At 59.8% G+C, this 115,343-nt stretch carries 91 protein-coding genes and 3 pseudogenes (2 of these 94 running past the window's edge); 48 read left to right on the plus strand and 46 right to left on the minus strand.

Annotated elements, in window-relative coordinates; genetic code table 11:
* The 10 genes from C440_RS02020 to C440_RS02065 all read right to left on the minus strand — a co-directional run.
* Positions 1-851, minus strand: the 5' portion of a protein-coding gene (locus tag C440_RS02020) for a GNAT family N-acetyltransferase (protein ID WP_049915163.1). It extends 187 nt beyond the left edge of the window; the window shows 851 of its 1,038 coding nt (coding positions 1-851); the start codon lies at positions 849-851; its stop codon lies off the left edge, out of view.
* Between the two features lie 70 nt (positions 852-921).
* Complete coding sequence (locus C440_RS02025) at positions 922-2,010, minus strand: lipid II:glycine glycyltransferase FemX (RefSeq protein WP_008317789.1); 1,089 nt, start codon at positions 2,008-2,010, stop codon at positions 922-924.
* A gap of 240 nt (positions 2,011-2,250) precedes the next feature.
* A complete protein-coding gene (locus C440_RS02030; protein ID WP_008317791.1) occupies positions 2,251-3,552 on the minus strand; it encodes a prenyltransferase/squalene oxidase repeat-containing protein in 1,302 nt (433 codons plus the stop codon).
* Positions 3,553-4,131: 579 nt separating this feature from the next.
* Entirely contained in the window at positions 4,132-5,049 is a 918-nt protein-coding gene (locus C440_RS02035; RefSeq protein WP_008317792.1) for a polysaccharide deacetylase family protein, read from the minus strand.
* Positions 5,050-5,081: 32 nt separating this feature from the next.
* Positions 5,082-6,173 carry a non-hydrolyzing UDP-N-acetylglucosamine 2-epimerase gene (gene wecB / locus C440_RS02040; RefSeq protein WP_008317794.1) on the minus strand — a complete coding sequence of 364 codons (1,092 nt, stop codon included), beginning with the start codon at positions 6,171-6,173 and terminating at the stop codon, positions 5,082-5,084.
* Complete coding sequence (locus tag C440_RS02045) at positions 6,170-7,609, minus strand: nucleotide sugar dehydrogenase (RefSeq protein WP_008317795.1); 1,440 nt, start codon at positions 7,607-7,609, stop codon at positions 6,170-6,172. The genes wecB and C440_RS02045 overlap by 4 nt, the downstream gene beginning before the upstream one ends.
* On the minus strand, positions 7,606-8,598 hold the full coding sequence (locus tag C440_RS02050) for a Gfo/Idh/MocA family protein (RefSeq protein WP_008317796.1): 993 nt from the start codon (positions 8,596-8,598) through the stop codon (positions 7,606-7,608). The genes C440_RS02045 and C440_RS02050 overlap by 4 nt, the downstream gene beginning before the upstream one ends.
* Positions 8,595-9,698, minus strand: coding sequence for a DegT/DnrJ/EryC1/StrS family aminotransferase (locus tag C440_RS02055; protein WP_008317798.1), 1,104 nt, complete (start codon positions 9,696-9,698; stop codon positions 8,595-8,597). Before C440_RS02055 ends, C440_RS02050 begins: the two co-directional genes overlap by 4 nt.
* On the minus strand, positions 9,695-10,270 hold the full coding sequence (locus tag C440_RS02060) for an acyltransferase (protein ID WP_008317799.1): 576 nt from the start codon (positions 10,268-10,270) through the stop codon (positions 9,695-9,697). Before C440_RS02060 ends, C440_RS02055 begins: the two co-directional genes overlap by 4 nt.
* 180 nt (positions 10,271-10,450) lie before the next feature.
* Positions 10,451-11,038 carry a metal-dependent hydrolase gene (locus C440_RS02065; RefSeq protein WP_008317800.1) on the minus strand — a complete coding sequence of 196 codons (588 nt, stop codon included), beginning with the start codon at positions 11,036-11,038 and terminating at the stop codon, positions 10,451-10,453.
* Between the two features lie 290 nt (positions 11,039-11,328).
* On the opposite strand from C440_RS02065, the gene C440_RS02070 reads away from it, so the two are divergent.
* The 5 genes from C440_RS02070 (at position 11,329) to C440_RS02090 (ending at position 16,199) form a co-directional block, all read left to right on the plus strand.
* Positions 11,329-12,408, plus strand: coding sequence for a DUF354 domain-containing protein (locus tag C440_RS02070; protein WP_008317802.1), 1,080 nt, complete (start codon positions 11,329-11,331; stop codon positions 12,406-12,408).
* A gap of 217 nt (positions 12,409-12,625) precedes the next feature.
* Positions 12,626-13,684 carry a glycosyltransferase family 4 protein gene (locus C440_RS02075; RefSeq protein ID WP_049915219.1) on the plus strand — a complete coding sequence of 353 codons (1,059 nt, stop codon included), beginning with the start codon at positions 12,626-12,628 and terminating at the stop codon, positions 13,682-13,684.
* A gap of 323 nt (positions 13,685-14,007) precedes the next feature.
* Complete coding sequence (locus C440_RS02080) at positions 14,008-15,207, plus strand: LolA family protein (RefSeq protein WP_008317805.1); 1,200 nt, start codon at positions 14,008-14,010, stop codon at positions 15,205-15,207.
* A gap of 307 nt (positions 15,208-15,514) precedes the next feature.
* A complete protein-coding gene (locus tag C440_RS02085) occupies positions 15,515-15,886 on the plus strand; it encodes an ArsR/SmtB family transcription factor (protein WP_008317807.1) in 372 nt (123 codons plus the stop codon).
* Between the two features lies 1 nt (position 15,887).
* Entirely contained in the window at positions 15,888-16,199 is a 312-nt protein-coding gene (locus C440_RS02090; protein WP_008317808.1) for a DUF7521 family protein, read from the plus strand.
* A gap of 234 nt (positions 16,200-16,433) precedes the next feature.
* Here the strand turns inward: C440_RS02090 and C440_RS02095 are convergent, their stop codons facing one another.
* Positions 16,434-18,326, minus strand: a complete 1,893-nt coding sequence (locus C440_RS02095) for an asparagine synthase-related protein (RefSeq protein ID WP_008317810.1) — start codon at positions 18,324-18,326, stop codon at positions 16,434-16,436.
* A 411-nt stretch (positions 18,327-18,737) separates the two neighbouring features.
* Here C440_RS02095 and C440_RS02105 point away from each other — a divergent pair, with 411 nt between their 5' ends.
* The 3 genes from C440_RS02105 (at position 18,738) to C440_RS02115 (ending at position 25,503) form a co-directional block, all read left to right on the plus strand.
* Positions 18,738-20,528, plus strand: coding sequence for a hypothetical protein (locus C440_RS02105; protein WP_008317813.1), 1,791 nt, complete (start codon positions 18,738-18,740; stop codon positions 20,526-20,528).
* A gap of 219 nt (positions 20,529-20,747) precedes the next feature.
* The gene (locus C440_RS02110) at positions 20,748-22,262 is read left to right on the plus strand and encodes a lipopolysaccharide biosynthesis protein (RefSeq protein WP_008317815.1); all 1,515 of its coding nucleotides are present in this window, start codon (positions 20,748-20,750) and stop codon (positions 22,260-22,262) included.
* A gap of 448 nt (positions 22,263-22,710) precedes the next feature.
* The gene (locus C440_RS02115) at positions 22,711-25,503 is read left to right on the plus strand and encodes a hypothetical protein (protein WP_008317817.1); all 2,793 of its coding nucleotides are present in this window, start codon (positions 22,711-22,713) and stop codon (positions 25,501-25,503) included.
* A gap of 1,957 nt (positions 25,504-27,460) precedes the next feature.
* On the opposite strand, the gene C440_RS02125 is transcribed toward C440_RS02115, so the two are convergent.
* Positions 27,461-28,402, minus strand: a complete 942-nt coding sequence (locus C440_RS02125; RefSeq protein ID WP_008317818.1) for an NAD-dependent epimerase/dehydratase family protein — start codon at positions 28,400-28,402, stop codon at positions 27,461-27,463.
* A gap of 800 nt (positions 28,403-29,202) precedes the next feature.
* On the opposite strand from C440_RS02125, the gene C440_RS17910 reads away from it, so the two are divergent.
* On the plus strand, positions 29,203-31,428 hold the full coding sequence (locus C440_RS17910) for a DUF2206 domain-containing protein (protein ID WP_008317819.1): 2,226 nt from the start codon (positions 29,203-29,205) through the stop codon (positions 31,426-31,428).
* Between the two features lie 94 nt (positions 31,429-31,522).
* A complete protein-coding gene (locus C440_RS02140) occupies positions 31,523-32,518 on the plus strand; it encodes a glycosyltransferase family 2 protein (RefSeq protein ID WP_206537071.1) in 996 nt (331 codons plus the stop codon).
* 100 nt (positions 32,519-32,618) lie between these two features.
* Here C440_RS02140 and C440_RS02145 read toward each other — a convergent pair whose 3' ends face one another.
* Positions 32,619-34,055 (minus strand): flippase, encoded by a 1,437-nt coding sequence (locus tag C440_RS02145; protein WP_008317821.1) that lies wholly within the window; start codon positions 34,053-34,055, stop codon positions 32,619-32,621.
* A 66-nt stretch (positions 34,056-34,121) separates the two neighbouring features.
* Entirely contained in the window at positions 34,122-35,336 is a 1,215-nt protein-coding gene (locus C440_RS02150) for a carboxylate--amine ligase (protein WP_008317822.1), read from the minus strand.
* A gap of 267 nt (positions 35,337-35,603) precedes the next feature.
* Between C440_RS02150 and C440_RS02155 the strand changes: the two genes are divergently transcribed.
* The 6 genes from C440_RS02155 (at position 35,604) to C440_RS02180 (ending at position 42,378) form a co-directional block, all read left to right on the plus strand.
* Positions 35,604-36,428, plus strand: coding sequence for an FkbM family methyltransferase (locus C440_RS02155; protein ID WP_008317823.1), 825 nt, complete (start codon positions 35,604-35,606; stop codon positions 36,426-36,428).
* Positions 36,429-36,669: 241 nt separating this feature from the next.
* Entirely contained in the window at positions 36,670-38,037 is a 1,368-nt protein-coding gene (locus tag C440_RS02160; protein ID WP_008317824.1) for a glycosyltransferase family 2 protein, read from the plus strand.
* Between the two features lie 70 nt (positions 38,038-38,107).
* On the plus strand, positions 38,108-39,142 hold the full coding sequence (locus tag C440_RS02165; protein ID WP_008317825.1) for a polysaccharide deacetylase family protein: 1,035 nt from the start codon (positions 38,108-38,110) through the stop codon (positions 39,140-39,142).
* A complete protein-coding gene (locus C440_RS02170; protein ID WP_008317827.1) occupies positions 39,139-40,230 on the plus strand; it encodes a lipid II:glycine glycyltransferase FemX in 1,092 nt (363 codons plus the stop codon). The genes C440_RS02165 and C440_RS02170 overlap by 4 nt, the downstream gene beginning before the upstream one ends.
* 2 nt (positions 40,231-40,232) lie before the next feature.
* On the plus strand, positions 40,233-41,420 hold the full coding sequence (locus C440_RS02175) for a glycosyltransferase family 4 protein (protein WP_008317829.1): 1,188 nt from the start codon (positions 40,233-40,235) through the stop codon (positions 41,418-41,420).
* Between the two features lie 61 nt (positions 41,421-41,481).
* Positions 41,482-42,378 (plus strand): glycoside hydrolase family 16 protein, encoded by an 897-nt coding sequence (locus C440_RS02180; RefSeq protein WP_008317830.1) that lies wholly within the window; start codon positions 41,482-41,484, stop codon positions 42,376-42,378.
* Positions 42,379-42,452: 74 nt separating this feature from the next.
* On the opposite strand, the gene C440_RS02185 is transcribed toward C440_RS02180, so the two are convergent.
* From C440_RS02185 to C440_RS02200, 4 genes are all read right to left on the minus strand, one after another.
* Positions 42,453-44,600 carry a glycoside hydrolase family 16 protein gene (locus tag C440_RS02185; RefSeq protein WP_008317832.1) on the minus strand — a complete coding sequence of 716 codons (2,148 nt, stop codon included), beginning with the start codon at positions 44,598-44,600 and terminating at the stop codon, positions 42,453-42,455.
* A gap of 473 nt (positions 44,601-45,073) precedes the next feature.
* The gene (locus tag C440_RS02190) at positions 45,074-45,586 is read right to left on the minus strand and encodes a metal-dependent hydrolase (protein ID WP_008317834.1); all 513 of its coding nucleotides are present in this window, start codon (positions 45,584-45,586) and stop codon (positions 45,074-45,076) included.
* A gap of 60 nt (positions 45,587-45,646) precedes the next feature.
* A complete protein-coding gene (locus C440_RS02195) occupies positions 45,647-46,696 on the minus strand; it encodes a DUF1616 domain-containing protein (protein WP_008317836.1) in 1,050 nt (349 codons plus the stop codon).
* Between the two features lie 75 nt (positions 46,697-46,771).
* The gene (locus C440_RS02200) at positions 46,772-47,920 is read right to left on the minus strand and encodes a glycosyltransferase family 2 protein (RefSeq protein WP_008317838.1); all 1,149 of its coding nucleotides are present in this window, start codon (positions 47,918-47,920) and stop codon (positions 46,772-46,774) included.
* Positions 47,921-48,633: 713 nt separating this feature from the next.
* On the opposite strand from C440_RS02200, the gene C440_RS02205 reads away from it, so the two are divergent.
* Positions 48,634-50,082 carry a hypothetical protein gene (locus C440_RS02205; protein ID WP_049915221.1) on the plus strand — a complete coding sequence of 483 codons (1,449 nt, stop codon included), beginning with the start codon at positions 48,634-48,636 and terminating at the stop codon, positions 50,080-50,082.
* A 122-nt stretch (positions 50,083-50,204) separates the two neighbouring features.
* Here the strand turns inward: C440_RS02205 and C440_RS02210 are convergent, their stop codons facing one another.
* Together C440_RS02210 and C440_RS02215 are read right to left on the minus strand one after the other, a co-directional pair.
* A complete protein-coding gene (locus C440_RS02210; RefSeq protein WP_008317842.1) occupies positions 50,205-51,491 on the minus strand; it encodes a carboxylate--amine ligase in 1,287 nt (428 codons plus the stop codon).
* Positions 51,492-52,064: 573 nt separating this feature from the next.
* On the minus strand, positions 52,065-52,304 hold the full coding sequence (locus tag C440_RS02215) for a DUF7120 family protein (RefSeq protein ID WP_049915222.1): 240 nt from the start codon (positions 52,302-52,304) through the stop codon (positions 52,065-52,067).
* A gap of 328 nt (positions 52,305-52,632) precedes the next feature.
* Between C440_RS02215 and C440_RS02220 the strand changes: the two genes are divergently transcribed.
* The 8 genes and pseudogenes from C440_RS02220 to C440_RS17230 all read left to right on the plus strand — a co-directional run.
* Positions 52,633-53,250 (plus strand): hypothetical protein, encoded by a 618-nt coding sequence (locus tag C440_RS02220; protein WP_008317847.1) that lies wholly within the window; start codon positions 52,633-52,635, stop codon positions 53,248-53,250.
* A gap of 98 nt (positions 53,251-53,348) precedes the next feature.
* The gene (locus C440_RS02225; protein ID WP_008317849.1) at positions 53,349-54,077 is read left to right on the plus strand and encodes a hypothetical protein; all 729 of its coding nucleotides are present in this window, start codon (positions 53,349-53,351) and stop codon (positions 54,075-54,077) included.
* Between the two features lie 72 nt (positions 54,078-54,149).
* Complete coding sequence (locus C440_RS02230; protein ID WP_008317850.1) at positions 54,150-54,695, plus strand: ribbon-helix-helix protein, CopG family; 546 nt, start codon at positions 54,150-54,152, stop codon at positions 54,693-54,695.
* A 153-nt stretch (positions 54,696-54,848) separates the two neighbouring features.
* Positions 54,849-56,066, plus strand: coding sequence for an Nramp family divalent metal transporter (locus C440_RS02235; RefSeq protein WP_049915225.1), 1,218 nt, complete (start codon positions 54,849-54,851; stop codon positions 56,064-56,066).
* Positions 56,067-58,076 (plus strand): hydantoinase/oxoprolinase family protein, encoded by a 2,010-nt coding sequence (locus C440_RS02240; protein WP_008317853.1) that lies wholly within the window; start codon positions 56,067-56,069, stop codon positions 58,074-58,076. It abuts the gene before it with no gap.
* A complete protein-coding gene (locus C440_RS02245; RefSeq protein ID WP_008317855.1) occupies positions 58,073-59,695 on the plus strand; it encodes a hydantoinase B/oxoprolinase family protein in 1,623 nt (540 codons plus the stop codon). The genes C440_RS02240 and C440_RS02245 overlap by 4 nt, the downstream gene beginning before the upstream one ends.
* A gap of 212 nt (positions 59,696-59,907) precedes the next feature.
* Entirely contained in the window at positions 59,908-61,866 is a 1,959-nt protein-coding gene (locus C440_RS02250) for a PAS domain S-box protein (protein WP_008317857.1), read from the plus strand.
* Positions 61,867-62,149: 283 nt separating this feature from the next.
* A pseudogene (locus tag C440_RS17230) lies at positions 62,150-62,236 on the plus strand (IS6 family transposase); the annotation flags it as partial.
* Positions 62,237-62,632: 396 nt separating this feature from the next.
* Here the strand turns inward: C440_RS17230 and C440_RS02255 are convergent.
* Entirely contained in the window at positions 62,633-63,388 is a 756-nt protein-coding gene (locus tag C440_RS02255; protein ID WP_152417816.1) for a hypothetical protein, read from the minus strand.
* 1,018 nt (positions 63,389-64,406) lie between these two features.
* Here C440_RS02255 and C440_RS16950 point away from each other — a divergent pair.
* A pseudogene (locus C440_RS16950) lies at positions 64,407-65,008 on the plus strand (IS6 family transposase); the annotation flags it as partial.
* A 289-nt stretch (positions 65,009-65,297) separates the two neighbouring features.
* Here C440_RS16950 and C440_RS02260 read toward each other — a convergent pair.
* On the minus strand, positions 65,298-66,080 hold the full coding sequence (locus C440_RS02260; protein WP_008317863.1) for an IclR family transcriptional regulator: 783 nt from the start codon (positions 66,078-66,080) through the stop codon (positions 65,298-65,300).
* Positions 66,081-66,633: 553 nt separating this feature from the next.
* Here C440_RS02260 and C440_RS02265 point away from each other — a divergent pair.
* The 9 genes from C440_RS02265 to C440_RS02305 all read left to right on the plus strand — a co-directional run bounded on the left by C440_RS02265 (position 66,634) and on the right by C440_RS02305 (position 75,711).
* The gene (locus tag C440_RS02265; protein WP_008317865.1) at positions 66,634-67,731 is read left to right on the plus strand and encodes an ABC transporter ATP-binding protein; all 1,098 of its coding nucleotides are present in this window, start codon (positions 66,634-66,636) and stop codon (positions 67,729-67,731) included.
* 1 nt (position 67,732) lies between these two features.
* Positions 67,733-68,533, plus strand: coding sequence for a creatininase family protein (locus tag C440_RS02270; protein WP_008317867.1), 801 nt, complete (start codon positions 67,733-67,735; stop codon positions 68,531-68,533).
* A gap of 72 nt (positions 68,534-68,605) precedes the next feature.
* Positions 68,606-69,985, plus strand: coding sequence for an ABC transporter substrate-binding protein (locus C440_RS02275; protein ID WP_008317870.1), 1,380 nt, complete (start codon positions 68,606-68,608; stop codon positions 69,983-69,985).
* Positions 69,986-69,997: 12 nt separating this feature from the next.
* Entirely contained in the window at positions 69,998-70,936 is a 939-nt protein-coding gene (locus C440_RS02280) for a carbohydrate ABC transporter permease (RefSeq protein ID WP_008317871.1), read from the plus strand.
* Positions 70,933-71,778 (plus strand): carbohydrate ABC transporter permease, encoded by an 846-nt coding sequence (locus tag C440_RS02285; RefSeq protein ID WP_008317873.1) that lies wholly within the window; start codon positions 70,933-70,935, stop codon positions 71,776-71,778. Before C440_RS02280 ends, C440_RS02285 begins: the two co-directional genes overlap by 4 nt.
* Before the next feature lie 289 nt (positions 71,779-72,067).
* Positions 72,068-73,219, plus strand: a complete 1,152-nt coding sequence (locus C440_RS02290; protein WP_008317875.1) for an alpha-amylase family protein — start codon at positions 72,068-72,070, stop codon at positions 73,217-73,219.
* A 41-nt stretch (positions 73,220-73,260) separates the two neighbouring features.
* The gene (locus C440_RS02295; RefSeq protein ID WP_008317877.1) at positions 73,261-74,427 is read left to right on the plus strand and encodes a mandelate racemase/muconate lactonizing enzyme family protein; all 1,167 of its coding nucleotides are present in this window, start codon (positions 73,261-73,263) and stop codon (positions 74,425-74,427) included.
* Positions 74,428-74,478: 51 nt separating this feature from the next.
* Positions 74,479-75,321, plus strand: a complete 843-nt coding sequence (locus C440_RS02300) for an SDR family NAD(P)-dependent oxidoreductase (RefSeq protein WP_008317879.1) — start codon at positions 74,479-74,481, stop codon at positions 75,319-75,321.
* Between the two features lie 15 nt (positions 75,322-75,336).
* Positions 75,337-75,711 carry a Rid family detoxifying hydrolase gene (locus C440_RS02305; RefSeq protein WP_008317881.1) on the plus strand — a complete coding sequence of 125 codons (375 nt, stop codon included), beginning with the start codon at positions 75,337-75,339 and terminating at the stop codon, positions 75,709-75,711.
* Positions 75,712-75,852: 141 nt separating this feature from the next.
* On the opposite strand, the gene C440_RS02310 is transcribed toward C440_RS02305, so the two are convergent.
* On the minus strand, positions 75,853-76,500 hold the full coding sequence (locus tag C440_RS02310) for a bifunctional 4-hydroxy-2-oxoglutarate aldolase/2-dehydro-3-deoxy-phosphogluconate aldolase (protein ID WP_008317883.1): 648 nt from the start codon (positions 76,498-76,500) through the stop codon (positions 75,853-75,855).
* A gap of 166 nt (positions 76,501-76,666) precedes the next feature.
* Between C440_RS02310 and kdgK1 the strand changes: the two genes are divergently transcribed.
* A complete protein-coding gene (kdgK1, locus tag C440_RS02315) occupies positions 76,667-77,623 on the plus strand; it encodes a bifunctional 2-dehydro-3-deoxygluconokinase/2-dehydro-3-deoxygalactonokinase (protein WP_008317885.1) in 957 nt (318 codons plus the stop codon).
* A gap of 506 nt (positions 77,624-78,129) precedes the next feature.
* On the opposite strand, the gene C440_RS02320 is transcribed toward kdgK1, so the two are convergent.
* The gene (locus C440_RS02320) at positions 78,130-78,996 is read right to left on the minus strand and encodes an HFX_2341 family transcriptional regulator domain-containing protein (RefSeq protein ID WP_008317887.1); all 867 of its coding nucleotides are present in this window, start codon (positions 78,994-78,996) and stop codon (positions 78,130-78,132) included.
* Between the two features lie 674 nt (positions 78,997-79,670).
* Here C440_RS02320 and thrS point away from each other — a divergent pair.
* On the plus strand, positions 79,671-81,617 hold the full coding sequence (gene thrS, locus C440_RS02325; protein WP_049915174.1) for a threonine--tRNA ligase: 1,947 nt from the start codon (positions 79,671-79,673) through the stop codon (positions 81,615-81,617).
* Between the two features lie 140 nt (positions 81,618-81,757).
* Here thrS and C440_RS02330 read toward each other — a convergent pair whose 3' ends face one another.
* On the minus strand, positions 81,758-82,531 hold the full coding sequence (locus tag C440_RS02330) for an FAD-binding protein (protein ID WP_008317890.1): 774 nt from the start codon (positions 82,529-82,531) through the stop codon (positions 81,758-81,760).
* Positions 82,532-82,603: 72 nt separating this feature from the next.
* Positions 82,604-83,503, minus strand: a complete 900-nt coding sequence (locus C440_RS02335) for a hypothetical protein (protein WP_008317892.1) — start codon at positions 83,501-83,503, stop codon at positions 82,604-82,606.
* Between the two features lie 230 nt (positions 83,504-83,733).
* Here C440_RS02335 and C440_RS02340 point away from each other — a divergent pair, with 230 nt between their 5' ends.
* Complete coding sequence (locus C440_RS02340) at positions 83,734-84,051, plus strand: thiamine-binding protein (protein ID WP_008317895.1); 318 nt, start codon at positions 83,734-83,736, stop codon at positions 84,049-84,051.
* Between the two features lie 151 nt (positions 84,052-84,202).
* Here C440_RS02340 and C440_RS02345 read toward each other — a convergent pair whose 3' ends face one another.
* Positions 84,203-84,820, minus strand: a complete 618-nt coding sequence (locus C440_RS02345) for a helix-turn-helix domain-containing protein (protein ID WP_008317897.1) — start codon at positions 84,818-84,820, stop codon at positions 84,203-84,205.
* A 138-nt stretch (positions 84,821-84,958) separates the two neighbouring features.
* On the opposite strand from C440_RS02345, the gene C440_RS02350 reads away from it, so the two are divergent.
* A complete protein-coding gene (locus C440_RS02350) occupies positions 84,959-85,564 on the plus strand; it encodes a methyltransferase family protein (RefSeq protein ID WP_008317900.1) in 606 nt (201 codons plus the stop codon).
* A gap of 48 nt (positions 85,565-85,612) precedes the next feature.
* Here the strand turns inward: C440_RS02350 and C440_RS02355 are convergent, their stop codons facing one another.
* Positions 85,613-86,635: an ABC transporter substrate-binding protein gene (locus tag C440_RS02355; protein WP_008317903.1), complete on the minus strand. Its 1,023-nt coding sequence runs from the start codon at positions 86,633-86,635 to the stop codon at positions 85,613-85,615.
* Positions 86,636-87,016: 381 nt separating this feature from the next.
* Positions 87,017-87,436, minus strand: coding sequence for a hypothetical protein (locus C440_RS02360; RefSeq protein ID WP_008317904.1), 420 nt, complete (start codon positions 87,434-87,436; stop codon positions 87,017-87,019).
* A 156-nt stretch (positions 87,437-87,592) separates the two neighbouring features.
* Here C440_RS02360 and C440_RS02365 point away from each other — a divergent pair, with 156 nt between their 5' ends.
* Positions 87,593-88,555, plus strand: a complete 963-nt coding sequence (locus C440_RS02365) for a sialidase family protein (RefSeq protein WP_008317905.1) — start codon at positions 87,593-87,595, stop codon at positions 88,553-88,555.
* 70 nt (positions 88,556-88,625) lie between these two features.
* Here C440_RS02365 and C440_RS02370 read toward each other — a convergent pair whose 3' ends face one another.
* The 5 genes from C440_RS02370 to C440_RS02390 form a co-directional block, all read right to left on the minus strand.
* On the minus strand, positions 88,626-89,765 hold the full coding sequence (locus C440_RS02370; protein WP_008317907.1) for an ABC transporter ATP-binding protein: 1,140 nt from the start codon (positions 89,763-89,765) through the stop codon (positions 88,626-88,628).
* A gap of 138 nt (positions 89,766-89,903) precedes the next feature.
* A complete protein-coding gene (locus C440_RS02375; RefSeq protein WP_008317910.1) occupies positions 89,904-90,869 on the minus strand; it encodes a carbohydrate ABC transporter permease in 966 nt (321 codons plus the stop codon).
* Positions 90,866-91,855, minus strand: a complete 990-nt coding sequence (locus C440_RS02380; RefSeq protein ID WP_008317911.1) for a carbohydrate ABC transporter permease — start codon at positions 91,853-91,855, stop codon at positions 90,866-90,868. Before C440_RS02380 ends, C440_RS02375 begins: the two co-directional genes overlap by 4 nt.
* A 49-nt stretch (positions 91,856-91,904) precedes the next feature.
* Positions 91,905-93,284, minus strand: coding sequence for an ABC transporter substrate-binding protein (locus C440_RS02385; RefSeq protein WP_008317913.1), 1,380 nt, complete (start codon positions 93,282-93,284; stop codon positions 91,905-91,907).
* Positions 93,285-93,547: 263 nt separating this feature from the next.
* Entirely contained in the window at positions 93,548-94,240 is a 693-nt protein-coding gene (locus tag C440_RS02390) for a DUF4013 domain-containing protein (RefSeq protein WP_008317916.1), read from the minus strand.
* A 442-nt stretch (positions 94,241-94,682) separates the two neighbouring features.
* Here C440_RS02390 and C440_RS02395 point away from each other — a divergent pair, with 442 nt between their 5' ends.
* Positions 94,683-95,555: a halocyanin domain-containing protein gene (locus C440_RS02395; protein ID WP_049915181.1), complete on the plus strand. Its 873-nt coding sequence runs from the start codon at positions 94,683-94,685 to the stop codon at positions 95,553-95,555.
* Between the two features lie 101 nt (positions 95,556-95,656).
* Here C440_RS02395 and C440_RS02400 read toward each other — a convergent pair whose 3' ends face one another.
* The 6 genes and pseudogenes from C440_RS02400 to C440_RS02430 all read right to left on the minus strand — a co-directional run bounded on the left by C440_RS02400 (position 95,657) and on the right by C440_RS02430 (position 102,730).
* On the minus strand, positions 95,657-95,953 hold the full coding sequence (locus C440_RS02400) for a 2Fe-2S iron-sulfur cluster-binding protein (protein ID WP_008317920.1): 297 nt from the start codon (positions 95,951-95,953) through the stop codon (positions 95,657-95,659).
* Between the two features lie 50 nt (positions 95,954-96,003).
* On the minus strand, positions 96,004-97,398 hold the full coding sequence (locus C440_RS02405) for a geranylgeranyl reductase family protein (protein WP_008317921.1): 1,395 nt from the start codon (positions 97,396-97,398) through the stop codon (positions 96,004-96,006).
* A 422-nt stretch (positions 97,399-97,820) separates the two neighbouring features.
* A complete protein-coding gene (locus C440_RS02410; protein ID WP_008317922.1) occupies positions 97,821-98,363 on the minus strand; it encodes a hypothetical protein in 543 nt (180 codons plus the stop codon).
* A 420-nt stretch (positions 98,364-98,783) separates the two neighbouring features.
* Complete coding sequence (locus C440_RS18205; RefSeq protein WP_008317923.1) at positions 98,784-98,993, minus strand: hypothetical protein; 210 nt, start codon at positions 98,991-98,993, stop codon at positions 98,784-98,786.
* A 348-nt stretch (positions 98,994-99,341) separates the two neighbouring features.
* Positions 99,342-100,521: pseudogene (locus C440_RS02425) on the minus strand (tryptophan--tRNA ligase).
* Between the two features lie 469 nt (positions 100,522-100,990).
* Complete coding sequence (locus C440_RS02430; RefSeq protein WP_008317926.1) at positions 100,991-102,730, minus strand: transposase; 1,740 nt, start codon at positions 102,728-102,730, stop codon at positions 100,991-100,993.
* 207 nt (positions 102,731-102,937) lie between these two features.
* Between C440_RS02430 and C440_RS17235 the strand changes: the two genes are divergently transcribed.
* On the plus strand, positions 102,938-103,384 hold the full coding sequence (locus C440_RS17235) for a hypothetical protein (RefSeq protein WP_152417817.1): 447 nt from the start codon (positions 102,938-102,940) through the stop codon (positions 103,382-103,384).
* On the opposite strand, the gene C440_RS02440 is transcribed toward C440_RS17235, so the two are convergent.
* Together C440_RS02440 and C440_RS02445 are read right to left on the minus strand one after the other, a co-directional pair.
* Positions 103,381-104,028, minus strand: coding sequence for a 3'-5' exonuclease family protein (locus C440_RS02440; RefSeq protein ID WP_008317928.1), 648 nt, complete (start codon positions 104,026-104,028; stop codon positions 103,381-103,383). The two genes, C440_RS17235 and C440_RS02440, sit on opposite strands and share 4 nt — an antisense overlap.
* Before the next feature lie 66 nt (positions 104,029-104,094).
* A complete protein-coding gene (locus C440_RS02445) occupies positions 104,095-104,808 on the minus strand; it encodes a hypothetical protein (protein WP_008317929.1) in 714 nt (237 codons plus the stop codon).
* 305 nt (positions 104,809-105,113) lie between these two features.
* Here C440_RS02445 and C440_RS02450 point away from each other — a divergent pair, with 305 nt between their 5' ends.
* The 3 genes from C440_RS02450 to C440_RS02460 all read left to right on the plus strand — a co-directional run bounded on the left by C440_RS02450 (position 105,114) and on the right by C440_RS02460 (position 107,593).
* The gene (locus C440_RS02450; protein WP_008317930.1) at positions 105,114-106,118 is read left to right on the plus strand and encodes a Cdc6/Cdc18 family protein; all 1,005 of its coding nucleotides are present in this window, start codon (positions 105,114-105,116) and stop codon (positions 106,116-106,118) included.
* Positions 106,119-106,144: 26 nt separating this feature from the next.
* Positions 106,145-107,296, plus strand: coding sequence for a phospholipase D-like domain-containing protein (locus C440_RS02455; RefSeq protein WP_008317932.1), 1,152 nt, complete (start codon positions 106,145-106,147; stop codon positions 107,294-107,296).
* Between the two features lie 99 nt (positions 107,297-107,395).
* Positions 107,396-107,593, plus strand: coding sequence for a hypothetical protein (locus C440_RS02460; RefSeq protein ID WP_008317934.1), 198 nt, complete (start codon positions 107,396-107,398; stop codon positions 107,591-107,593).
* 21 nt (positions 107,594-107,614) lie between these two features.
* On the opposite strand, the gene C440_RS02465 is transcribed toward C440_RS02460, so the two are convergent.
* The 3 genes from C440_RS02465 to C440_RS02475 form a co-directional block, all read right to left on the minus strand.
* The gene (locus C440_RS02465; RefSeq protein ID WP_008317936.1) at positions 107,615-107,818 is read right to left on the minus strand and encodes a hypothetical protein; all 204 of its coding nucleotides are present in this window, start codon (positions 107,816-107,818) and stop codon (positions 107,615-107,617) included.
* A gap of 73 nt (positions 107,819-107,891) precedes the next feature.
* Positions 107,892-108,806 (minus strand): competence protein CoiA family protein, encoded by a 915-nt coding sequence (locus C440_RS02470; protein WP_008317938.1) that lies wholly within the window; start codon positions 108,804-108,806, stop codon positions 107,892-107,894.
* 329 nt (positions 108,807-109,135) lie between these two features.
* Positions 109,136-110,389, minus strand: a complete 1,254-nt coding sequence (locus C440_RS02475) for a tyrosine-type recombinase/integrase (protein ID WP_008317940.1) — start codon at positions 110,387-110,389, stop codon at positions 109,136-109,138.
* A gap of 177 nt (positions 110,390-110,566) precedes the next feature.
* On the opposite strand from C440_RS02475, the gene C440_RS02480 reads away from it, so the two are divergent.
* Both C440_RS02480 and C440_RS02485 read left to right on the plus strand, forming a co-directional pair.
* Complete coding sequence (locus C440_RS02480; RefSeq protein WP_008317942.1) at positions 110,567-112,042, plus strand: APC family permease; 1,476 nt, start codon at positions 110,567-110,569, stop codon at positions 112,040-112,042.
* Positions 112,035-112,781, plus strand: a complete 747-nt coding sequence (locus C440_RS02485) for a universal stress protein (protein ID WP_008317943.1) — start codon at positions 112,035-112,037, stop codon at positions 112,779-112,781. The genes C440_RS02480 and C440_RS02485 overlap by 8 nt, the downstream gene beginning before the upstream one ends.
* A gap of 503 nt (positions 112,782-113,284) precedes the next feature.
* On the opposite strand, the gene rdfA is transcribed toward C440_RS02485, so the two are convergent.
* Entirely contained in the window at positions 113,285-113,881 is a 597-nt protein-coding gene (rdfA, locus tag C440_RS02490) for a rod-determining factor RdfA (protein WP_008317945.1), read from the minus strand.
* 103 nt (positions 113,882-113,984) lie between these two features.
* Here rdfA and C440_RS02495 point away from each other — a divergent pair, with 103 nt between their 5' ends.
* On the plus strand, positions 113,985-115,343 hold the 5' portion of the coding sequence (locus C440_RS02495; RefSeq protein WP_008317947.1) for an archaea-specific SMC-related protein. Its footprint extends 558 nt past the window's final position; only the first 1,359 of its 1,917 coding nucleotides appear in the window; its start codon is at positions 113,985-113,987; the stop codon falls past the right edge of the window.

Here is a 115,343-nt window from a genome sequence, read left to right on the forward strand (position 1 = left end):
ACGTCGTCCTCGACGATGTCTTCGATAATCGTCCAGTGAAGCAGACTGTTGATGCTGACGCCGTCGTACTCGCCGCGCGCGCCGCCGAGCCAGAAGTATGCGGCCTCGTCCGAGAAGGGGACGATCATACCGCTGAGATACTTCCCGTCGGGGTCGCGGGCGACGTACACTCGACACCGGTCGCCGAGGTTTTCCACGAGCGATTCGACGAACTCCCACGGCATTGCGAACGGTTCGTCCTGTTCGTCGTATCTGGACACGACGTCGTCGTAGACGGCCCGTGCGCCGTCGATTCCTTCGGTGTCGATGCTCACGTCGAGTTCGGTCGCCTGTCGAATTTCGCGTCGGAGACTGCTACTGAACTGACTCTGTATCTCGTCGAGAGACCAGTCGGCGAGGTCGAGCCGGTAGGTAAACGACGGCTTGACGGCGAATCCGGTCCACTCGAACGGCCGCGGGTCGAGATACGACGGCGAACAGAGGATGCGGACGAACGTCCGCTTGTCGCGCACGCCGAGTTCGTCTAGCACCAGGTCGGCGAACTCTCGGTTGACCGATTCGTAGGTGCTCTGCTTCGGACTGTTCGGCATCAGTATCGGCCCGATATAGGGAATCGCCATCGACGGGGGCGGGGACACGACGACCCGTCCGAGTGGGTTCTTACGGACGAATGTCGGAAATAGTGCGACCGGTTCTTGGCCTTTGAACACGCCGAAGAGGTGCATTTCGCCGTCGAAATGCTCGTCTATCGCGGCGAGGACGGCAGGCGTGTGAAACGCTTCGATACCCGACGATGGGAGTGCGTCTGCCCACGCGTCGAGACTCAGTGGTTCTATTCGCATATTTGACATGTATTGGATTGTGTGTGGATGGTCGATTGCTGTCTGGCGGTGAGGGTTCGGCTTGCTTTCTGTGCTGTCGTCATCGATGGAGAAGCCCCGAAACCAACCGTGCTGGAAGGCTGTTTCCGCCCGCGTGGGCGAGTGATTCGAGCCGCGGGCCGAGCTGATTTTTGTACAGGTGTGCGACGGTTCTCACCGGAAGCGCGCCGTGTTCGATTTGGTAGAACGTGACGAGGTCTGGGTTGTACTTGCTCTTGTACTGGTTGAGCCGTCGGTTGTTGGCTCCGACGAGGTCGTATCGGGCCATCCCTCGTTGCATCCCGTCGCGCATGATTCGCCAGTCGAGGAGGTCGTTGATGTCCACGCCGAAGTCGTGTTCTGGACGGACGCCTCCGAGCCACCGGTAGATGGTGCGACCGTACTGGAGCACGACGATTCCGCTCACGAACGACCCGTTGTAGCGAAACACATACGGCCTGACCTGTCCGTCCGGAAGCGAATCGTACAGGTCGAGAACGAACTGTGGCGGCACGTCGAACTGCATGTCTTGTTCTTCGTATCGGTCTTTGACCAGCGTGAGAATGGTCCGAATGTCGTCCCGATTGCCTTCTTCGATTTTCGGGATGATTTCTGCTCCGTCGCGGACGTTCCGCCGGGCACTTCGACTGAACGACATCAGCAGGTCGTCTTCACCGCGGGTCAAATCGACGTTGTAGGTGTACTTCGGGGAGACGTCGCACCCGCCCCACTGGAACGTTCGCATATCGGTGTAGTAGTCGCCGACGCGGACGTGCGTGTAGTTCGGCCCGATTTCTGAGTTCACCCACTCGGTACACCCCTCGATGAACCGATTTCGCCGGCGTTCGAACTTGCGCCGCTTGATATTCCCGGCGTCGAACATGACCGGCCCGAGGTACGGAACGCCGATGTTCGGCGGCGGCGAGAACGCGGTTTTGATCGGTCCCTTCCGAATCTCGAAGAGGGGAAACAACCCGACCGGCTCTTCGGTTTTGAACCCGACGAGCAGGTGTAGCTTCGCATTCGAGTACTTCGCTTGCAGTTCGAGAGCGTCGTACTGGTGAAAGAGACTCGCCTGACACGATTGCTCGACGTAACGGTCCCATTCATCGCGGCGGCCCGGGTCGAATTCGGTGATTTTGATGGTCATGGCCGGCGGATGAGCGAGCGCCCCGGTAGCGAGGGTGTGGTTGATAACTCCTGCGTGCGGCCGGAGCGTCCAGTCGCTCCGAGCGTCCCTGCGCTGTCAGCCGATTCGGGATGGAGTCCGTACCACGATTGGGCTTTCCCAACCGGTGTCATCTCGGAAGGCATTCTCGGACTAACGTGATGCTCGGCCGGAGATTTGTTATGTAGCGACTATACGATGTCTCGACCCGCGTTCCGGTTTTCAGGGGGTCTCTGCGCGCGTCCGCAGGCTGTCGATTCCGTAGCCGTGGGTCGGCTCACCGACGAGTCTCGTGGCGACGTACTCGGCAATCGCGTACGCCATCCACGCTTGACACCAGCGCATGAGCGTCATGCGCTTCGTGTAGAACCGGTGTTTTCGGAAGTAAAACCGCCCCTCGTCCGGTTCGTACATGTTCGCTAGCGCCCAGTCGAGTGCGCGTTCTGCCCTGTCGTACTGCCCGGCGTAGGTGAACACGAGAATTCCCTGTGCGGTTGCGTGAATGTCCCGTGGGTAGGCGTTTTCCTCGTCGAAGTTGGGCGCGCCGTCGCCGTCGAACAACTCCTGCGCGTAGAAGTCGAGTCCCCGCGCAGTCGTCTCGTCGTATCGGCCGCTACCCACGAGTTGTTCGTAGCGCTGGAAGCACTCGACGATGAACCCGTTGTGATGGTTGTCCATCGAGAGGTGCGACGCGCTCCGTGGCTCGCGGTAGTACCACCCGCCGCAGTCGGTCTGTTTCGCCGCCACGAAGTCGTACACTTTTTCGGCGCGTTCGAGGAGTTCCTCGTCGCCGAAGTGGTCGTACAACTCGACGAAGAGTCTCGCACCGATTGCCAGCGCGTTGAGCGTGTAGCTGTCTTTGGGATGTGAGAGGTAGTAATCCATGACCGCACCGTCGTCTTTCAGCCGGTAGTTCAGGTCTTCCAGCATCACATCGACGGCAGTCTTGGCGATGTCCGGATAGTCCGGGTCAAACTCGCGTCCGGCGAGAAGTGCCTTGACACCGTAGGACGTCGAGACGACGTTCGGCGAGTGCGGAATCCCCGAGCGCGGGCCGTTGCGCCCGGAGATGTGTTGAATGACGTGTCGGTGGCTTCCGGCGAAGCCGCTGTATCCTTTCGCTTGGTTCGCCACGAGCCATTCGGTCAGTGACGCCGCGTCGTCCAGATACGCCCGAGCGTCGTCGCCGCCGTCGAACCAGTTCGCCAACTGCGCGCGGGTTCGATTCGCCATGGCGAACAGCGAGATACCCTTGAAATTCCGCCGCTGTTCGACGAGAAATAGCGGGCGAACGTTGATTGGTGAGCGCTTGATGAACTCTTGGACCGCGAGGTTAAACCAGCGGTTGTCGATGGGAATCGACAGCAACACGCGACTGCTCATCCCGTCGCCGTAATCCCACCCTTTGTAATCTCGTTCGCGGGCGTATTCGAGCACGTCGTCGAGCACGTCTACGTACGTCCGGAGATGTTCGATATCGACGCGCTCGTCGGATTCGTAGGCGTGTTTCGGTGATGTGGTCATGATGTAGAATGGCCTCTCTGAGGGGGCTGACTGCCCGAGGGAAAGCCCGCGTCGGGCTTTGTTATACGTCGAATACCACCGGACCGACCCGGGAACGACCCGACCGAATCGCCGCACCGGCGCGTGAAAGTCGTGAGCTGTGTGAGTGATACGACGACGGTGAGAGCCGTGAGGTACGTGAGCCAACTGAGCGGCGTGAATTGGGTGTCTCAGATACAAACGCTGTGTGGGGTGAACGGGGTGGGGCGGGTGTGGACACTGAAAGAACTGACCGTCATGACCAGACTGAAAAGACCGAGTAACGTGACCGGACTGACCTAATTGACCGGGCTGAACTGGCTGACAAAACTGAACTGAGTGACTGGACTGAATTCCCTGACCGGACTGACCGAACCGAGTAGCCTGAACAGCCTGTCTGAGCTGAATCGCATGGATAGACTGAGTAGGCTGACCGAACTGAAACGGGTGACAAAGTCGAGAGCGATGAACTGGATGACTCAGATGAAAACCGTGAGTAGACTGAGTAGGACGCATCTACCGTGTCGTCGGGGAGACGTCGGTGACGTGACCGACCGCGACTCACTCGGCTTCGTGTTCCGACTGTACGGTCTCACGAGTCCGCCCGGTTCGAGTCGCCTCCGAACCTCCATCATCGAGGAACTCGCGGTAGTAGTCGCCGACGGGACCGACCCACGCCCCTCGGTCGAGCGCCCACGCGACGACTTCCCGATAGAGCCGCCGGTAGCCGGGGAATTCGTCGTCGTTGAAATATCGCGGGTGCCACAACACAGTCATCACCGCGTCGTTCGCTTCGGCTTCGACGAGTAACTGTTCGCACTCGGCCCACGCCGATTCGAACGACCTGCCGGGGTCAGGAAGCGAGACTTCCATCAGCGTCAGCGGGAACACGACGAACTCGTCGTCGAACGGCCGAAACGGTCGGTAGCCGTGTTGGAAGCCGTGTGTCGAACTCGACCCCGGACTGGCATCGTACTTCAGCCCGAGTTCCCTATGATACTGCCACGTTCGGGGACCGAGTTTGAGGTGGTGCTGTCGCCCGCCGAGGATGTCGCGGCCGAGTACCGATTCGAGTTCCCGCTTTTCGGTTCGCAGGCGGTCGAAATCGTCACACGACCTGAACGACCCGTGGATGCCGACCTCCCAACCGCCGTCGTCGAGCGCGTGGATAACTTCGGTTATCGCTTCCGCCTCGATGTCGTACCGACCGAGGTGTTCGATCCAGTTTTTCGGGTCGAACCAGTCAGCAAGAGTCCCCGTTCGGAGGAGACTCGGCTCGTTGAGGAAATAGAACGACGACCTGACCCCGAGGTCGCGTTCGAGCGCCATGATGTCCTCGAACTGCCAGTAGGGGTTTTCGCGGCCGAGGAGCGTCCGAAGGTGGTAGCCCGGATTCGACTGCAACGCGTAGAACAGCCCTTGATAGGTCTTGTACGGGCGGTCCACGTCGTGGGTCAGGCAGAGTGCGAACTCACTCATCGTCGCCCCCGAACCCGTCTGTCGTGACCCACTCACGCATCAGCGACTTCGACCTCCGAGAGCACGTCGGCGATTCGCTCCGCCGCGGTTCCCTCGCCGTAGAGAGACGGTTTCGACGGGAGCGGGTCGGTCGCGTGCAGTGCGGTTCGAATCGCGTCTCGGTCCGCGCCGACGAGGACGTTCCATCCGGAATCGACGGTCTCGGTCCACTCGGTTTCGTCGCGGAGCGTGACACAGCGCGTGTCGAGGTAGAACGCCTCTTTTTGCACGCCGCCGGAATCGGTGACGACGCGTTCTGCGCCGTCGAGAAGTCTGACGAAGTCGAGATAGCCGACTGGCTCGACGAGGCGAACAGTTTCGTCCTCGGCGAGGCGCGACCAGAGACCGCTGTCGCGGAGCGCCTGCTCAGTTCGAGGGTGGACGGGGAAGACGACTGGTTTCGGCGCGTCAACGAGTCCATCGACGATTGCACTGAGTCGTGACCGGTCGTCGGTGTTCGCGGCCCGGTGAACCGTCGCTAAGACGAACTCGCCGTCGCTGAGGTCGTGGGCTTCGAGGACCGTCGAGCGCTCGCCGGCGGCCGACCGGACCCGAAGTACGGCGTCGTACTGCACATCGCCAGTCACGTAGACGCCGTCGTGAATCCCTTCGGACGCTAACGTCGTCGCGGCAGATTCCGAGGGGGCGAACAGGAGGTCCGCGCAGTGGTCGGTGAGAATCCGGTTTATCTCCTCGGGCATCGCCCGGTTGTAGCTTCGTAGCCCCGCCTCGACGTGCGCCAAACGCGGCGTGCGCTTCGAGGCGACGAGCGCCGCCGCGAGCGTCGAGTTCGTGTCGCCGTAGACGAGCACCACGTCGGGGGCTTCGTCGGCGACGACCGCGTCGAGTAGTTCCATCATCTCGGCGGTCTGAGCGGCGTGCGGTCCCGACCCGACACCGAGGTTGTAATCGGGTTCCGGGATGTCGAGTTCGTCGAAGAACACGCCGGACAGCGACTCGTCGTAGTGTTGTCCGGTGTGGACGAGCACTTCGTCGTGGTCGCGCCGAAGCGCGTCTGAGACCGGGAACGCCTTGATGAACTGCGGCCGCGCGCCGACGACAGAGAGTATCTTCAGCCCGCTCATCGGCGGGGGCCTCCGTCTGTCTCTGTCGCTTGCGGGACCTGTTCGGAGCCGACAGTGTCGGGTGTGGTTCCTCGCGGCCCGCCGCCGATTTGGTACACGCGATGGCCGATGTCGCCGAGCGTGCCGCGGCCGTCGATGACGACGAGGTCGTCGAAGGCGGCCCAGTCGATATCGTCGAACTCCTCGTGCGGTGTGACGACCACGACGGCGTCGAGTTCGCGCTCGGCTAGAGCCGAAAGCGAGACTGGCGTCGCGCCGAACGAGGCGATACTGTCGGCGTCGAGCATCGGGTCCGCGGCGACGACGGTCGCGCCGAGGTCGCACAGACGGTCGATGACGCCGGCGGCGGGTGTCGCGCGAGTCTCTGCGACACCGGGTCGATAGGTAACACCGAGCACCGCGACGGTCGAGTCGGCGATATCTCGCCCCGTCGCGGCCAGTTCGTCGCGGAGCGTGTCGGCGGTGAACGTCGGCATGCTGTCGTTGACTGCCCGCGCGGTGTGGAGAAGCGGGGTCTCGGTCTCGACTCGACTCGTGATAAAGTACGGATACCACGGGATGCAGTGGCCGCCGACGCCCGGTCCGGGCGCGTGGATGTTGCAGTACGGTTGCGTGTTCGCCGCCTCGATAGCCGCTGTCACGTCGATACCGAGGTCGTCGCGCACGCGAGCGAGTTCGTTTGCGAGCGCGATGTTGACGTCGCGGTAGACGCCTTCGAACAGTTTCACGGCTTCCGCGGTCGTCGCATCGCACACCGGGATGACCTCGTTCGAGGTTATCTCGCCGTACAGTAGCGCGGCGACGCGGGTGCTCTCAGAATCGACGCCGCCGACGACTTTCGGATGCGACGCGGTGATATCCCGTAGCGCCCGCCCCGACGAGGTTCGTTCGGGACAGAACGCGACGCCGAACTCGTCGCGCGAGACGCCGCTTTTCGATTCGAGATACGGAACGACGAGGTCAGCGCTCGTCCCCGGCGGGACTGTACATTCCACGATAACGGTGTCTCCGAGCGCGAGTCCGTCGGCGATGCTGTCGAGAACCGCCTCGAACGCCGCGAGGTCGGGTTCGCGGTCTTCGGTCAGCGGTGTCGGAACGATGACGACGTGTACCGCCGCCGACCGCGCCGCGGCAACGCTGTCGGTCGTCGCGCGAAACGCGCCGCATTCAACCTGCTCGGCGACGAGTTCCGGCAGTCCCGGCTCTTTTGCGACGTGACACCCGCCGTCGTTCACCGTCTGCACCACGTCGGCGTCGATATCGACGCCCACGACGTTCCCCGTCACGTCGGCGTAGACGGCCGCGAGCGGGAGTCCCATCTTCCCGAGACCGTAGACCGCGACCGGGACCGCACCGTCTCTGAACGCCCGTCGCTGGTCGTCCGGCGCGAGCGCGGAGCCGTAGAGACCGGTTCGGGTTTGGCGGTTGCTGTTCATCGGTGACTCTCCGCCGGTTCGACGCGTTCTGCTGTGGCGTCGGCGCTGGCTTCGATTCGGTGGGCGACGTCGATAGCGCGAAGCCCGTCAGTTGCCGAGACGAGGACCGGCCCGTCCTGTGTGGCGGCGTCGATAAACGACTGAAGCTCGTATTTCAGTGGCTCACCGGTCTCTATCATCGGTTGTTCGATGACGACCTCGTGACGGTAGCGGATGTTCCCCTTGTCGCGGAGGTAGTCCGGACGCGACTGGCGGAATATCTGCACCGACTGGTTCAGGTAGTCCACGCGGATGAGGCGGTCGCGGGTCGTGATGTCGAGCGTCCGCGTCTTCTGTTGGGTAAGCCGACTTGCCGTCAGCGAGCCGATGACGCCGTTGTCGAAGGTTAGCTGTGCTGTCGCGTACTGTTCGTCAGGCGTGCTCGTCGCCGCGACGGTCTGGACCTCGGCGTCAACCAGCGAGAGGATGACGTCGATGTCGTGGATCATGAGGTCCATGATGACGCCGTCGCCCATCTCGCGGGTTAGGGGCGGTCCCAATCGGTTTGCAGTGATGGCGATGGGTTCGACGTCTTCGAGGAGACCATCGAGGGCGCGCACGGCGGGATTGAATCGCTCGATGTGGCCGACTTGGAGCGTCACGCCGTGCCACGTTGCGAGCGCCGACAGGTCCTCGCCGACCGAGACGTCGTCAACGAACGGCTTTTCGACGAGGACGTGGACGCCCGCTTCGAGACACTGCCGAGTCACGTCGGCGTGGTACGGCGTCGGCACCGCAACCGAAACCACGTCAACTCGGGTGAGCAGTTCGTCGATGGTGTACGCGCCCGTCTCGAAGTCGTCCGCGACGGCTCCGGCCCGGTCGAGGTCCGCGTCGGCGACACCGACGAGTTCGACACCGCGAAGCTCCGAGTAGACTCGCGCGTGATTCGACCCCATCGACCCGACGCCGATGACGCCCGCCGCGACGAGCGCGTCGTCGCGGCTCACGTCACCACCCCCGCGTAGTCGGCGACCGCTCGACCGATACGCTCGATATCCGAGTCACTCAGTGCCGGATGAACCGGGAGCGAGAGAACACGTCTTGCGGCGTTCTCGGCGACCGGCGCGGACACAGACAGGTGCTCGTAGGCCGCCTGTTTGTGGACCGGCTTCGGGTAGTACACGCCCGTTGCGATGCCTTTGCCGTCGAGGTACGATTTGAGTGCGTCGCGCTCGACGCCGTCGCACTCGACGGTGTACTGGTGGAAGACGTGGGTTCGGTCCGGCGGCGTGTCGGGCGTCGTCACCGGCGCGTCTTCGAGATAGTCGGTGAGGGCGGCGGCGTTAGCCTGTCGCGCGCGGGTAAAACCGGGAAGTCGCCCGAGCTGGATGCGTCCGATGGCGGCCGCGATGCTCGTCATGCGGAAGTTGTGACCGACTTCGGCGTGTTCGTAGCCGGAGACGCGGCCGTGGTCTACGAACCGGGCGGCGCGTTCGGCCACGTCCGCGCTGTTCGTGGTAATCATCCCACCCTCGCTCGTGGTCATGTTCTTGGTCGGGTAAAACGAGAAACAGGCCGCGTCGCCGAACGAGCCGACCCGCTTTCCTTCGACTGCTGCACCGTGGGCTTGGGCGGCGTCTTCGACGAGCGCGAAGTCGTAGGTTTCTGCGAGTTCGCCCAGTCGCGTCATATCGGCCGGCAGGCCGTACAGATGGACCGCGATGACCGCATCGACCTGTTCGCCGGCGCGGAGACGCGCTTCGAGCGCATCGGGGTCGAGGTTGTACGTTCGCGGGTCGATATCGACGAAGCCCACGTCCGCGCCGGTGAAGGTGACGGCGTTGGCGGTTGCGATGAACGTAAACGGCGTCGTGAGTACGCGGTCGCCGGGACCGATATCGAGCGCGTGGAGCGCGGCGTGGAGCGCGGTCGTTCCGTTCGACGTGGCGACACCGTGGTCGGCACCGCAGTAGTCGGCGAATTCGCGTTCGAAGCCCCTCACTTCTGGCCCGTCGGCGATGATGCCGCTTTCGATGACGTCGCCGATTCTGTCCCGTTCTTCGTCGCCGAGTTGCGGCGACGCAATCGAGATGTAGTCGTCGCTCATCGTCGAATCGCGTTCTCCCCCTGCAGTTGTGCCGGCAGTTCGCGGTGGACGGCAGGAGCGCCCACGGCGAGCGTTCCGGGCGGCACGTCGTCAACGACCACTGCACCGGCGGCGACGAACGCGCCTTCGCCGATTGTCACACCCGGAAGGAGCGTCGCGTTCGCGCCGATAGAGACGTGATTTTCGATGGTCGGCCCGACGAGTTCGGCCTCGGTGCGGACCGGATACGGGTCGTTCGTCATCACGACGCCGGGACCGACGAACACGTCGTCGCCGATGTGCGTGTTCGTCGGGATGTAGACGTTTGTCTGGATGCTCACCCGAGAGCCGATGGTCGTGGTGCCGTCTACGACGGTCTCGGTGCCGAGGAGTACCTCATCGCCGATTTCGGTCCGTTCTCTGACGAGGACGTTGTGACCCGTGACGAAATCGTCGCCGATAGTCACGTCCGCGTAGATGATGCTTCCGGCGCGGATTCTGGCTCTGTCACCAATAACTGGTTCGGTGCCGTCGCCATAGCCGATGGTCACGTCGTCGTCGATTGTTGATTCGACACCCAACTCCGCACTCATCGGTGTGGACCTCCCGATGGTCGTCCTGTTTCGTCTGGCTGTGTCGCCTCGGCGTCGGGCCGAGTCGAGGGGAAAATTGTGACGGTCATAGTATGTCGGCGGGAGTCTGCCTGCCTTAGCGAAATTCAGTCCCGGTGAGGGCTTTGTTATGGAGTGGTTGCCGCCCGAGTTTGCCCGTTCTCACTTCACGATGCTCCGCCGAATTCCGGTCACGGAGCGCTTTAGGAGTCCGACACCAGGTGCACCGTCTTTGAGCCACAGTCGGACGGCGCTTCCGACCAACAGCACTTCGAAGACCACGAGTCCCCACGCCTCGGGCCGACGGAGATAGACGACGAACCGGCGCACGTAGAACCACGTCTGTTCGAACAGCCCGCCGGCCGCCGATTCGCTCCCGTGGGAAAGTGGCCACAGGAACGCCCGAATCACCCCGTAGTTGCCGAAGAAAAAGCCGTTGTACAGCAGGTCCGCGGGGATGTGTGAGAGATAGCCGACGGCGAACGCGACGCCGACCGTCGTCACCTTGTAGCGCCGCGCGACCAACACGACGACGGCGGACACGGGTACCGAGACGAGAATCGAGTGCGCGAGCGAGACACCGCTCGGAAGCACGTCGAACGACCACGCGAGCGGTTTGTCCACGAGGTCGGGAAACTGCGTTCCGAAGAGCACCGCCAGCACGGCCCAGCCGTCGAGTTTTCTGTCTGTCACCCGCGACCACAACGAGACGAGAATGTAGCCGACTGCGGCGTGTTCCCACGGAAACATCAGGTGGTGTCTCCGTCGCGGCTGGCTCCATCGCGGCCGATTCGAATTCGGTGAATGTGAGTCATTGATATCTGCGTGGTGGCGCGTCACAGCGTGGCGGTTTCGTGCGAGAACGCGTCGAAGCGCGCTCCCCTACCACGGCAACGAAAGCCCGTCGATAATTTTGTTATTGCACCCGTAACGGTCGAGTCAGCGTCGTCGTCGCGGTATCGGGTTCCTGACGCTTCGGCTGACACTGAGTAGACGCTGAATAACTACTCGCGCCGAGTGCGTCACCCCTCGCAGAGAGTATGCGATACCTGTTCTTCACCAACACGCCGGCGCACGTCCACCTGTACAAATACGCCGCCAGAGAGCTTCAAAAGTTGGGTCACGACGTGCTCGTACTCGGACGGAACTACGGATGTACGACCGACCTCCTCGAATACTACGACCTTCCGCACGAAATCTACGGCTCCTGCGGGACGACGAAATACTCCTTGTTTCGGTCCCTCCCGTTCCACTACGCGAACATCTTCCGCGCGGTCCGACGATTCGATCCCGACCTCATCTTCGGGATGGGCGGCTACGCGGCGCATGCCGGTGCCGTCTCCCGAACACCGGTCGTCCTTCTCCTCGACTCCGAACCGACCTCGCTCGACCACGTCGTCTCGCGCCCCTTCGCCAAGGCGATTTTGACGCCGCACACGTTCGGAAAGGACCTCGCCGAGAATCACTACCAGTTCCGCGGGTTCAAAGAGACGGCGTACCTGCACCCCGACGTGTACGAACCCTCGGTGGACATCCGCGCCGAACTCGGTTTGGAACCGGACGAGAAGTACGCCGTCGTCCGATTCAACGCCTTCGGCTCGCACCACGATGTCGGTCATCGCGGGTTCACGCCCGAGCGCCGCCGCGAACTCATCGAGATGCTCCGCGAACACGGTCCCGTGTTCGTCCTCGACGAGAGCGAAGAACGCCGTGACGGCGACCTCGACACCCGCCCGTTCGATTTCCACCCTGCGCTCGTCCACGACGTACTCGCCGAGGCGAGCCTGCTGGTCGCCGACACGCAGACGATGGTGACGGAGGCGGCGCTTCTCGGCACGCCCGCGATTCGTTCGAACTCATTCGTCGGCGAAAACGACATGGGAAACTTCGTCGAACTCGAACGACAGGGACTCATCTCGAATCTCAAGTCGTTCGACGACGTGATGGCCCGCGCCGAAGCACTGCTCACCGACGACGGGACCACACAGCGGTGGGCCGACCGGCGCGACGAATTCTTGGCGGACAAAGTCAACCTGACCGAGGTCATCGTGCAGGTCGCACTGAACTACGGGGCGGTCGAATCCGTCGAATCGCTGTCTCGACACACCGTCCCGGCGTAGTTCACGCCCGTTTCGAGTGATTTCACCGTCCACCCCGGCGGAGCGCCCTCCCGACCGGTCGCCGTCGATTCGGGCAGTCAGAACCGGCTAACCCCCTCGCTTTGACAGTCAACCGACCCATAACTAACCACCTCTCGGGCCAATGTGGGGTACCGAGTGGCACAGTATCGACCGCCGCGACGCGCGTTCGCCGCGACCGACCACAGCCGATTGCAACATGAACGACACGAACACGCTCCTCATCGTCGGTCCGAAAGGGACCGGCGGAATCGACCGATACATCACCGAACAGCGGCGGTATCTCGCAGATCGGATGCCCGTCCGGCTCTACACGCGGTACACCGCGCCGAAGGGCGATGGGCTCGAACGAGCCACTCGGATGGTCCTGTCCTCGCTGTACGCGGTCCTCCTCTTTCCGTTTCAGCCCCGTCCGGACATCGTCCACGTTCACTCCTCGCACACGTACTCGTTCTACCGCTCGGCATTTTTCGTCCTCTTTTCGGCGTACGTCTGGCGCGTGCCCGTGGTCCTCCACATCCACGGCTCCTCGTTCGACGAGTTCCTTGCGACGGACTCGCGTCTGGTCCGATTGCTCCAGTCTGTCGTCTTCGACACCGTTGACGACGTAATCGTCCTCTCGGAGTACTGGCGCACCCTTGTCTCCGAACTCGCCGGCGAGGAGAAAGTACACGTCATGGCGAACGCAGTTGACCCGACCGACTACGACCCGACGTACCCGACCGACCCGGTTCACCTCGTCTTCGTCTCCAACCTCATCGAGCGGAAGGGCATCAGCGAATTCCTCGACGCCGTCGAGGCGCTCGCGGACAGACCCGACCTCTCGTTCGAGGTGAGTATCGGCGGTCGCGGCCCCTTCAGCGACCGCGCCGAGTCCGTCGCGGCGACGCACGACAACGTGTCCTATCTCGGGTTCATCTCAGAGACCGAAAAACAAGCCCTCATCAGCCGTGGCACGGTGTTCGTCCTCCCGACGTACGCCGAAGGACTCCCGATTGCGATGCTCGAAGGGATGGCTGGCGGCAACGCCATCGTCTCGACACCCGTCGGAAGCATCCCCGAGGTCATCACCGACGACCGCGGGGTTCTCGTCACACCCGGTGACGCGGACGAACTGACGGGCGCACTGGCCCGTCTCGTTTCCGCCCCCGACGAAGCGGTCGAACTGGGCCGAACGAACAGAGCGCTCATCGAAGACCGCTACTCGTGGCAGTCGAACGCCGACAACCTCGTGGCGATGTACGCGGACGCCAAGTGAGCTAGCTACACGGACCGTTCTACAACTCGTTCTCCGTCAACTGACGTTGTAGCCTCCGCCAACTGATGCTGTAGCCTCCGTCAACTGACACCCACGCTCGTTTTTGCACTACTCTCGTATTCCCATCTGTTCTCCTCACCCGCTTTTGTAACCCGCGTCTGTTCTCCCTATCACCCCTGTAACCCTCATCTGCTTACCCTCGTTTCCTCTTACAATCGCTCGATTTGAGTTCGACGCGGCCGAGCCGTTTGCTTCGGACTAGCAGTGTTTAACTTGTGTCGGTGTCTCGAACGAGTTGAAACGCCACTTACGCCCTCGCTCGTATGACAAATCGCTCCCTCCCACTCGACCGACGAACGCTCGTTGTCCTCTTCGTTCTCGGAGCCGCGGTACCAGCTTTGCTCCTTGCGACGGGGACAGTTGTAACCGACAGCGGCCCGGCAGTCGATGCGAACGTGAGCGAGCGCTACCGCTCGACCGACGCGCTCAACGCGACGCAAACGGTCACGATACGCCACAACGGAACGACGATGTCTCGGAACGTCGCCGACGTGACGCTCGCCCCGGGAACCGACAAAAAACGGGTTCGGTTCCACGAGGGGACGACGCGACGCTACAAACTACAGGTCTCGAACGGTTCGATGGTCTGGCTCCACGACGCCGACCAGCGCTCCGTCACGGCTATCGACCTGACTCGCCCACCGAACGGGTCCGCATCCGGGTCGGCGATGGCCGGGCGGCTCCAACGACTCGTCACGGCGGCAGGTCTGACGGATGGGGACGGGCGACCACAGGCCCCGGACGTGGCACCGCTCCCGGTCGTTCCGCGACGCGGTGGTCCCTCTCCTGGAGCCGACGTTGACGGCGGATACGTCGTCGAGTACGTCGAGACCGATTCTGTCGGTGCCCGAGAGGCGTACGTGCTCGACGTTCGTCCCGCGACGAATCAAACCGAAGACGGGTACCGACAGCGCCTCTGGCTCGATTCGGAGCGGTTCTACCCGCTTCGCAAACAGACCACGTGGACCCAAGACGGAACCCGACGGTCGATAACGACGACGTACACGAACGTGACGTTCAATCCAGAGGTTCCGGCGGACACGTTCCGACCCGAAATCGGTCCTGAGACGACGGTCCAGCGCCCGGAGATCGCTGAGACTCGGTGGTACCGGAGCACCGATTCGCTCGCGTCGCAGACATCGATTACGGTGCCGAGACCGACGCTCCCCCCCGAATTCGAATTGACCTACGCTACGCGGACGACGGGACGAATCAGTAGCGTTGGACTTCGCTATGCGACTGCGGGGAAACAGCTCACGCTCTCGAAGTACAACAGGACCTACGCCACCGACCCCGAAGACCGCGACCTGACTATCAATGACCGTCCAGCGACGCTCGACTACGGACCGACGACGTCGCTCTCGTGGACGTGTGAGGACTATCGGTACACGGTCCGCGGAACCGGCGTCGAGACCGAGCGGCTCGTCGAAGTCGGTCGGTCTCTCGGCTGTTCTGCCTCGTAATCGAGGGCTGTTTCTGACTCGGAAACTCCGCCTACCCTTATATTATCCAACGGGTTCTCAGTCGAATTGCGATGGATGTCCACGGAGTAAACAGGTTGCTCGCCCGCACCTGTCGCCTCAACTCCTGTCCGTCGCCGATATCACGGGACTCATCGCGGTCTCCACTGACGTGTCATCAGCCCCTCCAAACACTCACCTCACTGCCGAACGATGCTATCTCCACTCCGCTTTCGGCTCCCCGCCACCGAATTACTGGCCCGGAAATGAGTCAGGCTTTTTATTCGGCTCGCGGTCGTCCAGTCGAAGCGTGAGTGAGGAACCGGAGCTGAGTGACATTCTCGACATACTCAGCGATGAGTACGCCCGGGACATCCTCGCAGCAACAAGTGTCAAACCTATGTCCGCGCAACAACTCGCCAACCGGTGTGAGATGTCGAAGCCGACTGTGTACCGGCGGGTCGAACAATTGCAGGAGCACGATCTCATAGAGGAACAGACGAAGGTTCAAACGAGCGGTAACCACTACAAGGTCTACGCGGCCACGCTGTCCGGATTCTCACTCGAACTCGACGAGGGACGTTTCGAAGTCTCTGTGAGCCGAAGTCACGCCGAATCCTTCCCGGGGCAAGACGAGAGCGACACCGCAGACCGGTTCAAGAAGATGTGGGAGCACCTCTGAGATGGTCGGACTCTCCGCGCTTGTCGATTGGCTCATCATCGCGCTTGCCTTCGGCTCGACGCTCGTCGGCGGCTACGTCGGCTACCAGGCGTACCGCGGCTACCGCCGCCACGACAGCAGAACCATGCGAGCGCTGTCGCTCGGGTTATTCCTCCTAACGACAATCGCGTTCAGCGTCGCCTTCGTCGGTTCACTGCTCCTCCGAGAGGGCTACATCGGACTGCGCTATCAGCGTCCGTTGACACTTGTTACCCGGATGTTCCAGTTCTCGGGCGTCCTTCTCATCGCGTACTCGCTCCACTCACGGAAGTAAGCCGCTCCCGCGAACACCTCGTTCTGGCACGTCGGTTCCGAATTTTGTCGAACTCCGCCGCCACCGCGGCTGTCGGTGTCACTGCGATTGCGATTGCTACTGCCGTCCTGTCACTGCGGTTGCCACTGCCGGCGCGACTGCAACTACCACCACTGCCGCTGTCACGGTCACTATCACTACCACCACCCCCGCTGTCCAGATGCTCACTTTCGAAACGGTGGTAGCGCGCCGGAGTCAGTCAGCGGTCTGGGTGGCGTCTTCGGCTGGATGCGACACGGCGTCGTCGGTAGCTTCTGTTTTTCTCTGTCTCTCCTCGCGGTCGATGTACTTTCGAACCCATAGTTCGCCGGTGATAATCCCCGAGATGGCGCTCATATGCTCGCCTTCGCCGGTCAGTTGTTCGCGTTGGAGACGGCGGACCTCGTCGGCATCGAAGTACGGTCGCTCGCACGCGGAGTCGAGCAGGTCGTCGATGCGCTCGCGGAGCGCGCGGTTCTGGCGGTACCACTCTCCGACCATCGACCGGCCGCCGTAGGTGTGCACGTCGCCGACGACGCGCTCGCGGAGGCGGTCGATGGAGGTTCCGAGGACGAACCCGGCGGCGTGTTGCCACATCGGACGCGCCGGTGGGACCTTGGTCCGTTCGTAGGGGATGTCAGACAGTCGGTCGTCGAGTCGTCGCATCAGTTCGACTTTCGGGAAGGCGGTCCCCGCCGGAATCTTCCCGTTCGTGAACGGAATCGAGCCGACGCGATGCGAAAGCGGCATTCGGGTGACCGCTCTGAGGAACGCGGTGTCGCTGAAGGGGACGCGCGTCCCGGCTTGGCTCTCGGCGATGGGGTTGCTCGCAAAGTCGCATCGCGGGAAGTAGTTGCGGTAGTAACAGTCCATCGCGGTGCTGTAGAGGTCCGGTTGGTTGCTTTTCAGCACTTCCTCGCGGTAGGTCGTCATCGGATCGAACTCCGTTCGGAGGAGTGTGCGCGCTTCGTCCACGTCGATTCGGTGTTTCGCGCGGTAGAGCGCCGCCTCGGGTGAGTCGCTCATTTCGACGGCGGCCCGCCCGATGCCGTCGCCCATCATCCCACCCTGCCCGCATCCCTCGATAATGATGTCGGGGACGTCGGGGATGTTGAACACCGCCGAGAGGTTGACGAACGTGGACAGACCGACCATCCCGCTCGTCAGCTGAACCGATTCGTCGAGTGCGTCCACGAGACGGTTCGAATCTAACACGACGCGTTCGTTTTCGATGCCGAGCACGTCCGAGACGCGGGCGGCAAGTTCGAGGTTGCTCCCGTTTGCGGGGTTCGAATCGTAGGTGTAGGTCGTGATATCGTGGTAGTGACTGAGTTCTGCCGCCATCGATCGACTGTCGAGACCGCCGGAGAGCCACAGCCCGATATCGCCGTCTACGGTGTCGGCCATGTCGGCGATGACAGCCCGGTACGCGTCGGTCAGGTCGTCGAGATAGGAGTCGTCGGCGCTCTGTTCGAACGTATGGTCCCAGTACGACTCGATTTCGTAGCCTGAGCCGGACTCGTATTCGAGGACCGACCCGGACGGGAGGAAGTTGACACCCTGTACGAGCGTCTTTTCGCCCCAGACGTGGCCGATCATCAGGAGGTCACTGACGGCGCGCTCGTCAACCTGCGGGTCGTCGAAAAGCGAGGTGAGCGCGCCGACTTCGGTTCCGAACGCGAACGGAACGGCGGAGTCGCCGGGTTCGTCGCCGCCGGAATCGACGTAGAAACACTGTCGCGTTCCGAGTTTGTCGCTGGCGACGACGACGCGGTCGGCGTCACCGTCGATGGCGACGATGAGGAACGTGCCGTCGAGGTCGGCCAAAAGCGCGTGTGGGTCGTCAAGCAGGCGCTCGAACAGCCTCTTGGTATCGAGTCCGCGTTCGTCGCGGTTCGTGACCACGCCGTAGATGGCTCCGACGCGTGAGCCGTCTTCGTCCTCCCAAATCGTACAGCCGTTGGGGTCTTTCGCCCCGTGGTGGAGAATTGAAATGCCGAAGCCGTCGGTCGAGAGCGTCGCCGATTCGTACCACGCTTCGCGGTGGAGTTCGGCGGCGCACAGTTCGAGGTCGGTGCCGTCGAGTTCGCCGCCGACGAACCCAGTCATGAGTGACGCCCGCCGTGGGTTCGTTCACCGGGGCGCGCTGTGACTACTGTGAGTGACATCGGTACCGAGTATCCGCTTGCGTCGGGTTTTGTTATCACGCGACTATACCCGCCGACGCGGCTGAGACCGACCGTAGAACACGTTTTCGTGACCTCCAGTCGATTTCGTAGTCTCTTCATTCTCGCAGTCTCTCACCACTCTCGTGGCCTCCAACCACTCTCGCAGTCTCTCGCCACTCTCGTAGCCCCGTTCCGCGAGTTCGGCCAGCTGAAACGAATCTGTTCGATGGTCGGTGTCTTCGAACTCCAATTTTTCAATCGTCGGCTCCGACGCGGCGTCACCTCCGTTTCTCACCCTTCGAACTGATTACATTCTCAATAACAAACTACGCTACTCGCCTTCTCTCACCAGATGAAGCAACGTGATTCGCGGCTCGTGAGGTCGCTCCTCCTCGTTGGGTTCCTCGCGGTCGCCGTCGGTATCCTCGTCGCACGCGCGTCGCCAGCGAATCGCTACGAGGTTTCGCTGTACCAATCGACGCCGCTCGTTTTCTGGGTCGGCGTGAGTATTGCGATACTGGCGTCGCTCGTCGTCGTCGTCTTCGCGTTGAAGAGCCGGTTCGCACTCGCCGGGGTGGCACTCGCCGGGCTTAGTATCGCGTCGGTCTCGGCGCTTCCGCTCGTCCGCCGGTACTATTTCTACGGCTTCAACGACTCGCTGACGCATCTCGGGTGGGCGAAGTCGCTCGTCGCCGGGACGCTGACGCCGTTCGAAATCGTCTATCCGAGCGGCCACATCACCGCCGGAATGTTCAGTTCGGTCCTTGGTCTCGACGTCGCCACGTCGATGATGCTCGTCGTCTTTTTCCTCTCGCTCGTCTACCTCGTGTTCGTTCCGCTCACCGTCTCGCTCGTGGTTCCGAACCGAAAAGCCGTCATCATCGCGGCCTTCTCCGGCCTGCTGTTTCTCCCGGTGAACCTCAACGGCTTCAAACTCATGTTCTTTCCCTACTCGCTCGCGTCGTTTCTCGGCGTGGTGCTCCTCTATCTCTTCTTCAAACACCAGTTCTCGGCGACTGACGAAATCGCGTCGCGGTGGCGACGACACGTCACTCCGATCTCCGTGCTGTTCGTCGTCGGTACGATTGCGATGGTTTCCTACCACCTCCAGGTCGCCGTCAACTTCCTCATCCTGTTCGTCGTCGCCGCCGTCATTCAGTTCGTCCAGCGCCGACGCAAGGCACCCGACGTTTCGGCACAACGCCCCGTCTATGGACTGACGTTCGTGTTCGCCGTGGCGTTCGTCTACTGGTTTACGCAGTACACGGTCGGCGTTTCGACCGGCGGGCTGTTCATCGACGGCGTGATTGGTATCCTCTCCGGCGAGTCAGCGGCGGGGTCGGCCATCACCCAACGCACCGGTTCGGTGACCGCCGTCGGCGGCGGGATTCTCGACGTGTTCGTCAAACTCTTCCTCGTGAACGCGATTTACGTTGCGGTGACGTTCGCCGTCTTCCTCGGCGTCCTCCTCGGGTGGTTCCGCGACCTGCCCCCGCGCGGGCGGACTATCCTTCGGACGCTGACGTTCAGCCTCGTCGTGTTGGTGCCGTACTTCTTCGCGCACCTGCTCGGCGACATCTCGGAGACGAATTTCTTCTTCCGGCACGTCGGGTTTGCGATGATTCTGGCGACGATTGTCGGCAGTGTGGGGCTGTTCTACGCGTTCGAACGGCTCGCCGACAGCGAGTACCGGACGCCACTCAGGAACGGCGCGCCCCTCGCGGCGGCGCTCGTCATCGGGCTTTCGCTGATGGTCATGTTCCCGTCGCCCTACATCTACCTCCCGTCGAATCACGTGCCGCAACAGCAGATGCAGGCGTACGACAGCGCGTTCGAGCTGTCAGACGAAGATATCCGGTTTGTCGGCATCCGCGGGAATCCCGACCGATATGCCGAGGCGCTTCCAGACAGACCGACGCCCGCGCTCGGCTTTACGACCCCCGACGAGACGCTTTCGGACTTGCCGAGTTACTACGACGGACCGCGGTATCTGATGGTATCTGAGACGGACCACGAACGAGAAGTCGTCGCCTACAGAGAACTGCGGTATTCGGAGCGGAACCTCACCGCCGTTCGAGACCAACCGAACGTCAACCGAATCATGTCGAACGGTGCGTCCGACCTCTACTACGTGGTCGGGTGAGCTGTGACGACTGACGAACCACGAGCAGAGAGACGACCACTTTCCGGGGCGAGACGCAACTGGTGACGTCACTCACAAAACCCGCAACGCGACTCTTCAGAGTGCTCGCACTCGGTAGCCGGTCAATAATTAATCACCTCGTGAGCGGATGTGTAGCCGACGTGGTACAGTGGGTGAACGCGCAACACCGCCTCGACGGCGGCCCAACGGAGGTCTCACATGATTGATAAACTTCGGTCGTTGATTCGAACGCTCAAGCGCCGTCTCGTTCCCAGTGACGGCGACCTCACGGAGCGAACGGTCAAAAGCGGCATGTGGGTCTCGGCGATGAACGTCCTCGACCGTGTGCTGAAAGTGGTCATGTTCATCGTCCTCGCCCGGTTGCTTGGTCCCGAAGCCATCGGTCTGATGGGTATCGCGCTTCTCACGATTTCGGCGCTTCTGAGCCTTACGAACCTCGGCATCGACGCCGCACTCATCCAGCGACTCGACGACGACGTCGACGAGTACCTGAACACGATGTTCTCCTTGGAGATTCTTCGCGGGCTATTGATGAGCTCGGTTCTCTATCTGTCCGCGCCCTCGCTCGCCTCGCTGTTCGGCGAACCCGCGGCCCGAGACCTGATTCGCGCCATCGCGTTGGTTCCCATCTTCCTCGGCCTGCGGAATCCGGCGATGGTCTACTTCAAAAAGGAACTCGAATTCCACAAGGAGTTCACCTATCGAGTCAGCGGGACGACGGCCTACGTCGTTGTCGCGCTCGGTTACGCCGCCATCAGTCCGACCGTGTGGGCGCTCATCTTCGGCTATCTGGCCGACGCCAGCGTCCGCGCGCTGAGTACCTATGCGCTTCACTCGTACCGTCCGTGGCCATCTCTGAACCGCGAGTACGCCGCAGAACTCATCGGCTACGGAAAGTGGATAACTGGCTCGTCTATCGTCGAGTTCCTCTACGGACAAGGTGACGACGCGGTCGTCGGATGGCTCTTGACGGCGACCTCGCTCGGTTACTACCAACTCGCGTATCGCATCTCGAACGCGCCAGCGACTGAAATCGCCGTCGTCGTGTCGAGCGTGATGTTCTCGACGTACTCGAAACTACAAGAGGAACAACGCGCCCTCAGAGAGGCGTTTTTCAGCGCGTTCCGACTGACTGCCTTCGTCGCCTTGCCGATGTCCGTCGGCATCTACCTCGTCGCGCCGTCGTTCGTCGGCGCGTTCCTCGGGTCGGCGTGGCTCCCGATGGTGGCAACGATGCAGATACTCGTCGCTTACGGACTGTTCCGAACGCTCTTTGCGACGTTCAACCCCGTCTGGAGAGCCGTCGGCCGCCCCGATATACAGACCAAACTCGGCGGTCTCAGAGTCGCGCTCTTGGCGATTATCGTGATTCCGATGACTCTCTCTTTCGGCATCGAGGGGACCGCCCTCGCCGTCACCGGCATTCTGGCGTTCCCGATGCTCCCGCTCTACGCGCGCGAGATGAAGAAGACGCTCGGAACGTCCTACGCCCGGTTCTTCCGCGAACTCTCGTATCCCACGTTGGCGACGGGTGTGATGGCGATCGCGGTGCTCGCAGTCCAAAACCGGGTCGGCTCACCGCTCGCCGAGTTCGGACTGCTGGTTGCGACGGGCGTCGTCGCCTACGTCGTCAGCGCGGCGTCGTTGATGAGGCTGTTCGACTGGCGGGTCAAACAGAACCTCCGGGAACTCGTCTCGGTCATGTCGAAGTAGTCTCATTTTGGGTTCACCACCGAGAGAACTCGCTTGATTCGAGTGACCATCATTGATAACTGAACATTTTTGCTGAATAAAATATAGTATCTCTCCTTCGTTAATGTTGATGTTCTGAAACGAATCTTCCCGCAAGGTTCGGTGGAGGATTAATTACCATTTCACGAGTAGATTATTTCCACCGCTCGGCTCACTCTAAATCGGAAACTAACCCGTTAGAGTCGCTCGATTTTTCGGTTCAGTGTGGATTAAGATGTTATTTTAGCGCACCGAGAGAGCCAGCTATTCATATTTAGTTTATATTTGATCTGAAGAAAACAAGGTGTGGTTTTGGTACACAACTGGTATGTAACTGGCCGCTATCCGAACCAATCCCGTAGGTAATCGAATCTAATTTGCGTATACCTCGCAATAATGATTATCTTGTTAACGAGGGCTTTTCTCCAACATGGTACGACTAAACGGTGGAGACGACAACGAATCTGCCGAGGATTCGGACTCCATCCTCGAAGCGCAACTCAACAGACGGAACTACCTCAAGATTGGTGCGATGGCCGCATCGACCGCCCTCTCCGCCGGCGTCGCGTCGGCGGCGTCTGGTCCCGAGGAGCGCTTTGGAATCCAATGGGACCGCGTTGTCAACGCGGTGGACGACCTTGGAATGGACCCCAACGGAAACGAACCGATAGACAACAAACTTGACGCCGCGTACGGAAGTGGGACGCTCATCGAATTCCCTCCGGGTGAGTATCTCGCCACCAACACGCAGTATTGGAATCAAAACGTCTCTCGTTTCGGTATGGTCGGGACCGGTAGCTCGCACAAAGACGTGCAGTTCGTCTTCCCCTCCGGCAACAACGGCGAAAAGTTCCGTTTCCTCGAAATCACGAGCGGGAGTCACCACGTCCTGAAGAACTTCTCGATTCAGCAGACCGACGACCGGACGACGACCGCCGACATCTGGCTCGTCAACGACGACGGCGCGCTCATCGAGGACGTCGAATGGCTCGGTCGCACGCCGACCGACAACGACGCCCGCCGCCAACTGCTCGCCTACGACTGTTCGTCGGTCGACGGCGTCAACGTCGCCCGTCGCGTCTACATGCGCGAGGGTGCCGAACTCCCCGGCTACCCCGACGGAGTCGCCGGAATTCGCGTGCAGGGCGGCTCTGTCGGCGAGATTCGACTCGTCGATTGTCACATCGAACAGCGCGGCTCGTCGTCGTTCCGCGCCACACACACTCGCGGCGTCCTCCGCGTCGAAGGCGGTCTCTTCAAGAACAACGACAACACGAACATGCGTATTTCGGCGGGCGACCACCCCTCGAAGACCTCGTGGATTAAGGGTGCGACCGTCATCATGGACGCCGACAACCTCAACGAGCACGCACACGACGGCGACAGCCTCGACAGCCCCGAGGGGCTTCGCATCGACTCCACGGGCAACGGCTACGCCGACGTTCTCATCGAGGACTGTGACTTCATCTTCAAGTCCTGTCCGACCTCGCGCGGTATCGTCTCGTCGCCGACGTGGGCCGGACACGGCGGCTTTACGCTCCGCAACTGCCGGATTCAGAACGACACCGACGTCCAGACGATTCACGCCGACTCCGTCGATACCGGCACCGCAGACAAGCCGTGGGGACTGAACCTCGAAAACGTCTCGATTACGGGTAACGCCACGTCGCAACCGGCCGGTGCCGCCGTCTGCATCGACAGTGACCGAAACGGTTCGACGGTCAAGAACAGTTGTATCCACTTCCCGAACGGCAACGTGGACGGCGTCCTCGTCAACGACGCGAACGACTGTGAGATTACGGACACCAACATCAACGTTTCCGGGCAAGCGACCGTGTTCAGCGGAGCCGACGTGAACACGAACAACATCACGAGTAGCGAGTCGTGTCCGCTCCCCAACCCGGACGACGGCACGAGCGGTGGCTCCTCCGGCGGGGACTCGTCCGACGGCGACACTTCGACTGACTCCGACGGCTCCGATTCGTCCGGCCCGACCGAACCGCTTCCGAACGACCTTCGCCTCGTCGGCACGGGAACGACGACGCAGTACGAATTCACCGTCACCGACTCGCTCCAGACGGCCGACGGCTCCATCGAAGAGTGGGACGACGTTTCCAGCGACTCCGCAACCGGCTGGATTACAACCGACGGCTCCGAGGACGCGTACACCTTCTCCGGCGACGTCGATTCGTTTTCGTTCCTCGAAGGCGAGGCCGAAATCTACGTCAACGGCGAGCAGGTCACACCCAGTACCATCACGGACGCGACGAGCGACGACGGCTCGTCCGGCGATGGTAGCTCGGGGGGTTCGTCGAGCGGCGATTCTGGCGGGTCGTCCGGTGGCTCTTCCGATGGTTCGTCCGACGGCTCCTCGTCTGACTCGTCGCACGAACTGCGCATCGTGGGGACGGGCGTTCAAACCCAATACGAGTTCGCAGTCAGCGACTCGCTCGAAGGCTCCGGCGATACCATCGAAGAGTGGGACAGTCTCACCAGCACGTCCGCCGCTGGCTGGATTACGACGCAGGGCGCAGAAGACGCGTTCACCTTCACCGGCGACGTGACGTCCTTCTCGTTCGTCGAGGGCGAGGCAGACCTCTACGTCGATGGCGAGCAGGTCACGCCAAGCACCATCACGGACGCGACGAGCGACGACGGCTCGTCCGGTGGCGACTCCGAAGACGGCGGCTCGTCGGGCGACGGCGGTTCGTCTGGCGGCGACTCGACCACCGAAAACGAACTGCGCATCGTAGGCATGGGCACGGAGACGCAGTACGAAGTCGCAGTCAACGGCTCTCTGCAGGCCGGCGACTCCATCGAAGAGTGGGACGACGTTTCCGACGCCTCGGCCACCGGCTGGATTACGACCGACGGCTCGGAGGACGTGTACACGTTCACCGGCGAAATTACGTCGTTCTCGTTCCTTCAGGGCGAGGCGGAGGTCTACGTCAACGGCTCGGCGGTTGACCCCGCCGTGTTCGCGCTTCCGAACCGCCTCACGGTCACCGGCGACGGCACGGAGACGCAGTACGACTTCACCGTCACCGGCGAAATCATGAACGACCCGCTCGTCGGCGCGACCGAAAGCGCCGACTCCGTCAGCTCCGGCACGGCGAAAGGCTCCGTCACCGACGACAGCGACGCCTTCCGCTTCTCGGGCGACATCACGAAGATGAACCTGACCGGCGACGCGGCGCTGACGTTCGAAGACAACGACGGCTAAGCTGACTCACAGATACCCAAACGTGGGTATCTCGTCCGACTGCGGCGCCATCTTTTGCGACGAGTTCGCCTGCCGGGAAGTCGTCGCTCTTTCCGTTTCGACGTACGAGCACCGACTGTTCGTCTCGACGTGGGTCTCGTGCAGACTCGGCGATTTTAGGCGGCGGTTTCAGGTGCTGTCCTTGCGCTGTATGCACACTATTAAATCCAGTCTGTAGTTCATACTGTGAAACTGTTAATAATAGATTGGATATCTGGTTCTATCTGCGAACCGCTCTTGGTCAGAAACCTTTCATTCGTTTGACAACGTCGGTCTTACCACGATTCTCGCCTCTGAATTCATGATTTTCGTAATATGACAATTTAAAAGGGTTTCAACAGAGCCGAGGGAGTAAAATGACTAGAAAGACACCAACAAAACGATATAGGAACTCGTCGCTGGCGGACTATTCAGAAAATATGCCTCGATTTGGTGGCCAACGATGTATCTTCGAGGAGCACCACAGAACTGTCTAGGTTAGAAATCCCTTGACTGGCGTCGTCCATCGAGCGCTCGGTGCGGTCGCCGAACTGTATAGTATTGCAAAAACAACGTGAACTATCTGTGGGAACTCGCGTGAGTTCCCTCCCAGAACCCATGAACGCTGACGACTCGAATTTTGAGGGCGTGAACCATCTTCCGATGCGGTTTTGTTCGGCGTAGTCGAGTCACCCGATCAGCTTAATCGAGAGATTGTCGTCTCATTTCTATTGATATTACTGCGAAACACATCGTCTGTGGGGTTGAATTTTCCGCGAGTCGATGGAGAAACGTAGCAATCGAACCGGTCCTCTGTCATCCAGAAAATTCGACGTTAAGAACCAGCCGTGTTTTGGTGTCTATTGTGGTATATAACCAAGATTATTCGTCATCAGTCTTAACAGCGGCTTTGTTGACTGTACTCCTCCGGTTTCGTCTCAGACGGGTTGTAACCGTTCCCACCAGCTGATGTACCCAATTGTTTCTATTTGGGTTGGTTTCGGGGTTCTCGTCGGCAGAAACTCAATAACTATGTTCGGAATCCTTTGGCCCCCTTTTTGATTGGTGATGGACTACTTCTCCCTCGTCTGGTGGCACTACCGGTAACAAGTCCGCTCAGAAGCTAGTCCCAACGTAGATTAGGAGTGACCGACTTGGACGCTCTATTCAGCAGGTTCGGCAAGGTATCTGTGGCTGAGGGTGTCAAGAGCCGCCACCACCTCCGCCGATTGTGCCGTGTTTCGCCTTTACTTCTCTCTCGCGCCGTTCGCGTTGTTTCGTCGCGTCGTCTTTCTGCGTCTCTCGGCCACGTTGGTTTTCTTCCTGTCTCCGTGTCCGACGCATCGCCCATCTCAAGATGAAGCGGGCTGTGACGAACGAGATGAGAGCGTGAATCGCATACGACGCACCCCCAATTACAAGAAATAGCACTGCAAGCGCGGTGCAGAACCCGACTGCGTACCCGAATTTGTTGGGTCGTTTTGGAGAACCGTCTGCCATACCAAGAAGTAAACTCCCGATGAAAATGAATGTACGTGAACTGTCTAGTCACGCCAACTTGAGAAGTAGTCAAGTCGGTGAATTACTCAGGTAGTATACTCACCGACTGTCTCAGCCGTCGAAATAGGTCCATATCATCGTCGAAGAACCTACCAAGGAGAGTACACCACCTACCAACAGTACCAGAGCCTGAATTGGAACTGTGGCTCTAGTCCCCGAAACAACTGGATTCAAAAATATCAGCAAACCGCCACAGGCGAGGGTTGCAAGCGTTCTATTATTCATCTACTGAACAATTGTTTATAGAATGGTAAACATTTGCTCTCGACAGTGACTGCGACACCTGTACGTGGCGAAAAGCAAGTAGATGTTGTGACCGATACGCGCCCTGTATTCAGCACGACCGCAGAGGCCTTCCCTCCCCTCCCCTCCCCTCTCTCTACGCCGACGACGTCTCGGTCGTATCGCTCGCCAGCAATCGCTCGATTCCGTCGGACAACGAGACTTCGGACCTGTATCCGAGGTCCGACCGCGCCGCGGACGTCTCCGCACACGAATGCTCGATTGCCGCAGGCCGCGGGTCTCGGTGTACGATTCGGGAGTCGCTGTCCGTGGCGTCTCGAATCATCTCGGCGAGCGTTCGAATCGAGACGCGTTCGCCCGTCCCGACGTTGTACGCTCGGCCGACGTTACTGGTCGTCGCGGCGCATAGATTCGCTTCGACCACGTCGTCAACGAAGACGAAATCCCGAGTTTGGGTGCCGTCGCCTTCCACCGTAATCGGCGTGCCGCTTCGGGCCTGGTCCACGAAAATTCGTATCACACCGCTGTAATCACCGCCGGACTGCCGCGGGCCGTAGACGTTAAAATATCGCAGTGCGACCGTCTCCACGCCGTAGAGGTCGTGATACAGTTGCGCGTACCTGTCGAGGGTGAGTTTCTGTACGCCGTACGGGGTCGTCGGCGCGGGCGGTTCGTCTTCGGGAATCGGGACGGTTTCCGGCGGCCCGTAGATGGCCGCGCTCGAAGCGAGGACGACCCGCGCGTCCTCGCGCCGAGCCGTCTGAAGGAGTCTGAGCGTCGCCGTCGAGTTCACTTCGTGGCTCCTGACCGGTTTTTCGACCGACCGGCGGACGCTCACCAACGCCGCTTGATGAAACACCAAGTCGACGTCGGCCATCGCCTCGGCCACGAGCCGTTCGTCCCGGATATCGCCGTCGAAGAGCGTCACGGCATCTGGAAGTCTCGTTCGAACGCCCGTCGAGAGGTTATCGAGAACGCGAACCTCGTTGTCGGGAACCAGCGCATCGACGATGTGGCTTCCGATGAACCCAGCACCACCGGTCACGAGGACCGTTCGCCCCTCGATATCTGTGACCATGCCTCCCTTGTGGCGACGTCGGAGTAATGTTACTTTGCGGTTTAACCGGCACAATCGGGGCTAAAGCGGTCACAAGACGTGTTTTTGCGCGGTACTTCGATTTGACTTCCGCGCAGTCACCGTTTGAACCCGTTCGTTTTGAAATCCGCTCGTCGGCCTACTGCGACCGCCGCGAGTTTGCACGACGCTCCTTCTCGATGGCTATTCGTGAGGAATCATCTCGATGTTCACGCGGCGTTCTGTTTGGACGGGTCGGACACGCTCGTAACGTTCCAGGTAGACGCCATCGGTTATCACGAAAATAAACGACTTCTGGTGTCTTTTCCATTACAGCCGTATCTGTGTAATCTTTCGATGGGTGCGTACAGTTCGCACACAAACCCGTTCCTAACGGTTCTCTACGGCTCTTTCACCCGTATTAGGGCTATTCGTTCCCGCGCGAGACCGATTTCCGGCACGGTTACCCACTTCCTGAACTCTCACGGTCGGTGATTGTCTTTCGGACCGTATTTATTCGATTCGAGACACATATCGCGGCCCGAAACGACAGCATCGAATTGTCGCCGTGTCTCGGCGGTAAACCCAGTCCTCGCATCTCAGTTCGAGTCGATATCGGCGTCTCGACCGGCTATTGGCCCGTCTCGTCTCCTGTCTTTGGTCAGCCAGTTTTCGCCTGAAACGAGTTCGTGTTCGATTCCCTGAGTTTCACACCTGTCTCAACTAGTACTATGTGGTAGAAGAGTGATATTTCCAGTGGTACTCCCCTGGGAGGCACAACCATGTCTTCGAAATTAAATAGGATGACACTACCGTCGTTGTCACAGACCACCTCGTTGCAACTCTCACTCGTGGTGTTGCTCTCGGTGTTTTGGATAAGTCTCGGACTAGATTCGGGTGGTGCGTTTGCGGCGGCACTCCGCGTGAGTAGTGGGCTTGTTCTCCTTCTTTTCGTGCCCGGGACGCTCCTCGCTCGCCTCGTGCGACTCGAAACGGACCGAGTAAGTACGTTCTTACTCTACGCGGTCGGGTTGAGTTTCGTGTTCCTCTCGGTGCTCGTCGTCGTCGTGGGCCTCACGCTCCCGCTTTTGAACGTGTCTGAACCCTTCTCGTTGCGCCCGCTCGCGCTCTCGTTGACTATCGGGTTGCTCGTGTTAGCGACGTTGTTGGGGCGCGGAGAGCGACCGCAGTTACGTTTCCGGTCTTGGACGCCGGAGCCAGCGACGGTCGGTTTGCTGGTGCTTCCTATCGCCGCGGTCGTCGCCGCCACCATGATGAACGAATTTGGAGACTCTTCGTTCATGTTCGTCCTCGTGGCGCTCGTCGTCGCGGCCGTCCTGCTGATTTCGACGCAGTATCTCTCTTCGAGTCAGTATCCGGCGGCAATTTTTCTCGTCGCGCTCGCAACGTTTCTTCACCGGAGTCTGCTCACGAGCGGCGTCGTCGGCGCGGATATCCAGTATCAGTATTTCCTCGCACAGCGCGTCCACGATGTCGGTCTCTGGTCGCCGGTCGCCGGCAGTGCTATCATGTCGCTCCCGCTTGTGACGGCGGTTCCCGCGAGTATTTCGGTTCTCGTCGGGATTCCCGTCGCCGCCGTGTTCAAAGCCGTCTACGTCGCCGCATTTTCGCTCGTTCCGGTCGGCATCTACTACGTTGCGACCGAAGTCCTCGGGCGACGCGAAGCCCTCTTCGGGAGTCTCTTTTTCGTCTTCTACCACGGGTCGTTTTACTTTACGCCCGGCAAGCAGTTGTTCTCCGAGCTATTCGTTGTGCTCCTGTTACTGTCGTTTTTTGGCGACGGTCTCTCGAAGCGAGGCTTGTACGCCGTCGGACTGCTGTTGACCCTCGGAATCGCCCACTCACACTACGGGTCGGCGTATCTACTCGGCGGTTCGTTGCTCCTCGGGTTCGTCCTCCTCGCGGTCGCCGGACGGTTCGTGGGTGACTTCGACCACCGACTTTCTATCGTCTATCCGGTCGTGGTACTCACCGTGGCGACCGCGTGGTACGCGGCGACGTCTCTCGAATTACTTCTTTTGATTGCAGACCTTCCGCTCCGTCTCGTTGGCCAGTTGGTTGCACTGGTCTCGGGGACGGTCGTCGGAAGTGGAGCGAGCTATATCCAACAGGAGACGAGCCTGCTCGGGCAACTCAACGTCGGCGTCTACCTGCTCTTGACGGGGCTTCTCGCCGTCGGACTCGCGTGGCGTACCGGACGGCAACTGCGCCAAATCCGGCGCGGAGAGCCGCCGCGGAACGTGGAGTACACCGCGCTCGCTATCCCGATGTTCGTGTTCCTCGCGTCTTCGTTCCTCGTTATCGCAAACCTCTGGGCCGACAGAGCGTACCAACTCGTCTTAGTCGTGCTCGCGCCGCTCGCGCCGGTCGGATTTCGATTCCTGTTTGTCGTCGGCCACCGGCTCCGTGAGCAAGTCGGGCGCCTCGGCGATATTCGTGGACGGAAGCCTCGCCGTTGGTCCGTCGGTGCTCGGCCCCGGTGGGCCGTTTTGGCGGTGCTACTGAGCGTCCTCTTTCTCTTCAACTCGGGGGCCGCGTTCGCGGCGACCGGCGACGCGGGGACTGCAACGTTCGATTCGACTGCGAACGATTTCGCGTTTAGCGAGGACGAACGCGCCGGTGCGCACTGGCTCAAACAACACGCTGGGTTCTCCGACGCCGGGACGTATCGCTCGCAGACCGCCCGGTTGGCGTCCGACGAGACGGTGACCATCTACACGGATTCGGTGACGTACCAACTGTTCAGATCGACGATTCCCGAGAACTACTACGACGCCCGTATCGTCAGGCTTCGAAGTCAGTGGAACCCCGACTTCGACCGTTCTCGACTCGACGGCGGGTACGTCTTCGTTCGCAAGCGGAGCGTCGTCGAAAATGCCGGCTCGGAACCACTTCCGATCTCGTTGCTTTCGGGTTCTGACGTCGCGGCTATCGTCGATTCCGGGGACGTCGTCTTCGAGAACGAAGACGTGCTCATCGTCGAACTCGACGACCCACCCACCACGTAGCAGTTCGGCCGTGTCCCCCGCGTTTTCTCACGAATTCGTGAATCTCCCGGTGGCTTTTCGTCGGTTGGCAGTGTTTGTCGTGGTGGGAGGAACCGTGACATCGCTAACAGCCAATCCACGCGTTTCGTACGTCGTTGCGACGTACAACCGGCCGGACGACCTGTCGGACGCCATCGATTCGATTCTCGAACAGGAGTACGACCCGCTCGAAATCGTCGTCATCAGCAACTCGACTGACGAGACGGGGACGCTCTTCGCCGACGGAGGCCGATTCGACCGCGAGTGCATTCACTACCACGAGTTTCCGGGGCGAATGGGCGTCCCGGAGGCGCGAAACGTCGGCTTCGAGCACGCATCTGGCGACATTCTCGTCACCATCGACGACGACGCAGTGCTCGAAGACCCCGGCGCGACCGACGAAATCGTCGCCCAGTTTCGGGCGCATTCCGACGTCGGAATTCTCGCGTTCCAGTCTCGGAACTACTACACCGACGAGGTGATTCCCAAAGAGATACCCGACCCGCCGAACGTCGGCATGGACGGCACGGACGAGTTCCGCGCGGCGTATTTCATCGGCGTGGGCAACGCGATTCGACGCTCGGCGCTGGTCTCGGCAGGCGGCTATCCGGCCAGTTTCGTCTACGGGTTCGAGGAGATGGACCTCTCGTTTCGCGTCCTCGACGCGGGCTACGACATCCTGTATACGCCAGCTATCGTCGTCTCCCACAAGCAATCGCCCGCCGGTCGGAGACCGGACAGAGAGACCCAAGAACGTCTGGCAGGGAACCGAATCAAACTCGCGTTCCGAAATCTGCCGTGGCGTTACGTCGTTTTTACGACGCTCATCTGGTCTGTCTACGCCGTCGTTCTGACGAGACGACCCGGGTCGCTTCTGCGGATATTTCGCAGGCTCTTCACCGATAGAGACGAGTTACTCGGCGACCGACGGGTCATCCACCCGGCGACGATTCGACGCATCAAATCCCGGAAGACGATGCTATTTTGCTGGTGGTACGGTCCCCACCCCGGGCGGTTCATCGGGCCGAACGGCGACCCGCGGCGACTGCTCTGGGAAGCAAAGGGGACCTGAAGTCCGCGACCGCCCGAACCCGTGCGTTCTCGCACCCTACAGACTTTTCGCACCCCGTATTCACGCCTCACGCCTCGTGCTCACGACTCATATTCACGTCTCACGCCAACTTTCCGACGCTGACGCTGAGTCTGGACACGACGGGTGAGACAATCTGCTTTCGCACGTCGGGGACGACCACCGAGACCACCCCGTAGAGGAGCGCACCCACCGTGATTTGGACGACCAATATCCAGAGGCTGGTAACCGGGAACGCGGCTTTGACCGCGAGCAGGACGGCACCCATCACCAGCGAGCCGAACAGGTACCAGCCGAAAAGCCGAGTCGGAAACTCGAACGAGACGAACCGCGCGAGATAGCGGGTGTGGAGCACGGTGTTCACGAGCCACGACACGCCGGTTGCGATGGCGGCCCCGACGAAGCCGACAGAGACGATGAGTATCGGACTCAGGAGTAGGTTCAGTCCCACCGAGATGACGGTCGCTTTGGCCGCCAAGTCGGGCCGGTTGATCGCTCGAACGGAGATACCGACGATATCGTTGACCGATTGCACCAACTTCTCGAACATCAGAATGACGAGGACGAGCGAGGCGATCACGTACTCCGGCCCGAACACGTACGCCAGTATTTCCGTCGAGTAAATCATCGCCCCGACCAACGCGGGAATCGCGGTGAACACCGAAAACGCCAGTGCAGTCGAAATCGTCGCCCCGATTTGGTCGTCCGACGAGGTCGTACTCCAGCGGCTAATCTGCGGGAATATCGTGAGCGAAATCGACTTGCTCAACATCAACACGAGGAGCGTGACCTGCCACGCCACTTCGTACGCGCCGACGAACTGCTGTGCGAGGAAAAAGCCGATGATGGCGGTGTCCATCCACTGGTAGATTCGCCCTCCGACCGAAGTCACGATGTCGTACTTCGAAAAGGAAATGAGCGATTTCACCTGCTCGAACGAGGGGCGCGCGGGTTCGATACCGCACTTGGCGTAGGCCCAGACCAGTGCCACGACGGACCCCGAGATGAGTCCGTAGACGATGCCGTGAACGCCAAACCCTTGCGAGACGAGAATCGACCCGACGGCGACCCACACGAACCGGCGTCCGAACTCGATTGGCGCGGTTTCCGCGACGCGGAGTTCGCCGCGGACCGCCTGAATGTAGAGCATCGACAGTTCGCGGAGGATGACGGCCACCACGAGCAACAACGCGAGGTCGGCCCCGATGTAGCTGTCGAGCCACCCACGGGAGAGGACGATACCGACCGAAACGAGACCGAGCAAGACCAGTTTGAACGCGAGCGCCGAACCGAGCTTTTCGCCGTGGTTCTCACCTTCGCTCAGTCGCTTTTCGAGCGCGCCCCGCATCCCCATATCCGCCGGAATCGACAGCAACCCCTGCGCGGCGAAAAACAGAAAGAACGTCCCCAACTGGGCCGACCCGAGTTCCCGGGCGAAGTACGTAATCCCCGCGAACATGAGCACCGCCTTGCCGATTTTTGCGAGGAATAACCTGATAGTCGATGCTCCAAGGTCCATACCGTCTCAACAACGACGAAGGACAAAATACCTGCGCACGACCGTCCAAGCGGGCACGAAGCCGATTTACCTCGACGACAGCAGTCGGTTGACGACGCTCCAGAGGAACGGAACCGGGTCGTCGATGCTGACGAGGTCGAAGTTCGGATGGCGGTAGATAGACGCGAGCACCGCCGCGAGTGCGGTCGGAAACGACGGTCGCTCGACGTTCGGGAAATCGTCTCGAAGGACGCTTATGAGGTAGTCGAGTTCGCCGTGGGCGAGGTGGCTCGCCGTGCCGACCGCGTACCCCGATTCGATGCGGTCTGACTCCCCGGCGGTCATGAGCCAGTAGTTGTAAGGGTAGTCAGCGCCACCGCGGATATCCAGCATGACCGACGCCCATATCCGGGGGTTGATTTCGAGTAGTTTGAACTCGCCCGTCTCCCGGTCTTTCATGAACTGGACCGTTGCGAGTCCGTGCCAGTCGAGATGGTCGAGCAACCGCTCGCCGAGCGCTTCGACTCGTGGGTCGTGGGTTAGCTCTCTGAACACGCTCGCGCCGCCAGCGTAGGTATCCCCTCGCACCTGCCGCCGAAGGCTCGTTGCGACCGCCTCGCCGTCTTCGTACAGCGCCCTGAACGAATACTCTTCGCCGGTGACGCACTCTTGGACGATGGGAACCTGTCCGAGCATCGCGTCGATGAGTTCGTCTACGTCCGGTTCGACGTTGGTCGGGAGGTAGACCGGCTTTTGACCGCCGCCTTCGCACTCGCTGGGCGCGAGGAAATCGACGTACTCCGAGGTGAGAATGGCGTAGCGTTGCTTGACGATGAGTTCGCGGTTCCAGTCGTCAACGTCGGTGAGCAGTTGAGTCTTCGGCACCGGCACTCCCGCTTCGGCGGCGGCCATCGCCAGCGCGTACCCGTCCTGTACGACTTTCAGCGACTCGAACGACGGCCACCCGACGCTGACGTGTCTTTCGAATTCGTCACTGTACTTCGAGAGGACGTACGTGTCTTCTTCTTGATTGGGGATAACCGTCTGGACGTCCCGGCGCGCGGCGAGGGACAACAGCGCGTCTTTGTAGGCGGTCAAATCCTCGTACGGTGATGGAACGTGTCTCACTTCGCCCCGATACCGAGAGCGCGCCGCCGGCGTGTGTTTCTGATCTGCCGCGACGATGGTGTGGATACCCTTCGGTCCTAAAGAGCGAACACACCCGAGCGCGTGGACTGAAAAACCGGTCGGGACGACGACAGAGCCGTGTGTACTCTCTCCGACAACACGGTAGGTACTCATGTGGGTGGTCATAATATCACGCTGTTAAATCATAAATGATAGCTGTGGCTGGACAGACACTCATTGATGACTGACAGTCACGGCGTAGAGATAGCCGCGTGAGTCGCCGCCGACAGGGGTATTGCAAACGACAGGGAAGCCGTAGACGACAGAGAAGTCACAAACGACGGCTGAATCACCCCTACTCGAACGACAGCGCTCGCTCGCGTGTGCACTGACGCGCAACCGCTACCATACTTATTGCTACCACTCGTACGAAAGACACGCATGTCGCTTGTCGATACCGTCGGAGATATCCTCTGGGGGACGCGAGCCTACGACTACGGCAGTCGAATCTTCAAGTCGGCGGTGGGCGCGTACACCCGAATCGAACCGTCAGAGACGATAACCGTCGGCGATGTGTCCGCGACGTTTCGCCCGTCGTCGTTCGTCGAGTGGAGCAACGTCCACACGCGAATCTGGCACGAGAGGCGCGTTCTCGAACACCTCCTCGCCGATGTCCGAACCGACGACGTGTTCTTCGATATCGGCGCGAACATCGGTATCTACAGCTGTCTCGTCGGGCGTCTTCTCGACGGCGGAGCGGTCGTCCCGTTCGAACCGTACCCGCCAAACGTGCGGCGACTTCGCGTCAACCTCGCCGCGAACGGGCTTTCGCCGACAATCATCGAGCGCCCGCTCGCGGCGACGGCCGGTGACGCAACGCTCAGCGTTCACGACACCGTCGGTCCCGGCGCACAACACGCCACGCTCGGTCGGGGATACCACACCAGCCCAATCGAAGCGCGGCTCGATGTCGAGTCCGTCACCGGTGACGCTCTCGTCGCCGACGGAGAGATTCCCGGCCCGACAATCGTAAAAATCGACGTGCAGGGGACCGAAGACGACGTTCTCTCGGGACTCGAACGCGCCCTCGGGAGCGACGCGTGCCGCCGCGTCTACGTCGAAACGCACGACAACCTCGACGATATCGCGCGGCGACTCGGGACGATGGGGTTTGCGGTCGAGACGATTCCGGTTGACCGGCCGGGGAAAGACCCGACAGTCGTCGGGCACGCCAAGCGTGGCGGACACAACGCAACCGCCTCGTGACCGTGTTTGTCACACGGATATTATATTCAGAGAAACCGCACAAAAAATATAATAATCACGTTAACGACTTTCAATCTGCCAACTGAACAGTCGAACCGTTGAGACGCTTCAGCGCGCGAGTATCGCCGCTGGCACGCACGGGGGCGACCACAGGTATGCCGGCATCCGTTGGCCCATCATGGTACTTGAACCACTCAGGGAGACGGAGACACCCCGAACAAAAGCGAGGTAATCGTTCACGATGTCACGGTCAACACGAGCGCCGAACGCCACGCCGACAATCGGCTTCGTAGCGACTGCCGACAATCTCGGCGCACTGGCACGAAACGTCACGCGGGCCACCGACCGCGGGTTCGACGTGCTGGTCGCCGTCGATTCGTCGGTCGGTGAACACGAGGTCGCGTTCATCGAACTGTTGGCCCCCGACCGCGTGTCGCTCGTGACGGTCGAAGCCGACGTTCATCCCTTTGTCGCCCTCTCTGATGCCGCGTCGGTGGCCGAGTCGCGGTTGCTCGTCTATCAGCCCACAGAGAGTCTGCTCGACGGTCTCGACGAGGTCCCGTCTGCGGACCGCAACGGTTCGGCCGCGGGTGTTGCACCCCCGCGGCCTATCGAGCCTCGACAGTCCGTGGCCGAAGAGCACCCGCCGTCAGAGCTGACCACTTCCGACGAACCACCGGAACAGCTGTCTCTCGCGGCGATACCGGCGTACAACGAGGCGAACACCATCGACGAAGTTGTCCGTGGCGTCTCGCAGTACGTAGACGAGGTCCTCGTCGTCGATGACGGGAGCACGGACGACACTGCCGCAGTCGCACGCGCCGCCGGCGCGACGGTCGTCGAACACGGCCGAAATCGCGGCTACGGCGGCGCGTTGAACACTGCTTTCGCGCAGGCGCGGGACTGCGACGCGACGACGCTCGTCACGCTGGACGCCGACGGCCAACACCGCGCGGCCGACGTTCCAGCCTTGGTTCAGTGTCAAGAACAGACCGACGCACCGGTCGTCGTCGGCAGTCGATTCGTGGAGGGTGCGACCTGTAACGCGCCGCTGTACCGCCGATTCGGTATCGGCGTCGTCAACGTCCTCACGAATCTGAGCATGGGCGTCGTCCGGCGGGACTCGTGGGTCACAGACACCCAAAGCGGCTTCCGCGCGTACGACCGCCGCGCCATCGAATCGCTCGCGGCCGACGATGCAATCGGCGACGCGATGAGCGCGAGCACCGACATCCTTCACCACGCACACCACTACAACTACGACATCGAGGAGACGCCAATCGACGTCGAATACGACGTCGAAGACGCGAGTAGCATCAACCCGATTTCGCACGGCTGGACGCTCGTCTCGAACATCTTACAGACTGTAGAGCGCGAACGTCCGATGACCGTTCTCGGCCTGCCGGGGCTGTTCGGCGCGACGGTCGGTCTCATGCTCGGGTACCTCTTGCTCGTACGGTTTCTGACGAGCGGACAGCTTCCGGTCGGACTCGCGGTGTTGTCCGTCTCTTTCACGCTATCGGGGCTGTTCGCCTGTCTCACCGGTATCGTTCTCCACTCACTAAACAGTCTCCTCGCCCCCGTCCGAGACGACCTCGACCGACAATGACCCCCGTCTTCCCGCCCGAGCACAAGCCACGACAGCCCGCCCGAGTCACCGACACCCCTCACCACCAATCATGAGTCTGACGACGCACCGCGCAACCACGAACGGCCACGCATACACCCCCGCGACGAACGCGCTGAGCTTCGACCTCGAACACTGGTACTCGGCGACGCTCGTCGCGGACGCGGTTTCGAACCCCGACGACCACATCGAACAGTCGGTGGACCTCGTCCTCGACCTGCTCGCCGACCACGGCGTCTCAGCGACGTTCTTCGTCGTCGGCGAGGTCGCAATCGAATATCCGGACCTCGTTCGAAGACTCGTCCGAGAGGGCCACGAGGTCGGGTCCCACGGACACACCCACACACCGCTGTTCGAACTCACGCCGGAGGCGTTCGAACGAGAACTCTCGGAGTCGGCCGACGCGATTCGGTCGGCGGCCGGTGTCGAACCGCTCGGCTTCCGCGCTCCGAACTTTTCGGTGACGCGCGAGACCGCGTGGGCGTTCGACGTACTCGAAGCGAGTCAGTACCGATACGATTCGAGCGTCTTCCCGGTCAGAACCCCGATGTACGGGGTTTCAGACGCACCAACGACGCCGTATCTCGTCACGTCGCCGACGCGGCCGTTCGAGGCGTCGGCAGGAAACTGTACTGCGGGCGGCACGGACCGGCTGGCGTCCGGCGTAGCGGAATTCCCGATCTCGGTCGTCGAGACGCCGCTCGAATCGCTGAGTTCGCGCGGTATCCCGACCAGAATCCCCTTTGCGGGCGGATTCTACGCCCGGGCGCTTCCGACGTGGTTGTTGCGACGTCTCGTCAGGCGACAGAACGCCCGCGGGTGTCCGGTCAACCTCTACTTCCATCCGTGGGAGTTCAACGAGCGAGTTCGCGTCGCTGGTCTCCCGGCGCACAAACGCTTCGTGAGCTATTATGGATTGGACACGACCGCGCGAAAACTCGACCGACTGCTCTCGGAGTTCGACTTCGGGACGGTTCGTTCGGCCCTCGCATCCGGTCTCGACGGGACGGGGACCGACACCACTTCGAACGCGACCGACCGACTGCGGCGACACACCGACCACGAGCGACACGACTACCGACTATGAGTGAAACACACAGGTTGCAGACGCGCGTCACTGTCGAGCGATGTGACGACCCGATTGCGTGGAACAGGTTCGTAACTGAGCACCGTGGCACTCCCTACGCCCTGTGGGGATGGGGAGACGCGAGCGAGCAGTACGGACACGATAGACACTACCTCGTCGCCCGCGAGGGTGGTCGAAACAAAGCGGGAGCGGACGGCGAAATAGCCGGTGTACTCCCGCTCGTTCACATCCGAAGCCGGCTGTTCGGGTCGAAACTCGTTTCCCCGCCCTACGCCGAGCGAGGGTCGATTCTCACCCGGTCGGGCGCTGACCCGGCGGTCAGAGACGCGCTTTTGGACCGAACGCGGGAACTCGCCGACGCGCTCGACGTCGAGTTCGTCAGTCTCCGTGGTGCCGACCTCGGTACTCGTCCTGAATTCGACCACGAGCGCCGGTTCGTGACGTTTCACATCCCGCTCGATGGGGGTTCAGATGCGGTCTGGAGCCGGATGGACGACAGCCGTCAACGCGGCATTCGGCAGGCACAGGATGCGGAAATCGAATACGACGTGGCCGACTCGCTTTCGGACCTCCGCGAGTTCTACTGTCTCAACCTCGAAACCATGCGCGGTCACGGAACGCCGCCGCACTCCTTCGCGTTTTACCGGACGATTTGGGACTGCTTTTTCGAGCGTGGTCACCTCCAACTCCGACTGATTCGCAAGGACGGCGACGTGATAAACGGACTGCTGGACTTCTGTCTTGGCGACACGGTCTACCAATGGGGCGTCGTCTCGGACTACGAACACCGGTCGCTCAATGGCGGCGGACTCCTCCACTGGAAGTCGATGGAGTGGGCGGCCGACCACGGCTACCGCACGTACGAACTCGGTCGGACGCGCGAGGGGACCGGCGTGTACATGTTCAAAAAGCGGTTCGGCGGTAGAAAGGTCTGGTACGACGATTACCACTACTTCCCGAACGGCCGCGCCGAGTTACCGGACCCCGACGACGACAGGTACGACCGCCTGAAAACCGTCTGGAAACGGCTTCCGCTTTCGGTCACGAGCACCGTCGGACCGACGCTCAGAAAACAAATCAGTCTTTAACAATGCACGTCGTATACATCATCGGACAGGATTCGGGCGGCTTGCCCCACTACGCGGCCGAGTTAGCGAACGCGGTTTCGAAACACGCCCACGTGACGGTGTTGAAACCAACCGACACCTCCGCGGACGAGTTGTTCCGCGACGCTATCGACGTTCGGCCCGTGTTCGAACCGCTGTCGATTTCGATGCCGAAACTTTACACGTTCGGTCTCGACCCCCGCGACGTATACCACGGTCTCACCTCCTACAACCGGGTCAAACAGGTCTCCGACCTCGACCCCGATATCGTCCACGACCCGACCGACCTCTTTCCGCACGTGAAATTTTTCATCAGGCGACACGGTATCGACCGGCAGTTCCCGCTTCTTACGACTCGTCACGAGATTCCGCCGAATCCGTTCTCGCTCGCTCGCCCCCCGATTTTCGCCGAGAGTCTCGTTGACCTTGCGATTCCCGATGTCCGCGAGCGGCGCGTCGTCGTTCACACGAAGCGCCAACGAGAGGTGTTGTTGAACCGCGGGTACGACGAAGAGACGGTCCGAGTCATCCCGCACGGTGCGTACTCGGTGTTCGGAAACAGCGACGACGTTCGCGGCGACCCCGACCCGAACACGCTCTTGTTCTTCGGCAACATCGTTCCCCCGAAGGGCCTTCCCACGCTCGTCGAGGCGATTCCGAAGGTCGCACGCGATATCCCCGAGGTGACCCTGATAATCGCCGGTGACGGGAAGATTTCGAAGCGGTCGCGCCGCATTATCGACCGACACGAAGCCAACTTTGAGGTCCACAACGAGTTCGTTCCGAACGACCGAGTGAAGACGCTGTTCTCGCGGGCGACACTCGTCGCCCTGCCGTACCGAAGCCAACAGGGAACGAAAGGTCACAGCGGCGTGCTCGCAACGGCGTTCTCGTTCGGCAAACCGGTCGTCGCATCGTCCGCAAGCGAGTTCCCCGAACTCGTCGCCGACTCCGGTGCGGGCGTCGTCGTCCCACCGGCGGACCCAGACCGGTTGGCGACGGCCATCACGTCGGTTCTCTCGGACGACGACGCGAGGGCGACGATGGCCCGGCACAGTCGCGCCATGGCGGACCGACTCTCTTGGGACGCCGTCGCCGAGCAGTATCTCGACGTGTATGAAACCATCGTCGAAGCGGATCGACTGCCCGGTCACACCCTGTCGACGCCGTGACCAATCACCCGTCTCACATCCCACTCACTCACGCAGTACCCCTCGACCAAGCAATCCAGAAATGAACCGACGCGAACTCACAAAGCGGGACTTCTTGCGGACGGCCATGGTCGGAACCGCCGTCTCGGTCACGGGCTGTACGGGACTCTCCCCACAGCGCAACCGCTCTCGTACCAATGGTACCACCCCCGATGGGGCGGACGGACATGCGACCGATTCGAACGTGACCGACTCGACCGCGACCAATTCGACCGCAATCAACTCGTCCGCAACCCCGCGATACGACACCATCGACACGGCCGACATGGTGGTGGTGTTCGAAGACACGTTCGCCGCCGACGCGCTCGACGAGACCGCGTGGGCGACCGAGTATCCGTGGGGGTCCCGCATCCACAACTACAACGGATACGCCGCGCCGGAGAACGTCTACGTCTACCGAAACAGCCTCGTCATCGAAGCCGAGAAGAAACCCCAACACGGAAAGACGTACACGACCGGCGTGGTGACGCCGACCAGAGAGTTCTCGCCCGGCTACTTCGAGGCCAGCGTGAAGATACCGCCGACAGTCGAGGGGTTCTGGCCGGCGTTTTGGATGACGCCCGTGGACGCGTGGCCGCCAGAAATCGACATCTTCGAATTTTTCGGAGCCGACCCGCGAGCGCAGTTGACCTACCACTACTCGGATATGCTCGGCCGCCGACGGAAGGCGAGCGGGACGGCTCCCGTACCTGACGCGAACACGACCTACCACACCTACGCGGTCGATTGGCGACCCGACGAAATCGTCTGGTACATCGACGGCGTAGCCGTGTTCCAGTTCGGCGGGTCACACGTCACGTCGCAGGCGATGCGCCTCATATTCAATCTGGGAATCGACGCGCCGTTTCTCGGCACGCCGCGGGACGAGGACCTCCCGGCGGTACTGGAAATCGACCACGTTCGCGTCTGGGAACGGTAACGCAGGCCCGTCAGCCGCGCCGCTCATGGGCACTGAAATATGAAAAATGATGGCACGACTGGTGTTGTCGTCGGTTAGTTGGTGAAGTCCATCGTTTCGCCGTCGAGCGCCGTGACGACACGCCCGCCGAACGTCGAAACGTCGAGTACGTCGCCGCCGATGAGCCAGTACGCGTCGGCGTCCGTGCCGACAGTCCCGAACAGTTTGCCGTCTTTTCTTTCGTCCGCCGAATCGACGGTCGCCCCCGGCACGTCGGCGGGGAGCAACTCGCCGTCGGTTTCGACGATGTAGGTGACGGTACCGCTACTGTCGGGTGCGCGCTCGATGCTGAACAGGTCCAGCGGCGTCCCGTTGATTGAGATGTCGGCGTCGCCGTCGAGACCGAGCGATTCGACGCGGCCGGTGAATCGGTACTGGTCTTGTCCGGATTCGACAGACCCCGTCGCGGTCGTTCCGTCGATTTCGTCGCCGCTGTTGAGCGAGTCGGTCGATTGGAGCGCGTCGCTCACTGAGAGCGTGTAGGACGCAGAACCGTCGGACGCGCTTCCGTCGATGGTGATGACGTTCGGAAGCGGCTCGGGTTCGGCGTTCGGATTCTCCGGGCCGGTTCGTCCCGCATCGACGAGGTTCTCGGTATCGACGGGTTCGTCATCGACGTACACCTGGAGCGGGCCGGTGTACTGGAGGTCGATGATTTCGCCGCGGAACCAGAAGCCGTCGCCGTTGAGAGAGCCACCGCTGACGCTCCCGCCTGCGATGGTCCCGTCGGCGGAGACCCACTCGTCGGACTCGCCGCTTCCGACTTCGTTCGGGTCGATGGAGATGTCGCCACCGCTCGTCTCGAAGGCGTAGGTGGCTTCGTCGCCGTCGGCCGAGCGAACCCACACGTAGTGTTCCTCGCTTGTGTCGCTTCCCGATGTCGAGCCGTCGGAGGTATCGTCTGTGGAGTCGTCCGACGAGTCGTTCGTCTGCGTTCCGGTCACGAGCGAGTCGGCCTCGACTAACTGGTCGTCGATGTAGACTTCGAGCGGGCCGGTGTACGCGAGGTCGTTCACTTCGCCGTGGAAGTAAAAGCCGTCACCGTTGAGAGAGCCACCGCTGACGCTCCCACCGGCGGCGGTCCCGTCGGCGGAGACCCACTCGTCGGACTCGCCGCTTCCGACTTCGTTCGAGTCGATTCGAATCTCGCCGCCCGTCGTGTGGAACTCGTAGGTGGCTTCGTCGCCGTTGGACGAGCGCACCCAGATGTAGTGTTCCGTGTCGTCGATGTTCGAGGTGTCGCTCGAACTGTCCGAATCGTCTGTGCTTCCGGAGCCACTCGACGTACCGCTGTCGGGGGCGTACTCCCAGACGCGGACCCAATCGACGACCATCGACTCGCCCCACGATTCGGAACGGTCGGTCCGTCCGATGCGGTCGATGTGGATGTTGAGCATCATGTAGAACGGCGCACCGCCGTTCAGCGACGCCATGATGGTGTTGTCTGCCGTCTCCGCGACTTTCACGCCGTCGACGTAGTGTACCACGCGGTCTTCCTGCCACTCACACCCGTAGATGTGGAAGTCTTTCGAGAGATCGACGCCCGCGTCGTACGACGCCGGTTCGTCCTCGTGGGTCGATGAGTCTCCTTTGATACCGGAACTGGAGTAGTGGATGTGGTGGTGCGACGTGTGCGTGTCGCCGTAGTCGTCGCCGGTCTGGAATAGTTCGACGAAGTCGATTTCCGGCGGCCACGACTCGTCGTTCGGCTTCGCCCAGAACGCGGGGAGGAACCCGGTGCGGTCGGGCATCTTGATTTTCGCTTCCCAGTAGCTTCCGGGACCGAAGTAGACGTTCCCGCGTGAGTGGATGGACCCGGCTTTGATATCGTCGCCGTCGTGGGTTCCAGTGAGGTGGAGTTTTCCGTCGCGGAGTTCGACGTTCTCATCGACGATACGTTCCGGAGAGCCGGTCGTTTCGCGTCCCCACCCGAATCCGATTCCCCAGCTATCAGTATCCAGAGAGCCGGAATCGAACGTGTCTTCGAATGCGAGGGCCCAATCGGCTTGGTTCTGCGGACCTCCTTCAGAGACGGCCGCGGAGCCAGGCACACCGAAACTTGCGGCACCGAGAGCGGTCAACGCACCGACGCCCGAAACCTTGAGCAGGTTCCGTCGTCCGAGTTGGAGGGAGTCACCGTCCGTTTCTTCGTCCGGAGCGTCCGGACAATCGTCGCCTGTCATTGTCACAGGTTCCTGAATGAAGGACCATCATATAGGTCTTTTTTGAATGACTTTGTAGATAATGGGGTATTAATTGAACAATCTTTGCATGTCTAGGATAAAACCAAGTCTAAATTTTGAACTATAAGGTCACTATTTTATAAAAATTCAAATCATAGATATGGTTCGGTTAAAATGAAACTCAGTATAATATATGATTGAGCTATCGAGTCGCACGAGTCGGCGTCTCACGCCCGAGAAAATGCGTGCAGTCTCACGGTTCTCCCGACCGGGTCGTCGTTCCCGGCACCATGTATATTCTATTTTGATAGTCTCAGCTTCCAGAACGGGTCTCGATGCGGCGTTTTAAATTTAACAGTAATTCCGAGGAATCTCTCGCTTAAGACGCTGTTAACGACATCTCTGTATTGTGATATAATCGCTGAGTGTATCCTATTGTTGAATGTTATCATATGGCATGTTTGAACTCACTGTCAGCCGTGTTCAGCCCGTGAGCGCGCGTACCACCAGAGGACTACGACGACAGCGACGGCCATCTGTGCAACCACCGACGGCGTCAGTTCGAGCGCGCGGAAACGGGCTATCGCTCCTATCTCTGGGCCGTAATCGACGGCGGGGACGAGCGGCCAGAAGACGAACACCGCCTCGTCGAGGTCGCCCGCGACCACGACGGGGAGCACGTCGCCGACGATGTGTGTCCCGTATCCGGCGAGAAACGCGACCGCCTCCTCGCTTCGGGGGCCGTCCTTTGTGGCTCGATATAACACGACGGCGACGAGCGCGAACGTGAGCATCGAGTGTGCAAGCGACCGACCGGTGGGCAGTAGTCCGAGGTTCCACGCGAGCGGTTTGTCCACGAGGTCTGGAAACTGCGTTCCAATAGCCAGCGACACTCCGACGGCGACCCGCGCGATACCCAACTCCCGGATGCGACGATAGACGACGTACACGACTGCGCCGAACACGAGGTGTCCCCACGGCCACATGACTGTATGGTCTTCAGGGAGCGGGTTAAGCTATACACCCGCTACCCGAGCCGCGTCGTTCTACGCCGTCGTTTCGTCGCCCGACTCGGCCGATTCGTCAGCGCCGTCGGTCACCGTCACCCAGATGTATGCCGACCGATAGGCCGTCTCGGTGCTCGGCTCTGTGGGTGCTGACCCCTCGTACAGGAAGTACGTGAGCCGTAGGTTCTCGCCGGTGAGTTCCGGCGCAAAGCTGTGTCTCGTTCGCCACGTCTCGCCGTCCGCGACCGTCTGCGTCTGCTGGCCGAGTGGCTGTCGTTCGACGACGGCCGTTTCTCCACCCGACTGCTCGACGCGCTGGAGTTCGGCGACGAGCGTGTAACTCGTCTCCTCGCCTTCGAAGTTGCTGACGCTGACGTACAGTTCGCTTTGCTCGTCGATGGTCAACGACGAGGGGTAGTCGGCGGCGACGAACCCGCCCGACGCGTCCTCGGTGAGAAGCGAGAGGCTCGAATACGCCTCGCCGCCGCTCGTATCGACGAGCGCGAACCCGAGACTTGCGACCGCGAGCACGATTGCGACCGCGAGCGCGACGTTCAGTGCCGAGTCGATTCGGTCCGGTCGGTCGAACGCGTCCGTAATCTCGGCGTGCCACTGCCGAACCGGTATGTGAAATTGTCGTGCCGGTCGCAGTCGTTGGCGTCGAACCTCGCCGACGGTGAGTCCCGCGAGGATGACAAGCGAGAGCGCGGTGAGCACGACGTACAGATTCAGTCCGAGTCCAAGCCAAAGAACGACCAGTCCGACGACTGGAAGCAGTGCGACACTCATCCCGAACGAGAGCGCGAGGCGTTCGGCGAGGCTCAGACTCGCGTTCCACTCGAACGGTTCGAACACCGGTCCGTGCATCTCCGGGTCTAACTCCTTTCCCGGGAACAATGCGAGAAGCAGTGCGTATCCCGGTAGAAACAGGAGAATCGGTAGTCCGAAGAGTGCCTGTACGGTCGGCACGACGTGAAGCAACGCGCCGATGTAGCCTAATACGACGACCGCCAGCGAAATGGGTATGTCGAGAGATAGCTCACCGAGCGCTCGGTTGACCCTCCCTTTGCTGTGTGATGTTGACCCCATTAGATAGATAGATGTCCGGTCTAGCGTGTTGTTATTGAGCGCCTCACTTGCCTCCGTGACGCCGGTAGACGGGAGTTAACGGTCTTCTCTTCCGGGTCGGTTCTCTCTGTTGAGTCGGTCTCTTCGCCGGGGATGTGCCTCGCCATCCGCGTTCGGCGACTCCCGAGTCTCCAGTGCCTCCCGCGACTCCCGTGACGCCGACGAGTCTGTCGAGTCCGCTGGCTCGCCCGCCAGTCGCACTTTCAGTCGCTCGTTCTCGCGTCTATCGAGGAGCATCGCACCCGCGAGTGAGGTGAGACCACCGGCGACACCGGCGACTTCTCGACGCTCCGGTTTGGTCCGCGAAACGAGTCTGCGGCCCAGTCGGAGCGTTCCGGCGACAACTCCCACGACGCCGAGTACGTACAACACGATGACCGGGTGGACCACCGTCGAGCCGTACCGAACGCGCAACCGCCAGAGGAAGTCTCTGAGCAGGAGAAACGACAGTCCTGGAACGAACGTGGTGTACTCGATACCGCTTTCTTCGTCGCCGTAGCGGGCGTTCATCGGGACGGTTGCGACGCGCTTTTCGGCGACGTTCAGATGCACGAGCAGGTCGTTCAAAAAGCCGTACCGGTCGTACAGTCGGTCGCGGTCGAGGTCGGAGAGGGCGGCCGCCGAGAGGACCGTGTAGCCGTTTTGCGGGTCGCGGATGTGCCAGTAGCCGCTGGCGATTCGGGTCAGTCCCGAAAGGACGAGGTTTCCGAAGAGTCGCCACACCGGCATTCCCCGCCAATGAGTCGGCCCGGCTAATCTGTCGCCGACGGCGTAGTCTGCCGTTCCGTCGGCGACGGGGTCGATAAGAGACGTCATGATTTCGGGGTCCATCTGTCCGTCGCCGTCCATCACGACGATGATGTCCATCTCGTCTGCGAGCGCGCGCTCGTAGCCGGTTTTCACCGCGGCACCGCGTCCTCGGTTGACCGGATGTCGAATCGGAATCACACGATGGTCGGCTTGTTCCCCGCCGTCGGGTGCCAGCGGCGTCTCCGGTTCGTTTCGGTCGTGTTTGTTCGCGCGCGTCGCATAACTCCGAATCACGTCCCACGTCCGGTCGGTCGAGCGGTCATCGACGGCGTAGATTCGATCGACGAACGATGGAACCGTGTCGATGACTTCGCCGACGAACCGCTCTTCGTTGTACGCCGGTACGACGACGCCGACGGTGTTACCGCGGTACATCGCGGTTCTCCGTTCGACCCGGGTTCGTGCGTCGGGTGGCGTCTGGGCGAACGCCGACTTTCCGTCGTCCTAGTGGAGGCGACCCGCGGTGCAGTGTACGTAGGAACATCGATACTTCGACTGGCTGATTGTGCTGTTGGTCGCTTTGTTAGTCGTAAGCAACACGAAATGAAAGCTGAAATTCAGTGATTTAGGACGGTTTATGCATCCGTCTACCGCAACCAAGGCGACTGACTTATCAGTTATATATTCAATTTACTGCGATAGTATTCTGATATGATGTGTCTGTGAGTGTGTGGTGCAGATGCCGTCTCTCACCCGGGTGCTCAATCGTTGTTTCGGCCGGGTCGTGCTGACTGCACTGGTTGGCCCACGAACCGGCCACGTTGGCTGGTTGGTCACGCACCGACTGTCTCGGCTCTCGCAATTGCTCTCAGTTCGACTCGGCGGCCCCACGCTTACGCCCGCCCCGGGAACGTGGTCGATTTGGCCCGCCGTGTCTTTTTCTTCTGTCGGGCGTAGTGACCGACTACCATCCGGATTCGACGCTGTTCGGTGGTTACAGACCATTTACCAATCACCTCCTGCTCCTAATTGACGAAGCGAATGTCCCTTCGACGCTGGTCCCTTCCGCCTTCTCTTGGTTCGCGCCCGGCGCTTCCGATTCGTTCGAACAGTCAACGACCGCCGCGGTCGAACTCGGGTATCGACTCGTGAAGCGTCGAGCCTTCCTCCGGACGCTCGGCACGGTCGGCGTCTGTACGGCGATTGCCGGGTGTACGACGAGGTCGAACGAAGAGCCGACTCCGACACCCACACCGAACCCGGGCGATGAAGCTGTCTCCCCCGACCCTTCGCCGCAACTGAGCGTCCTGAACGCGGTCGAAGACCTCGGCATGGACCCGACGGGCCAAGAGGCAATCGACGACATACTCGACGACGCCTACGAGGACGACACGGTCGTCGAGTTTCCGCCCGGTGACTACCTCGTCACCCGCGAGCACGACTGGGACCGCGGCGTCTCTAACTTCCAACTCGTCGGACTCGGTAAATCGCACAAAGACGTGCAGTTCGTCTTTCCGACGAACGGCTCCGGAGAACAGTTCCGGATGCTTCGCATCACGAGCGGCGATTCGCACGTCCTGAAGAACTTCTCGATTCAGCAGACCGACGACGACACGACGAGTGCCGATATTTGGCTGGCAAACGACGACGGCGCGCTCATCGAGGACGTCGAATGGCTCGGTCGCACGCCCTCCGATAGTCACGCCCGCGACCAACTGCTCCTTTTCGACTGCACGTCGGTCGACGGCGTCAACGTCGCCCGTCGCGTCTACATGCGCGAGGGTGCCGAACTCCCCGGCTATCCCAACGGCGTCGCCGGTATCCGAATCACCGAACGCTCCGTGGGCGAAGTGAAGATGATCGACTGTCACATCGAACAGCGCGGCTCGTCGTCGTTCCGCGCCACACACACTCGCGGCGTCCTCCGCGTCGAAGGCGGTCTCTTCAAGAACAACGACAACACGAACATGCGTATTTCGGCGGGCGACCACCCTTCGAAGACCTCGTGGATTAAGGGTGCGACCGTCGTCGTTGACGCCGACAACCTCAACGAGCACGCACACGACGGGGATAAACTCGACAGTCCCGAGGGACTTCGCATCGACTCCACGGGCCACGGCTATACCGGCGTCCTCATCGAAGATTGTGACTTCATATTCCGGTCGAGTCCGTTTTCACCCGGCATCATCACCGCGCCGACCTACGGGAGCCACGGCGGGTTCACGCTCCGGAATTGTCGAATCATAAACGACACGTCGGTCCAGACGATTCACGCAGGCCCGGTCGATACCGCGATTGCGGACGAGCCATGGGGGATGGTCCTTGACAACGTGACGATTACCGGGTCGTGCACGCGGCAACCCTACGGCTCTGCGGTCGTCATCGGCAACAACCGAAACCGATCGAGAATCATCGACAGTTGCATCCACCTCCCGGACGGCCGCGTCGGCGGCGTTCTCGTCGATACCGCGGACGACTGTTCGATAGAAAACACCAGTATCAACGTCAGCGGTCCGCCGACCCGAACGCGCGGGACGACGACGCTCTCGCTTCAGAACGTCTCGCACACCGAGACCTGTGCGTTTAGAGACCGCTAACCCGTGTAAAACCGGAGGTTGACCGCTGACGGAAACGGGGTGGGGTTCCGACGCAAACGAGAGTGAACGCTGACGGAAACGACGACCGATGCCGACGCAAGCGAGATGGGTTTCGGCGTCGATTACCGCCCTCTGAGGCTCAACCCCGGTGTCAGCGTGATGCCCGTCGCGGGGTCTTCCGCCGCCGTTTCTCCGTCGGCACCCGGACCTCCTTCGTTCCTCTCTTTCCGGCCGAAGAGCGCGTGCCACACGTATTTAGCGAACGGAATCGGGTCGTCGAGGTGAGCGAGGTCGAACCGGGGTTCGTCGTAGATAGACGAGAGGACTTCCCAGACAGTCTTCGGGAGCGACGGCCGCTCGACGAGCGGTGATTCGTCGGTTCGGACGCTCGTGATGTAGCCGAGTTCGCCCCAGAGATAGTGTGTCCCGACGCCGAGTTCGTAGCCCGGTTCGATCTGTCGTTTCTGGCCCGTCGCAAGCAACCAGTAATCGTACGGGAAGTCGGCACCGGCGTAGACCGTCGAGGGAAGCGACTGCCACATGCGGGGGTTGATTTCGATGGGTTTGAACTCGCCCGTCTCCGCGTCTTTGAGGTATTCGATACACGCGAGTCCGTGCCAGTCGAGGTGGTCGAGAAGCGCCCGCGCGACGGATTCGAGTTCCGGAATGTACACCGATTTCCGATAGACGCCGCCGCCGCCCGTGTACGAGTTGCCACGAATCTGGAGATGCTGAAAGGTCTCGACCGCCTCGCCGTGGTCGTACAGCGCCGCGAACATGTACTTGCCGTCGCCCGGGACGTAATCTTGAACGATTGGGTCGTGGTTCATCTCGGCGTAAATCTCGTCCGGGTCCGGGGTGTCGCCGGGTCTGAGGTGTCTCACGCTCTTGATGATATCGTAGTCGTTCGGGTCGTACTCCGCGACGTACTCGCGGGCGATAACGTTGTACCGCGGCTTGACGATGGCCGGTTTGTCGAGCACTTCGACGTCGCTGAAAAGTCGGGTTCGAGGCATGGGGACGCCCGCCTCTTGTGCCGCCTCGTACAGCAATATCCTGTCGTGAACTCGGCGAATAGTGTCGAACTCCGGGACGACGAGAGTCACGTACTGCTCGAATTCGTCTTTGTACTTCGAGAACACGTAGCCGTCTTCGGGGCGCGTCGGGACGATGGTCTTGACGTCCGGTCTGGCGGCGATGCCGAGGAGCGCATCTTTGTAGGCGACGAGACCGTCTGGCGGGCCGGGAATCCGAACGAGTTCGTCGCAGAACCGAGATGAGGCCGCAGGGGTACCGTCGTGTTCCGAGGCCAGAATCGTGTGGATACCACGCTCTCCGAGCGACCGCATACACGTGTAGTTACCCGATGGGATGAGCACCGAGTGCCGGTCGCGCCCTCTGTTGTCCATACGTGAACCGTCGTTCGATGAGGGAATTAGTATGGGTCGGCTAACCCCCGTGACGCGACCGTCGGCTTCTGATTTCGGGTTGTCGGTGGCTCGCCGTCGACAATCAGTTCCGACGACGCAGTCGCGCGACCGGCCTGACTCGACCGGCGTCATCGGCTCGCAACTGATTTGATTTCTGCTGTCGGGTCTCCGCTCCGTCTAAAGCCGCCGATTCTTGTATCGGGAGACGCCCGCAGAGTCCGTCTACGTGACTGCGAGTCCCAACGGGAACTCGTCGGTCGCGCTCCACGACCAACCGGCGCGTGGTGAACACGCTATCGTGGCCGCCAGCGTCTCCGGTACGCACGACAACGACAGCTACTGGTTGGTAACGGGCGTCGAGAACCCTGCCCGAGCGAGATACTCGACCGCGACCGCGAGAGTGTCTGTCGAATCGAATCCTGATCGGACCTCCCGACGAAAAAGCGGTCGCTCGCACTCGGTCGAAGAGATATCGGAGTCGGGTTCGGGGTCGATTGAACCGGAAGTCGAGCGGGCAAGTCGAGACGCCGAACAGAGGTGTGACGCCGCGTCTCAGAGCACGTCGTCGTCGAGTCCGCCGGGGTCGCCAGCGGTGTCGAACAGGTTGTTCTGGGCGCTCTGGACGAAGTCGGACTGGACTGCGTCTTCCTCATCGACGGGCGCACCGTAGGCGTCCATACCCATCGAGAGGAGTTCTTCGACGGCCTGTTCTTCGCTCAGGAACTCTTCATCGACCAACTGCTCGAACTCGACGAGGAGTTCGTCCGGGAGATTGACTTCTACGACTGGCATGGAAACTGCTTCGTGCTCGATATACTTGAGCGACCGGGTGTGGGTATTCTGTGCGTCGATGAACGTCGCCGCCGCCTCGAAACTATCAATGTACGGATACAGCGAACTCAAAAGTGATCGCAGTCGCGGCTTTGGCGCACAAAAGTGATACGACACTTTTGAAACCATATTGATTGTTCTGGCTAAACAGACACCCATCGCTCGACGAGCCTCATCCGGCGACGACAGTCGCAATCGCGTGTATTATACCCGCCGGGGCGGACGGTCAACGCAACGCGGACGACTGCGCCGTGTTCGCGGCGCACGACATCAAAACGAGGACCACGACGTGACACGCAACACAGACGAAGCGGGAGACGAGACTACGGGTCCGCCAGCGACGCCCGAACTCGGTTGGCTTCCGGAGCGAGTCGAGTTGCCGAGCGACGAGTGGGTCATCTACCCGCCGGGAGAGCCTCGTCCGGCGAATTTCGCCCTGCGATTCGAAAAGACCACGCCAGCGGTTCTCGTCGGAACCGAATCGGGCGACGCTCCCGGCGTCCACGTCCTGCCGCACCCCGGCGGACTCTCCGTGTCCGCCCGCTTCGGGGGTATCGTCGATGGTTCGGTCCGCGAGTTCGACGCACCACGGTCAGCCGACGAACGGACGAGCGTCGTCGCGTGGGTCAGAGAGTTAGTTTCACGAATCGACGTACGCACGGAAAAAGCGCGCATCGAGGCCGCGTGCGCGCCGGTTCCGAACGCCGGCGACCGCGCGGCGGCGGTGCTGTACGAACATTTCGGCAGTGCCGACCGGGTCGCCGCCGCAATCGTCGAACGGGACACCGCCGCGCTCCGCACGCTCTCGGGAATCGCCGAGCAGACGGCGAGCGAACTCGTCGTCCACTACGGGACCGACGCGGAGTGGGAGTACTATCGCCGAAAACAGCACGATTCGGCCCCGTGAACGGATTGTCCGTCCGCCATTCCAGTCAGCAAAATGACTCAAATCGTAATTTGACTCTCACGTAGGGTTATTCTCCCGGCGGCCAACCGTCCTCGTGTATGCCTCCAACACGGCGCTCCCTGATTCGTTCGACAGCCCTTCTCTCGCTCGGTCTCGCCGCCGGGTGTCTCGGGGACGGCGGGCCGGGTGGCACCGCGAATAGCACCGAACCGACGACCGACACTGACGCGACCGAGACCCAAGAGCCGACAGAGATGGACGACACGAACGAAACCGACGGCGACGGAACCGGAACCGAGACCGACGACGCAGACGGAACACAGCCCGCGAACAGTCCACTGCTCGCAGTAGTGGACGCGGACGACGCGCCGGACGTTCCGGTCGAACACGCAGTCGAAGTCACCGAGGCGACGACGACCGACGAACACCCGCCGCAGATTCGAGTGACGGTAACCAACACGAGCGACAGCGCCGTCCAACTCGGCGACGAACGAGACGTCTTCTTCCGGTACGTCGCGGACGATTCGGACGAATTGACCTTCCTTCCTCCGGAAGACGACTACCCCGCTGACCCCGGATGTTGGCGTCTCGAAGACCCACTCATGGTGACGTCTGATTACCGGACGTTCTCCCTCGATGCGGGTGAGTCGCGCTCCAAACGTGTGGACCTCTACGGCGCGGCACCGAAGAAAGGCGACTCGAAGACGTGTCTCCCCCTCGGGGAGTACCGCTTCGAGACTAACTTCTCGACCGGCGTGGGAGAAAATCAGACGGAACAACAGGCGACGTGGGGCTTTTCGGTTTCCCTCGAAGCACAGGACGACTAAGCCGACCGTCGTGTCAGCCTGTGCAGGCGTGTGACAAACCTCATATCCCCCGCTCGGCGAACTACGTGGTATATGGTGACGAATCGTATCACGGTCTCGCTCGACGACGACGCAGAAACTGCTCTCGACAGTCTCACGCGGCGAACCGACAAGCCACAGAGCGAAGTCGTTCGGAACGCGCTCACGTTTTATGCGGCTAACTTCGAGGCGGCGACGACGGAAGCGAGCGCCAACCTCGAAGCCTACCACCAGATGCTTTCGAGCGGCGAGCACGTGCTTCTCGACATCGACTTCTTACACTGTTTTCTGGACTCCGTCGAGGACGCCGAGGGCGACCCGGCCCCGGCGTTTGTCGAGGCCGCAGACCGCGTCGCTTCGTTTCACGCCCACGAGTACGAAGAGCGGTTCGACTCTCTCGACGAGATACTCGACTGGCTCTCGTTTTGCGGCTTTCTGACCGTTCGTGCGTCCGACGGTGACGTGTATCACGTTGTCTTCCCCACGGAGTCGGTCAAGTGGTTCATGACGTGGTTTATCGAGCAGAGTACCGAGCGTCTCCCGTTCGACCTCGACGTCGAAGAAGGCGTCTCGAAGGCGATTCTCACCGAAGTCCGGTGACGTCTGTCGTTCGCCTTCTCGGACGCGCTTCGCCCGCACGGATTCACACGAGTTCATACGTCTTCATACGCGCTCTCCCTTCCATACACGGCGGTCTCAAGCGGGTTTTATATACCAAATCGTGATTTGAGAAGACACACCATGGGTGGAATCATGAACATTACTGACCGGCTGAAATCGGTTGGACCCGGCGCGATGGTCGCCGCCGCGTTCATCGGTCCCGGAACCGTCACGACGGCGAGCGTCACCGGCGCTCGCTTCGGGTACGCGCTCATCTGGACGATTGTGTTTTCGATAATCGCAACGATTGTGCTACAGGAGATGAGCGCCCGGCTCGGTCTCGTCTCGGGCGACGGTCTCGGTGAGGCGCTTCGAGACCAGTTCGACAACCCGGCGGTTTCGCTGGTCAGCGTGGCGCTCGTCGTGAGTGCAATCGGCATCGGTACCGCCGCTTACGAGACTGGGAATATCCTCGGCGGGGCGGCCGGTCTCGAAGGGCTGACTGGCGTGAGCGCCAACGTATGGGGACCGGTTATGGGCATCTTTGCCGGCCTGCTACTGTGGACCGGCAAGTACAAACTCATCGAGAAGGCGCTCGTCGGTCTCGTCTCGATAATGGCGGTTTCGTTCCTCATCGACGCCATCATCATCGGTCCCGACCTCGGCGCGCTCGCCGGGGGATTCGTGCCGAGCGTCCCTGAGGGGTCGGAGTTCCTCATCACCGGTCTCATCGGAACGACCGTCGTCGGGTACAACCTCTTTTTACACGCTGGAAGCGTCCAAGAGCGCTGGTCCGGCCCGTCCGAACTGAACGAATCGCGCGCCGACACCGTCCTCTCTATCGTCATCGGCGGCCTCATCACTATCGCCATTCTCGTGACCGCCGCCGCGGCGTTCCCGGTCGGCACCGACATCGAGAACGTCAGCACGATGGCCGAACAGATCGAACCGCTCGTCGGCACGCACGCGAAAGTACTCTTCGCCGTCGGTCTGTTCGCCGCGGGGTTCACCAGCGCGACGACCGCGCCGCTGGCCGGTGCGTACGCAACCGCTGGTGCACTCGGTTGGGAGACCGACCTCTCTTCGACGAAGTTCCGCGCGGTGTGGGGGTCGATTCTCCTCGTCGGCATCGTCTTTTCCGGGCTGGGATACAGCCCGGTCGAGGCGATTCTCTTCGCACAGGTCGCAAACGGCGTGTTGCTCCCCATCGTCGCCGTCTTCCTCATCTACATTATGAACGACCGAGACATTCTCGGTAGCTATGTCAACAGCACGACACAGAACATCGTCGGCGGACTCGTCACGCTCATCGTCGTCTGGCTCGGTTTCCGGACCCTCTACACGGTCGCGGGAAGCGTAGGGGTGTTCTGAATGGCAGACGAGACACGACTCGGCGTCGATGTCGGTGGCACGTTCACCGACGTTGCCCTGTTGACCCGCGACGACGAACTCGTGACCGCGAAAGTCCCGAGCACCGACGACCAGAGCGTCGGCGTCATCGAGGGTATCGAGAAAGCCTGCGCCGAGGCGGGCATCTCCCCGGCCGACGTGGACGCGTTCACGCACGCGATGACCGTCTCGGTCAACGCACTGCTCGAAGACGACGGCGCGAAGACGGCGCTCGTCACGACGGCGGGCTTCCGCGACGTGCTCGAAATCGGCCGCCAAGCCCGCCCGGACCTCTACGACGTGACCGCGACCAAACCCGACCCGCTCGTCCCGCGCCGCCGACGCTTCGAGGTCGAAGAACGCGCGACCGTCGATGGTATCCAGCGAGCGGTCGAACCGGACGCGGTGGCAGACCTCGCCGACCGCATCCGCGACTCCGGAGCGGAAAGCGTCGCCGTCAGTCTCTTACACGCCTATCAGCACCCCGAAAACGAGCGGGTCGTCGCCGAGGTTCTGCGCGACCAACTCGACGTGCCAATCTCGGTTTCGCACGAAGTCCTCGCCGAGTTCCGGGAGTTCGAGCGCACTTCGACCACCGCGGTCGATGCCTATGTGACGCCCGCAATCGACGCCTATCTCGGCCGACTCGAAGCCCGCGCCGATTCGCTCGGGGTCCCCGAACCCCGAATTATGCAGGCAAACGGCGGCATCGCCCCGACGAAGACGGTCCGAGAACACGCCGTCACGACGACCATGTCCGGTCCCGCCGCGGGCGTCGTCGGTGCCGCAGAGACCTCGACGGCCGACGGTCTCGACGGCCTCGTCACCTTCGATATGGGCGGCACGTCGAGCGACGTGAGCCTCGTCCGCGACGGCGACGTCGAGCGGACGACCGACACCGAAATCAACGGACGACCCATCAAGACGCCGATGGTCGATGTCGAGACTGTCGGCGCGGGCGGTGGCTCTATCGCGTGGGTCGATGCTGGCAACGCACTCCGCGTCGGCCCGCGGTCTTCGGGCGCACAACCCGGCCCAGCGTGTTACGGTCGCGGCGGCACCGAACCGACGGTGACAGACGCCAACGTCGTTCTCGGTTACATCGGCGGTAGTTCCGCGCTCGGCGGCGAACTCTCGCTCGACGCGTCCGCGGCCGACGACGCGCTCTCGTCGCTCGCGGCCGACGCCGACCTCGCGGATTCGCTCGAAGCGGCCCGCGGCGTCTACCGCGTCGCCAACGCCAACATGGCGCGGGCGATTCGGTCGGTGACGGTCGAACGCGGTCTCGACCCGCGCGGATTCGGTCTCGTTGCGTTCGGCGGTGCCGGTCCGATGCACGCCGCGGCGCTCGCCGAAAGCCTCGGCATGGAGACCGTCGTCGTGCCCCGGGCTTGCGGCGTCCTCTCGGCCTACGGCCTGCTCGCGGCGGACGAAAAACACGACTCCGTCCGGACGTTCAGGACGGCGCTCGACTCGCTCGACGCGGCGGCAGTCGAGACAGCCTACGACGACCTCGCGGACGAGGTGCTCGCGGACGTCGCCGCCCCCGAATCGGCCGTCGTTCGCCGCGCCGCCGACCTCAGATACGTCGGCCAGAGCTTCGAACTGACCGTCCCAGTCGGCGACGCGTTCGACGCGGTGGCGGTCGAACGCCGATTCCACGAGGCACACGAAAGCGCTTACGGCTACCGGCTATCTGACGCGGTCGAACTCGTCAATATCAGGGCGACAGCAGTCGTCGCGCGCGAGTCGCCGTCGGTCGCCTTCCGCGGCGGCACCGACGCCCGAACGGGAACCCGCGACGCCTTCTTCGGAACTGGGTTCCACGAGACGCCCGTCTACGACCGCGACCGAATCGAACCGGAGACCGACATGTCCGGGCCAGCGATTCTCGAACAGGACGAGAGCACCGTCGTCGTCCCGCCGGGCTGGCACGGGACCGTTCGCGCGGATGGCACGCTCGTCTTGACCGCCGGGGGTGACGACGAATGACCGATATCGACGCCATCTCGCTCGAAATCATGCGCAACCAGTTCGAGAGTGTCGCCGAAGAGATGGGGCAGGTACTCATCACCTCGTCGTACTCGCCGAATATCAAGGAGCGCCGAGACTGTTCGACCGCGCTTTTCGACGCCGACGGGCGACTGCTCGCGCAGGCCGAACACATCCCGGTCCACCTCGGCGCGATGCCCGAGGCCGTGAATACGGTGCTCGAATACGACCCGAAACCGGGCGACGTGTTCGTGCTCAACGACCCCTTCGAGGGCGGGACGCACCTGCCGGACGTGACGATGGTGTCGCCGCTGACAGTCGGCGACGACGTACTCGGTTACGCCGTCTCCCGCGCGCACCACGCCGACGTCGGCGGCATGACGCCCGGCAGTATGCCCGCCGGTGCCCGTGAAATCTACCAAGAGGGCCTTCGATTGCCGCCGGTCCGACTCGTCACGGGCGGCGAGGTCAACGACGACGTGATGTCAGTCCTCTTGGCGAACGTCCGAAATCCGACCGAGCGTCGCGCCGACATTCGAGCGCAAATCGCCGCCAACGAACGAGCCGAGGACCGCCTCACCGACCTCGTCGGTGAACACGGACGCGAGCAGGTCGTCGCCGCGTTCGACGCGGTGATAGACTACTCGCGTGACCGGGTAACCGCCGAACTTCGGGACCTCCCGGATGGCGAGTACCACGCCCGCGACGTGCTCGAAGGCGATGGCGTCACTGACGACGACATCCCCATCGAAGTCCGTGTCACCGTCGCCGGCGAGTCCGTCACCGTCGATTTCGAGGGCACCGCCCCGCAGGTCGCCGGTAACGTGAACGCGCCGTTCGCCGTCGCAAAGAGCGCGGTCTACTTCGTCGTTCGGTGCGTCACGGACCCCGAAATCCCGCCGAATCAGGGGTGCTACGACCCGATAGACGTGCGCGTTCCCGACGGCTCGCTGTTGAATCCGCGTCCGCCGGCGGCAGTCGTCGGCGGCAACGTCGAAACCAGCCAGCGCGTGACGGACGTCGTCTTCACGGCCTTTGGGTCTGCGGCACCCGAGCGCGTCCCCGCGCAGGGCCAAGGTACGATGAATAACCTCACTATCGGCAGTCGCTCCGGGGGCGAAGACGGGTTCACGTACTACGAGACCATCGCCGGCGGCTTCGGCGGCCGCGCGAGCGGCGACGGCATGGACGGCGTACAGGTCGGTATGACGAACACGCTCAACACGCCAATCGAGTCGCTCGAAGCCGAGTACCCGCTTTTCGTCGAGCGGTACGGTCTCCGCGAGGACAGCGGCGGACGCGGGATGCACCGCGGCGGTCTCGGCGTCGTTCGGTCGGTCACCGTCGAGGCGGACGCGACCGTCTCGCTTTTGACCGAGCGTCGTCGAGTCGCTCCGAAAGGCGTCGGCGGCGGCGGCGACGGTGCCGTCGGTCGGAACGTTATCTCCGACCCGGATTCGGACATCTCAGAGACGGTCCCCGCGAAGGTGACCCGCGACGTCGCCTCGGGAACGACGGTCACCGTCTTCACTCCCGGTGGCGGCGGCTACGGCGACCCTGCCGACCGCGACTCGGTGGCTGTCGAGCGGGACCGAGCCGACGAAAAAGTCTCGGACTAAAATGAAACTATTCTGGTAATTATTTGGAACACTATTTGATACTCTATTAATGTCGTCGTATTTAATTTCTGTAGTCCTCAAAAAGCTCAGCCTGATATTTTAATCGCCTTCGTTGAATTTCTATCGGCCATACAGTTATATCCTAACAGGCGTACTAGTTCGTGAAACAGCCGTGAACTCGCGTCCGAACAACCATTCTTCGAGACCCACCGATGAGTCGAGATAGCGCTCGAACCCGCGAACGTCTCTATGCGACGTTTGCCGACTCCTCGCTCGATTTCGAACAGGTCGTCCAGCGGTCGCTCGAAATCGTGGCCGACTTCATCGGTGTCGAGTACGGGTTTCTCACCCGCATCACCGACGGTGAACAACGAATCGAGCAAGCGATTGGTTCGCACGAACTCCTCCAGCCGGGTGAGTCGTGCCCGCTGGAAAACGCCTACTGCCGCCGGACGATAGCGATGGACGAGGCGCTGAGCGTCCAAGACGCCAGCACGTCGTCGCAAGTCTCGACCCGCGCGTTCGAGACGTTCGACCTCGGGTGTTATATCGGTGCGAAAATCACGGTTGACGGCGAGGTTTACGGCACTGTCTGTTTCGGCGACACGGACTCCCGAGAGGAACCGTTTTCCGAACAAAAATCGGTACTCGTCGAACTCCTCGGGCAGTTGCTCTCGCAGGCTCTCGAACGCCGCGCGTACGAAACGAAACTCGAAGACCGAAACCGACGCCTCGACGCTGAACGACAGCGATTCAAGAGAATCACCGAGACGACGTTCGACATCATCTACCGGATCGACTTGAGCGGCACGTTCACCTACGCGTCCCCGTCGGTGGAACGAATCACCGGCTATCGGCCCAAGGAGTTGCTCGACACGGAATTCATCGACTACATCCACGAGTCGTCGGTTCCGAAGGTGAGAGACGCGTTCGCGCGCATCTTAGACGGCCACTACGTCGAACAACTGGAAGTCCAGTTCGATACGAAACACAACGGACCGGTGATGCTGGAAATCAACGCCCGGCCCGTCTACCAAGACGGCGAACTGTTGTTGGTTCAGGGCGTCGCCCGCGACATCACGAGGCGGGTCGAACAGGACCGCGAACTGCGGATTCAACACCGTGCTATCGAGGACACGCACATCGGTATCACGATTGCCGACGCGACGCTTCCGGGATTCCCAGTCGAGTACGTAAACGAAGCGTTCGAGCGACTGACCGGCTACGCGTCCGGTGAACTGGAAGGTCGGGCGTACTACGCGTTTTTGCCGGACGATATCGACTCCGGCGTTCGGGACGAAATTCAGGACAGTCTCTCTTTGTCACAGTCGATTACATTCGATCTCCTTATCGCTCGCAGAGACGGCACACCGCTTTGGTGTCGAACCACGATTAGCCCGGTCACCGACGACCACGGGGGCGTGACCCACTTCGTCGGCTTCCACGAAGATATCACAGAAGAGGAACGAACCGTTCGCCTCATCGAACTGCTCAACCGTGTCTTACGACACAACGTCCGCAACAGCATGAACGTCGTTCTCGGGAACGCCGAGTTACTGCGCGAGTCGCCAGTTGCCGAAAATATAATCGAACAGATACGTCACAGAGCGGAGGCGCTCGTCCGGCTGAGCGACCGAGCGCGCGAAGTCGAAGAGTACGCACAGCGAGACCGCAAGCCGACGCGACTCGACCCGTTTACGCTCCTATCCCGCATCGTTAAAACTCACGAACGAGAGTATCCCGACGCTTCAATTGAGGTGGACGTGAGGACGACCCATGATATCTGTGCGGGGAGTGAACTCGAACGAGCGGTCTCGGAACTCGTGACGAACGCCCTTTCGCACCACCCCACAGACTCGGCGCAGGTGCGTATCTCGGTGTTCGATTCGGGCGAACAGGTCTGCATCGAAGTGACCGACGACGGCCGGGGTATCTCACCAAGCGAAACGGCTTTCGTCGAGGCAGGCCACGAGACGGAGTTAGAACACGGCAGTAGTATGGGGTTGTGGCTGGTCAACTGGATTGTCACTCGCTACGGTGGGTCGTTCCAAATCGGGTCGCTGGACGATGCGAGTCAAACAGGAACCCGTGCGACGCTCCGTGTTCCGGGCATCGACGAGGAAACGACTGTCGAAGCGGCCGCACAACCGCCAACGGCGCTTTTCTGGTGAGCGAACGGTTTGGCAGGCTCTCGACTAAACTGTCTCTGTGGTGACGTTCGTGTTTAGCGTCTGTGTGCGACCGCAAGGCTCGACTCGTAATCCGAACCTGAGTTGTTCGCTACCGGTGGTTCGCGTGGGGTATCCCTCCTACTCCAATTCGCTGGGCTTCTTGGGTTGGTACCGTGTCTCTGTGGCACAATTGTCAGATTGGGCTTAATCATACAATAGTGATTGTTTGAACAACTGGGCACTGTCTAGATAAGGGACGAGCAGGTCGAAGAGTTAGTGATCTATGCTACCCTCAAACCTGCTCAAAGAGGGTTTAGAGACTGCTACGCTTGAATGTTGGCAGCGAGAGCGGACGGCGACGCCCGTCCGGTACCGAGACTGGCGAGGAGTACACCAGGGGATAGTACGAGCGGGCCACATCGAGATGAGTGGCATGGTCACTACTCAGTTGAAACCTTTGCCCGCCGATATGGACCTGACAAGACACCACTGAAGCGGCGGGTTCAAGTATTCTGGACACCCAAGCGGCCCAGATCATCTGCTCTGGCGACTACAGAGACATCTCATACGGACCAGACTGGTACAGGCAGTGCAAATGTGCGCTGGAATGAGACCACTTTGAGTGCCAGAGTCTGGGCTATACGATTGACCGAAAGACCCACCGCGAACGCTGGGGTCCCGACCTGAACGTCCATCGTGACTTCCGGGAGACCTTCCACCCAATCAGACTACTGGCCGTATCTGTAATACTTTCTCAACTCAGACGTTATTGTTCTGGGAGTGAGTCGTTCCCGTAATCAGTGTAAATATTGACTTCTCCCGAATCACCACCATCGAATTTGATTTCAGGGAACGCATTATCAATCTGGATACACCCAGTTCCTGGAATTAAGGCACACTGCCGGAACTTGTGCTTTTGGACCGACACCAAGTACTCGATTTCCCCCCCAGTGGTCTCATCTTCACGAACTTCATCCGTGACCTGTTCTACATGCTTCCATCCGGTGTAGGTGTGGGTCGGTGAAGAGTAGCCGCTGACGTTCGAGACAGTCCTCGCCTCCTCGTCGAAATCCCAGTTTACCACCGATTCGAACGCATACAATCTATTGCCCTGTCTGTTCACGGCGGTTATCGTCGCCTCTTGGTGACCCGGCCAACTATCTTCAGTGAGCCCTTGTGTTGAAAAACCAGACTCTGTTGAAGAGCTCGATCTACTTTCACCGTGTTTGGTTACTATAACATCCACGGGCTTCAACGCCTCATGCACGGCGTCTCTTTGCTTCTGGGAGAGGTCTCCCATAAGGCTTCGTGCTTCCTCCTCTGAAATATCTCCAATTGCGTCAACGAATCGGTCAACGTCTCTCTCGTTGTCCGGATCAAAGTCTGTAGAGATAGCGCCACTATTCCTGTTACGCTGTCGGGCTGAAGCCATCCCAGCTCCAGAAAGGACCGCTGAAGCGGTACCAATATGCTTGAGTACGGAGCGGCGCGACGGTTCATAGCTATTATCTTCTTTTTCCATCTTCAAACAACAATATAAAATGATGTTATATAAGAATGCCTATTTGTTGTTGATTTAATATCTATTGTGGGGTGTCATATTCACGATTGCCCAAATTTTATACCAGTTTGGAATTCATATCTGAGCATGGAGTCAAAAAAATTAGGAAAATATCTCTTAGGAGTTGTGTTACTTGTAATTACTGCTGGTATAGGACTAACAGTAAGTGGCATGGCCGTATTCTAAATTCGGAAGGTGGCCACGCCAGTCAGGAAACTCAAACTGGGGGGTCTATCCTCCCGAAATGAGATGTACAACCAACTGGAAGAGATAGAATCATCCACAAGTGAATTCTGATCCTTCACAGCCACCCATCATTTTCACGTTGCATCTGGCGCAGGTGTAGCACTGCCGAAATACGAACTACGTCACCACTTTTCAGGCGCTCTACGCTACGATTCCGACAGAAGAGGGTAGAATTCAGACTACAACAGAGTGTGAGTCGTCTCTCCACGTCTCCCGTATCCTCCTGCTACCGCTCTTTTTGACATTTAATTCGGCTAATATCGGGTGGTTTATCCATCCGTCACGCACATTTTCGTTCTACCATTGCGGTCGTCGTTTCGTCGAGAATATTGTAACGGGGAGGGGATGCGACCGACGTACCTCTCACGCGATTTGCGTCGTTTCTAGTTCGATCTCCACTTCGATATTATCCAAGAAGGATAGGGTGCAAACGCCGCTGACTCTTTCCGGCCGAGGGGCCGTCAAGCAATGACAGTCTACAGCCAATATACCAGAATTGGGCACTGTCTAGATAAGGAACAAGCAGGTCGAAGAGTTAGTGATCTATGCTACTCTCAGCCCTGCTCAAAGAGAGTTTTAGACACTACTACGCTTGAATGTTGACAGCGGGGGCGGACGGCGACGTGACGAGACGCAAAGCGTCTCGTTCGCACACCAGAAATCTTCGATTTCTGGGGACGTTCACGAGAGCAGTGCTCTCGTGCAGCCCATCAGAACGCAAAGCGTTCTGAGGACGCCCACCTGGGCGTTCGCCGTCCGACTCTATATTGCCGGTCTTTCAATTAGAGAGATAAATATGATTCTCCGTCTACTCGGTGTGGAACGTTCGATTCAAGCAGTTTTTAGTGGGTACATGCATTGTGTGATAGCGTCTCAGGCCCGCCGAAGGCGACGCAGAGGCGGACCGCAGTCGACGAGACCGCTGTCAAAATCAACGGCGAGTGGTCTTGGTTGTACGCTGCAATAGACCTCAACACAAAAGTGATTCTTGACGTTGCGCTGTTCAAGCGTCATGGAACTGACCCGGCGGCTGCATTTCTCCACGGAGTCTGTGAGAAACACGACTGTTCAGAGACGATGTTTCTGGCTGATGACTTTGGACATCGGACTGCATTCTCTCGATTAGGGTTGAACGGTCCGGTTGACGACACAGACCGAAACCTGATTGAAAAGTGGTCTCGCACATTCAAAATGAGGGCTAACCGTTTCCACAATTCATGGGTTGGTAGTCGGCTGAGCGTTCGCAAGTAGCTTGCAGTGTTTGTTCATTACCATGATTTCCAACGACCGAATCAGTCGCTTGACGGAAGAACACCAGCTCAGGAGGCTAACTAGACAGTGACTTGTCCTTCTTTGTCTCTCCCTCAAATATACAAATCATCCGACTATTCAAAAGAATAGTAAAATAAATGACTATTACACATCGACCCCGAGATGTGTATCAGCTCTGCCGTTCACGAACTGCTTTCGAACCCATCCGATTCGACTCCCACACTGTTGACACTGAATACAGTCGCCTCTGAGTGATTTGTACCCCTGCGGACGACACCTATTACAGATGTATGAGTGTAATGGTTTGTGTCGGTAACGCAATCACAGCCGGCACAAAGCGGGCGACGCTGGCTCACCCGTCGATGGAACTGTACTCGTAGTACTGATTTCGGACCTCGATTTCGTTTTTACTGTACCGGAGGATGTTCAGCAGGTCGGCCATGTAGCCGGGCGTAAAGCGGTCCCGCGGACCTGTCACGCCGATAGACGCTTTGACGTTCTCGTTGCCGTCGAGAATCGGGACAGCGATTCCGCGAATACCGCGCAAGTGTTCTTCGTCGTCCATCGCGTACCCCTGTTGTCGGACCTGACTGAGTTCCCGCTCGAGGGTCGCAAGTGTGGTGAACGTCTGGTTTGTTCCCTTGGGGAGTCCGTGTCGCTTGACGATTTCTTTCCGCCGTTCCTCCGGGAGATACGCTAAAACCGCTTTCCCGAGCGACGTCCAGTGCATCTCGGTGTGGTTGCCGATAGGTATCTCGTCGGCGGCCGCCTTTTCACCGGTACTACGGAACAGGATGACGCGCTTTCCGTTCTCTTCGACGCCAGCACCGACGATTTCTCCGGTCGTGCTACTGAGTTCTTCGACCTTGTTTCGGAGAAGCCGAGCGATGTCCAGTCGTTGGCGGACGCTTCCGCCGATCTCTAAAAATCGAAACGACCGGCGGTACTGTCCATCCGTCTTGACAACGAACCCTTGCTCGACGAGCGTATTCAGGTGAATGTAAATCGTGCTCGTCGGGATGTCAACCGCCGCGGCGAGGTCGGAGAGTCCAGCCGGTTCTACGTCACCGAGCGCCGAGAGTATCTCGAACGCCGTCTCGACCGACCGTATCGTTTTCTTGTCACCGGATGGCATGGGGTGTGTTTTTTCCGCGTCTGTTGAAAAGCTTTCCTCAAATACGCAACTCTATTTCAACGCTATTGGAAATATGCTCTTGGGTAATCGAGATGGTTTAAACTCAGTTTGCTAACTCGGTAGTTTACAGATTTGATGCGTCTATCTTTCATGGTTATTGTTACCTCATCAAATCTGGTTGGCTGTACTGGTCGCGCTGAATCGTAGATAGATGCCCTTAGACTGGCTCTTGACCCATCCCCGGGAACTCACTGTCTGATTCATCATTTTCGACCATGTTGAAATGAGTCTCGACTCGCGGTAGACCAGCGATTGGCGACGGTCTCTATTGGTTCTGCTGTGGATTTGGGTATTGTACCGCTTGCACGCCAGTGCGCTGTATTTTGCTGTTCTGTCGGCCGACGTGGAAGCGTGGCGGGCTTGCTGGGTCCGAGTGGTTGCGGTCCCGGTCGGCCTTCCTTCCAGCGAGAGCGTTCAATACCGTTGGTACGACGGTTTTTGCAATCACTACCAACATTTATTATTCAGGATAGTGGAGTATGCGTCATCCTATATGAGTAAGGTTAGTCTGTCGAACGTTAGCAAAGTATACGACGATACTATCCTCGCGGTCGAGGAGGTGGACCTCACTGTGGAGGACGGTGAGTTCGTCGTCGTCGTCGGGCCATCGGGGTGCGGGAAATCGACGACGCTCCGGATGGTCGCGGGGCTTGAGACCGTCTCTGCGGGCGAGATATCTATCGGTGACACCGTCGTCAACGACGTCCGTCCGCAGGACCGAAACATCGCCATGGTGTTTCAGTCGTACGCGCTGTACCCGCACATGACCGTGCGCGAGAACATGTCCTTCGGGCTTCGACTCGCCGGCGAACCCGCCGCCGAAATCGAACCGCGCGTCGAGGACGCCGCGGAGATGTTGGAAATCTCGGAGCTTTTGGACGACCTGCCCAAGCAACTCTCGGGCGGGCAACAACAGCGCGTCGCGCTCGGCCGCGCCATCGTCCGCGACCCCGAGGTCTTCCTGATGGACGAGCCGCTTTCGAACCTCGACGCCAAGTTGCGGACGCAGATGCGCACCGAAATCCAGCGTATCCAAGAGAACCTCGGCGTCACGACCGTCTACGTCACCCACGACCAGACGGAAGCGATGACGATGGCGGACCGTATCGTCATCCTCAACGACGGCAAACTCCAGCAGGTTGACCCACCCGAGCGGTGCTACGACGAACCCAACAACAAGTTCGTCGCCGGGTTCATCGGGTCGCCCTCGATGAACTTCTTCGAGGTCACCGTTACCGAGACCAACTCGGGGGCGACGTTCGAATCGCCGAGTTTCGAGTTCACGCTCGACGTAGACATTCCGTCGGGAGAATACACGCTCGGCGTTCGCCCCGAAGACCTCACCCCCGACCGCGAAAGCGGCTACATCGACACGGTCGTCGATGTGGTCGAGCCGGTTGGCTCGGACAATTTTCTCTACCTCAAGACGGCTCGCGGGTCGTCTGACGTCGTCGCGCGAGTCGAAAGCGAGTACCGCCCCGAGGTCAGAGACGAGATTACGCTCGGATTCGAGACCGACGATATGCACCTGTTCGATACCGACGGCGCACGCGTCCCGGTGAACGAGCTACAGATCACGGATTCAGCATAACATGATGTACGATACTATCGGGCGCGGCGAGCACGAATGGGCGGGAATGACGGCACCCGAAGTCCGAGCTATCGGCTCCGAGCCGGGGTCGATTCTGGTGATTCCTGTCGGGAGCATCGAGCAACACGGCAACCACCTCCCGGTGGTTACCGACTCGCTTCTCGTCGAGGCGATGGTCGATGCCGCGATGGAACGACTCGACGACGTACCAGTCGCGGTGTCGCCCACGGTCTGGAGCGGATTTTCGCCTCACCACCTCACGTTCGGCGGGACGCTTTCACTCGATTTCGAGCACTTACGCGCCATCTTGGAAGACATCGCAACCACTGGTCTCGAAAACGGATTCGACGCCGTCCTGTTCGTCAATGGCCACGGCGGTAACGGCCCGCTCATCGGCTCTGTCGTCAGCACCGTCGGTGTCGATACCGACGCCGAAGTGCTCGGAACGACGTACTTCGAACTGGCGGCCGACCGAATCGAGGCGCTCCGCGACAGCGAGACCGGCGGGATGGCCCACGGCGGAGAGTTCGAAACGTCGCTCATGCTTGCGGTCCGCCCTGACCTCGTCGGCGACCCCGACGAGCGCGATGGCGAACCGATGGACGAACAGTACAGGTGGGCCGGACAGGACTTACTCGACGGCGGCTCTGTCGGCGTCTATCGGTCCTTCGACGCCTACTCCGAATCCGGCGCAATCGGGTCTCCTGGTGAGGCCAGCGCCGAGAAGGGGGACAGATTCCGGTCGATTATCGGCGACGAACTCGCATCCCTGTTGGCCGCGATTCACGAGCAGAACGCGTAACCGACGGCACGACAAATGACAAACATAGAATATGAATATAAAAAATTATATACACGGCAGTAAGTGGTAGCAATGATGAGAAAAGATACCAATGGGCAGTCTACTGAACAGACTCTGGACCGTCGCCGACTTCTACAGGCACTCGGTGCCGGTGGAACGATTGCTATCGCTGGCTGTACCGGCGGTGGGAACGGAAATGGCGGCAACACTGACACTGGGGACGACGACAGTAGCAGTGGGAGCGATGGCGGCAGTGACGGCGACGGTGGCCGGAGCATCCAACTCCTCACGATGGGCGTTGGCGACAACATCAAGCAGTTCTTCGAAGAGAACAACGCCGCCTTCGAGGAGGAACACGGCGTCACGGTGGAATTCACGAGCGTCACGTGGGACAACGCACGCCAGACCGTGAACAACCGCGTTGACGGCGGACAGGCCCCCGACGTGAGCCGCTGGCCTGCACGTTGGATTCCGCAACTCGTCGGGAAGGACGCGCTCGAACCGGTAGACGACCTGATGGACGGCGAATTCGGCGAGAAGTTCGCCGAGGGCGTCGCCAACGGGACGATGTACGACGGTTCCCACTACGGCGTTCCGTGGGCCGCATCGAACAAGTGTCTCTACTACAACAAAGACGTCTTCGAGACCGCCGGACTCGACCCTGAAAACCCGTCGTTGGACACGTGGGACGACATGCTCGCGGCCGCACAGACGATCACCGACAGCGACGAGGTGAGCGTCCCCGCGCTCGGACTCGCCGGCGCGGACGCCATCGAAACCGGGTCGCAGTACTACCACTACCACTGGTCGCACGGCGCGGACTTGGTGGACGACGATGGGATGCCGGTCGTCAACGGCGACGGCGCGGCCGAAGCCCTCTCGTTTTATACCGACCTCCACCTCGAACACGGTGTCACGCAGGCTTCGCCGCTCTCTTCGACTCGTCAGGACATCCGCCAGTTGTTCGAAAACGGCGACCTCGGGATGGTCATCGGCCACGTCTACACGGGACTCAACATCACCGAATCGCAGGAAAACGGCGACGTCGATTTCGACTACGGCATCGTGCAGGTTCCGCAGGGACCGGACGGACGATACAGTCTCTTTACCATCGACACGCTCGGCATCCTGAGCCAAAGCGAGCACAAAGACCTCGCACGGGACCTGATTCGGTTCTACTTCGACGAGGAACGGCGATTCCAGTACTCGAAACAAAAAGGGTTCTTGCCCGTCGTCGAATCGGTCGGCGAACGAGCGTACTTCTCCGAGTCGAAAAACTGGGCACCGTTCGTCGAAGCGGGACAGTACGCCCGCGCACGGCCGAAGCTGAGTAACTTCAGCCAGTTCAACGACCGGATGGTACAGGCGATTCAGGAGGCGCTCGCCGACCAAAAGAGTCCGCAGAAAGCCTTGGACGACGCCCAGAGTGACCTCGAAGACGCGATGAACTGATGAGTGGTACACATGAGCCTCGCTGAAGAATACTCCACGACGGACGGGGAGTCACGCCTCTCGCAGTCCGTCACGCACCTCAAGCGGAACCGGCGCGCCTACCTCTTGATAGCGCCCGCCGCGGTGTTTCTGCTCGCCGTCGTCGGCTACCCGATACTGGAGACGTTCCGTCTGTCGTTGTACCGCTCACCGGCCGACTCGACTATCGAGACGTTCGTCGGCCTGCAACATTACGCCGAAATCGTCAACAGCGACATCTTCTACCGACTCCTCTGGCAGACCGGCCGCTGGGTGCTTGCCGGCGTCGCCGGGAAGACGCTTCTCGGGTTGCTCATCGCGGTTCACCTGAAAGGCGATATCAAGGGCCGGAAGTTCTTCCGGACGGCGTTTCTCATCCCGTGGGGAATTCCGTACGCCATCTCTGCGGTCGTCTTCCGGTGGATAGAACACCCGCAGTTCGGCTACCTCAACGCGGTGTTGCTCAAACTCGGCGTGATAGAACAGGGTATCGGCATCCTCGGCAATCCCGACATCGCGTGGCTGGGCGTCGTCGTCGCCGATATCTGGATCGGAACGCCGTTCATGGCGATTATCTTCCTCGCCGGGCTTCAGTCGATTCCGCAGGACCTCTACGAGGCCGCCGCCATCGACGGAGCCGAGCGGTGGCATCAGTTCAGATACATCACGTTGCCGCAACTCAAGAGCGTCATCCTGATGGCGACGCTCCTCTCGACCATCTGGACGTTCGTCAGTTTCGACGTCATCTGGACGATGACTGGAGGCGGGCCGATTAGCACCACCGCCACGCTCGTCATCCACATCTATCAGGTCGGCTTGCAGAACGGGAACCTCGGACTCGGTGCCGCCTACAGCGTCATCGGATTCTTGTTCCTCCTGTTGTTCGCAATCGTCTATCTGCGGGTGTACACTCGCGGGGGTGACGAACTATGACGATGGCGGGCCACGGGCGGACTAGCCTTCGTCGGGTCAGAATCTACGGTGTTCTCATCGCACTGCTCGGGATTATGATGTTCCCGTTCTACGCGATGTTCTCCAGCACGTTCAAACCGGAGTCCGAGATTTTCTCGGCCCCGGCGACGCTGGTGCCGTCGGACCCGTCTGTCGGCGCGTACCTCGACGTTTGGACGCAGACTGACGTCGTGCTGTGGGTCGCAAACAGCTTCGTCATCTCGCTGGGGACCGTCGTCTTGACGCTCCTCCTCGCAATTCCGGCCGCGTACTCGTGTGCGCGGAACGACTTCGTGGGAAAGCGGACGTTCCTGCTCGCGGTCCTCGTCGTTCAGATGTTCGCACCAGTCGTGCTCATCGTCGGGTTATTCGACGTCATCACGCAGTTCGGGCTGTTCAACACCTACCTCGCTGTTATCATCCCCGCCGCGGCGTTCACCCTGCCGTTCAACATCTGGATGCTCTACGGCTACTTCAAGACGGTCCCAGTCGCACTGGAGGAGTCGGCCCGCATCGACGGAGCCAGCCAACTACAGGTGCTCACGAAGATCGTCCTTCCACTGACGAAGCCCGCGCTCGTCGCCAGCATCACCTACACGTTCCTGTACGCGTGGAACCGTCTGCTGTTCGTGCTGACGTTCCTCACCGACAGCGGGAAGTACAACATTCCGCGTGGTGTCTTCTCGATGGTCGGGGCGCTCCAGACCGATTGGCGGATGATGCTCACCGTTTCGGTCATCGGCATCATTCCGCTTCTCATCCTGTTTGCCTTCCTCGAACAGTACATCGTCGCCGGGATGACCGCCGGCGCAGTCAAGGAGTAACCCACTCCTTACACCTCGGCCGCGTTCACCGCCACCGGACTGACCATCCTCGGCACTCAGCACACGAATCGAACCACGCCTCCTCCCTTCACCGATTGCGTCACGCTCGTTGATTGTACTGCACTCGTTGACTGCACCGCGCTGGCTGATTGCACCACGCTGGCTGATTGCACCACGCTGGCTGATTGCACCACGCTGGCTGATTGCACCACGCTCGCTGACCGCTCCGCCGGGTGACCCGCTTTCGGCCGGCCTTCATATTTATTACCGGCCCAGGAGACGGATTCGTATGGAATTCGCTCTCTGGGCGTACCCGTGGGACCTGTTAGACGAGGGTCCGACGCGGGTGATGAACCGACTCGGCGAGCTCGGTGTCAGTGAGATAACCCTCGCAACCAACTACCATACTGTGCAAGCGTTCGCGCCGCACAACCCCGAACGCCGGACGTTCTTCGCGCGTGCGAGTTCGTACTTCGACCCCGGTGAGGGCTACGGCCGTCTGGAACCGGTGCCGTTCGAGGGGATGACCGGTGACTGGGTTACCGACATCGCCGCCGAACTCGGCGACGTTCGGTTGAACTCGTGGACGGTCGGCTGTCACAACTCCCGGCTCGGCATGCAGAACCCGGACGTGACGCTAACGTCGGCCCACGGCGACGACTTGGTGTTTGGGCTCTGTCCGTCGCATCCGGACGTACAGGAGTACCTCGTCGCACTCGTCCGCGACCTCGCCGCCCGCGAGCAGTTCGACCGCATCGAACTGGAGACGTTCGACTACTTCTACGGCACCGGGTTCGGTTGGCACCACCAGAAGATTCACGCTGAACTCGGGACGCTCGGCGAGTTCCTCTTTGGACTGTGTTTCTGCGACCACTGTCGAGCGGCCGCCGCAGACGCTGGCGTCGACGTCGACGACGTTCGAACCACCGTCGCCGACGCGCTCGATTCTGTCATCGCCGGTTCGACCCCGAACGACCTCGCACCAGAGTTGTGGCTCCGCGAACACGGTGCAGTCGCCGAGTACGTCGGCGTCCGAGCGGAGACGCTGGCGGACCTCTATGCGGACTTCGCGGTGGCGAGCGGGCAGACGCCGCTCGGCTACTACGTCGGCGCACCCGAACCCGGACGGGAATGGATACTCGGCGCGGACCTCGAACGGTTGTCCGAGCACGTCGATTACTACTGTCTCCCGGCGTACGAATCGTCGAAAAACGCGGTGATGGATGCTTACCGAACCGTGGATGCACTGGCCCCAGATGTGCCGCTTCACGTCGGACTCCTGCCGGGCCACCCGGCGATACACGACGAAGAGACACTCGTCGAAATCGTAGACGCCCTCCGTGAGGCGGCTGTTCCCCGCGTTTCGTTCTACAACTACGGACTGTTACCGAAGCAGTCTCTCGACTGGATTGGGGCGGCGACGAGCAATGGCACGTTGTAACAAACGATACTTTCTTACTGTGCCCCAGTACAACCATTGGTATGGAGATAACCGACGTGACAGCGGTTACTGTAGATGTTCCGCTGACCAGTCTCGACGAACCGTTGGGTATCGGCCCGTACACGACGAACCACGGCGAACTCGACTCGATGGAGCGCGTCCTCGTTCGCGTCGATACCGATGAGGGAATCGCCGGATGGGGCGAAATGCGCGTCTTCCTCTCGCCGGCCGCGACGGAGTCAATTATCGAAGACGGCGTCGGACCGCTGATTGCCGGGCAGTCACCATTCGAAATCGAACGCCTCCGCCGGCAGGTGTTCGTCGAGTACACGAACGTCGATATGTTCTTTGCCGCCGTCGAGACGGCCTGTTGGGACATCGTCGGGAAGGCGCTCGACCGCCCCGTCTACGAACTGCTCGGCGGGTGGACCGCGCCCACACAGAGTACGCTTCGGCACCGGGAGAACGTGGCTGGCAGCGACCCGACACCGCAAGACGTACCGATTGCGTTCTGTCTCGGCATCCTCTCGCCTGAGGAATCTCGCGTCAAAGCGCGCGAGGCGCTGACCGCCGGCTTCGACGTGCTCAAGACGAAAGCCGGGAAGGACTGGCGACAAGACATCGCCCGAATCAAAGCGATGCACGACGAGACGGACGGGCAACTCGAATTCCGCCTCGACCCCAATCAGGGGTGGACGCTCGACCAAGCGGTCCGCGTCGGAGCGATGCTGGAAGACGAGGGTATCTACCTTCAGTACCTCGAACAGCCGATTCGCGTCGATTCCCACGCGTCGCTGGCCGCGTTGCGACAGCGCCTCCGGCAACCCATCGCGCCGAACGAGGACACCTACATCTCACACAACATCTCGTCGCTCGTCGAGGCCGGTGCGATGGACGTCGGCGTCATCGACCTCACCCCGGCGGGCGGCATCAGCGGGATTCGTCAGCAAGCGGCGATTCTCGAAGACGCCGGCGTCCCGTTCACGCATCACTGCGCGTTCGACCTCGGGATTCGAACCGCCGCAATCCTCCACGCCGTCAGCGGTATTCCCGGCTTCTCGCTCCCACCGGATTCCACGTACTACGCGTGGGAAGACGACGTAATCGAAAATCCGTTCGAGGTCGTAGACGGCTGTCTCCCTGCCCCGAGTGGTCCGGGACTCGGTATCGACGTTGACCTCGACGCCATCGAAAAGTTCAGGATATAATGGGAAACCATGACAAGGTTGAAGGGATGCGACCGCATCGGTTCGTCCGCTATGGTTGAGTTATCACTACGAGACCGTCCGGCAATCGTCACCGGCGCATCCCGCGGTATCGGCCGGGAAATCGCGGCGCGGTTCGCCGAGGCTGGCGGTGAAGTCGCTATCTGCTCGCGCTCCTACGAGGACGTCGCGCCGGTGGCCGAAGAACTGACTGCCGCCCACGACGGCCGAGTCGTCCCCGTCGCGTGTGACGTCACGGAACGAGACCAAATCCGGACCCTCGTCGATACCGCACTCGACGAGTTCGGCGAGATTCGAGTCTTGGTGAACAACGCGGGCGGTTCTGACGAGCCATCGAACACCATTCACCGGTGCGATGAAGAGACGTTCGACTGGATGGTCGATTTGAACCTCAAGAGCCAGTTCCTGATGAGCAAGGAAGTACTTCCGGCCATGGTCGCCGCTGGCGGCGGGTCGATGGTTCACATGGGGTCTGTCAACGGGTTGTTCGGTATCGGTCTCTCCGGGTACTCCGAAGCGAAAAGCGGTCTCCTCTCGATGTCGCGCAATATCGCGGCGCACCACGGCCAACACGGCGTTCGTTCGAACGTCATCTCTGCGGGGACGATAGAGACCGCAAATCGGCGCGACGAGATGGAAAACACCGAGGGCCGGACGGGTGGTTCGAGCGCCCGAAATCGTTGGCTCGACCAGTATCCGCTCGGCCGGTTCGGAACGCCGGGCGAAGTCGCGGATACGACGCTGTTTCTCGCCTCCGAGCTGTCCAGTTTCATCACCGGCGAGAACATCGTCCTCGACGGCGGCCTCACGACGAGCCTTCCGACCTCGTTCATCAACGAGGTCTACCAGACCGACGACGTACCGACACGAGACTAACACGACAGACAACCAATGAGAGAGCTCACTACCGACAATGCACCAGACAGTATCGGACCGTTTTCACAAGGCGTCGTCTCCGGAGACCGAATTTACGTCTCCGGACAGGGTCCCGTAGACCCCGAAACGGGCGACGTTATCCACGGCACGCCGGGCGAACAGACCGAACGGACGCTGAAAAACATCGAAGCCATCCTCGAAGCGGCCGACGCGTCGCTCGCGGACGTGGTGAAAGCGACCGTCTTCCTGAAAGACATGCGGTACTACGACGAAGTCAACGAGGTCTACGGAGAACATATGTCGTCGCCGTATCCCGCTCGGAGCGCGGTCGAAGTCGTGAAACTCCCCGTCGATATCGACGTCGAAATCGAGGTCGTCGCCGAGGCGTGAACTGTCGGTTTTCTCCGTCATCGTCGCAGTTACGAGTCACGCGAGGCGGCGACCGACTCGGTGAATGACGAGTCGTTCGTAGTCGAACGAGCAATTCCCACCAGATGCGGCCACAGAGCCGGCCACGTCACTCTCTTTTACTCAGGCGTCGCGGGCGGTGGCGACAGCCTCGACGAACGCGCGAGCGTTCTCGGTGAGAACGCCGTAGTCGCCGCGCCCGATGGCGTCGCCGTCAACCAGTGAACTACCGACACCGACGGCGGTCGCACCGGCGTCGATGAAGGCGCCGACGTTGTCGAGTGAAACGCCGCCGGTCGGCACGGTTGGGATGTGCCCGAGCGGGCCGTGGAGCGACGCGACGAATTCCGGGCCGAGCGACGACGCGGGGAACACTTTCACCATGTCGGCACCGGCGCTGTACGCGTCAACCGCTTCCGTCGGCGTGGCGACGCCGACGACGGTTGGGACGCCGTAGCGATTTGCGGTTTCGATGGTCTCGGGGTCGAACGACGGGGTGACCACGAACTCAGCACCGGCGAGCATCGCCGCCCGAGTGGTCTCGCCGTCGAGAACTGTTCCGGCACCGACGGCAACCTCGTCGGGTGTGAACGTCGAAGAGACGTCTCGAATCATGTCGAGGACGCCCTCGGTGTTCGCCGTGATTTCGACGACCGAGACGCCACCGCGCTGAAGCGCGTCTACGGTCTCGATTGCTGTTTCGGGGTCCGCCCCGCGAATAATTGCGACGATACCCGTCTCTACGATTCGCTGGGCGACAGTCGTAGCCATTACGTGGTACAGGATGACGGCCCTCTTAATTTTCAGGGTTCAGTTCCTCTCTGTCCTTGTTCTCCGCCACGACCGCCCCGTAGCAAACATCGTCGAGAACCGAGGAATTATTCCGCGACTCCACGAGGCTCGGGTATGGTAACAGCCCCGCTGGAGTGTGACCGCTGTGACGACTGACCTCGTGACCTTCGGCGAGACGATGCTCCGTCTGTCGCCGCCCCGTGGGAACCGATTAGAGACCGCCGAGACGCTCCGATTCAGCACGGCCGGTGCGGAGTCGAACGTCGCAATCGCCGCGAGCAGACTCGGTGCCGACACTGTGTGGCTCTCGAAGCTTCCATCGACGGCGCTCGGTCGCCGAGTCGTCACCGACGTTCGTCGCCACGGCGTCACCCCGGAAATCGTCTGGACGGACGCCAACCGTCAGGGCGCGTACTTTCTCGAACACGGCGGCGACCCGCGGGGAACGTCGGTCATTTACGACCGCCGCGACGCCGCGGTGACGACGGCGACGCCCGACGAACTCCCGACCGAAGCCGTCGAGGACGCGACGTACTACTACACGAGCGGTATCACGCCGGCGTTGTCGGACCAACTCCGTGAAACGTCTCGCGTCCTACTCGAATTCGCGCACTCAGCGGGCGTGACGACCGTTTTCGACGTGAACTACCGGTCGAAGCTCTGGACGCCCGACGAGGCGCGAACCGCCCTCGACTCACTGCTCCCGTACATCGACGTGCTCGTCGTCGCCGAACGAGATGCGCGAACCGTCTTCGGACTCGATGGCTCCGCGTCGTCGATTGCGAGGCAGTTGGACGAGACACACGGCTTCGAGACTGTGCTTGTGACTCGGGGCGACGACGGTGTCGTCGCGGTAGCCGACGGGACGGTGACCGAACAGGGAGCGTTCGAAACCGAGACGTTCGACCCGATTGGAACCGGTGACGCCTTCGTCGGCGGCTATCTGGCGTCGCGGATTCGCGGTGACGCACTCGAAGACGCGCTCGAACAAGGTGCGGCGACTGCGGCGCTCAAACGAACGCTGGACGGTGATTTGGCCGTCGTCACGCAACAGGAGGTAGACCGCGTTCGAGCGCAGTCTGACGGTGGCATTAATCGCTGAACGGTCGGAATTCTGGTCGTCCGGAGTCCGTTTTCTATGGCCGGCTTCGATTCAGTGTCGATGTGGTGTCCCTGTTTAGGCTGTCGGTAAGCCGAGTGGCCATTTACTGGTGCAGTTAATTGGGCTGGCCGAACGGGACTTATGCGGTGGTATATTTAAACGAATTGGTGATCCATATCTGATTATTTTCTTGTTAATTCGTTTTTCTATCGTCTGTCTGTGTTGCCAGATTAGATGTGGATTTGTATTTTTAATACCATACTATATTGTGGAATGTGATGGTCTCTATTCCGTCAAGGAACTCTTTTGATATGGTCCAAATTCAAATATTTACGAGTAGTATTTGTAAACACTCCTCCAACCGCGTCACTTTCTTTGATACATTATTGTCGTATCTGTACAATTCTACTGTGCAACCGTTGATTCTGCTGAGCCGACCGACCAGCTCTCAAACCATGTAAGAATTTGAATAAATTGGTATGCGACGGACCGAGTCCGGTGTGGAATCACGACCGGTCTTCGATGAGCGTATCTACGGGGTTGTCGAGAATGAACTCGATGTCGTCTCCCGAGTTTCGGGTTCGATCTTCGAGGTCGGCGATGACGGATTCGGCCCGTTGACGGAAGGCACGGAGCGTCTGTCTCCCTTCTTCGGTGAGTTCGAGATACTGGCGGGTCCCTCGTCTGTTGATGGCTATGTATCCTTTGTGTTCGAGCGTCGATGTGACACGGTTGTCGAGGACGTTGTAATCTCCGTTCGTCGGCTTGTACCCCTCGGGGTCGCCATCGACGCGACCGTTCATGAAGTCGAGCCCGTATCGCGCCGCTTCGGTGATGAGGGTCTTCTTTTTCGCGTGTTTCGACTCCGTGTCGTGCCCTTCGATGAGTGCGAGCGCGGCGACTTGGTCGGGTGTCGGCGAGTTTATCTGATAGGTCGTCAAGAGCGACGCCTCCTCGAACCCTTCGGTGGCCGGCGTTTCGAGACCGTGCGGCCGGGATTTCGGATCGACGACGTAGGGTTCGGCGTCGGTGTGTTCGTCCATACACGCCATCGTCGCACCGATTGCCGCCCGCTTCGTTCCGGCGGTCACGTTGACGCGAACGAGGTCGTTCGGGTGCCAATCGGAAATCGTCGTAATCGCGCCCATCACCTCGTACATGTCGAACAAATCGACGTATTCGACATCGGGCGAACTTCCGACGATGTCGGTGATTCGCTCGATGACTGTCTCGTGATACGCCGGCCGGTCAACCGTCGGGTCCTCGTGTTCGAGCAGATATACGTGGTCGGGGCGGTCGGCCTCGACTGGACCCACGATGCGGTCGTGCTCGCGCCAGAGGGGGACGACGTGGACGCGGAGGTGACGTTCCATTTGATAACACTACTTTCCTGTCTGGTCGAAAAGTCATTCGATTGTGGGAGCGCGGATAACTGGCGTCCACGGGAGGTGTCGTCGGGTGGTACTCTCGTCGATACCGGCCCTCCATATCACGGTTCTTATCACATTCATCTTATTCACGTAAATCACCATAGTAGACGAGTAATCTCCAATTCATATCCCCGACTACGAATATTTGCCGTTGCCCCATGCGATGGGGGAACGGCCTGAAAGCCGGCCATGGCGGCGCGATGGGGTGCCTCTCGACTCGCGCCGGCTCGGCCGGGACGCCGCCGGACTGTCTCGCCACAGTTCGCTGTGGGGTTCGGTGATGACGACGCGGTGTCGTCACGTCCGTCGGCGTTTGCCCTCCCCAACAGTGGTCCCTCTCTTCGGCCCTCCCCTTCGGACCTCCTGAGTACCGGTCCGTTTCGGTCCGCCACTGGTCCTCCTGACCATCGGTCCTCCCCCCTTCCTTCACCTCGGTCCTCCGACCACTGTTCTCTGCTTCTGTCTCTGCGACACGAATTGTTATATATCCTCGACAGATTATGTGATACTAATGACGGTAGGTGGCCGTTTTACACGGCGGGCGTTCGCCTTCTAACCATTCAGCTACTGTCATTGCCCGATTTGCTCTCGCTCCGACGCTGAGAGAGGTATCTCTAATGTCACAGCAACATCCCCACGACGTAGTGGTAACGCTCCCAGATGGTTCCGAACTCGACGTTGCCCGCGGGACCACCGTCGAGGAAGTCGCCTATCGAATCGGCGAGGGTCTCGGCCGCGACACGGTCGCCGGTCTCGTGGACAACGAACTCGTCGCCGCCGAAACGCCGATTCTCGAAGATTGCGCTATCGAAATCGTCACCGAGCGCTCCGATTCGTATCTCGACGTCCTGCGCCACTCGGCCGCTCACGTCTTCGCCCAAGCGCTCCAACGACTCCACCCCGAAGTGAAGCTGGCTATCGGTCCGGCGACCGACGACGGCTTCTACTACGATGTCGCCGGCGTGGACCTCCACGAAGACGACCTCGACGAAATTCAGGCCGAAGCCGAGGCTATCATCGACGCCGACTACGATATCGAACGCGTCGAATGCGACCGCGGGGAGGCACTCGAATACTACGCCGACAACCCGTTCAAGTACGATATTCTCGAAACCGAAGCGGCGGGCGACGACCCGGTTCGCTTCTATCAACAGGGGGAGTTCCGCGACCTCTGTGCGGGTCCGCACGTCTCTTCGACCGGACGCATCGGCGGGTTCGAACTGCTCAACATCTCCGCGGCGTACTGGCGCGGCGACGAAGCAAACGAGACGCTCACGCGCGTCTACGGAACGGCCTTCGGAAGCGAACGCGAACTGGAGGAGTACCTCGAAATGCGCGCCGAAGCGGAATCGCGCGACCACCGAAAACTCGCCCGTGAACTTGACTTGTTCAGTATTCCGTCTCACTCGCCGGGGTGTGCCCATTATCACCCCAACGGGATGGCGATTCGGCGCGAACTCGAAACCTACGTCCGCGAGGTGAACGACGAACTCGGGTACGAAGAGGTGCGGACGCCCGAATTGAACAAGGCGGACCTCTGGAAGCGGTCGGGTCATTACGAGAACTTCCGAGAGAACGGCGAGATGTTCGCGTGGACGCAGGACGACACCGAATACGGTCTCAAGCCGATGAACTGCGCGAACCACAGCCACATCTACGACACCTCGATGCGCTCGTATCGAGACCTGCCGATTCGGTTTAGCGAGTTCGGAAACGTCTACCGTAACGAACAATCGGGCGAACTCTCTGGACTCCTTCGCCTGCGCGGCCTGACCCAAGACGACGGCCACGCCTACGTCCGCCCCGACCAGATTCACGAAGAGATTCTGAACATCCTCCACGCTATCGAGGACATCTACGACCACTTCGGTCTGGAAGTTCTCTACAAACTGGAGACGCGCGGTGAAAACGCCATCGGCGGTGAAGAGCTCTGGCAACAGGCGACGGACGCGCTTCGTGACGCGCTCGGCGCGAAGAACCTCGACTTCGACGTCGAAGCCGGCGAAGCCGCCTTTTACGGCCCGAAAATCGGAATCGACGCCCGCGACGCGCTCGGACGCGAGTGGACCATCGGAACCGTACAAGTCGATTTCAACATCCCACGTCGTCTCGAACTGACCTACGTCGGCGAGGACAACGAAGAGCACTATCCGGTGATGATTCATCGCGCGCTCCTCGGCTCGTTCGAGCGGTTCATGGGCGTCATCATCGAGCACTTCGACGGCAAGTTCCCGACGTGGCTCGCCCCCGAGCAGATTCGAGTGCTCCCAATCTCTGACGACAACCTCGGATACGCCCACGAAGTCGCCGCCGAACTCGGTGACGCCCGCGTCGAAGTCGAAGCCCGCTCGTGGACCATCGGAAAGAAAATCCAGACGGCTCACGAAGACCGCGTTCCCTACATGCTCATCGTCGGCGACGACGAGGAGGAAGCCGGAACCATCTCCGTCCGCGACCGAGCCGAACGCGAGGCCAACAACGTCGAGCGCGACGACTTCCGAGAACACGTCGAACGCGAAATCGAGCAAAAGCACCTCGAACCGACGTTCCTCGCGGGCAGATAGCGACGGCGGTTGCCAGACGAAACTTTTCTACTGATATGTAGATAAACCGCCCGACTACTCGGTGACTCACTCTTCTCGGTTCGTTTTTCTTGGAACGACTGCCTGCATTTCGTTCGTCCCTCACTCGGTCCCGCGTCCGTTCACTCCTCGCTACGACCGTCCTCGTCGCGCGCAAAATACGACTGCATGACCGCCTCTGACCGTCGCTCGCGCGCCTTCCGTTCTTCGTGGGAAATCTCCTCGACGCCCGGTGGGACCGTCCGGTTCCACGATTCGTAGTATCCCTCTGGGACGACCCAATCGTTGTAGAACTCCGGTCTTTCGGCTTCGATTATCGTCCTCGCAGTGCGAGCGCCCGCTCCGGCGTTGACGATTGCTTGGTGTGGTTCCCGTGCGATACGGCCTGCCGCGTACAGTCCAGTGACGGTCGTCCGCCCGGCGTCGTCAGAGCACAACACCTCGATGTCGCCGTGGTCTTCGACAGTTGTCTCGACGTCGAAGCCTTCGAGATACTCGATGCGCGACCACGACGTGATCAGCACGATATCCGTCCGAATCGTCGTGTCTTCCACTTCGACTGCGAATCGGGTGTCGTCGCCCGGGGAGACTGCCGTCACTGGCTTCTGGAGTCGGTCACATCCGCTCGTCGCGGTGTGATCCCGCATCATCGTCCGAAACACCGACGGGTTGACGCCGGCGGGGAACCCGAGATAGTTTTCGAGGTGCGCGCACTTTCTGAGTGTCGAGCGGCCGTCTTCGACGATGAGCGTCTCTAACTCCGCCCGTGCGGTGAAGACGCCGGCAGACGAGCCTGCTGGCCCGCCTCCGATGATGAGAACATCGTACCCGGGTTGGGCGTCGGACAATTCGATGGTCTGTTCTTCGGCCGTGGGTCGTGGGTCTGGGTACTCCATCTGATACGTAGGGTGAACGGCTGTCTTCCGTGCTGTTCGCAATTTCTCGGCGAATCGACTGCTGTGACGTCGTTATATGTTCCTGCACACTCCCGAATCGGGGAGTCCGACCGTTTCGTTCGGATACAACGTTTTGGCGGTCAGTTCGCCACCGTTCGTGACGAGAATACTGAGCGCCCACCACGAGGGTTTGTTGGGGTCGGAAAGCGACCACTCGTATTCGAGTCGTTTCTCGCTATCGAGCGAGACCGAAAGCGTGTACTCACCCGGTGTCTCGGTGACGCGTGTCTGTGCAGTCAGCGGCAACGAGGTTTGGTACTCGCGGTCGAGAACTGTTGCCCCACCGTCGTCGGTGACGGTCACATCGACCGTGTGGCCCCCTTCCTCTGGGTGGTCGTAGTCCGGTTCCGTATCGAAATCGTATATCTGGAACCGCGCTGTGGGGGTGTTTCCGGCCTCTTTCTCGGATTGTTCGACGCCGGGCCGCGAACACTGATAGTAGTTGAACGGGATTCGTCGGTGCGTGTCCGACCCGACGAAGTGGGCGATTGCCGATGCGTTCCGACTCGCACCGGAATTAGACCCATTGCGGTCGTAATATTCCGCCGAGCCAGTGCAGGACGACAGCAGATAGTACCCGCGGTCGGTGGTGTGTACGACGACGGCTTGCGCCGATTCGACGTCGATAGCTGTCGCCGCCCCGTTGCTTCCGAACCCGTGGACGAGTTCATTATACACGTACTGCTGTTCGTATCGCTCGACGAACGAGCGCGCGGCTTCGCGGTCCGAGACGCTGGCGGCGCTCGGCGTCGGGAGCGGTTCCGTCTCGGTGAAGACTGTCACGTTCGCTGGCGGTGTCGGTTCAGTCGTCCGTGTCCGCGTCGGTTCTTCCGCTGACTCGCGCTTGCCGAGACACCCGGTCAGCATACTCACGCCGCCTGCGACGCCTGCGAGGATATCGCGCCGTTTCATCGCTGTTCACCGCGACGGTGTCTGTGTTTGGCTCTGGACCATCGAGCGGGCATAGATGTCGTCTAGTCGTTCGGTGGGTTATTCATATTCCACGATTTTATAGCATGTCTGATACGAAGAGAGCTAAGACAGCACCGCGACCACGACTCGGGCGCGGAATATGCTCCTCGTTTTTCACTCTCTATCGAACAATACCAACCTATATCACCGATGAATTTCGTGTGTGACGTATGACCGTCACTGCGATGTTGAGCGTCTGTCCACTCGACGACCCGAGTGTCGATTTCGAAGCGGAAATCGCCAAGGCGATCGACGCGCTGGAGTCGTTCGACGTTCGATACGAGACACACCCCATGGAGACGACAATCGAAGGCGAGGACCTCGACGAGGTTTTCGCGGCGGCACAGGCGGCGACGGAGGCCCTCGACGCGAATCGAACGCTGACGAATCTAAAAATCGACCACTTCCGCGACCAAACACTCGCTGTCGAAACGAAAGTCGAGATGGTCGAAGAACACCTCGGACGGGACGCGCGCGGCGGACAATAATCGGTCCGCAATCGATTCTCAACCGAATTCTCCGTGTCGTGCCTGCGTTCACATTCTCATTCTGGTTATCGGCGTCCTCGTCTCGTTTCTCGCCTCTTGTACTGTCTCGTCTCCTCTCGTTTGCGTTCGCTGGCGCACGAGTGTGACAGCACTACTGGCGATACCGCGTTACCAGCCGTCTCATTATCGAAGACTCCGCTTTCCTGAGTAGGTCGGAGGCGGTACTCTCCGCACACCCGAGCGCGTGTGACACCTCTTCTAGTGTTCCCTCACGGGGTACGTCGTAATAGCCGAGTTCGACGGCGGCACGAACCGCTTCGAACTGCCGTTCGGTACAGTCGGTAGCGACAGTTTCGTGACGGCGGTCGAACGTCCCGACAGAGTGGATGCTCACGTCGATGCTCGGCGGGAGTCGCTCGATGAGTGTTCGGAGATCGGACCCCGCGCCGACGAGCGTCATCTCGAACGTCGCGTCGGCATCGTAGATAACCGGCGGGAGGACGACGAGATTGAGCGCGGTGTAAGCCTCGCGCCACGACCGGTCTTCGGGCCTGGCTTCCTGACAAATATAGACGTAAAATGACCCGTCGTCGATTGGCGTTATCTCGTACCACCGAATCGACTCCACCGATGCGAGCGCGTCTTCGTACGGTTCGCGCTCCGCCTCTACGTAAAAGAGTTCGTACTCTATCTCTCCGCCTGTCTCGACGTTCCACGACAGCAGTTCCTCGTATCGAACGATATCTTCCTCGCGGATGAATCGTTGCATCGGATGTAACATCCAATCCGGCTGATTGAGCGACGCCCGCAGATACTTCATGTCACTCGTTCGATTCCGACGTCACATTTAAACTAGCGAAGTGCGCCGCCGAAACGCCGAAACGAATTTCGCCTGTCTCACTAGCTGATGACAGTGTCACTCAGTGAGGCGTTGCTTGGCGTCGGAGTCGCCGCCGGAATCGTCAACCTCGTCGGTATCTGGTCGAGTATTTCGGGAGTGACGTCGTACTACCCACTCGGAGAGAAGAACCGCTGGTTCCACGTCTTTTGGGGTCTCACGCACACGTTGAACGGAACCTTACTTGGTGTTGGAGTCCTCCAGTTCGGTACGCTCGAACTCCCCTCTTGGTTGTTCGCGTTCGGTGCCGCGGCCACTATCGTGGGCACCGTCGTCGTACTCATCTCGACGTTCGATCTCGGCATGGAGCAGACGCAGGGTTTGGAAGGTGAGCTACAGACGAATGGGTTGTATCGCTACTCGCGGAATCCGCAGTACGTCGGGTATATCCTCACTACGGTCGGCTATGGGCTGATAGTCGGCTCGCCGTTTGCGATTCCGCTCTGCGGACTCTATCTGGCGTGGTGGTTCAGTTTTCCGCTCGCTGAGGAGCCGTGGTTACGAGAGCGGTACGGGGCTGATTACGAACGATATCTAAAGCGCGTCCCGCGGTTCGTCGGCGTTCGGACCGTGCAGACACTCCTGAATCAATGGGACGGCCGGTGGGCGAATTGACCTTCGCTTCGTACGAGCCGGTGACGGCCGGTATTCTGGTCGTCCTCGTTAGAAGTCTCCGTTGATGATGTCGGCGACGCGCTGACGGTCGAAGAGTTGTTCGTCTTCCGGAATTTCCGGGTACGCCCCTTCGGTGTAGGTCGGCCATTCGCCGAACTGCTCGGGATAGAGTTGCTTCGCGGTCATTTCGAGTTGGAACAGGTTCATAAGCGGACCTTGGTTCCGCCCACCTTGGGTGTAGATACGTTCGTTTTGGACGGCTGAGAGCGTCCTCGTCGCTGGGTCGCCGCCGAGACGTTCTCGAACCTTCGTCACGTGTCTGTAGTCAGACATCCCAGCGAGACAGAGGATCGCGTCCGGGTCGGCCTCGATGAGCGCCTCGAAATCGACCGTCGATTCGGTCTGTACGTCGGCGAAGACGTCTATCGCGCCGAGCGGTCGGGTGTGGGCTGTTAAAAAGCCCGGGCCGTTCAGCGCGTACACGTACATGCTGTCTTCCGACTGGGCGAGGATGACCATCGCTACCGTTGGTCGTTCGTCTTTTGGTGGCAGGTTCGACGAAATCGTCTGTACTAGGTCGTTGTGGACCGTTGCGAGCGCGTCGTAGCGCGCTTCGGCCTGAAAGACCTGTGCGACCTTCTCGAAGATTTGCCAGAGCGTGTAATACTCGTAGTCGTCTGCCCAGTCCGCCGGCGGCTCTTTGTTCGCGTTACTGAGCGTGTTTCCGAACCACGGGCCGACGTTTTCGCCGATCTCCTCGACGTCTTCGGTCCCCCACCCCTGCATCGTCGTCATGTACGCCGGGTCGGCGAGGTGAAGGTCGTTGTCGAGTTCGTAGAGGAGTTCCTTGCTCGGATTCCACGACCCGGGAAGACCGGTCCAGTCCGCGGACACGCCGTCGAGATGCGTGAGGAACTTGCTCCAAATTTCGCCGTTGTAGCCGGGACTGTACAGCATGGCCGACACGGCATCACCGTGACCGGCCGCAATTGCCATATCTGCGTGGTGCGGGAGAATCGTGAGCACGCGTTCCGGTGGCTCTTCGAACTCGACGGTGCCGGCTGGCGACATCGTCACCGAGTACGACGTTTTCTCGGGCGTATCGGTCTCTGTCGGTGCCGTCGTCGTCTCTGTCGATGTCGAAGTCGGTTCCGAAGATTTGCCTTCCGTACAACCGGCGAAAAGCCCACCACCGACGGCCGCCCCACCGTACTTCACGTAGTCGCGTCTTGTCAATTCGTTCCCGTTGGCTGAGTCACGTTTCACAGGTTTAGGCTAGCCTAAAACAATAAAGTCATTTCGATTAGTGTTCTGTGCAAAACGTGTCTTCAGCGGGTTAAAACCCGCCGTAGTGGTGTACTATCTCTCCGAATTGTTCACGTACGGCGCGGGTACGTGCCGTCTTTCCCCTGTGACTACTGGGTCAACATCACTCCCTCCATTGGCTGTTTTTCACATCGATTCCAAGGCGGACTCTTTGATAATCCGCCTCTCGACGCGGTGAAGAACACCGCTGGCGGTGGATTTGTTGACGTCAAACGCCGCCGCCAACTTGTCGGCGAACTGTGAGAGTCGCTCGTGAGCGGCCGTTACTTCGGTGTGCAACCAGCCGTTTTGCAATTGAGCCGGAGCGTTCAGCGGCGTTCCGGACACTCGACTCGCGCGATAGCCCTCCGGAACTGGTGTCAGTGCTCGAATCGACACTGACTGTGCGTCGCTGTGCTGGATATCGTGTGAACGCACTTCCGGTGCATCGTCGAACCGCCGAACGATAGCGTCCGGGTCTGTTCCTCGCGTCTCGACGATATCGAGCAAGCCGTCGTCGGTGGCTCCGGAATTGAGTTTCAGATGGACGCGGGGCATAATGTCCATCTAGCGGTGGCCCCCAACTATGTATCGTGGTGAACATGTCTACGCCAAGCTCAGTTGTCGTGCCGACGAAAGTATGTTGTATGCCATCTGCGACACCGACGGCCGAACCGAACGAATCGGCGCGCGTTCGAACCACTCGGCTGGTCAGCTACGGCGATGAGCGGTGAGTCGCCCAGTCGGTCGCTCGTCATCGGGACCGACCGCGGCATCTACCGTGCTCCGCTCGACGACATCGGCTACTCCCGGCAAGTCCTCGCACGCAACCGCGTCTTCCGAGTCCGTCGGTTCGGCGACGCACTCTTTGCGGCGACGCGTTCCGGTCTGTTTCGCTCGCGCGACAGCGGAAGGACGTGGACACCCCTCGGCATCCCGCGCTCTGCGGTCTATTCGGTCGTCCAGAGCCCCACCGGCGAGCGTTTGTACGCCGGCACTCACCCGGCGCATCTGTACGTCTCGACTGACAACGGCGGTTCGTGGCGCGAACTGGAGGGCTTTCGGGACGTCCCTTCCCGCGAGACGTGGTATACACCCCGCTACCGTGACAAAGCCCACGTCAGGAGCCTCGCGGTCCATCCCGACTCGCCCGACCGAGTGATTGCCGGCGTCGAGGTCGGCGGTGTTCTCGTCAGCGACGATTGCGGTGTGTCGTGGACGGAGCACAGAGCGGGACTCGAAACTGAGCGACAGGATGGACTCCAGTACGATGTCCATCACGTCCTCGCACTGAGCGGTGACGCGTTCGTCGTCTCGTGTGGGGGCGGACTCTATCGAACGCGAGATGCGGGGCACTCGTGGACGCGTCTGCCCGATTCCGACCGGCCGTACTTCCGGGAGGCGTTCAGTCACGGCGGCCGGTTGTACGCGGCGGCGACGCGGGGACCGTGGGAAAGCGAGATGGACGCTGTGCTGTTCGAGTCTGACGATGAGGGCGAAACTCTCGAAGCCGTTCCGTACCCCGGTGTTGGCGACGAGTTCGTGCTCGCGTGGGCGGCCGCTGACGACGCCGACAGTGCGGTGTTCGCAGGCACGCACACTGGCTCGGTTCTTCGCCGCGCCGACGATGCGTGGACGGCTCTCGGCTCCGTCCCGGCGAGGATTCGGTCACTTGCGGTGGTCTAACACAGTCCAAAGCCGTGCACAGCCACGAAAATTCGCAAAATACGGAGGCCCCCCGCGAGCGAGCGGTGCGTTATACTCGCGGTTCGGTCTCTTCGCGTCCGTCCAGCGACCGGTTTTTCAACACCGTGCCCGACTCGGTGTCGAAGAGGTGAATTGCACTCTCAGGGAGGCGCGCGACCACAGGCTGGCCGGCGTCGAGACTTCGCATTCCGTCTATCGTCGCCACGAGGTCCGTCTCACCGTCGGCCTCGAACGAGAGGTAGACGTTGTTCTCGTTACCCATCGGTTCGACGACGTCAACGACGGCATTGAAATCGTGGTCGCCGGAGCCGTCCGCGACGATTTCGACGTCTTCGGGGCGGATGCCGAGGGTGACGTGAGTGACGTCGTTGACGGTCTCGCGTGCCTCCTCGGAGAGGCGGTAATCGAACAAGTCACCGCTCAACCGGTCGCCCTGTACTTCCATCTCGAAGAAGTTCATCGAGGGTTCGCCGATGAACCCCGCGACGAACAGGTTTGCTGGCTCGTGGTACGCTTCGAGCGGGGTGGCGACCTGCTGGAGTTCGCCGTCGTTGAGGATGGCGATGCGGTCGCCCATCGTCATCGCCTCGGTCTGGTCGTGGGTGACGTAGACAGTCGTGACACCGAGTTCCTCCTGAAGACGCTGGAGTTCCGTCCGCATCTGCGAGCGAAGCTTCGCGTCGAGGTTCGAAAGCGGCTCGTCCATCAAGAAAACCTTCGGGTCGCGGACGATAGCGCGACCGAGCGCGACGCGCTGTTGTTGCCCCCCAGAGAGTTCGCCGGGCTTGCGGTTGAGCAGTTCCGCGATATCGAGCATTTCGGCGGTGTCGCCGACGCGAGACGCTATTTCGCTGTCGGGCATGTCCGTTGACTCTTCCAGTCCGAACGACATGTTCCCCTCGACGGTCATGTGGGGATACAGCGCATACGACTGGAACACCATCGCAATGTCTCTGTCTTGTGATTTGACGTTGTTAATCACCTGCCCATCCAGTCGGATGACACCGTCGGTGATCGATTCCAGTCCGGCGACCATCCGGAGCATCGTCGATTTCCCACAGCCAGATGGTCCGACGACGACGAGAAACTCTCCGTCATCGATGGACAGTGAGATGCCATCGACCGCGACGATTCGGTCGTCGCTTTCTTGATACACCTTCGTTACAGTGTCGAGTTCGAGTGTTGCCATCTTGGTATCACAGTCGTTGGAGCGGTCGGTGTGGCCGTCTATTCATCAGGTCAGTTCGTTGTCTGCTGGCTCCGCGTTTCGGCTCCCGAGACGTACTCCGTGGGCGCCTGAAGACCAGGACGCTGTCGGTGGACGCCATTACGTCGTCACCCCCTCGGCGAACTCTTCGCCGAAGGCGATATACACCGCCAGAGTCGGCAAAGCCGTAAAGAACGCCCCGGCCATTCGGAGTGGGAAGTCCGTCCCTTCCATGCCCGTTCCGAGTCCTGCCAGAATCAACACGACCGGTGCCGCTGGGCTCGATTCCGTGGCGACGAGCACCAGCGTAAACAGCAGGTCGTTCCAGATTTGGGTGAACTGGTAAATCAACACCACAGCGAACATCGGCGTCGAGAGCGGGAGGACGATTCGTCGGTACACGCGCCGGAGCGAGGCGCCGTCGAGCCGCGCCGACTCTATCATCTCCGTCGAGAGCGTCTTGTAGTACGACCGGAAGAGAATCGTACAGATGGGGATGCCGTAGGCGACGTGGGTGGTGACCAACTCGATGATTCCCGCGTAGTCGTTATCGATGCCGAGCGCCCAGACGAAGCCCAAGTTCTGTCCCAACTGGACGTACTGCCCCCAGAACTGCGAGAGAGGGACGAGGACCGCCTGATACGGGATGAAGATACCGGCGACGAACAGCGCGAGCAGTGGCGCTTTGTAGCGCTTGCTCCAGTCTGCGACCGTCAGGCCGTAGGCGGCTAGACTACCGAAGAACGCGGAGATAGCGGTCGCGGGAACCGCATACAGCATGCTGTTTCCCATCCCACGGAGCAACTGGTCGATGGCCGTCTGCCACTTCTCTAGCGTGAACCCCGAAGGGCCGGGCGGGGCGTAGGGGGCCGTCTCGATGACCGCCTGATTCGTCTTGAGCGACGTCACGAGTCCGGTTTCTATCGGCGTGAGGTAGAATCCGACCATCGCTAACAGCGCGAGGTACAACCCGACCCGACCGCGGTCGAGGCTTCGGAGTCGGGAGACGAACCCGCCGCTTCCGATAGTGTCGCGGTTCGACGCGTCGTCTGGCTGGTCTTTCGTGTCGTCCGGCTGGTCTTTCATAGGTACCCTCGCTGGTATTCATAGTAGAGGTAGGGTCCGATGACGGCCAAGGCCAACGCGAAGAGGATGATGGCGATGGCGGCCCCGTAGGACCAGTTGAGATTCGCGTACGCTTCGCGGACCATCTTCGTCGCCAGAATGTCCGCGCCGTTCGGCGGTCGGTAGCCCGACACCAACGAGTAGAGAAAGTCGAACGCCTTGAGCGCGAACACCATGAGAACGACGGCCGCGCTAATCGTCGCTCCCTTGAGTTGGGGAATGATGACACGCCAGTACATTCGAACCGTAGATGCCCCGTCAACTTGTGCGGCCTCGTAATGCTCGGTCGGGATGGCCCGCAGTCCGGCGAGGTAGACGACCATCGCGTAGCCGGAGAACTGCCACATCAACGCGAATATCACCGCCCAGAGCACGAGCGCTTGGTTGCCGATGTAGTCGTACGGTCCGAGCCCAATCGAGCCAACCAACCGGTTTGCGATGCCGTTGTTGAAGTTGTACATCCAGAGCCAAAACTGGGCGGTGACGACGAACGAGAGGCTCATCGGAAGGAGATAGATCACTCGAAACGTGTTCTCGAAGCGGATACCGCGGTCGATGAGAATCGCCAGTAGCAACCCGACGATGAGCGTCGCGGCCGTAAACGCCACGAGCAGGATGAGCGTGTTGATTGCCGCCTCGCGGAACCCCGGGTCCGAAAACGCCTGAGTGTACATCTCGAAGTCGAGATTCGAGTAATCGGGTGAGCCGGCGAACCCGGTGTAGTCGGTCAGCGAAATCATCAAGTTCCAGATGATTGCCCCGTAGACGAACAGCGCCATCAACAGGAACGGGGGGAGCCAGAAGGGCGACGACTCGAAGAAATCGCTCCCGAAGCGACGGTCGAGCGGGACCGAAAGCCGACGCAGGAACCCCTCTCGGACCGGCCCCTCTTCGGTGACCGACCCGCCGTCGGAGCGGGCCGACCGGTCTCCACGCGACTCAGTCATTCCGGATGTGGGTGGTTGTGCGTTCGTGAACCATCTCACCCTCCATTGCTCAGCTCATGTTCGGGACCGCATCGAGGAAGCCTTGCGTGGCGGCGTCAACGTTGTACGGTCCAGTGAACTCCGTGGAGATGACTTCGTTCAGTTGCGTCATCACCGACGACTCGACAGCGAGTCCGTGCTGGAGCGTCGGCGGCCGGTTTTCGGCGTTAGCGAAGTCTTCTGCGGTCTCTTGGAGATACGGCCCGAACTGGTCCATGCTGACGTCGGTTCGGGTCGGAATCGACCCCTTGAACTGGTTGAACGCGATTTGGGCCTCCGGACTGCCAACGAACGCCTCCCAGACTTTCGAGGCCTCCGGAGTCGGGTTGTCCGCCGGGTAGAGAAACGAGTCGAAGTGGAGCGTGTACATACCCTCCGTCCCGGGGAACGTCTTGAATCCCCAGTCTTCGTTGTAGTCGAAGTTCTCCGCGTTGCGGAACGCCCCGGCCGCCCAATTCCCTTGATGGATGAACGCCGCGTTGCCGTTGATGATGTTCTGGTTCGAGGCGGTGAGGTCGAGTGACGACGCGTCGTCGCTGATGTAGTTCTCGTGAATCGTCGCCAGCGACTCGAACGCGCTTCGGACGTCACCTTCGGAGCCGTTGCCCTGAATGAAGTCCATATAGGACTGATAGCCGTTTTCTCCGAGCATCACGGCGGCCCAGAGCTGTGTAATCGTCCACGTTCCCGACATCGCCTGCGTCATCGGAATCGCGTCGGTTTCGGTGCTCACGGTGTCGAGCGCGTCCAGAAGTGCTGAAACGCTGGTGAGCGACTCGACATCGACCCCCGCTTCTTCGACAACGGAGACGTTGTAGAACAGGCAGTTCAGCCGGTGGGAACCGAGCGGAACCGCTCGAAAACTCCCGTTCATCTGGTGGAGGTCGATTGCCTCTTCGACCATCGCGTCTTGGAAATCGTTCTCGTCCCAGACGTCGTCGACGTTGCCGAGTACGCCCTCGTATCTGCGGAGATTCGGACCGGGCCAGTTGGCGAACGACCCGGGTGGGTCGTTGCTCTGGAGTCGGTTTGCGACGACTGCGTCGAGGTTCTGATTCCCCCCACCGCCGATGGGGTTCATCTCGACTTCGACATCGGTGTCGGCCTCGGAGAACGCCGTCTCCAGCGCCCCGGCGGCTCGCGCGCCGTCACCGCCGGTCCAGCCGTGCAGAACCTCGACCGTTCCGCTTGGACCACCACCTCCGTCAGTCATCTCTCCGTCGTCGGTGTCGTCGGTCATGTCACCATCGCCGCCGTCTGTGGTGGTTTCACCGTCGCCGTTGCCGCCGGCACATCCCGCGACCATCACTGCGAGGCCTGTTGCGGGAATCGCCTTGACGAGATGGCGACGGGTCCTATCGATGTCGGGTTCGTTGTCTAACTCACTCATGAGTTATTCACGCTTCCATCATTATAGATGATTAACTACCATGATAAGTGTTGGCACGGGGGTTGATTGCGTTCGCCATCGTTGGTCGTAAGTCTCGCGTGATAGCCGAACGTAATCCCGGAGACGACGCTCGGACGGGTTACTGCTACTCTGATTGTGACGTTGCGTTCCGTACTATCGAAATGCTTGTTAACATGCACCACAAATCATTGCGGTCCGTGCGACTCTCACTAAACTGTTGACCGGCTGTCCTCTGTGCGGTTTTACTCGGCGGATTCAGCCGACTGCGACGCGGTGGGCGTGGCTACGGTGGAGCCGGCCAGTCCCAACCCGATGAGTCGCGCCGCAACCAGGAGGGCGTATGCGGCGACGAGTGTTCCGACCACTGCTCGGATAGCGGAGTCGCCTCCGAGCCACGCGGCCGCTAGGACCCCGACGTCGAGGACGACGATACCGGCGAGCCAGCCCATGAGATACCGGCCGGAACGTGCTCCGAGTCGGAGTCGAGAGCGGTCGAATGCGGCCCGGATATCTGTGGACGACGCGTAGCTTACCAGAGCAACGGGGAGGAGGTAAGCCGAGACCAGAACCATGATTCCACCGACGGTCGCGGCGACGAGAACTAACAGTGAGCTTTCGGCCGCTCCGCCCGCCGCCGAGACGACCCGGAGTACGACCAGCAGATACGCGATGGGTGGGCCGGTGTACGCCAGCGCGACGATTCCGGCCTCCACACTCTGTCGGAGGAGTCCAGTCACGTCGCGGACGACTGACGGTGGACCGTCGCTTCCGTCGGCACTCGCCGCGAGGACCCGAACGAGTATGCCGACGACGGTTACGAGGGGAACGAACGGAAGAATGCCGTGGGCCAGTAGAAGCGCCCACACGGCCGCGAGCGCATCAGCCCGGTGACCGCCGCGGAGCGGATACGAGGCAATTTCGAGCGTACGGGTCACGCTCTGGTCCCCACAGCGAGACGAGACCGGATGTGTGACGTCGAGCGGGCGGCTCTGGGAGTCACGTGCTCTCCTCCACAACCACGCGAAAGTGGTGGCACGCAGTGGACCGCGGGCGGTGCGCGACGACACAGCCACCGCCTCGCCTTGTGTTGGTCATGCATGCCGTTGGTTCGGGTTGGGGGATTAATCATCGGGGTCGATTCGGTGTCCATGACTCCCTCGTGTTAGTCTCGTTCGTCGCCACGGGACCATCCCAATGGTGCGGCCGACTCGTAGCTGTGACCTTCGGAGTGCCTCTGGTAGCGGTATCTCTTCTCGGTACTAGAACTGCGCAACACTAGCTCTATGCACTCAAACAACAAAAATGTAACATACCATTTCTAAAACTCGGCAAACGGTAGCGTCATTTTGTAGCATGCCGAATCCACCATGAATTGTTATGAAGCCAACAAGAAGGCGGACGGTGCTACGCGGCATCGCAGTTACAGGTCTCGGTGGGCTTGCCGGCTATACGGGGTCGGTAACCGCGAGCGACTCAGACTCGAAACCCGATGGGACATCCACCGACACGACCACCAACCAAACGACTGAAAAAGCGGACGAGTCGTTAGATGCTTGGCGTCGTGCCGCGAACGACTCGTACCCGGTTCAACTCCGAGACTACCGGTTCGATGACCCTTCGACGGTTCGCGTCGGTCACTTGGGTACCAATTCGTTTTGGCCGGCCGCGATGAAGATTCTGCCCGGTACGACGATCACTTGGGCATGGGACCGCGAAGAGACGGCGTACAACGTCGTCGCTACGGACGGAACGTTCGACAGCGGTGAACCGGTCGTAAACAGGGACTCGGCGTTCCAGTACACGTTCGAGGAGGAAGGAAACTACCGGTACGTCTCCGAACCTCACGCCGAGATTGGAATGAAAGGCCTCGTCGTCGTCGAGTCTATTGCACGAAGTGAGTACCCGAAAGTAGACAGATGGTTAGCTGACACCAGTAACTACGACGGGTCAGTGCTCGACCACACGGCTTCGAGTTCGGTTGACGTCACTGTCGGTGCGAGAGGAAACGCTTCGGACCTCGCATTCGACCCGGCCGCTATCAAAATTTCGCCGGGGACCACTGTCAACTGGACGTGGAGTGGAAACGGTGGGCCACACAGTATCCGCTTCAAAGATGCGGACTTCGGCGTAGACCCAAAGTCTGATCCCGGCAAACACTTCGTACACACGTTTACCGAAACCGGAATCTACCGATATGAGTGTGGCCCGCACTCGTCGCTCGGTGGACGCGGTGCAATTGTCGTAGAGTAGGTCCCCTGCGAAACGTTTCGGTCCGCCACCTGTTTCGACACCAGACGCTTTTTTCGATCCGAAGGTTCGACACCCATCTGTCGCGTTTTCCCCCAATTTCACTACTTTTGTGGGGTGATACTGGGCGGGTAGCGACCGCGTTCGAGTTTGAGGTCCGACTGCGGCCGAGCCATACAGGTCAAGGCGTACTCCTCTGTCTCTTCTTCTGTAAGGCTACGTGCAGCAGGTTGCGTGACCTCTCCTTCGATGATTTTCGCAGAACACGCGAGACACATCCCGACTCGACACGAAAACTCTTGGTAGATTCCGTCGCGGATGCACGCTTGTAGAATCGTTTCTGTGTCCGATACGGTAACGGTGGCTCCCAGATCGACAAATTCGACTTCGTGCGTGGGCATGAGTGGAGAATCCTCTGTGTTAATTTTTTGAATGGTTCGCTGGCAACTCTCTAATACTTCGACTCGGCCTCACACACCGAGTAAAAGTCGTCCATGATCGAGTCCCGTTCCGTCTGCCACTCCTCGAAAGCCGACCGGTCCGTTGGATAGGTCTCGTACTGTGCCGATAACTCGTGGGCCAGTTTTCGAACCCGGTAGAGTTCTCGGAGCTCTGCCCAGTGGCCAACTGTCGAAATGAGCGTCTTCAGTTTTAGCCACAGTCCCATCGATGGTGTCCCAGACCCACTAATCGCGTCAGCGAGTTGTTGTCCCGGGAACGAGGCGACGAGTTCAGCTAGCGTTTCAACATCGTATCCGGTTGCCCAGATGTTGTACAAATCGATTGCGGCGAATCGTTTGCCAAAGTCGGTCATCACTCTGTGATTGTACTCCCAAAACGCGTCCTCGCCGACGTCGCCATCGGAGATTGCGTCGATAGCCTGTTCGGCCGCCCAGTAGCCTGCACTTGCCGCCCCCGTGATTCCACCGCCGGTCGAGGGGTTCACGTGCCCGGCCGCGTCACCGACTGCGATGTATCCCGGTGCCACGGCCGAATCGTACGGCCGCCGCGTCGGTAGTGCCGCGCCAAGCTTATTTTTCACCACTGCTCCATCAAAGATGGACTGTGACCGAAGCTCTCGGTTCAGCACATCGACGAGGTTCATCGGCGGCTCGGTCATCTGGAATCCCAACCCGACGTTGATCTCCGTCGGCGACCGCGGGAAATACCAGAGATATCCTAATTCTTCGGTCGGTTTGAAGACGATTGCATCGTCCCACTCGACGGGCTCTGGTACTTCGATAACCTCCCGATAGGCGGAACAGAACTGTGAGTATTGGACGTTGGTGTCGAACGTGGTTCCGGTGAAGTCGGCCTTGTCTTGGAGGATAGAAAGCGTACCCGCCGCATCAATCGTCACGTCTGCTGTGTAGGTAATCGGTTCGTCTGCCTGTTTCCCGCGCACACCCGTAATTTGGCTCCCCTCTTGGAGAACATCCGACACGACGGTGTTATACTCGATTGTCGCGCCCGCCCGCTCGGCCTCTTCGAGAAGAACCTCTCCAAACCGTTTCCTGTCGAGGACGGTCCCGTTGCTGTCAAACGTAACTTCGAGTTCTTGGGCTTCGAGTGGGTTCCGAAAGAGTGCTCGCTGGATGTTCTGATTGGTGAATGATTCCTCTTTGAGATATTCGAGGTCGATTACATTGGGAAACGAGGTTTTTCCCTTGATGGCATCCCCGCACGCGATTTGGCCTGCCTCCGCCTTGGACTTCCGTTCGAGCAGGACAACGTCGAGTCCGGCGTCGGCGGCCGTTGCAGCCGCGAACGCGCCTGCCGTCCCGCCACCGACGACGACCAACTCAGCGCGTTCCGTTGCGGTGGATGATTTGGTGCTCGTATTCATGTACAGCACCGCGTAGATGCGTACTCAGAATATACGTGCTGGAACACCCCACCACTTCTTGTTTGTTTCTGTAGTAGTCGTAATGGCAAAACGACGCACCGTCTCTCGGGTCGTACAGACGGGTCGTTGTCATCCGAGGGATGTAACGAATGTACCTTTTGAGGTCATATACGTCGGAATCCGTTGGGATAGCCTCTCACGCTATGACACACTCAAAGGAATTACAGTGAGGACTCGATTGACGATTGGGCGGTACTGAATTATCCGTTGAAATCGTTTATGTCTCTCATCTTTGCGTATGTCCTCGCGGTTTAGGGATAATCTCCGGCTTGGACTACATTGATGCGAAAACTCGATTCAATACGACTTCTGGTGCTCTACAGGGACTTCCACATCTGCTGGGGAACTTCTAGCGAGAAGGGTCACCCTGTGGGCAGTACCGCCAGCCCCAGTAGCAACGCCCCAGTAAAGAAGATCACATAGTAGAGAGCACGACGCAGGAGATTGCTCCGAACGTCGTGGATATCGCAATTCGCAATCAAAAAGGGAGTATCGTCAGTGCCCCTGACCGTCGGCGTTCCCTCGTCGATCGAGAGTTCGCCGACTACCAGTAACAGCGCATCCTCCGGGATAGCCTTGGACTCGAATCTGTCCATATACGGATAGAAATCCAACTCGGCTTCGATTACGTCGAATCCCGCGAACGGTATCCGCATCGCCTCGTGAACGATGTGAACGTACGGCGACGTATAAAGATGGACGCGGTATGGGGGAATCAAGACGTTGCTATCCTTCTGCACGTTGGGGAGCATCGGGGCATCATCGTGAGCTTCGCGGAGCCAACTGGGATCAACCTTTACTTCGCCGCTGTTAGTGTCGATACCGAAGGATTCGAACTCCACGCCCGAAGCCACCGTCTCCTCGTCATGTAGTATCCGCCAGACGTACACGGCGATTGGCGACACGTAGTCATCAGTAGCGACGTCGCTGTGTGGTGCTTCTTCGTTAACCGTCAGGGCCCCTGGATGGCCACCGAGTTACCCGCGACCAGGTCGGGTGAGTCCGTGGGGTGACACCGAACAGCATGTGATACAGTCGGAGGGTATTCGTCAACCGGTAGACGGCGTACAGGCAAAGCAGTGAAAAGAAGACGACCCCCAAGAAATCCCTAACGCTAAGCATACGTTTGCGTACTTGTAATTTAATTTAAATTCGGCGGAGTAGAACTGCCAGTATACGGTCGGTCTGGCCTGCTCCTTACGGGATGATACTCTCTTCGTCAGCCGGTATTTGTGGTGTCTATGAATCGGTTGGTAAGTGATTCCAGACGTTGTGTGACTGTCACCAGTATGTTCCTAACAGAAAGTCTGTATTTGGAGAGAGTTTCAGAAATATGCCTCTCTGACTATAAGCAGTAGCCAGACTACCGGTACAAGAGCAAGTATCAAGCCTAATATGCCGATCGTATAGTTCCCTTCCACGAGTCCCCGCGCCCACCCCCTTCCGAGGTAAAAAATGAACAGGGCAAGGACGACTAAAATCGCATTGCGGAGCGAAACGTCCAACCCTTCCGTATTGGAATCAGGTGACGACATTTCGTAATACTCCTTCTTGTCTTTCTATAAGCATTCTCCCGCTACGTTCGCGGGCTTTGTTAAAACGACGTAGTATTTCGATGCCAGTCCGCGCGAGAATCACCGTAGTTTCGTTGCGGGAGAAGGTGTTTCGCAAGACTTCGACGAAATCGGGCTTCTCGTCGTACTGGGTGAGGAAGTGGACACTCCCGTTGTGAGTCTCGTCGTTGACGGTGAACGTGAAGTACCTGTCGTGGTCGAATGGGGATTCAGTAGGTTGAGCGACCAACACTACTGGTTAGCACGAGATATGGATTCTATCGATATAATATTGGAAATTTTAGAGGTGGGTGGCTCCTGTGAGTTCGTCTATTGCTGAACCAGAGAATTGTCGGGGTATCCTGCCCGTCGCCGCGCATCCTGTCGCTCTCTCTGTCAGGCGGTACTGTTCCAACTCTTCTTCGAGCGGGCCGAGTGCCCGCCGACGTTCTTGGTGTGCTTCGAGGAAGTTCGCAATATTTTCTGCCGCCATCTCTTTGAGTTCACCACTCAGGAGCGACCCTTGTTGATACTCGCGTGCAAGCCGTTCCACCTGCTCATCACTTTCTTCAAAGAAGTAATACAAGAACTGATACGAGACATCCACCTCGGGGTTTCCTCCTTTTTTTCGATGTTCTTCGAGACTAGTCTGTCCACCAGAGTAAGCGTGAGTACGGATTTTGTCGAAGACCGTCTCCCGGTCATCTGAAAGGAGGATGCTCGGTACGTCGTCGGACGAACTCATCTTCCCCGGTCCTTCGAGGCTCGGGAGGAATTTCGAGAGCAAGGCACCGGGCTTGGTCACGTCGTACCGCCGTTTGGCCGCGATGTCACGGCAGACTCGAACGTGAGGGTCTTGGTCAACTGCAATCGGCACGAGCGTCGAGTGGCGACCCTCCACAAGTTGTGGTAGGAGGAGGTGTGTGGCTTGGACAGCAGGGTAGAACGAGAGACCGATGTTCTCGGGTTCTCCATATGTTGCGTCCACGGTCGATTGGGTCACTTCCTTGGCAAACGCACTCGCTAACGGATACACTACGTCAGCATCAGCCGTGTCTACGATGATTCGGGTTCGGTCGGGGTCAAACCCGACCGCGAGAAGGTCGAGAAGGTTCTCGCGGGTGTAGTCGCTAATCTCGTCAAGCGACTTGTCTTTGAGGAAGTACTTCTCGTCGTCGGAGAAAGGGATGTAGACGAGGGTTCCCATCTGGTCTTGAAGGTACTTGGCGAAGTAGAACGGGAAGATGTGGCCGATGTGCATCGGCCCTGAGGGGCCACGTCCCGTCACGATGGAGTGCAGTTTACCTTCGTTGGCGGCCTCAAGGAAAGGGTCTACGTCTCGCTCTGCATAGAAAACGTCACGACGAACGAGCGGATGACCGGGGTCAGAGAATTTCGCCTTCTGCTCGGCAGTGAGGGCGTCAGCCCCGAACTTATCGAGGAGTCGGTCGTAGTTGATGTCGCCTTCAACGGCGTATGGCGTTACGGTGAAGTCGTCTTCTGCTGGCATGTGTGTTTGATGGTTGTTGTCACTTTGGAGACGATACGGTTGAGAAAGCGAGTGAGCATCGCGGTCGAATCTGCCGGGTTACGCCCGTCTGACCCTAAACCGCGATACTGTCCACTTCCCGAGACACGTGCCAACGCCAGCAATTGGCGTGGGAAGTGGACACCATACTGATATCGACGAGATTGCTCCGCTTATAGGTTCTGTTCCTCTATTCGCCTTGCAATTGGAGAACAATCCACCCGATTATTTCTAACGTGCCTGACTTCAGAAAGACGGCGTTTGACTGATTAACAAACGAAAACGCGGGTCAGTAGACTTCTCTCAGAGCTGATTCGATGGTGACCTACTGGTCGTGGCTCTCGTCACGAAATTCGTGTTTAGAATCAGATAAAAGAACGGCTAATACACTTTCCCGGGGCAGTTTCGCCACTCGGCTGCGAGGATGAACAAGTGGAATAAACGTACTCAGTTAGCCAATTCCAGAACCGAGGCAGAGCGCGAGGACTTCGGTTATCTCGCCTGCCGGGACTGGTGGCTTCTCACCGAGGTCCACATCGAACCACGTTCGCAACAAGAGGTTCGTCAGTCGCCACACGTTGTACACCAGTACGGCGGCGACGAAGTAGAACAGTCGAACCCGATAATCGGAGGAACTTGTAGTCGGCAGGAAGTGTTCTTTGATGCTCTTGTACTCGTTCTCAATCATCCACCGGTCCTTGTACTGGGCTTTCAAGCCCGCTGCTCGTTCAACGGGAACGTCCGTGTTCGTGAGTAGAATGGCGTACGTTTCAGACTCCTCGTTCGGCGGGAAGTAGATGAAATCCACTTCGTGTGTCCTGCCATCGACCGTTAACGGAACATCGTGTTTCACGGCGATGTCGGCGGTCGGATGTTCTTTGATGTTCTCAATATCCTCGATGTCCTGCGCGGCACTGACGCGTTTCGGGATGAGGTACGTCATCCCCTTCCGGTCAATCACATCGCGGACAGCGTGCCCATCGAACTCACGGTCGGCCATCACTTTGTGAATGTCCACATACTCCTGTGCCTTCGACAGGAGTCGGTCAACGACTTCCGCCTTCGACATGCTCACCGCACCATCGCCTTCCCAATTCGACTTCTCCTTCACAGGCTCCATCGCCAGCACAATCGGCGTGTCTTCCCCAATCACTGTGAGTGTGGCAAACTTGTACCCGCGCTCATAGTCAGAAGCAGGGTCGTCTTCGGAGGGACCTGAATAGCCACTTACCATCTTGGGGAAATCTTCCTTCACGATGCCGAGGTCGCGGTTCTTCCACGGTGATGGGTAAAACCGCCACGGCGTCACGTCGATAGCGACATTCACTGGCTCGCGTAGATTGTCCTCGAAATCGGTCTCTTTGATGAGATTCTCGATGGCTCTGTCGAACGGGTCGAGCAACGTCTTCCGAATCCGCTTCCACTTTCTCAATCCTGTTGGGTCGGTAAACTCCGGTAACTTCGTCTGTGGGTCGGGGGCACCCATCTTCTTGATGGCCCGCGTGTGCGTATCACCGTGCGGCATCTCGGGGCGCTGGCTCAACCGGCTCGCTCGGCGTTTCGTTTCCCGTTTTCCGTGTGCTGTCATTGAGAGATACGATTGGAGTTCCCAATACACCTCGTCCTCGTACTTCGCGTTCGCTGCGCGTCCCGTAGCGAACTCTGTGAACACGCGGTCGCGGGCAATCCGAACAGCCCGCAATATCTCATCATCAGTCAACCCCTTCTCTCCACGTTCCTCGGGCTGAATTGGAGGTCCTTCATCCGGGGCGCTCAGCAAATCATGCTCAGCGGCAACCTCTCGAATCCCTTCAGCAACAGTCGTCAAGGTCTGTCGGTCCTGAATCGACAGTCGGTTCCGGTACGTGTACGAGAGTGCCTGTTGAGTCGGTGCGCGGTTTAGTCCGAATCGAATCTGGAGGTACGCCCACCGCCGGAGCCGACTGTAGACTTCCCGCTGGCTGAACCCGCAGGCATTCTGGTAGAGTAACGTCCGCACAACAGCCTCGAAATCTAACTCGTCGGGGTACGCCTTCGTGTATTGGTCTGTGAAGGTATCTTCGGGAATTTCGAGATTTGCGATAACACGAGTGATGTGGTCGTGGACGTGACAGAGCCGTTCCGCCTGCTTGATGAGTGCCGTCGCTCTCCTAGACGGCGGTCCAGACGACGACTCGCCAGCGCCTCTCATTGAGTGGGTTGAAGTGTTTAGTTAGAATTTAACTAAATCTCGGCGTGTGACTTCCACTTCTTCCAATTCCTGTACGTGCGCCTCATGGCTTATTCTATCAGTCAAGCCGTTGAAAGCGTAGTGCAAGTCCCCGGGTAAGATTCCAACTCAAGTTAAAATTTAACCAGAGTTAAGATATTATACGGGCTGACTTCGAGACTTGAGTGTATGCCTCTCTCGACTAGAGCGTATCTTTCTAGAAAGGGAACTCTCGAACTCCTCTGCGAGATTAACCCTGCTGGCTCTCGATTTGATGACTTGGTAGATGAACTCTCAATCAGCCGTCCGACGCTCGCAACACGAATAACCGAGGGGAGTGAGTTATCACTCATCGAGCAAAAAGCCGTCTCAGGAGAACGCGGGACAACCCATAAGCACGTGTTGACACCGCGAGGAGCCACACTCCGTGTCCGTATGTTTGAGGAAGGCCTCGTACTGTCCTATCGGCAATACAAGAACGCACGCAAGCAGTTCGAGGAGAATAGCGAGCGGTTCACTGATTCGATATTTGAGAATCCGCCTAACTTGAGCGACGAGAAACGGAATCAAGAGAATCTGCAAACAATCCTTCAGCGAAGCAGGCTGTCCCATCTGATTGAAGATGAAGATGGTTAGGTGTCTGGCGGACTGAGGTTCTTCATCCTGAAGTCCGATTTTGGAACGTACCGTCCTGCGAGAACGGCGAGTTCCCTCGTGCGTTCGATGTCTGCGAGATTATGCAGTAACAGTGGGACCCATTCGCCGTTCTCGTGACTGTCCACTGCGCTTGCGCTGTCATCGAACGGGTCGCAGTCGTCTCCGCCGATGAGCGTGTCGTAGACGCCAACGAGGTCGTTGTGGTCTCCTGTATCGAACCGGTTCACAATTGACATCACATCCGCGTACGCGACTGAGGGGAACGGCCACTCCACGTCTTGTCGAACACACGCGCTCCGTAGGAATGGAAGGTCGAAGCCCGAGTTCCACGTTTCACCGTTGTACGCAGTGAGATAGTGCCGGTCGTCATCAATGTGGTTCGTGGCGAACTCTGAAAGGCCAATGAGGAGGTCTTCTTCGCTCTGGTACACAGCCAGTCGGATATTCGACCCGGATTCGTGTTCCACAGCGGTGGTGAGCCGAGTACTGTCCGCAAGACGGCCTGTCGTATTTAGTCCAATCCATGAACCCATATCCATTGTGACACCAGCGACCGTGATGATTGCACTCGGGTCCAACCCCGAGGTCTCGATGTCAAACGCGACGGGACTCAAATCACCCATGTCTGTTTACGAGAGTACTGGCTTCGTAAGCGTCGGCGTGTCGTTTCCAAAAGTTCCGATACCTATCTAGAGTGAATCGGTCCGCGACCGCTCACACCACGTTTCAATGTCGGTCTCAAAATCGTTGAATAGGTCGTGGAATTCACAGATGTATGTAAGAAGATATTGTCGGTCTTTTTGGTCAGAATGTCGAAGGTAGTCTCCTGACCTGTCCAGCCCGCCGACTGGTCTTGGCTCGAAGCCATGTTTCGTGAATTTGGCCTGATAATATTCTCGACCGTCCTCGTCCTCATCAACTTTGTTTACACTCAGACAATGGTACTCCCCATGCTGGATGTCGTTTCGTAGTCCGTGGAGGAAGGTGTAGGACTTGATGTACTCTGGTATCTCTCGGTCAGGAGTATCTCGCCCCGGAAGGAGGTCGCCTTTGTTGTACTGGCGGTTGTGTGTTTTCTCGTTTATATGCTCAAGAACCTGCAGATTGTACGAATAGAGCGAAGCCACATAATTATGGATACATCTCAGGACTTCTCCCTTCTTTTGGTACTCTTTGAACCCACCGTTCCCGTTATTTACATCGAACCGAGCCATCCCGTCTCCCGGTACGCTCGGCCCTAGTTTCGCTATCTGGTAGTAGTTACCGTGAACAAACCACGCAGATTTACGGATTCGGTCGATTTCAGCGTCACTCGTAGGTTCATGAGGCGTCCCATCAGTACCTACAAACTCATCAACGATATTCTCGCTCTCCCCGCTATCTGCTTCTGCTGAACCTCCCATGTAAAAATAAGAATCAGTCGTCTGCGGCGAGTCCTGACGTTCCCGACTCCTGCACGCGTGGCTCTGCGGCTGCCCGCGCATCCCGGCGGAGTTGCTCTATATCCTGCCCTGTGACCTCGGCAAGTTCTTCCAAGGTCGGGAGGTCGGCTGTCATCGTATGAATAAGTAGGTCGCTCCACTGGCAAAAAGATTATGGAGCATAGTGTCGCTCTATCACTTTCCCGGATACGCGTGAATTGGAAGAATTGGAAGAATTGGAAATCACCCCCTTCCACTTATTGTATTAGGAAACGAACCACTTGGGCATGATACGCGATGCGCGTGTCCTCCAGCCGGAGTTCGTCCCAAGAGACATCGTGCATCGAACCCACGAAGTCAACACACTAACCGCCGCGCTCGAACCCGTCACCAACGACATCCAAGGTGAAACAACTCTCCTGTACGGTCCATCCGGCACGGGGAAGACCTGCATCGCCCGGTACGTAACCGAGCAACTCCACGAAGGCGTCCTCGACCTCAACTCCCAGTACGTGAACTGCTGGGAGGACTACTCCCGCTTCAAAACCCTGTACCGGCTCCTCGAAGGCATCAACCGGACGATGAACGTCCACCGCCAGTCCACTCCAAAAGACGAACTCCTCGAACGCCTTCGAGACTACGAGGGCGCACCGTACGTCGTTATCCTTGACGAAGTGGACCAATTGGAAGACAAGCGAGTCCTCTACGAACTGAATCGAACGAAAGACCTCACGCTGATTCTCATCGCTAACGAGGAGCAAGAACTATTCGAACCACTCCAGCCTCGATTAACGAGTCGGCTTCAAACGGCCACGCGCATCGAATTCGACCGATACACCACTGACGAACTCGTAGAAATCCTCAAACCCCGCGTTCGGTGGGGGCTGCCCGAAGACGCAATCAGGGTTACCCAATTGGAACTGATTTCGGAAGCGGTTGCCGGTGACGCCCGAGTAGGGCTGGAAGTGTTGCGAGTCGGTGCTCGCCGTGCGAGCCAACGAGGTCTGGAAACCATATCAGATGAGATAATCTACGATGCAGCACCGAAGGCGAAAGCGGAAATCCGGCAGCGAAATGTGGAAATCCTCACCACAGACCAACGAATCCTCTACGACATCATCACCGAACACGGTAAAATCCCACCGAGCGACCTCTACAAGGAGTACCGAGACCGTACTGACGACCCGAAATCAGACCGCATGGTCCGAAACTATCTCAGTAAAATGGAACGATACAACCTAGTCCGGACAGAAGGGGAGAATCGCGGTCGTACATACCACTCAGTATCATAACCGTAGAGCGAGGAGATGCACAGAACATGAGTCACCTCGTGTACCATCAACGGGACAATGAGGGCCAGTCTGAATCGCCGTTTGATACGACACTCCGAGGTATTATCGACTCAGATGGCCCAACACGCATCGCCTGTCCGTACCTTGGCCTCTCGTACGTTGAAGCCCTCGTTACTGAAGCAGACTCGTGGGAGTTGCTGACTGACGTTGAAGCGTGGATGGGACTGTATCGAGGGGAGAAGCGGACAGAAGTGCAGGAGTTCATCGAGAACCATCATTCGAAGATTCACCACATCAAAGGCCTCCATGCAAAGGTGGTGATGAATCCAGAACAAGCCCTCGTGGGCTCCGCTAACCTCACTCAGACTGGCGTAGCCCGGCGAGACGAGATGGGGATTCTAATCGATGACTGTATCCTCGTTTCCGAAGCCCACGAGTGGTTTGAAACACTCTGGGATGAGAGCGACCTAATCGATACAGGAGAACTGGAAACGTTAGTGGAAACTGACTCCCCCTCTCGACTCCAGTCTGATTCACGTTCGTCTTCTATCTCGTCGTCAGCCCCCCGATTGAGCGCCGAGATTCCGACTCTCGAATCAGAAGCCCCTGCGCGACCTGAAGCGGAACCAAAAGTATCGGAAATGGATGAGGATTTGATTGAGCGGATGGCGAAAGCACCAGATAGAGCGTGGATAAACGCGTATTTCGATTTGATGGCGAATCTTCTGTCCACCCTAGACTTGCCCGAGTCTGACCCTCGGTTGCTCACCACGATGAAGCAGTCCAATCGGTTTGCGGTAACTGTGAACCAACGATACGTCCTCGGGGCGTTCTTTCTCAATCAGCCCCGAGTGGGGTTTCTTCTCCCGGATAGCATGGAGGGGCTGGAGGAGACAATCCGGAACTCGTACGAGGAGGAGCATTTCCAATTCAAGCCCTTGGTGTGGGAAGATGAAACCGCATCACGACCGCATTGGATTGAATTCGAGGAACGTCCCGAAGACATCCTGAGTGACAATCTACGACGGAACTGGATGAGTGCCGCAATCGAAGAAACCGACCGCGCCTCTCAGTCGTCGTTCTCGTCTCACGACCCTCGTGTCTACCGGCTCGCAATGGATACTGAGTATCGAGAGAGACACATTGAGGCGGCGTTCGGCAGCCAGTCAAACGAGTAGTCGGTCGTGGACGTGATGGTCTTCGTGTGTTTCTTTCAGAACCGCGTACACATGGGTGTGTATTGATGTTTTATCGGGGAAGGAATCGGAATAGTAGGTATGGGGAAGAAACAGCGACGGAACATCAGTATTGACCACGAATTGGATGAGTGGTTAGATGAGGACGTGGAGAACGCGAGCCAACTCATCTCAGACCTCTTGATGGCGTACAGGGCGTACGGTGGAGATGAGATGGAAACAGTCCGTTATACCCTTGAGAAACGAGTTCACGATACTGCAGACCAGTTATCTGATTAAAACTGGGGACGGGATGATTTCCTATTGGGACGCTCGTTCTTTGGCGGCTTCGACCACTTCATCAATGGGTCCGATGTCAGTGAAGTGGTCCTCGAACGAGTGGTCTGTTGCGTGTTCTTCGAGGAGGTCTGCGTAGAAACTGGCCTCCTCGTCACTCTCGACCTCACGGAGGAGTTCAGCGATACGCTGTGCGTCGGAAACAGGGAGAAGGATTTGCTCGGCCATACACTATCGATAGAGAGTTCGCACTAAATGCTTTCTGCGAGATGAAGGAACTTCGTACACTCTGGACTGCAGGCTATTCGATTCTGTATCGCGCTCTGATTACTTGTTCGATACTTTCAGACGCCATTTCTGGGTCCACCAAGGCTGTGACCGACCCTTGGTAGTGGTCTTCAAGACCAATCACTGGTTCCCCAGTTTCCACTCGGCAGAGGAGTTTCAGACGGCACATTCCCGTGTCGGCCTTCCATACCCGTACCCAGTTCTCGTCTGACCGCATCCCGACTTGTCGTGCCGCCCAATCTTTCCGCTGCTCGTCATCCCACGTTGCGAGCATTTTCGAAATGCGGCGGAGTTCACGAGTACGGCGAAACAGATTCGGGTCTTCCTCTTGCTCCACGTTGTTGCCTCGAACCTTTCGGAGGAACACTCTGGGTCTCCCCATTCCGTTCACCGCCAACCCAATCTCACTTCGCGTTCGGCCACTGTCGTAGAGTGGGGCACTGAATACAGAAGACCAGCCGTCATCTTCCGTGTGTGCATTGTACAGCCCCTCCACCCAGAGTAACGCATTATCCTCAGAGAACAGGGCATCTGGAAACGGGACTTCGAGTTCAACGGTTGGATTCAGGGGCTGTCGAAGCCATTTGACGATGTTGTGATAGCCCGTCCACTCCTGTGCGTCAGGAACCTGTGCAGCCCACCACGCTGCGAGAGTCCCAGCACTCAGGTCCACGTCCCGTTCATTGAAATGGTCTGCGTCAAGCCACAGTACGCTGTACCCGTGAGAGCGGAACTCTGCTTGCACCGCGTCTCGGTCTTTGGACTCGTGTTTATACTGCACCTCGATGGCGATGCCCCTCCCGAGACGGTCTTGTGGACGCGCAAATTCAACGAGGACATCTACTCGGCGGTCACCAACCTCCTTCTCGATGGAGACCGTCGAATCAGCGAATACTGAGTCGGCTTTGGAGGCGGCGATAGATTTCATCCGCCTGTGTTCTGCCGATTCACCGCCCGGGCCGGAACATCCGTCAGGTGGTGTTGTGGGATGCCAGAAATGCCGGGCCACGAACGAGCCGTTCCGTCGATGGGACTCGCGGATTCCAAGCCTATTGCCGCAAGCCGGACACGTCGTTGTGTCGTCTTCCGTGGCTTGGTGTGGGGCGGTTAGTTCCCCATCGATAATCGCTGTGAACGGCATTTTCGATGGGGGAAGTTAGTCCCCCAGTGTATTCATGATTATGGGCTTATGGTTTGTCAAAACTCATCCTCCGTTTTTCTGCTGACTTCAGCGCCCACTGGTATATATCGCAATATTCAGTTTATCATCGCCTGTTCGGCTCCACTCTCAGTCCCGTCTGTCCCCGATTCGAACACCGCCGCCAGCTTTTCTCGCATCGCTTGTCTGCGGAACGACCGACGACGCTCCTCGGAGAGGTAGTTCGACATGACGACACTGGCGCTTTTCGACCCTTGGTCGGCGGCGACGCCCTCTAACTGCGCCAGCATGGCATCGACGGCCTCCTGATAGGCTGTATACCAGAATCGACGGCAGAGCTTTGCGGTCGGGACCTCGCCATCGACGGTCACGCCCGCGTCGCTTGCGAGGCGCTTGAACCGGCGGTTGACGGTTTCACGGGCGATGTGTCCCGTCGAGGAACGCGACGAGGGAAAGAGCGCGCCGTTCCAGTCGTCGCTGGAGAGCGCATCGATTCGCGCCGCCACGGCATCGACGCCGTAGAGCAGTGCAACCGTCCCGGGGCCGTTTTTTCGCTCTTCAAACGCGATGTGCGGGTCGTCGCCAGTGAGAACCAGTTGCGACGCGTCGAGCGAGGCGAGTTCGTTTGGGCGAAGGCCCCACCCGGCGAGTCCGAGGACGAGCAAGCGTTCTTCGAGGTCGTCGGCGACGGCGTACACCCTGCCGACCTGTTCGGCCGTCATAGTCCGGTTGTCCGGTTGACCCTGTTCCCAGCGGAACTGCTTTGCGGCGTTTTCGACGGGGTTGTACCGCGCGCGGCGGAAATCGACGAGGTATTCGTAGAACGCGCGGACCGTCTGGAGATATTTGAGCTTCGTCCCGTCGGTTGCGAGTTCGTCGTCGAACTCGTCTAACACACTGAGACAGCGGTTTATTTCGTCGGGTTCGGCGTCTCTGTCGTCCAGTCGGGAGAGCAGGTCGGCAGTCCCGTGGAGGTCACGGTAGATACGAGCGAACCGCGCGAGGTGCGTCCGGCGCGTCGGAAGCGTCGAAGCGGCGAGACCGCGACGCGATTCGAGCATATCGAGGTAGGATTCGAACGCCGCGACGGTCTGCTCATCGTCGATGTGCCAGTTGTATCCCGCGTCGGGGTCGTCGTCGTCGAGACCGACGACATCGACGAAGAATTCGCGCGGCGTCAGGTCGTGTTTCTCGCGGAGCGCGTAGGCGATGCCCGACCATCCGCGGTCGGTGAGCCATTCGTACGTCGGGACGTCGCGCGTGGGGTCCATCCCGTCGCGGTCCATCGCGGGCGCGATAGTGTCCCAGTAGAACGCTTCGAGTTCATCGAGCGACTTCCGAGACCAGTTCACTGCGGCTCACCTCGCCGGCAGGCATCGCCGTGTCGCGTTCCGAGCGCCATCGTTCTGGTTTCAGAGCATATCGCAGACGGATTAACGTTTTCTCTCGACGCGCTCGCCAAGCCGTCATTCCCCCGCCATATGATGGGCTATAGATATATTGGGGCGACGAATCAATAGTACGGTAGTATGACCGATGGGAGTAATGGCGGCCCGACGGACCCGGTGGGTGAGCGTACGCCCGACGGCGACGCACTCGTCTCGTCCGACCCGTCCGTGGACGTTGGTGCCGCGTCCGACGAGGTCACCGTCCTCGAAAGTGGAACCGAGTTAGAACGAACGATTGGACTCCATGGCGGCCTCGCTATCGGTATCGGGACGATGGTCGGAGCCGGTATCTTCGTCTTCCCCGGTCTCGCCGCGGGCGAAGCCGGACCTGCGGCCGCCGTGTCGTTCGCTATCGGCGCGTTCATCGCGTTACTCGTCGCCCTGCCGACGTCCGAGTTGGCTACGGCGATGCCGAAAAGCGGCGGCGCGTACTACTTCATCTCGCGCGGTATGGGGTCGGCTTTCGGTGCCGTCGTCGGCATCGGTCTCTGGTTGGGACTCGTCTTCGCCTCGGCGTTTTATCTCGTTGGATTCGCACAGTACGCGATTGCGGTCCTCGCGGAACTCGGAGCCTCGGCACTGTTCGCGGATGGACTTCCGCTCGTACCGATTCTCGGCGTCAGTTTCGGTCTCGTGTTGACCGCGCTCAGCATGTTCGGGACGGAGAACGCGACGAAGCTACAGAACGCTATCGTGAGTCTTCTCTTGGGGATTCTCCTCATCTTTCTCGTCTACGGCTCGCTCGACACACTGGGCCTGTTCGGTCGTCAGACCGTTCCGGAAGAGTTCATCCCCTACGGAACGCTGAACATCTTCACGACGGCCGCCCTCGTCTTCACCTCGTATCTCGGATTCGCACAGGTTGCGACCGTCGCGGGCGAAATCACGAAACCGGGGCGAAATCTCCCGCTTGCGATGGTCGGGTCGGTGCTCGTCGTCGGCGTGCTGTACGTCGTGACGATACTGGTCTCGACGGGCGCGTTCGGTAGCGCGCGACTCGCAACGTTCGGCGAGACGGCAATCGTCGAGGTCGCTCGCTCGTACCTCGGGTTTCCCGGCGCGGTCGCCATCCTCATCGCCGGACTCTTTGCGACAGTTTCGAGCGCTAACGCATCCATCTTGAGTTCGTCTCGTGCGTTGTACGCACTGAGCAGAGACGCGCTCGTTCCACCGGAACTCGCCCGAATCAACCTCCGGTACGGGACGCCGCACCTCGCGCTTGCATTGGTCGGCGGCCCGACCGTCGTCCTCGTCGCTACCGGTAGAACCGAAGTACTCGCAGAGGTTGCGTCGTTCTTGCACCTCATCACCTACGGGTTGATTTGCGTGGCGCTCCTCGTCATCCGCCGTTCTGACCCCGAGTGGTACAATCCGACGTTCCGTGTTCCGGGCTACCCGGTGGTTCCGATTCTCGGCGCGATTGCGAGTTTCGGTCTCGTCGGGTTCATGGAACGCCTCTCGCAAGCAATCGGCGTGGTCGTCGCTCTCGCGGCGATGGCGTGGTACTTCATCTATGCACGCGACATCAGTCTGAAAGGGGTGCAAACCGATGCGTGACCCTGACGACATCCGGGTACTCGTCCCCGTTGCCGTCCTCGAAGGACAGGTCATTCCGGACCAGATGATACGTCTACTCTCGCAATCGACGGTCGTCCTCTTGGCGTACCACGAGATACCCGAACAGACCGCGCCGGAGCAGGCCCGCGAACAGTTCGAGTCGAAGGCCCGTATCGAACTCGAAGACCTCGTCGAAGCGTTCGAAGCGACCGGGGCCGCAGTCGAGACGCACCTCGTGTTCACTCACGACGCCGACCAGACAATCGAGCGAATTGCGATGGATGCGGACTGCGACGCGGTGTTACTCCCGAACCCCGCCCCAACCATCGACCGCATTATCGTACCGGTGAAAGAAGACATCAACATCGAGACGATTAGCAAAGTCGTGGCGGGTATCGGCCGCGACCAGGACGTCGAAATCACGCTCTTTCACGCCGTCGAAAACGACGACGCTGTCCCGGGCGGCGAGACGCTCCTCGATTCGCTCGTCGGCAAACTCACCACGCTTGGACTCGACCAGAAGAAACTGTCCCGCTCCGTTGTCGTCGCACAAAAGCCGCTACAGGCGCTTATCGACGGCGCGGCGGACCACGACGTCGTCGTGATGGGGGAAGAAGAACCGACGATTCGCGGGCGACTCTTCGGCGAAACCTCGGAGCGAGTCGCCGAGCAAACTGTCGGTCCAGTGCTCGTCGTCCGGCGGACGCTCCGGTCCGAGGAGGAATCCGAATCGAACTGAGTGGTGTACAGACAGCGAACTAATGCACCCGATAAAATAACGACCAGAAGAAAGTACGCGACGTAGCGGCGTTATACTCGCCACCTTCCGGACTAACCGTTTTATCAGGTCTTGCAGTAGTTCAGAACCGGACATTACACCGGGCGACACGCCGATATCATCGCTCCATCCTGCAGTCACGAACAGTTTACAATTTCTAAAATTTTTAGACTGTTCAACGAACACTTTTTGAGAATGATTTCGTTTGCCTGTTCTGTTACCCCTTCCCATCTTGGTGGTCCGCCGTCAGTCGGTCGCGGGTTCACACCAGTTGTGGACTCTCGTCAGGTAGTCTCACACCAGTTATAGTCTCACGTCGGTCGTAGGCCCACGTCAGCCACGGTCTCGCAGGCTTCACACGAGATGTCGCCTCACCAGTTGCCGTCCACCCGAGCCTCGTCGAACCACCTGCCATCTCGGTAGCCCCCGCAGAATCGTATTCGGCTGTTGTCTGCCTCGCTGACCTACTCCGCGCAGTCACAGCCGCCGCGTTCGACGAGTTCGTCGAACGTGTATTGGCTTCCGCAGTCGGCACAGAAGACCTGCACGTCAACGAGCACTTCCGGCGAACCGACATCGAACTCGTCGTGGTTCGACGCCGAGTCGAGTGCGCTCTCGGTGACGGCGGCGAGCCGCCCGCGGAGTCGTTGGACTCGTTCTGTCGGGTCGCTTCGTTTGCGTTCCTTGGTCGCTCCCCGGTAGGTCGTCAAGTAGGTGTGAACCGCTTGGTGCGAAACGAAGTCCTGCTGGAGGTCCTCAACGTCGATACCGGCGCGTTCGAGCCGTCCGCGTGCTCGCGTCCGCTCGGCACCTGTCGCGTCGTCTTCGGTCAGGGCATCGTACAGTGACTCGATTTCGCCGTCGAGCGGGTCGAGTCCGGCGTCCACCGCCGCAACTTTGAGCAGTTCGTGATTGAACACGTCGGCGAGGGTTCGGAGACTGTCTGCGTTCTCGTCAGCCGTCCACCGTGCTTCGAGTTCTTCGCCGAGTCCCGCTAACTCGTACGATTCGATGAGGCGGCCGACCTTGGAGTTAGTCGGATTCGGTCGGTTGGCAGGCATATATCGACACGAAAGCGGACGGCGTCCATAATGGTTTCCATTACACCACTACGGGTGTAATCGAATCCGAACCATTATCTGAACCGGATTATTGTATCACGCTATGACTGTCACGAGTCGCGCTACCGGCGTCACCGTCGAGGCGCGAAACATCGGCGGCATCGAAGACACGCACGTGGAATTCGAACCCGGAATCACGATTCTCGTCGGTCGAAACGCGACCAACCGAACGTCGTTTTTGCAGGCGCTCATGGCCGCGCTCGGAAGCGACACAGCGTCGCTGAAGGCGGACGCAGACGAAGGCGAGGTCAGTCTGACTCTCGGCGACGAAACGTACACTCGCGTCCTCAAGCGGCAAGGTTCGAACGTCGTCACGAGCGGGTCTCCATATCTCTCTGACCCGGAACTCGCCGACCTCTTCGCGTTCTTGCTCGAATCGAACGAGGCCCGCCGCGCGGTCGAACGCGGTGACGACCTGCGCGAACTCATCATGCGCCCCGTCGATACGACCGCCATCGAAGCGAAAATCACGCAGTTGGAGGCCGAGCGGCGGAAGATCGAGACGAAACTGCGCGAAAGCGACGACATCGAACAGACGATTGCGACGCTGGAGCAACGCGAGGCGGAACTCGACAACAAAATCGACAGCGCGCGCGAGCGACTCGAAGACCTCGAAGACGAAATCGAGACCGCAGAGCGGTCCGACGACGGCGACGACGAACTGCTCGACCGGCTCAACGACCTTCGTTCGACGCTCGAAAACGTCCGGTTCCGTCTCGAAACCGAGCGACAGAGCCTCGAAGCGCTCCGCGACGACGAAGACGACATCCGCGAGGCGCTCGACGAACTGCCGGACGAGACGACCGACTCACCGGAAGAACTCGAATCTCGATTGAACGCGCGCCGCGAACGCGTCCGTGAACTCGAATCACAGATGAACGAGATTCAAAATATAGTCCGCGCCAACGAGTCGATGCTCTCGGGAAGTAATCGCGGCGTGACGAGCGCGTTGCGTGACGGCGACGACGGCGACATCACGGACAAACTTCTCGGCGACGACCAGACGGTCTGTTGGACCTGTGGCTCCGAGGTCTCGGAGGGGACGATCGAATCGACCGTCGAACACCTTCAGGAGTACCGGGCGACACTCGCCGCAGAGCGGCGGTCGGCCCGCGAGGAGATTGACGACCTCTCGTCCCGCGTCGATTCCATTGAAGACCGCCGCTCCCGTCGCCGAGAACTGTCGTCAAGACTCGAACAGACGATTGCCGAGCGCGAGGAGACCGCAGAGCGAATCGAAGACCTCGAATCGCGGCAGGAAGAACTCCGCGAGGAGGTCGCAACCGTCGAAGCCGAGGCCGAGGAGGTAGACGACGAGACGGACGAACTGGTCGAACTACACTCGAAAGCGAACCGGGCGGAACTCGAACGCGACCGCCTCGAATCGGAGCGACAACGGGTT

This window comes from Haloferax mucosum ATCC BAA-1512, assembly GCF_000337815.1.
Classification (GTDB): domain Archaea; phylum Halobacteriota; class Halobacteria; order Halobacteriales; family Haloferacaceae; genus Haloferax; species Haloferax mucosum.

Excerpts from the sequence above, each read along its gene's own strand:
- C440_RS02060 (WP_008317799.1), bottom strand. The coding sequence starts at position 10,270 with ATGAGTGCGGAGTTGGGTGTCGAATCAACAATCGACGACGACGTGACC.
- C440_RS02255 (WP_152417816.1), bottom strand. The coding sequence starts at position 63,388 with ATGGAAAAAGAAGATAATAGCTATGAACCGTCGCGCCGCTCCGTACTC.
- C440_RS02395 (WP_049915181.1), top strand. The coding sequence starts at position 94,683 with ATGAAGCCAACAAGAAGGCGGACGGTGCTACGCGGCATCGCAGTTACA.
- C440_RS02210 (WP_008317842.1), bottom strand. The coding sequence starts at position 51,491 with ATGGACAACAGAGGGCGCGACCGGCACTCGGTGCTCATCCCATCGGGT.
- C440_RS02400 (WP_008317920.1), bottom strand. The coding sequence starts at position 95,953 with ATGCCCACGCACGAAGTCGAATTTGTCGATCTGGGAGCCACCGTTACC.
- C440_RS02345 (WP_008317897.1), bottom strand. The coding sequence starts at position 84,820 with ATGCAACGATTCATCCGCGAGGAAGATATCGTTCGATACGAGGAACTG.
- C440_RS02195 (WP_008317836.1), bottom strand. The coding sequence starts at position 46,696 with ATGGGGTCAACATCACACAGCAAAGGGAGGGTCAACCGAGCGCTCGGT.
- C440_RS02245 (WP_008317855.1), top strand. The coding sequence starts at position 58,073 with ATGACCGATATCGACGCCATCTCGCTCGAAATCATGCGCAACCAGTTC.
- C440_RS02305 (WP_008317881.1), top strand. The coding sequence starts at position 75,337 with ATGAGAGAGCTCACTACCGACAATGCACCAGACAGTATCGGACCGTTT.
- C440_RS02300 (WP_008317879.1), top strand. The coding sequence starts at position 74,479 with ATGGTTGAGTTATCACTACGAGACCGTCCGGCAATCGTCACCGGCGCA.
- C440_RS02440 (WP_008317928.1), bottom strand. The coding sequence starts at position 104,028 with ATGGGTGATTTGAGTCCCGTCGCGTTTGACATCGAGACCTCGGGGTTG.
- C440_RS02175 (WP_008317829.1), top strand. The coding sequence starts at position 40,233 with ATGCACGTCGTATACATCATCGGACAGGATTCGGGCGGCTTGCCCCAC.
- C440_RS02185 (WP_008317832.1), bottom strand. The coding sequence starts at position 44,600 with ATGACAGGCGACGATTGTCCGGACGCTCCGGACGAAGAAACGGACGGT.
- C440_RS02055 (WP_008317798.1), bottom strand. The coding sequence starts at position 9,698 with ATGAGCGACGACTACATCTCGATTGCGTCGCCGCAACTCGGCGACGAA.
- wecB (WP_008317794.1), bottom strand. The coding sequence starts at position 6,173 with ATGAGCGGGCTGAAGATACTCTCTGTCGTCGGCGCGCGGCCGCAGTTC.
- rdfA (WP_008317945.1), bottom strand. The coding sequence starts at position 113,881 with ATGCCTGCCAACCGACCGAATCCGACTAACTCCAAGGTCGGCCGCCTC.
- C440_RS02150 (WP_008317822.1), bottom strand. The coding sequence starts at position 35,336 with ATGAGTACCTACCGTGTTGTCGGAGAGAGTACACACGGCTCTGTCGTC.
- C440_RS02275 (WP_008317870.1), top strand. The coding sequence starts at position 68,606 with ATGATGAGAAAAGATACCAATGGGCAGTCTACTGAACAGACTCTGGAC.
- C440_RS17235 (WP_152417817.1), top strand. The coding sequence starts at position 102,938 with ATGCCTCTCTCGACTAGAGCGTATCTTTCTAGAAAGGGAACTCTCGAA.
- C440_RS17910 (WP_008317819.1), top strand. The coding sequence starts at position 29,203 with ATGACACTACCGTCGTTGTCACAGACCACCTCGTTGCAACTCTCACTC.
- C440_RS02035 (WP_008317792.1), bottom strand. The coding sequence starts at position 5,049 with ATGAGTGAGTTCGCACTCTGCCTGACCCACGACGTGGACCGCCCGTAC.
- C440_RS02350 (WP_008317900.1), top strand. The coding sequence starts at position 84,959 with ATGACAGTGTCACTCAGTGAGGCGTTGCTTGGCGTCGGAGTCGCCGCC.
- C440_RS02070 (WP_008317802.1), top strand. The coding sequence starts at position 11,329 with ATGCGATACCTGTTCTTCACCAACACGCCGGCGCACGTCCACCTGTAC.
- C440_RS02380 (WP_008317911.1), bottom strand. The coding sequence starts at position 91,855 with ATGACTGAGTCGCGTGGAGACCGGTCGGCCCGCTCCGACGGCGGGTCG.
- C440_RS02430 (WP_008317926.1), bottom strand. The coding sequence starts at position 102,730 with ATGAGAGGCGCTGGCGAGTCGTCGTCTGGACCGCCGTCTAGGAGAGCG.
- C440_RS02230 (WP_008317850.1), top strand. The coding sequence starts at position 54,150 with ATGGTGACGAATCGTATCACGGTCTCGCTCGACGACGACGCAGAAACT.
- C440_RS02360 (WP_008317904.1), bottom strand. The coding sequence starts at position 87,436 with ATGGACATTATGCCCCGCGTCCATCTGAAACTCAATTCCGGAGCCACC.
- C440_RS02340 (WP_008317895.1), top strand. The coding sequence starts at position 83,734 with ATGACCGTCACTGCGATGTTGAGCGTCTGTCCACTCGACGACCCGAGT.
- C440_RS02235 (WP_049915225.1), top strand. The coding sequence starts at position 54,849 with ATGAACATTACTGACCGGCTGAAATCGGTTGGACCCGGCGCGATGGTC.
- C440_RS02320 (WP_008317887.1), bottom strand. The coding sequence starts at position 78,996 with ATGGAACGTCACCTCCGCGTCCACGTCGTCCCCCTCTGGCGCGAGCAC.
- C440_RS02155 (WP_008317823.1), top strand. The coding sequence starts at position 35,604 with ATGTCGCTTGTCGATACCGTCGGAGATATCCTCTGGGGGACGCGAGCC.
- C440_RS02165 (WP_008317825.1), top strand. The coding sequence starts at position 38,108 with ATGAGTCTGACGACGCACCGCGCAACCACGAACGGCCACGCATACACC.
- C440_RS02290 (WP_008317875.1), top strand. The coding sequence starts at position 72,068 with ATGGAATTCGCTCTCTGGGCGTACCCGTGGGACCTGTTAGACGAGGGT.
- C440_RS02190 (WP_008317834.1), bottom strand. The coding sequence starts at position 45,586 with ATGTGGCCGTGGGGACACCTCGTGTTCGGCGCAGTCGTGTACGTCGTC.
- C440_RS02030 (WP_008317791.1), bottom strand. The coding sequence starts at position 3,552 with ATGACCACATCACCGAAACACGCCTACGAATCCGACGAGCGCGTCGAT.
- C440_RS02280 (WP_008317871.1), top strand. The coding sequence starts at position 69,998 with ATGAGCCTCGCTGAAGAATACTCCACGACGGACGGGGAGTCACGCCTC.
- C440_RS02125 (WP_008317818.1), bottom strand. The coding sequence starts at position 28,402 with ATGGTCACAGATATCGAGGGGCGAACGGTCCTCGTGACCGGTGGTGCT.
- C440_RS02310 (WP_008317883.1), bottom strand. The coding sequence starts at position 76,500 with ATGGCTACGACTGTCGCCCAGCGAATCGTAGAGACGGGTATCGTCGCA.
- C440_RS02115 (WP_008317817.1), top strand. The coding sequence starts at position 22,711 with ATGGTACGACTAAACGGTGGAGACGACAACGAATCTGCCGAGGATTCG.
- C440_RS02250 (WP_008317857.1), top strand. The coding sequence starts at position 59,908 with ATGAGTCGAGATAGCGCTCGAACCCGCGAACGTCTCTATGCGACGTTT.
- C440_RS02215 (WP_049915222.1), bottom strand. The coding sequence starts at position 52,304 with ATGCCAGTCGTAGAAGTCAATCTCCCGGACGAACTCCTCGTCGAGTTC.
- C440_RS02260 (WP_008317863.1), bottom strand. The coding sequence starts at position 66,080 with ATGCCATCCGGTGACAAGAAAACGATACGGTCGGTCGAGACGGCGTTC.
- C440_RS02200 (WP_008317838.1), bottom strand. The coding sequence starts at position 47,920 with ATGTACCGCGGTAACACCGTCGGCGTCGTCGTACCGGCGTACAACGAA.
- C440_RS02075 (WP_049915219.1), top strand. The coding sequence starts at position 12,626 with ATGAACGACACGAACACGCTCCTCATCGTCGGTCCGAAAGGGACCGGC.
- C440_RS02105 (WP_008317813.1), top strand. The coding sequence starts at position 18,738 with ATGAAGCAACGTGATTCGCGGCTCGTGAGGTCGCTCCTCCTCGTTGGG.
- C440_RS02180 (WP_008317830.1), top strand. The coding sequence starts at position 41,482 with ATGAACCGACGCGAACTCACAAAGCGGGACTTCTTGCGGACGGCCATG.
- C440_RS02045 (WP_008317795.1), bottom strand. The coding sequence starts at position 7,609 with ATGAACAGCAACCGCCAAACCCGAACCGGTCTCTACGGCTCCGCGCTC.
- C440_RS02465 (WP_008317936.1), bottom strand. The coding sequence starts at position 107,818 with ATGGCCGAGCAAATCCTTCTCCCTGTTTCCGACGCACAGCGTATCGCT.
- C440_RS02225 (WP_008317849.1), top strand. The coding sequence starts at position 53,349 with ATGCCTCCAACACGGCGCTCCCTGATTCGTTCGACAGCCCTTCTCTCG.
- C440_RS02375 (WP_008317910.1), bottom strand. The coding sequence starts at position 90,869 with ATGAAAGACCAGCCGGACGACACGAAAGACCAGCCAGACGACGCGTCG.
- C440_RS02445 (WP_008317929.1), bottom strand. The coding sequence starts at position 104,808 with ATGGGAGGTTCAGCAGAAGCAGATAGCGGGGAGAGCGAGAATATCGTT.
- C440_RS02285 (WP_008317873.1), top strand. The coding sequence starts at position 70,933 with ATGACGATGGCGGGCCACGGGCGGACTAGCCTTCGTCGGGTCAGAATC.
- C440_RS02335 (WP_008317892.1), bottom strand. The coding sequence starts at position 83,503 with ATGAAACGGCGCGATATCCTCGCAGGCGTCGCAGGCGGCGTGAGTATG.
- C440_RS02470 (WP_008317938.1), bottom strand. The coding sequence starts at position 108,806 with ATGAAATCTATCGCCGCCTCCAAAGCCGACTCAGTATTCGCTGATTCG.
- C440_RS02460 (WP_008317934.1), top strand. The coding sequence starts at position 107,396 with ATGGGGAAGAAACAGCGACGGAACATCAGTATTGACCACGAATTGGAT.
- C440_RS18205 (WP_008317923.1), bottom strand. The coding sequence starts at position 98,993 with ATGTCGTCACCTGATTCCAATACGGAAGGGTTGGACGTTTCGCTCCGC.
- C440_RS02355 (WP_008317903.1), bottom strand. The coding sequence starts at position 86,635 with ATGTCGCCAGCCGGCACCGTCGAGTTCGAAGAGCCACCGGAACGCGTG.
- C440_RS02450 (WP_008317930.1), top strand. The coding sequence starts at position 105,114 with ATGATACGCGATGCGCGTGTCCTCCAGCCGGAGTTCGTCCCAAGAGAC.
- C440_RS02065 (WP_008317800.1), bottom strand. The coding sequence starts at position 11,038 with ATGTTTCCGTGGGAACACGCCGCAGTCGGCTACATTCTCGTCTCGTTG.
- C440_RS02095 (WP_008317810.1), bottom strand. The coding sequence starts at position 18,326 with ATGACTGGGTTCGTCGGCGGCGAACTCGACGGCACCGACCTCGAACTG.
- C440_RS02080 (WP_008317805.1), top strand. The coding sequence starts at position 14,008 with ATGACAAATCGCTCCCTCCCACTCGACCGACGAACGCTCGTTGTCCTC.
- C440_RS02090 (WP_008317808.1), top strand. The coding sequence starts at position 15,888 with ATGGTCGGACTCTCCGCGCTTGTCGATTGGCTCATCATCGCGCTTGCC.
- C440_RS02370 (WP_008317907.1), bottom strand. The coding sequence starts at position 89,765 with ATGGCAACACTCGAACTCGACACTGTAACGAAGGTGTATCAAGAAAGC.
- C440_RS02240 (WP_008317853.1), top strand. The coding sequence starts at position 56,067 with ATGGCAGACGAGACACGACTCGGCGTCGATGTCGGTGGCACGTTCACC.
- C440_RS02145 (WP_008317821.1), bottom strand. The coding sequence starts at position 34,055 with ATGGACCTTGGAGCATCGACTATCAGGTTATTCCTCGCAAAAATCGGC.
- C440_RS02160 (WP_008317824.1), top strand. The coding sequence starts at position 36,670 with ATGTCACGGTCAACACGAGCGCCGAACGCCACGCCGACAATCGGCTTC.
- thrS (WP_049915174.1), top strand. The coding sequence starts at position 79,671 with ATGTCACAGCAACATCCCCACGACGTAGTGGTAACGCTCCCAGATGGT.
- C440_RS02025 (WP_008317789.1), bottom strand. The coding sequence starts at position 2,010 with ATGACCATCAAAATCACCGAATTCGACCCGGGCCGCCGCGATGAATGG.
- C440_RS02455 (WP_008317932.1), top strand. The coding sequence starts at position 106,145 with ATGAGTCACCTCGTGTACCATCAACGGGACAATGAGGGCCAGTCTGAA.
- C440_RS02295 (WP_008317877.1), top strand. The coding sequence starts at position 73,261 with ATGGAGATAACCGACGTGACAGCGGTTACTGTAGATGTTCCGCTGACC.
- C440_RS02265 (WP_008317865.1), top strand. The coding sequence starts at position 66,634 with ATGAGTAAGGTTAGTCTGTCGAACGTTAGCAAAGTATACGACGATACT.
- C440_RS02405 (WP_008317921.1), bottom strand. The coding sequence starts at position 97,398 with ATGAATACGAGCACCAAATCATCCACCGCAACGGAACGCGCTGAGTTG.
- C440_RS02110 (WP_008317815.1), top strand. The coding sequence starts at position 20,748 with ATGATTGATAAACTTCGGTCGTTGATTCGAACGCTCAAGCGCCGTCTC.
- C440_RS02485 (WP_008317943.1), top strand. The coding sequence starts at position 112,035 with ATGCGTGACCCTGACGACATCCGGGTACTCGTCCCCGTTGCCGTCCTC.
- C440_RS02270 (WP_008317867.1), top strand. The coding sequence starts at position 67,733 with ATGATGTACGATACTATCGGGCGCGGCGAGCACGAATGGGCGGGAATG.
- C440_RS02385 (WP_008317913.1), bottom strand. The coding sequence starts at position 93,284 with ATGAGTGAGTTAGACAACGAACCCGACATCGATAGGACCCGTCGCCAT.
- C440_RS02480 (WP_008317942.1), top strand. The coding sequence starts at position 110,567 with ATGACCGATGGGAGTAATGGCGGCCCGACGGACCCGGTGGGTGAGCGT.
- C440_RS02170 (WP_008317827.1), top strand. The coding sequence starts at position 39,139 with ATGAGTGAAACACACAGGTTGCAGACGCGCGTCACTGTCGAGCGATGT.
- C440_RS02365 (WP_008317905.1), top strand. The coding sequence starts at position 87,593 with ATGAGCGGTGAGTCGCCCAGTCGGTCGCTCGTCATCGGGACCGACCGC.
- C440_RS02330 (WP_008317890.1), bottom strand. The coding sequence starts at position 82,531 with ATGGAGTACCCAGACCCACGACCCACGGCCGAAGAACAGACCATCGAA.